The organism is Amycolatopsis sp. Poz14 (genome assembly GCF_006704225.1).
Lineage (GTDB): Bacteria > Actinomycetota > Actinomycetes > Mycobacteriales > Pseudonocardiaceae > Amycolatopsis > Amycolatopsis nivea.
Map to the genome: position 1 here is coordinate 6245718 of NZ_JACLHD010000001.1, position 114987 is coordinate 6360704.

Annotated in this window: 108 protein-coding genes (2 of these 108 running past the window's edge); 41 read left to right on the plus strand and 67 right to left on the minus strand. The window is 70.6% G+C overall.

The genetic code is table 11. The features are described from left to right. Nucleotides 1-936, plus strand: the 3' portion of a protein-coding gene (locus FKO37_RS29240) for a hypothetical protein (RefSeq protein WP_238606588.1). Its footprint begins 879 nt before the window's first position; 936 of the gene's 1815 nt are visible here — the last part of the coding sequence; the start codon falls outside the window, past its left edge; its stop codon occupies nt 934-936. An 86-nt stretch (nt 937-1022) separates the two neighbouring features. Here FKO37_RS29240 and FKO37_RS29245 read toward each other — a convergent pair whose 3' ends face one another. Then, nucleotides 1023-1865, minus strand: a complete 843-nt coding sequence (locus FKO37_RS29245; RefSeq protein WP_238606589.1) for an oxidoreductase — start codon at nt 1863-1865, stop codon at nt 1023-1025. Between the two features lie 97 nt (nt 1866-1962). On the opposite strand from FKO37_RS29245, the gene FKO37_RS29250 reads away from it, so the two are divergent. After that, nucleotides 1963-2859 (plus strand): LysR family transcriptional regulator, encoded by an 897-nt coding sequence (locus tag FKO37_RS29250; RefSeq protein ID WP_238606590.1) that lies wholly within the window; start codon nt 1963-1965, stop codon nt 2857-2859. Between the two features lie 22 nt (nt 2860-2881). Here the strand turns inward: FKO37_RS29250 and FKO37_RS29255 are convergent, their stop codons facing one another. Then, complete coding sequence (locus tag FKO37_RS29255) at nt 2882-8335, minus strand: RHS repeat-associated core domain-containing protein (protein ID WP_238606591.1); 5454 nt, start codon at nt 8333-8335, stop codon at nt 2882-2884. 145 nt (nt 8336-8480) lie between these two features. Between FKO37_RS29255 and FKO37_RS29260 the strand changes: the two genes are divergently transcribed. Continuing rightward, nucleotides 8481-9059, plus strand: a complete 579-nt coding sequence (locus FKO37_RS29260; protein WP_238606592.1) for a hypothetical protein — start codon at nt 8481-8483, stop codon at nt 9057-9059. Here the strand turns inward: FKO37_RS29260 and FKO37_RS29265 are convergent. Further along, nucleotides 9046-9936: a glycoside hydrolase family 16 protein gene (locus FKO37_RS29265; protein ID WP_051171934.1), complete on the minus strand. Its 891-nt coding sequence runs from the start codon at nt 9934-9936 to the stop codon at nt 9046-9048. The genes FKO37_RS29260 and FKO37_RS29265 overlap by 14 nt on opposite strands. A gap of 219 nt (nt 9937-10155) precedes the next feature. Between FKO37_RS29265 and FKO37_RS29270 the strand changes: the two genes are divergently transcribed. The 5 genes from FKO37_RS29270 to FKO37_RS29290 are packed head-to-tail and all read left to right on the plus strand — an operon-like array spanning nt 10156 to nt 14147. Beyond that, a complete protein-coding gene (locus tag FKO37_RS29270; RefSeq protein ID WP_037806436.1) occupies nt 10156-10986 on the plus strand; it encodes a helix-turn-helix transcriptional regulator in 831 nt (276 codons plus the stop codon). 41 nt (nt 10987-11027) lie between these two features. After that, nucleotides 11028-11882, plus strand: a complete 855-nt coding sequence (locus FKO37_RS29275) for an oxidoreductase (RefSeq protein ID WP_238606593.1) — start codon at nt 11028-11030, stop codon at nt 11880-11882. Then, on the plus strand, nt 11879-12589 hold the full coding sequence (locus tag FKO37_RS29280) for an SDR family oxidoreductase (protein ID WP_238606594.1): 711 nt from the start codon (nt 11879-11881) through the stop codon (nt 12587-12589). Before FKO37_RS29275 ends, FKO37_RS29280 begins: the two co-directional genes overlap by 4 nt. A gap of 14 nt (nt 12590-12603) precedes the next feature. Then, nucleotides 12604-12942 (plus strand): YciI family protein, encoded by a 339-nt coding sequence (locus tag FKO37_RS29285; RefSeq protein ID WP_238606595.1) that lies wholly within the window; start codon nt 12604-12606, stop codon nt 12940-12942. Further along, on the plus strand, nt 12939-14147 hold the full coding sequence (locus FKO37_RS29290; RefSeq protein ID WP_134731999.1) for an RNA polymerase sigma factor: 1209 nt from the start codon (nt 12939-12941) through the stop codon (nt 14145-14147). Before FKO37_RS29285 ends, FKO37_RS29290 begins: the two co-directional genes overlap by 4 nt. Here the strand turns inward: FKO37_RS29290 and FKO37_RS29295 are convergent. After that, nucleotides 14125-14727, minus strand: coding sequence for a TetR/AcrR family transcriptional regulator (locus tag FKO37_RS29295; protein ID WP_238606596.1), 603 nt, complete (start codon nt 14725-14727; stop codon nt 14125-14127). The two genes, FKO37_RS29290 and FKO37_RS29295, sit on opposite strands and share 23 nt — an antisense overlap. Before the next feature lie 91 nt (nt 14728-14818). On the opposite strand from FKO37_RS29295, the gene FKO37_RS29300 reads away from it, so the two are divergent. After that, nucleotides 14819-16270, plus strand: a complete 1452-nt coding sequence (locus tag FKO37_RS29300) for an amidase (RefSeq protein WP_238606597.1) — start codon at nt 14819-14821, stop codon at nt 16268-16270. A 101-nt stretch (nt 16271-16371) separates the two neighbouring features. Further along, nucleotides 16372-17448 carry a GDSL-type esterase/lipase family protein gene (locus tag FKO37_RS29305; RefSeq protein WP_051728554.1) on the plus strand — a complete coding sequence of 359 codons (1077 nt, stop codon included), beginning with the start codon at nt 16372-16374 and terminating at the stop codon, nt 17446-17448. 530 nt (nt 17449-17978) lie between these two features. Here FKO37_RS29305 and FKO37_RS29310 read toward each other — a convergent pair. From FKO37_RS29310 to FKO37_RS29325, 4 genes are all read right to left on the minus strand, one after another. Continuing rightward, complete coding sequence (locus tag FKO37_RS29310; protein WP_037806447.1) at nt 17979-18278, minus strand: hypothetical protein; 300 nt, start codon at nt 18276-18278, stop codon at nt 17979-17981. Then, nucleotides 18265-18501: a hypothetical protein gene (locus FKO37_RS29315; protein ID WP_037806448.1), complete on the minus strand. Its 237-nt coding sequence runs from the start codon at nt 18499-18501 to the stop codon at nt 18265-18267. Before FKO37_RS29315 ends, FKO37_RS29310 begins: the two co-directional genes overlap by 14 nt. Before the next feature lie 37 nt (nt 18502-18538). Then, nucleotides 18539-18991, minus strand: a complete 453-nt coding sequence (locus FKO37_RS29320; protein ID WP_009078207.1) for an Lrp/AsnC family transcriptional regulator — start codon at nt 18989-18991, stop codon at nt 18539-18541. 70 nt (nt 18992-19061) lie between these two features. Next, the gene (locus FKO37_RS29325) at nt 19062-20204 is read right to left on the minus strand and encodes a Xaa-Pro peptidase family protein (protein ID WP_037806449.1); all 1143 of its coding nucleotides are present in this window, start codon (nt 20202-20204) and stop codon (nt 19062-19064) included. 227 nt (nt 20205-20431) lie between these two features. Between FKO37_RS29325 and FKO37_RS29330 the strand changes: the two genes are divergently transcribed. Continuing rightward, nucleotides 20432-21376: a 5'-3' exonuclease gene (locus FKO37_RS29330; RefSeq protein WP_037806813.1), complete on the plus strand. Its 945-nt coding sequence runs from the start codon at nt 20432-20434 to the stop codon at nt 21374-21376. 45 nt (nt 21377-21421) lie between these two features. On the opposite strand, the gene FKO37_RS29335 is transcribed toward FKO37_RS29330, so the two are convergent. The 13 genes from FKO37_RS29335 to pafA form a co-directional block, all read right to left on the minus strand. After that, nucleotides 21422-22639, minus strand: coding sequence for a GNAT family N-acetyltransferase (locus FKO37_RS29335; protein WP_037806450.1), 1218 nt, complete (start codon nt 22637-22639; stop codon nt 21422-21424). Between the two features lie 56 nt (nt 22640-22695). After that, nucleotides 22696-23088: a DUF4333 domain-containing protein gene (locus FKO37_RS29340; protein ID WP_134731991.1), complete on the minus strand. Its 393-nt coding sequence runs from the start codon at nt 23086-23088 to the stop codon at nt 22696-22698. A gap of 38 nt (nt 23089-23126) precedes the next feature. Continuing rightward, a complete protein-coding gene (locus FKO37_RS29345; RefSeq protein WP_037806453.1) occupies nt 23127-24329 on the minus strand; it encodes a GNAT family N-acetyltransferase in 1203 nt (400 codons plus the stop codon). Between the two features lie 51 nt (nt 24330-24380). After that, complete coding sequence (locus tag FKO37_RS29350; protein ID WP_238606598.1) at nt 24381-25094, minus strand: DUF4333 domain-containing protein; 714 nt, start codon at nt 25092-25094, stop codon at nt 24381-24383. Between the two features lie 127 nt (nt 25095-25221). Further along, nucleotides 25222-27987, minus strand: coding sequence for an RNA helicase (locus FKO37_RS29355; RefSeq protein ID WP_037806816.1), 2766 nt, complete (start codon nt 27985-27987; stop codon nt 25222-25224). A 51-nt stretch (nt 27988-28038) separates the two neighbouring features. Then, nucleotides 28039-28929, minus strand: coding sequence for a diacylglycerol kinase family protein (locus FKO37_RS29360; protein WP_134668495.1), 891 nt, complete (start codon nt 28927-28929; stop codon nt 28039-28041). A 2-nt stretch (nt 28930-28931) separates the two neighbouring features. Next, on the minus strand, nt 28932-29906 hold the full coding sequence (gene tatC, locus FKO37_RS29365; RefSeq protein ID WP_037806456.1) for a twin-arginine translocase subunit TatC: 975 nt from the start codon (nt 29904-29906) through the stop codon (nt 28932-28934). 88 nt (nt 29907-29994) lie between these two features. Beyond that, nucleotides 29995-30309: a Sec-independent protein translocase subunit TatA gene (gene tatA / locus FKO37_RS29370; RefSeq protein WP_037806457.1), complete on the minus strand. Its 315-nt coding sequence runs from the start codon at nt 30307-30309 to the stop codon at nt 29995-29997. Between the two features lie 37 nt (nt 30310-30346). Continuing rightward, nucleotides 30347-30559 (minus strand): bacteriophage holin, encoded by a 213-nt coding sequence (locus tag FKO37_RS29375; protein WP_037806458.1) that lies wholly within the window; start codon nt 30557-30559, stop codon nt 30347-30349. A gap of 10 nt (nt 30560-30569) precedes the next feature. Beyond that, the gene (locus FKO37_RS29380) at nt 30570-31550 is read right to left on the minus strand and encodes a YafY family protein (RefSeq protein WP_134731985.1); all 981 of its coding nucleotides are present in this window, start codon (nt 31548-31550) and stop codon (nt 30570-30572) included. Next, entirely contained in the window at nt 31547-32539 is a 993-nt protein-coding gene (locus FKO37_RS29385; protein ID WP_037806460.1) for a YafY family protein, read from the minus strand. The genes FKO37_RS29380 and FKO37_RS29385 overlap by 4 nt, the downstream gene beginning before the upstream one ends. A 156-nt stretch (nt 32540-32695) precedes the next feature. Further along, nucleotides 32696-33733, minus strand: coding sequence for an oxidoreductase (locus FKO37_RS29390; RefSeq protein ID WP_238606599.1), 1038 nt, complete (start codon nt 33731-33733; stop codon nt 32696-32698). 189 nt (nt 33734-33922) lie between these two features. Then, nucleotides 33923-35281, minus strand: a complete 1359-nt coding sequence (gene pafA / locus FKO37_RS29395) for a Pup--protein ligase (RefSeq protein ID WP_037806466.1) — start codon at nt 35279-35281, stop codon at nt 33923-33925. Between the two features lie 205 nt (nt 35282-35486). Between pafA and FKO37_RS29400 the strand changes: the two genes are divergently transcribed. The 4 genes from FKO37_RS29400 to FKO37_RS29415 all read left to right on the plus strand — a co-directional run bounded on the left by FKO37_RS29400 (nt 35487) and on the right by FKO37_RS29415 (nt 40136). Next, nucleotides 35487-36926 carry a bifunctional phosphatase PAP2/diacylglycerol kinase family protein gene (locus tag FKO37_RS29400; protein WP_240014252.1) on the plus strand — a complete coding sequence of 480 codons (1440 nt, stop codon included), beginning with the start codon at nt 35487-35489 and terminating at the stop codon, nt 36924-36926. A gap of 285 nt (nt 36927-37211) precedes the next feature. Further along, nucleotides 37212-38447: an esterase family protein gene (locus tag FKO37_RS29405; protein WP_238606601.1), complete on the plus strand. Its 1236-nt coding sequence runs from the start codon at nt 37212-37214 to the stop codon at nt 38445-38447. A gap of 110 nt (nt 38448-38557) precedes the next feature. After that, nucleotides 38558-38908, plus strand: coding sequence for a YciI family protein (locus FKO37_RS29410; RefSeq protein WP_037806471.1), 351 nt, complete (start codon nt 38558-38560; stop codon nt 38906-38908). Continuing rightward, nucleotides 38901-40136, plus strand: coding sequence for an RNA polymerase sigma factor (locus FKO37_RS29415; RefSeq protein ID WP_134734403.1), 1236 nt, complete (start codon nt 38901-38903; stop codon nt 40134-40136). The genes FKO37_RS29410 and FKO37_RS29415 overlap by 8 nt, the downstream gene beginning before the upstream one ends. On the opposite strand, the gene FKO37_RS29420 is transcribed toward FKO37_RS29415, so the two are convergent. The 5 genes from FKO37_RS29420 to dop form a co-directional block, all read right to left on the minus strand. Further along, complete coding sequence (locus FKO37_RS29420; protein WP_238606602.1) at nt 40115-40852, minus strand: transglutaminase domain-containing protein; 738 nt, start codon at nt 40850-40852, stop codon at nt 40115-40117. The two genes, FKO37_RS29415 and FKO37_RS29420, sit on opposite strands and share 22 nt — an antisense overlap. 66 nt (nt 40853-40918) lie before the next feature. Beyond that, nucleotides 40919-41716 carry a proteasome subunit alpha gene (gene prcA / locus FKO37_RS29425; RefSeq protein WP_037806473.1) on the minus strand — a complete coding sequence of 266 codons (798 nt, stop codon included), beginning with the start codon at nt 41714-41716 and terminating at the stop codon, nt 40919-40921. Between the two features lie 61 nt (nt 41717-41777). Further along, complete coding sequence (prcB, locus tag FKO37_RS29430; protein ID WP_037806474.1) at nt 41778-42635, minus strand: proteasome subunit beta; 858 nt, start codon at nt 42633-42635, stop codon at nt 41778-41780. A 138-nt stretch (nt 42636-42773) separates the two neighbouring features. After that, the gene (locus tag FKO37_RS29435; RefSeq protein ID WP_037806475.1) at nt 42774-42968 is read right to left on the minus strand and encodes a ubiquitin-like protein Pup; all 195 of its coding nucleotides are present in this window, start codon (nt 42966-42968) and stop codon (nt 42774-42776) included. 89 nt (nt 42969-43057) lie between these two features. Beyond that, nucleotides 43058-44560, minus strand: coding sequence for a depupylase/deamidase Dop (gene dop, locus FKO37_RS29440; protein WP_037806477.1), 1503 nt, complete (start codon nt 44558-44560; stop codon nt 43058-43060). Between the two features lie 40 nt (nt 44561-44600). Here dop and FKO37_RS29445 point away from each other — a divergent pair, with 40 nt between their 5' ends. Further along, nucleotides 44601-45119 carry an NUDIX domain-containing protein gene (locus tag FKO37_RS29445; protein WP_037806479.1) on the plus strand — a complete coding sequence of 173 codons (519 nt, stop codon included), beginning with the start codon at nt 44601-44603 and terminating at the stop codon, nt 45117-45119. Here the strand turns inward: FKO37_RS29445 and FKO37_RS29450 are convergent. From FKO37_RS29450 to FKO37_RS29460, 3 genes are all read right to left on the minus strand, one after another. Then, nucleotides 45110-45733, minus strand: a complete 624-nt coding sequence (locus tag FKO37_RS29450; RefSeq protein WP_037806480.1) for a hypothetical protein — start codon at nt 45731-45733, stop codon at nt 45110-45112. The genes FKO37_RS29445 and FKO37_RS29450 overlap by 10 nt on opposite strands. Nucleotides 45734-45803: 70 nt before the next feature. Next, nucleotides 45804-46727: an aldo/keto reductase gene (locus FKO37_RS29455; protein ID WP_037806481.1), complete on the minus strand. Its 924-nt coding sequence runs from the start codon at nt 46725-46727 to the stop codon at nt 45804-45806. A 94-nt stretch (nt 46728-46821) separates the two neighbouring features. Beyond that, a complete protein-coding gene (locus FKO37_RS29460; protein WP_037806482.1) occupies nt 46822-47160 on the minus strand; it encodes a hypothetical protein in 339 nt (112 codons plus the stop codon). Between the two features lie 120 nt (nt 47161-47280). On the opposite strand from FKO37_RS29460, the gene FKO37_RS29465 reads away from it, so the two are divergent. Further along, nucleotides 47281-48186 carry a DMT family transporter gene (locus FKO37_RS29465; RefSeq protein WP_037806483.1) on the plus strand — a complete coding sequence of 302 codons (906 nt, stop codon included), beginning with the start codon at nt 47281-47283 and terminating at the stop codon, nt 48184-48186. 305 nt (nt 48187-48491) lie between these two features. Here FKO37_RS29465 and arc read toward each other — a convergent pair whose 3' ends face one another. Next, entirely contained in the window at nt 48492-50294 is a 1803-nt protein-coding gene (arc, locus tag FKO37_RS29470) for a proteasome ATPase (protein ID WP_037806484.1), read from the minus strand. 341 nt (nt 50295-50635) lie between these two features. Between arc and FKO37_RS29475 the strand changes: the two genes are divergently transcribed. Both FKO37_RS29475 and FKO37_RS29480 read left to right on the plus strand, forming a co-directional pair. Continuing rightward, the gene (locus FKO37_RS29475) at nt 50636-51553 is read left to right on the plus strand and encodes a hypothetical protein (RefSeq protein ID WP_238606603.1); all 918 of its coding nucleotides are present in this window, start codon (nt 50636-50638) and stop codon (nt 51551-51553) included. Continuing rightward, nucleotides 51554-52012, plus strand: a complete 459-nt coding sequence (locus FKO37_RS29480) for a hypothetical protein (RefSeq protein ID WP_238606604.1) — start codon at nt 51554-51556, stop codon at nt 52010-52012. On the opposite strand, the gene FKO37_RS29485 is transcribed toward FKO37_RS29480, so the two are convergent. The 4 genes from FKO37_RS29485 to FKO37_RS29500 form a co-directional block, all read right to left on the minus strand. Beyond that, nucleotides 52009-52839 carry a tRNA (adenine-N1)-methyltransferase gene (locus tag FKO37_RS29485; RefSeq protein WP_037806487.1) on the minus strand — a complete coding sequence of 277 codons (831 nt, stop codon included), beginning with the start codon at nt 52837-52839 and terminating at the stop codon, nt 52009-52011. The two genes, FKO37_RS29480 and FKO37_RS29485, sit on opposite strands and share 4 nt — an antisense overlap. An 81-nt stretch (nt 52840-52920) precedes the next feature. Further along, nucleotides 52921-54075: a M50 family metallopeptidase gene (locus FKO37_RS29490; protein WP_051171941.1), complete on the minus strand. Its 1155-nt coding sequence runs from the start codon at nt 54073-54075 to the stop codon at nt 52921-52923. A gap of 156 nt (nt 54076-54231) precedes the next feature. Then, nucleotides 54232-55377: a 4-hydroxybenzoate 3-monooxygenase gene (locus tag FKO37_RS29495; RefSeq protein ID WP_037806488.1), complete on the minus strand. Its 1146-nt coding sequence runs from the start codon at nt 55375-55377 to the stop codon at nt 54232-54234. A gap of 118 nt (nt 55378-55495) precedes the next feature. After that, nucleotides 55496-56191, minus strand: a complete 696-nt coding sequence (locus tag FKO37_RS29500) for a helix-turn-helix domain-containing protein (RefSeq protein ID WP_240015475.1) — start codon at nt 56189-56191, stop codon at nt 55496-55498. Nucleotides 56192-56501: 310 nt separating this feature from the next. Between FKO37_RS29500 and FKO37_RS29505 the strand changes: the two genes are divergently transcribed. The 3 genes from FKO37_RS29505 (at nt 56502) to FKO37_RS29515 (ending at nt 59181) form a co-directional block, all read left to right on the plus strand. Then, on the plus strand, nt 56502-57392 hold the full coding sequence (locus FKO37_RS29505) for a RecB family exonuclease (RefSeq protein WP_037806489.1): 891 nt from the start codon (nt 56502-56504) through the stop codon (nt 57390-57392). Beyond that, nucleotides 57392-58183 (plus strand): thioesterase family protein, encoded by a 792-nt coding sequence (locus tag FKO37_RS29510; protein WP_037806490.1) that lies wholly within the window; start codon nt 57392-57394, stop codon nt 58181-58183. Before FKO37_RS29505 ends, FKO37_RS29510 begins: the two co-directional genes overlap by 1 nt. A gap of 62 nt (nt 58184-58245) precedes the next feature. Beyond that, nucleotides 58246-59181 (plus strand): ParA family protein, encoded by a 936-nt coding sequence (locus FKO37_RS29515; RefSeq protein ID WP_037806492.1) that lies wholly within the window; start codon nt 58246-58248, stop codon nt 59179-59181. 145 nt (nt 59182-59326) lie between these two features. On the opposite strand, the gene hisG is transcribed toward FKO37_RS29515, so the two are convergent. The 3 genes from hisG to FKO37_RS29530 form a co-directional block, all read right to left on the minus strand. After that, complete coding sequence (hisG, locus tag FKO37_RS29520; RefSeq protein WP_037806495.1) at nt 59327-60172, minus strand: ATP phosphoribosyltransferase; 846 nt, start codon at nt 60170-60172, stop codon at nt 59327-59329. A gap of 35 nt (nt 60173-60207) precedes the next feature. Next, complete coding sequence (locus FKO37_RS29525; RefSeq protein ID WP_027927607.1) at nt 60208-60471, minus strand: phosphoribosyl-ATP diphosphatase; 264 nt, start codon at nt 60469-60471, stop codon at nt 60208-60210. Nucleotides 60472-60535: 64 nt separating this feature from the next. Continuing rightward, nucleotides 60536-61222: an HAD family phosphatase gene (locus FKO37_RS29530; protein ID WP_308196550.1), complete on the minus strand. Its 687-nt coding sequence runs from the start codon at nt 61220-61222 to the stop codon at nt 60536-60538. 151 nt (nt 61223-61373) lie between these two features. Between FKO37_RS29530 and FKO37_RS29535 the strand changes: the two genes are divergently transcribed. Both FKO37_RS29535 and FKO37_RS29540 read left to right on the plus strand, forming a co-directional pair. After that, the gene (locus FKO37_RS29535; protein ID WP_037806497.1) at nt 61374-62285 is read left to right on the plus strand and encodes a PAC2 family protein; all 912 of its coding nucleotides are present in this window, start codon (nt 61374-61376) and stop codon (nt 62283-62285) included. 308 nt (nt 62286-62593) lie between these two features. After that, nucleotides 62594-62863 carry a hypothetical protein gene (locus tag FKO37_RS29540; protein WP_037806498.1) on the plus strand — a complete coding sequence of 90 codons (270 nt, stop codon included), beginning with the start codon at nt 62594-62596 and terminating at the stop codon, nt 62861-62863. 45 nt (nt 62864-62908) lie between these two features. Here the strand turns inward: FKO37_RS29540 and FKO37_RS29545 are convergent, their stop codons facing one another. From FKO37_RS29545 to FKO37_RS29560, 4 genes are all read right to left on the minus strand, one after another. Next, complete coding sequence (locus tag FKO37_RS29545; RefSeq protein WP_037806499.1) at nt 62909-63739, minus strand: metallophosphoesterase; 831 nt, start codon at nt 63737-63739, stop codon at nt 62909-62911. After that, nucleotides 63703-64959 carry an MFS transporter gene (locus FKO37_RS29550; RefSeq protein WP_134734503.1) on the minus strand — a complete coding sequence of 419 codons (1257 nt, stop codon included), beginning with the start codon at nt 64957-64959 and terminating at the stop codon, nt 63703-63705. Before FKO37_RS29550 ends, FKO37_RS29545 begins: the two co-directional genes overlap by 37 nt. Next, nucleotides 64956-65540: a helix-turn-helix transcriptional regulator gene (locus FKO37_RS29555; RefSeq protein WP_238606606.1), complete on the minus strand. Its 585-nt coding sequence runs from the start codon at nt 65538-65540 to the stop codon at nt 64956-64958. Before FKO37_RS29555 ends, FKO37_RS29550 begins: the two co-directional genes overlap by 4 nt. An 82-nt stretch (nt 65541-65622) precedes the next feature. Beyond that, a complete protein-coding gene (locus FKO37_RS29560; protein WP_238606607.1) occupies nt 65623-66192 on the minus strand; it encodes a dienelactone hydrolase family protein in 570 nt (189 codons plus the stop codon). 66 nt (nt 66193-66258) lie between these two features. On the opposite strand from FKO37_RS29560, the gene FKO37_RS29565 reads away from it, so the two are divergent. After that, complete coding sequence (locus tag FKO37_RS29565) at nt 66259-66816, plus strand: transcriptional regulator (RefSeq protein ID WP_238606608.1); 558 nt, start codon at nt 66259-66261, stop codon at nt 66814-66816. A 192-nt stretch (nt 66817-67008) separates the two neighbouring features. Beyond that, nucleotides 67009-68634, plus strand: a complete 1626-nt coding sequence (locus FKO37_RS29570; RefSeq protein ID WP_238606609.1) for an ABC-F family ATP-binding cassette domain-containing protein — start codon at nt 67009-67011, stop codon at nt 68632-68634. A 70-nt stretch (nt 68635-68704) separates the two neighbouring features. Here the strand turns inward: FKO37_RS29570 and mshC are convergent, their stop codons facing one another. Both mshC and FKO37_RS29580 read right to left on the minus strand, forming a co-directional pair. Beyond that, entirely contained in the window at nt 68705-69943 is a 1239-nt protein-coding gene (mshC, locus tag FKO37_RS29575) for a cysteine--1-D-myo-inosityl 2-amino-2-deoxy-alpha-D-glucopyranoside ligase (protein WP_037806506.1), read from the minus strand. Between the two features lie 80 nt (nt 69944-70023). Further along, a complete protein-coding gene (locus FKO37_RS29580; protein WP_238606610.1) occupies nt 70024-70788 on the minus strand; it encodes a MerR family transcriptional regulator in 765 nt (254 codons plus the stop codon). Between the two features lie 118 nt (nt 70789-70906). Between FKO37_RS29580 and FKO37_RS29585 the strand changes: the two genes are divergently transcribed. Then, nucleotides 70907-72220 carry a cytochrome P450 gene (locus tag FKO37_RS29585; RefSeq protein WP_238608350.1) on the plus strand — a complete coding sequence of 438 codons (1314 nt, stop codon included), beginning with the start codon at nt 70907-70909 and terminating at the stop codon, nt 72218-72220. Nucleotides 72221-72290: 70 nt separating this feature from the next. Here FKO37_RS29585 and FKO37_RS29590 read toward each other — a convergent pair whose 3' ends face one another. Continuing rightward, nucleotides 72291-74249: a VWA domain-containing protein gene (locus FKO37_RS29590; RefSeq protein ID WP_238606611.1), complete on the minus strand. Its 1959-nt coding sequence runs from the start codon at nt 74247-74249 to the stop codon at nt 72291-72293. Beyond that, nucleotides 74249-75646, minus strand: a complete 1398-nt coding sequence (locus tag FKO37_RS29595; protein ID WP_037806510.1) for an ATP-binding protein — start codon at nt 75644-75646, stop codon at nt 74249-74251. The genes FKO37_RS29590 and FKO37_RS29595 overlap by 1 nt, the downstream gene beginning before the upstream one ends. 100 nt (nt 75647-75746) lie before the next feature. On the opposite strand from FKO37_RS29595, the gene FKO37_RS29600 reads away from it, so the two are divergent. Further along, nucleotides 75747-76544 carry a hypothetical protein gene (locus FKO37_RS29600; RefSeq protein WP_134668442.1) on the plus strand — a complete coding sequence of 266 codons (798 nt, stop codon included), beginning with the start codon at nt 75747-75749 and terminating at the stop codon, nt 76542-76544. Between the two features lie 337 nt (nt 76545-76881). Further along, the gene (locus FKO37_RS29605) at nt 76882-77880 is read left to right on the plus strand and encodes an IS481 family transposase (RefSeq protein ID WP_037820819.1); all 999 of its coding nucleotides are present in this window, start codon (nt 76882-76884) and stop codon (nt 77878-77880) included. 233 nt (nt 77881-78113) lie between these two features. Here FKO37_RS29605 and FKO37_RS29610 read toward each other — a convergent pair whose 3' ends face one another. After that, nucleotides 78114-79157 (minus strand): ferrochelatase, encoded by a 1044-nt coding sequence (locus tag FKO37_RS29610; protein ID WP_134734509.1) that lies wholly within the window; start codon nt 79155-79157, stop codon nt 78114-78116. An 87-nt stretch (nt 79158-79244) separates the two neighbouring features. On the opposite strand from FKO37_RS29610, the gene FKO37_RS29615 reads away from it, so the two are divergent. From FKO37_RS29615 to FKO37_RS29625, 3 genes are all read left to right on the plus strand, one after another. After that, nucleotides 79245-79829: a TetR/AcrR family transcriptional regulator gene (locus tag FKO37_RS29615; protein ID WP_238606612.1), complete on the plus strand. Its 585-nt coding sequence runs from the start codon at nt 79245-79247 to the stop codon at nt 79827-79829. A gap of 637 nt (nt 79830-80466) precedes the next feature. Then, nucleotides 80467-80640 (plus strand): hypothetical protein, encoded by a 174-nt coding sequence (locus tag FKO37_RS29620; RefSeq protein ID WP_238606613.1) that lies wholly within the window; start codon nt 80467-80469, stop codon nt 80638-80640. Next, nucleotides 80634-81635, plus strand: coding sequence for an MFS transporter (locus tag FKO37_RS29625; protein ID WP_238606614.1), 1002 nt, complete (start codon nt 80634-80636; stop codon nt 81633-81635). Before FKO37_RS29620 ends, FKO37_RS29625 begins: the two co-directional genes overlap by 7 nt. Nucleotides 81636-81689: 54 nt before the next feature. On the opposite strand, the gene fabI is transcribed toward FKO37_RS29625, so the two are convergent. Both fabI and fabG read right to left on the minus strand, forming a co-directional pair. After that, nucleotides 81690-82457: an enoyl-ACP reductase FabI gene (fabI, locus tag FKO37_RS29630; RefSeq protein WP_009078109.1), complete on the minus strand. Its 768-nt coding sequence runs from the start codon at nt 82455-82457 to the stop codon at nt 81690-81692. Between the two features lie 39 nt (nt 82458-82496). Then, entirely contained in the window at nt 82497-83201 is a 705-nt protein-coding gene (gene fabG, locus FKO37_RS29635; RefSeq protein WP_043826988.1) for a beta-ketoacyl-ACP reductase, read from the minus strand. 167 nt (nt 83202-83368) lie between these two features. On the opposite strand from fabG, the gene FKO37_RS29640 reads away from it, so the two are divergent. From FKO37_RS29640 to FKO37_RS29665, 6 genes are read left to right on the plus strand one after another with little or no spacing between them, the layout of a single operon-like run. Then, nucleotides 83369-84691, plus strand: coding sequence for an MFS transporter (locus FKO37_RS29640; RefSeq protein WP_037806513.1), 1323 nt, complete (start codon nt 83369-83371; stop codon nt 84689-84691). Nucleotides 84692-84705: 14 nt separating this feature from the next. Further along, complete coding sequence (locus FKO37_RS29645) at nt 84706-85371, plus strand: response regulator transcription factor (RefSeq protein ID WP_037806515.1); 666 nt, start codon at nt 84706-84708, stop codon at nt 85369-85371. A gap of 3 nt (nt 85372-85374) precedes the next feature. Then, nucleotides 85375-86763: a HAMP domain-containing sensor histidine kinase gene (locus FKO37_RS29650; RefSeq protein ID WP_037806517.1), complete on the plus strand. Its 1389-nt coding sequence runs from the start codon at nt 85375-85377 to the stop codon at nt 86761-86763. After that, on the plus strand, nt 86760-87701 hold the full coding sequence (locus tag FKO37_RS29655; RefSeq protein ID WP_037806519.1) for a TAXI family TRAP transporter solute-binding subunit: 942 nt from the start codon (nt 86760-86762) through the stop codon (nt 87699-87701). The genes FKO37_RS29650 and FKO37_RS29655 overlap by 4 nt, the downstream gene beginning before the upstream one ends. A gap of 16 nt (nt 87702-87717) precedes the next feature. Then, entirely contained in the window at nt 87718-88143 is a 426-nt protein-coding gene (locus tag FKO37_RS29660; protein WP_134668433.1) for a thioesterase family protein, read from the plus strand. 8 nt (nt 88144-88151) lie between these two features. After that, on the plus strand, nt 88152-88613 hold the full coding sequence (locus tag FKO37_RS29665) for a tRNA (cytidine(34)-2'-O)-methyltransferase (protein WP_134668511.1): 462 nt from the start codon (nt 88152-88154) through the stop codon (nt 88611-88613). A gap of 94 nt (nt 88614-88707) precedes the next feature. Here the strand turns inward: FKO37_RS29665 and FKO37_RS29670 are convergent, their stop codons facing one another. The 4 genes from FKO37_RS29670 to FKO37_RS29685 form a co-directional block, all read right to left on the minus strand. Further along, complete coding sequence (locus tag FKO37_RS29670; RefSeq protein WP_009078098.1) at nt 88708-89688, minus strand: VWA domain-containing protein; 981 nt, start codon at nt 89686-89688, stop codon at nt 88708-88710. 37 nt (nt 89689-89725) lie between these two features. Continuing rightward, a complete protein-coding gene (locus tag FKO37_RS29675) occupies nt 89726-90607 on the minus strand; it encodes a DUF58 domain-containing protein (protein WP_238608351.1) in 882 nt (293 codons plus the stop codon). A gap of 76 nt (nt 90608-90683) precedes the next feature. After that, entirely contained in the window at nt 90684-91748 is a 1065-nt protein-coding gene (locus FKO37_RS29680) for a MoxR family ATPase (RefSeq protein ID WP_037806526.1), read from the minus strand. A gap of 112 nt (nt 91749-91860) precedes the next feature. Further along, nucleotides 91861-92415 (minus strand): molybdenum cofactor guanylyltransferase, encoded by a 555-nt coding sequence (locus tag FKO37_RS29685; RefSeq protein WP_238606615.1) that lies wholly within the window; start codon nt 92413-92415, stop codon nt 91861-91863. Nucleotides 92416-92481: 66 nt separating this feature from the next. Here FKO37_RS29685 and FKO37_RS29690 point away from each other — a divergent pair, with 66 nt between their 5' ends. Further along, nucleotides 92482-93276: a GNAT family N-acetyltransferase gene (locus FKO37_RS29690; protein ID WP_238606616.1), complete on the plus strand. Its 795-nt coding sequence runs from the start codon at nt 92482-92484 to the stop codon at nt 93274-93276. On the opposite strand, the gene FKO37_RS29695 is transcribed toward FKO37_RS29690, so the two are convergent. Beyond that, nucleotides 93266-94645: an NlpC/P60 family protein gene (locus FKO37_RS29695; protein WP_051728557.1), complete on the minus strand. Its 1380-nt coding sequence runs from the start codon at nt 94643-94645 to the stop codon at nt 93266-93268. The two genes, FKO37_RS29690 and FKO37_RS29695, sit on opposite strands and share 11 nt — an antisense overlap. 344 nt (nt 94646-94989) lie before the next feature. Between FKO37_RS29695 and acnA the strand changes: the two genes are divergently transcribed. Next, complete coding sequence (gene acnA, locus FKO37_RS29700) at nt 94990-97815, plus strand: aconitate hydratase AcnA (RefSeq protein WP_240014254.1); 2826 nt, start codon at nt 94990-94992, stop codon at nt 97813-97815. Nucleotides 97816-98481: 666 nt separating this feature from the next. Here the strand turns inward: acnA and FKO37_RS29705 are convergent. From FKO37_RS29705 to FKO37_RS29755, 11 genes are all read right to left on the minus strand, one after another. Continuing rightward, nucleotides 98482-100086, minus strand: coding sequence for a phospholipase C (locus FKO37_RS29705; RefSeq protein WP_037814274.1), 1605 nt, complete (start codon nt 100084-100086; stop codon nt 98482-98484). Nucleotides 100087-100103: 17 nt separating this feature from the next. Beyond that, nucleotides 100104-101264: a Dyp-type peroxidase gene (locus FKO37_RS29710; RefSeq protein WP_238606617.1), complete on the minus strand. Its 1161-nt coding sequence runs from the start codon at nt 101262-101264 to the stop codon at nt 100104-100106. Continuing rightward, complete coding sequence (locus tag FKO37_RS29715; RefSeq protein ID WP_238606618.1) at nt 101261-102400, minus strand: EfeM/EfeO family lipoprotein; 1140 nt, start codon at nt 102398-102400, stop codon at nt 101261-101263. The genes FKO37_RS29710 and FKO37_RS29715 overlap by 4 nt, the downstream gene beginning before the upstream one ends. A 106-nt stretch (nt 102401-102506) precedes the next feature. Then, nucleotides 102507-104135 carry an alpha/beta hydrolase gene (locus tag FKO37_RS29720; RefSeq protein WP_238606619.1) on the minus strand — a complete coding sequence of 543 codons (1629 nt, stop codon included), beginning with the start codon at nt 104133-104135 and terminating at the stop codon, nt 102507-102509. 122 nt (nt 104136-104257) lie between these two features. Further along, nucleotides 104258-104662, minus strand: coding sequence for an Imm7 family immunity protein (locus FKO37_RS29725; protein WP_037814282.1), 405 nt, complete (start codon nt 104660-104662; stop codon nt 104258-104260). 489 nt (nt 104663-105151) lie between these two features. Further along, nucleotides 105152-105622 (minus strand): nitroreductase family deazaflavin-dependent oxidoreductase, encoded by a 471-nt coding sequence (locus FKO37_RS29730; RefSeq protein WP_134668414.1) that lies wholly within the window; start codon nt 105620-105622, stop codon nt 105152-105154. Beyond that, the gene (gene egtD / locus FKO37_RS29735) at nt 105615-106586 is read right to left on the minus strand and encodes an L-histidine N(alpha)-methyltransferase (protein ID WP_238606620.1); all 972 of its coding nucleotides are present in this window, start codon (nt 106584-106586) and stop codon (nt 105615-105617) included. The genes FKO37_RS29730 and egtD overlap by 8 nt, the downstream gene beginning before the upstream one ends. Beyond that, a complete protein-coding gene (egtC, locus tag FKO37_RS29740) occupies nt 106583-107347 on the minus strand; it encodes an ergothioneine biosynthesis protein EgtC (protein WP_134668409.1) in 765 nt (254 codons plus the stop codon). The genes egtD and egtC overlap by 4 nt, the downstream gene beginning before the upstream one ends. A 4-nt stretch (nt 107348-107351) precedes the next feature. Next, nucleotides 107352-108701, minus strand: a complete 1350-nt coding sequence (gene egtB / locus FKO37_RS29745; RefSeq protein ID WP_238606621.1) for an ergothioneine biosynthesis protein EgtB — start codon at nt 108699-108701, stop codon at nt 107352-107354. A 62-nt stretch (nt 108702-108763) separates the two neighbouring features. After that, the gene (locus FKO37_RS29750) at nt 108764-110026 is read right to left on the minus strand and encodes a glutamate-cysteine ligase family protein (protein WP_238606622.1); all 1263 of its coding nucleotides are present in this window, start codon (nt 110024-110026) and stop codon (nt 108764-108766) included. Between the two features lie 192 nt (nt 110027-110218). Then, on the minus strand, nt 110219-111145 hold the full coding sequence (locus FKO37_RS29755; protein ID WP_037814293.1) for a LysR family transcriptional regulator: 927 nt from the start codon (nt 111143-111145) through the stop codon (nt 110219-110221). A gap of 120 nt (nt 111146-111265) precedes the next feature. Here FKO37_RS29755 and FKO37_RS29760 point away from each other — a divergent pair, with 120 nt between their 5' ends. After that, nucleotides 111266-112465 (plus strand): Glu/Leu/Phe/Val dehydrogenase dimerization domain-containing protein, encoded by a 1200-nt coding sequence (locus tag FKO37_RS29760; protein ID WP_238606623.1) that lies wholly within the window; start codon nt 111266-111268, stop codon nt 112463-112465. 420 nt (nt 112466-112885) lie between these two features. Here FKO37_RS29760 and pip read toward each other — a convergent pair whose 3' ends face one another. The 3 genes in view from pip to FKO37_RS29775 are tightly spaced (at most 24 nt apart) and all read right to left on the minus strand, a layout consistent with a single transcriptional unit that may run on beyond the window. Beyond that, nucleotides 112886-113833, minus strand: coding sequence for a prolyl aminopeptidase (gene pip, locus FKO37_RS29765; protein WP_238606624.1), 948 nt, complete (start codon nt 113831-113833; stop codon nt 112886-112888). 12 nt (nt 113834-113845) lie between these two features. Next, a complete protein-coding gene (locus FKO37_RS29770) occupies nt 113846-114574 on the minus strand; it encodes an ESX secretion-associated protein EspG (RefSeq protein WP_107051067.1) in 729 nt (242 codons plus the stop codon). A 24-nt stretch (nt 114575-114598) separates the two neighbouring features. Then, nucleotides 114599-114987 carry the 3' end of a WXG100 family type VII secretion target gene (locus FKO37_RS29775; protein ID WP_238606625.1) on the minus strand. It continues 397 nt past the right edge of the window, so the window shows 389 of its 786 coding nt (coding positions 398-786); its start codon lies off the right edge, out of view; the stop codon is at nt 114599-114601.

A 114987-nucleotide genomic window follows, 5' to 3' on the forward strand; every position in this document is an offset into this window, starting at 1 on the left:
ACGCCCGGCGATTCCGTCCCGATGAGCCAGTTCCGCGTCGTGAAGCCCGGCGACACCGCGGAGAGCATCAACAGCTCCCTCGACGCCGGCTGCAACCTGTTCTTCACCCCCGGCGCGTACCACCTCGACCAGACGCTGAACGTGACCCGCCCGGGCACGACGGTGCTCGGCATCGGTTACCCGACGCTGGTCCCGGACAACGGCGTCGACGCGATGCACGTGTCCGATGTGGACGGTGTGCGGGTGAAGGGCCTGCTGTTCGACGCGGGCACGCAGAATTCGCAGGCGCTGCTGACCGTCGGCGAAAGCGGGAAGCACACGAGCCACGCGGCGAATCCGACGTCGCTGCAGGACGTGTTCTTCCGCGTCGGCGGCGATCTGGCCGGCAAGGCGACCAACAGTCTCGTGGTGAACAGCGACAACACCATCGTCGACCATGTCTGGGCGTGGCGCGCGGACCACGGCAATAGCGGCACGGTCGGCTGGACCACGAACACCGCCGACACCGGAGTGCTCGTCAACGGCGACAACGTGACCGCGACCGGGCTGTTTGTGGAGCATTACCAGAAGTTCCAGGTGGTGTGGAACGGCCAGAACGGAAAGACGATCTTCTTCCAGAACGAAATGCCTTACGACGTCCCGGATCAGGCCTCGTGGAACTCCGCGCCCGGCACCGCCGGGTACGCCGCGTACAAGGTCGGCCCGGACGTGACGTCGCACGAGGCGTGGGGCTTGGGCAGTTACTGCTTCTTCGACACCAACCCGGCGGTTGCGAGCTATCACGCGTTCGAGGTGCCGCAGAACGGTGGGGTGAAGCTGCACAGCCTGCTCACGGTGTCGCTGAACCACCGCGGCACGATCACCCACGTCGTGAACGACACGGGCGACGTGACCCCGGACGGCACCAAGCCGGTCAACGTCCCGAATTATCCGTGACTCGACCGGGTCCCTGCGTCCGTGAAGGGCTCCTTGCGGGAATCTGATTCCCCCAAGGAGTCCTTCACGGACCGAAACCCCGCGTCTCAGTCCAGCGCGGTGGCTCGGCTGACTTTCTCCCAGGAGTCGAGATCCTGGGTCAGCGCACCGATTTTGCCGCGGATCGCGTCCACCGCGTCGCCGCCGAGCGCGAGCCGCAGCGGCGCGTCGGGCGCGTCGACCGCCTGCAAGATCGCTGCTGCCGCCTTCGCCGGATCACCGGGCTGCGTCCCGTCCATCCCCTCGATCGCGGCGCGGGTGGCGGCGGTCGATTCGGCGTAGGCGTCGATCTTGCGGGAGCGGTGCATCGCGGTGCCGCCGAACGACGTCCGGAACGCGCCCGGCTCCACGATCAGCACCTTGACCCCGAGCGGTTCGACCTCCGCCGCGAGCGCCTCGGACAGGCCCTCCAGGGCGAATTTCGCCGCGCAGTAGGCCCCGAACGCGGGCGGCGCGAGCAGTCCGCCCATCGAACTCATCTGCACGATCGTGCCGCTCCCCTGTTCCCGCAGCAGCGGGACGACGGCCTTGGTCATCGCGACCGCGCCGAAGAACATCACCTCCAGCACCGCGCGCAGTTCGGGCATCGTCAGTTCCTCGACGGCGCCGACCGAACCGTGGCCGGCGTTGTTGACCAGCACGTCGATCCGGCCGAACTCGTCCAGCGCGGTCCGCACGGCGGCGTCGATCCGGGCCGGGTCGGTGACGTCCAGCGCGGCGGTGCGCACCCGGTCCCCGCCCGCCTCGGCGAGGTCGGCGAGCGTCTCCGGGTCGCGTGCGGTCGCGAGAACCCGGTCCCCCGCGGCCAGCGCGGCCTGGGCGAGTTCGCGGCCGAAGCCGCTCGAGCACCCGGTGATCAGCCAGACGCGGCCGTCGGTTTCCTCGGTCATTGAGCAGTCCCTCCAGTGGTTCTTCCGCCTCCGATCGTGGCGTGTGCCTGCCGGGGTCCGCCAACACCGGTTCGCTGGCGGGCTACAGTCTCAGCCTGTGACCCCTGAGCTGCGGCAGCTGCGCTACTTCGTCGCCGTCGCCGAGACGACGAGCTTCACGCGTGCGGCCACGGCTCTGCACATCGCGCAGCAGTCGCTGTCGCAGCAGATTTCCGTGCTGGAACGCCAGCTCGGCGCGCAGCTCTTCGACCGCGACGCCCGCGGCACCCGGCTCACCCCGGTCGGCGAACTGTTCCTGCCCGAAGCGCGCGCGGTGCTCGCCCGCGCTGACGCCGCGGTGGCGACGGTCGCTCGCGCGGTCCGCGGCGAGATCGGCGCGCTGCGGCTGGCTTTTCTTGCCAGCACGGCGAATTACCTGCTTCCGCCGGTCGTGCGCGCGGTGCGGGAGCAACTCCCGGAGCTGACCGTCACGACCGCGGAAGTCTCGATCGCGGAGCTCGTCGACGGGGTCCTCGACGGCCGCTTCGACGCCGGTTTCACCCGTCCGCCGCTGGTCGACGGTCTGGCGACGCACGTCCTGCTGACCGAGCAGGTCTGCGCCGTCCTGCCCTCGGGCCATCGACTGGCCGACCGTCCGACGCTGCGCCTGGCCGACCTCGCGGACGAGCCGTGGGTGCTGACGCCGCGCGCGTCGTGGGATCCCTGGCACCGCAAGTACGACGCCGATTTCGCCGCGGCCGGGTTCACTCCGGACGTCGTGCAGCGCACCGCGACCGTGCAGGGCCTGCTGGGGCTGGTCGCGGCCGGGGTCGGCGTGACGAGGCTGGCGGGCTCAGCGCACAGCCTGCGCCGCACCGGGGTGGTGTTCGTGCCGCTGGAGGGCGAAACCGCGCACACGGTCGTGGTGTGGCGCGCGGACGGCCCGCGCCCGGCCGCGCTGCTGGACGTGGCGACCCGGCTGGCCGAGACGACGGATCTTTCCGGCGCGGGCTGATCCCCGCGCCGGAAAAAACGCGTCAGCTCCTGCCCTCGCTCCGGTCCAGGTCCAGGGTCCGCATCCGCTGCGCGATCGCCCTTTCCTCCATTTCCTTCATCTCCGCGCGCTTCTCGGCGGAAATGGGTGTCTCACCGTCGTATTTGCGCAGCTCCGGCGGGTCGTAATCGCCGTTCTGCCACCGCTGCCACGTCGGGTCGTTTTTGTCCTTCGGAGCCTGGAATCCCCATTTGTCGAGCAGTTCGTCGGCGGTTCCCTGGGGGTATTGGCCGGTCTGACGCTGTTCGTAGGCCAGATGCGCCTCGGCCCGGCCGCCCGCGGTGAGCGGGTCGGTGCGCGCGAAGGACTCCCCGTTCTTGACCATGTCGTCGTACTCTTTGGTGCCCGGAGCGGGGTTGTACGGCATGCCCTTGCCGGTGCCGTACATCTCGTCGACCATGTGCTGGTAGGAGTCCTTGGACCCGCGCAGGTACTTCTGTTCCTCGTCGAAGTCGCTGAGGTCCTTTTTGAGCTTGGCGTCGTTGCCGTTTTCGATTTCGCTGCGGTGCTCGGCGAGGTAGTCGCGGCGTTCCTGTTCGGCCTTCGCGTCCTCGGCCCGCTGTTTGTAGGCGGCGGCCGAATCCTCCCGTTGCTTGTCGGTGTTCTCGATCCGGTGCCGCACTTCGGAACCGTCCGGGTAATGCTCGCCGGGGACCGGTTTGGTTTTGTTCCCGTAGGTGTGGATGCCGTGTTTCGGGTCGTGGAAATCCGGATGGTGGACGTGGTTCGGGTCGTCGCCGTGGTAGACCTTTTCCTGCGGGCTCAGATAGGTGTTGTGCGGCTGGCGGCCCGGCACCTGATAGGTCGGCCGGGTGTACTTGCCGTCCATGTGCGCGTAGCCCATCTGGTTGAGCTGCAGCAGGTCCGACGTGTCCTTGCGCTCGTAGGCCCGCCGCTGCGCGTAGGCGTAGCTCAGCTGGTGTTCGTCGTGCGCTTTCCCGCTGGTGAAACCGGATGTGTGCATCCGGTTGCCGCTCCCGGTGCCCGGGTGCTTGCGGTGCAGGTCGTGGGTTTCGGTGTAGCTGTAGGCCGCGTGCTCGAGGTCCGTTTCGTCGGAACGCTTCCGCGGCAGGCCGCTGCCGTTGTCCGCGGCGGCCTGGTGGACGCCGACGTGCTCGTGCTGGTTGGTCCGGTGCCCGTCGAACTGGTAGCCGTGGTTCTTCCCCACGCGGGCCGCCTCGGGGTTGCGGTCGCCGTAGGTGCCGGGCGGATTCGACGGTTCGGTGGACGCCTTCTTGGCCGGGGGCGCGTCGGGCGCGGCGTCGTCGTCGCGTTTGCGCTTGTTGCCGGCCTGCTGCTCCTCCATTTCCTTCAGCTTCTTGGGGCACGGCCCGGTCGGCAGCGGGTTGAGGCCGAGCGGGTCGATCATCGCGGTCGGGTTGTCCACGTAGGCCTGCGAGTCCGGGGACGGGTTGAGGCCGAGCGGGTCGTGCGAGAGGTAGCGGCCGGTTTCCGGGTCGTAGTAGCGGTGCATGTTGTAGTGCAGCCCGGTTTCCGGGTCGTAGTACTGGCCGGGGAAACGCAGCGGGGTGCGCGCGTTCCCGCCTTCGGACACGACCGCGCCCCACAGCGAGGTGCGCTGGTGCCCGGCGAGCGCGCCGGCGCTGTCGACCAGTTCGGCGGGCGCGCCGACCAGGTCGGTGACGATGGCGTGGAAGCGTTCGTCGACGCGTTCGCCGAGCTTCCGCTCGGTCTGCGCGAGCACCCGGTCGGAGTCGGGCAGCCAGTCCCACACGGTCGCGACCTGCGGGCGGCCGGGCGCGCTGTGCACCTGCTCGGCGGGCCGGTAGTGGTCCCAGGCGAATTCGATCTGCTCGGCCACCGCGCCCGCCGGGTCGAGGCGCTGCTTGGCGACGCGCCTGCCGAGCGCGTCGTAGCGGTAGCGCCAGACCGTGCCGTCCGGGGTGCGCACGCCGGTCAGCCTGCTCGCCGAATTCCACTGGTATTCCCACCGCTGCCCGCGGCGTTCCCGTGTCACGACGCGGCCCTCGGCGTCGTGGGTGTAGCGGGTTTCGCCGGCGGACTCGATGAGCGTGCCGCGGTAGGCGCGGGGGCCCGCCGCGGCCGGGTCGCCGGGCCAGCCAGCTTCGGCGACCGCGCCGGCCGCGTCGTAGCGGTAGCTCTCCTGCCATTTCGGGCCGCGGACCGCGGTGACCCGTCCGCCCGCGCCGACCTCGAACGCGCGCGGCCCGGACAGCAGGTCTCCGGTCGTGTACAGGTTTCCGTCCGGCAGGTAGCGGTAGTCGCGCTGCTGCACGGTGGCCGCGCCGCGCAGCACGGTCTGCCCGCGCAGCCGCCCGGTCGAGGTCCAGTCCTGCCGCAGCTCCGCCACCGGCGCGGTCCCGGCGAAGAGGCGGCGCACCGTTTCCTGTCCGGCGGCGTCGTATTCGAACCGCAGGGTGCGGCCCGCGGTGGTGACCGCGGTCGGGCGGTCCGCGGAGTCGTAGCCGAACGACGATTCCGCGCCGGTGGGCGTGCGGCGGCCGACTCGCCTGCCGAGCGCGTCGAATTCCGACCGCACGACGCGGCCGTTGATCGACTCGGACACCAGCTGTCCGAGCGCGTCGTACTCGAAGCGGACCTCGGTCTCGCCGTTGCGCGCCAGCACCATCCGGCCGTCGTGGTCGTAGGCGAATTCGGCCACGTCGTCGGCGGCGGTGCGCCGCACGAGCCGGCCGAGCGCGTCGTACTCGATGTCGATCGCCTGCCCGGCCGCGTTGACCCGGCGCACGAGGCGGCCCGCCGCGTCGTAGCCATAGCGCAAAACCCGGCCGTTGTAGTCGGTTTCCGCCACGACGCGACCCGCCTGGTCGTACTCGTAGCGCCAGACCAGGCCGCGTTCGTTCGTCACCGTGGTCAGCCGCAGTTCGGTGTCGTAGCCGAACCGCCGGACGCCGCCGTCGGGGTCCTGCGCGGACAGCGGCAGGCCGAACGCGCCGTACTCGACACGGTGCACGCCGCCGCGCGGGTCGACCGACTCCTCGACGTTGCCCGCGGCTTTGAAGCCGAACTTGCTGACCGTGCCGTCGGCGTTGCGCTGCTGCACCAGGTTGCCCGCCGCGTCGCGCACTCGTTCCACGGACGCGCCGGTCGGGCCGGTGATCGAGGTGATCGCGCCGAGCGCGTCGTAGGAGTATCGGGTCACCGCGCCGTCGGGGGCGGTGATCTTCGTGGGCAGGCCGGCCGCGTCGGACTCGAACCGGGTGATGCCGCCGAGGGCGTCGGTCCGCGTCGCGATCGCGCCGGTGTCCGGGTGGTAGGTGTAGGCGGTGACCCCGCCCGCCGGGTCGGTTTCCTTGACCAGGCTGCCTTGTTCGTCGTACTCGTAGCGCCAGACGTCGCCCGCGGGACCGGTGGTGGAGACCGGCAGGCCCCGCTCGTCGTACTCGTTGACCAGCCGCGAACCGTCCGGGCGCGTCACTGCGGCGACATTGCCGACCTCGTCGAACTCCCAGCGGGTGACGTGGCCGAGCGCGTCGGTCCTGGCGATGACCCGGCCGAACTCGTCGTACTCGGTGGTCGAGGTGTTGCCGAGCGGATCGGTTTCGGCGACGACCTTCAGCTGCTCGTTGAGCTGGTAGCGGGTGACCGCGCCGAGCGAGTCGGTGACCGTGGTGGCGAGGTTTTCGTAAGACAGTTCGGTGTCGAGATAGCCGCCGTCGCCCTGGGCGCGCACGCACCGGCCGTCGCTGTCGTAGTGGTAGCTGTACCAGCGGCCGTTGACGTCGTCCCAGCGCACCATCCGGCCGTCGGCGTCGTAGCGGAATTTGTGCGAGGTGCCGACCGCGTCGACCACCTCGGTCAGCCGCCGCGCGGAGTCGTAGCGATACTCCCGCACCGCCACCGGCGCGTCCGGCACGCGCAGCGCGGTGACCAGGCCGTCCGCCGATTCGACCGTCACGCGGTAGCCGCCGGAGTGCTCCATGGCGACCGGCACGCCGCCCTCGTAGCGGAAGTCGATCCGGTTGCCCGAGCTGTCGGCCAGGGCGTGCAGCCGCAGGACGCGGTCGCCGGGTTCGCCGGTGAAGTGGCGGATGACGCTGCTCTGCGGGTCGCCGACGATGAACCCGGTGGTCACCCGGCGCAGCGCGAGGTAAGGCCCGTCGTCGGTGGCGACGGCCTCGATGCCTTGCGGGAAGGGGAAGCGCACGAGCACGCCGTTCGGGGCGGCGTAGTGCAGGCCGTCGTCGCCGACCTCCAGGCGTTCGTCCAGCGTCGAGGACCAGGTGGGGCCGAAGAATCCGCCGGAGCGGTAGGTCGAGCGGTGGGTGCGTTCCACGGTCAGGGGCAGCACGCCGGGCAGGTTCAGGTCTTCCTGGACCAGGTACACCGCGCCGGTGGCGACGTCGATCGGGTCGCCGCAGCCCTTGATCTCGTTGGGGTCCGTGTGGTGTTCGGCCGGGTTCTGGCTCTGGTTGCCCCTCGGCTGCTGCGTCGAGGAGGGGTGCACCTCGTTGCCGCCGGACTCGTGCGGCCCGCCGCCGCCTTGGCCGCCTTCGTGGCCGCCGCCCTGGCCGCCGCCTTCCGAGCCGCTGGGGTGGGTGTTGCCGCTGTTGCCTTGGTGTCCTCCGCCGCCTCCGGCTCCGGACATGTGCGTGCTGTCGTCGCCGCCCGGATGCGACCGGGTGCCGCCGCCCTCGGATTTGACGTTGATGTCCTTGGGCTTCGGCGCCGGGGCATTCTTGCCGCCCTTGAGCCCCTTCAGCGCCTTGCCCGCGTCCTCGAACAGCGTCCCGGCCTTCTTCAGCAGCGGGATGAGCGCCTTGAGAGCCTTGACCAGCTTGGTGGTGATCTGGGTGATCCGGGACGCGGTCTTCGCGACGGCCGCGGCGACCTGCGGGCCGACCCAGGCCATCCCGATCCCCGCGGTGAGCAGGACCTGCAGCGCCCACGAGATGAGGTGCCCGACGAGGTCGGCGATGGTGTCGCGCACCAGCGACCGGACCGCCGCGACGATCTCGCCCGCGGTTTTGACCCCGCTCGCCGCGCCCTCGGACCCTTTCTGGGCGCTGGCGATCAGCGCGGAAGTGTCCTCGGCCCGCTTGCGGTAGCTGTCGGCGGCGTCGCCCTGCCAGCTCTCGAGGTCTTTCTTGACCAGCTCGCCGAGTTCGGCGGAGACGCCTTCGAGTTCCTTGGCGACGTTGGTCCAGGTCTGGGCCTGGGAACTGATCTGGTCGGCGTTGCCGGTGAGCGCGTCGAGAGCTTCCTTGAGCGGGCCGACGTGCTCCATCAGCCAGCCGACGCCCGCGGCGAAGATCGCGCCGAACGGGTCCATGACCGCGGTGAGCACGTCGATCGCGGTGCCGACGGCCCCGATCGCGACCGCGGCCCAGTTCTTGCTCTCGATCGCCTCCTTGAGCCCGGTGGCGTCCTCCAGCAACGGGACCCCGGCCACCGCCGAGGTCTCCTTCACCGGCGCGACCAATGGATTGCTCACTTAGTTCCCCTCTTCCCGCTGCTGCGGTGATCACGGTACCTATCCGGCCCCGCGACGGCGCGCGGCACGCGGCGGCCTGGCCGGGAGGGCAAGAGCGGTAGTCCGGAGAGGCACTGAGCACGGACTTCTTCGGGATACTTGTGCCGTGACGCACAACGAGTGGCTGGTCGAGCGGGCGCAGGATTTCGATTCGCTGCGCGGCAGGAGCATCGAGTCGTGGGCCGGCGTGGAAATGGCGTTGTGGGAGGAAGGGCCGGACGGCGACCCCCAGTTCACCGACCCCGCGGTGCCCTGCCTGCAGTTGTGGGGCATGCAGGCGTGCTTGGACGACGGCCGCGCGCTGATGATCGGCACCTACCAAGACGACGACCTCTTCGGGCTGTGGCCGCACCGCCGAGCGGACCCCCGCTTCGCGAACCGCGAGTTGTGGGACGGCATCTACCGCTGGACAGCGCTGAGCGGGCTGCCGACCGGCCCGGTCGAGGACGTCGTGGTCTTCGCTGAAGGAGGCGTGCTCGCCGAAGTCGGTCTGCGCGTCGGCGGCCGGCCGCTGGTGCTGGTCGCGGGCGAACTGGTGGAGTACGCAGCAGGGCTGCGGTTCTGCCGGCTCGACGAGTCGGTCCTGGTGTTCACCGATCCGGACGCGGCCGAGCGCGTCGGGTGGTCGACGCCGCGGTTCGGCCGCGTCCGGATCGATCCGTGGCCGAAAATCAGCTTTCGCTGACCTTCACCGAGAACGCGTCGATGCTCATCCCCGCCCCCGGCGTGATGTCCGCTCCCGGGCTGGTGCACCCGCACACCTTATTCGGATAAGACCCGCCGATCGCCACGTCGAAGATCGCGAAGAACCCGTGGTCCACCGCGGCCTTCCAGGTGGCGTCGGACACCTGGTTCTGCTTCACCGCGAAAGTTTCCTTGCCGTCCAAGGAAAACCGCAGTTCCTCCGCGGCCGCGTCCCGGCGGTCCACCACCACCGAGTACGTGTGGTACCCGGTCTTGCAGCCGGCGCAGTCCTGCAGGTCGCTGCTGATCCCGTCCGGGTCGTGGCACTCCCCCGCCCATTGTCCACAGTGGAACGTGCTGGAATGCTTGTCCAGCGCGTTCACGTTCTCCATGATGTCCAGTTCGCCGATGCTGGGCCAGTTCGTCGCGCCGACCGGCCGCGCGTCCGCGCCCATCGCCCAGAACGCGGGCCAGTAGCCGAGACCGTGCTCCGGATTCGGCTGCTGGATCGTCGCGCTCATTTCCATCTGCCCGCCCGCCGGCGCGCCGAAGTCGGTGCGCTGGGTTTCGATCCGGCCGGACGTCCACGCGCCGTTCGCGTCGCGCAGCGGCTTGATCACCAGGTGCCCGGCCCCGTCGTGGTAGACGTTGTCCGTCGAGTCGGTGGACGTTTCGATCTCGCCGGTGCCCCAGTTCGCCGCGCCGCCGGGGTAGCCGGTTCCCTTGTCGTAGAGCCAGTTCTGCGGGTCGAGACCGGTGCCTGCCGGGCCGTCGAAGGTGTCCTCGAACACCGTGGTCCAGGTTTCGGCTGCCTGCGCGGGCGCGGCGGCCATCGACACGGCGGCGACGGCGGCGAGGATCAGCGGGGTTCGGCGCATGGGTTCGCCTTTCCGGTGGAGGGGGTGGTCCCAGCAGGCTCCGCTCGCGCCGTTGACCAGTCAAAACAGTCTGCCTGCCGGTTCCGCGGCGGCGGTGCGCGCGGGCAGAGCGCGGCCGGAAAGGTTTGAACCACTGCGCCGAGGGGTACCGCACAGGGTGGGAGAACCACACCCCCTTTCCGTGCCCCGCGGCCGCCGCGCGCGATCTAGCCTGGGTGCATGAGCGACAGCAACCTCCTCGGCGAGTTCCTGCGGGCCCGGCGCGGCACCACCGTCCCGGCGGACGCGGACCTGCTCGCCGACACCCGGCGCCGGGTCAGCGGCCTGCGCCGGGAGGAGGTCGCGCAGCTGGCCGGGGTGAGCACCGACTACTACGTGCGGCTCGAGCAGGGCCGCGAGCGCACCCCGTCCGCGCAGGTCGTCGACGCGCTCGGCCGGGCGCTGCAACTCGACGACGAGGCGCTCGCCCACCTGCATTCGCTGGCCCGTCCCAAGCGGCCTAAGCGACGGCCCGCCAAGGAACGCGTCAGTCCTCGGCTGGTGCAGCTGATGGACGCATGGCCGCAGACGCCCGCGGTCGTGCTCGGGCGGTGCATGACCGTGCTCGCGTCGAATCTGCTCGGCGAAGCGCTGTTCGCCGGCCACGAGCACAGCGGCGACCTGCTGCGGCTGGCGTTCCTCGACCCCGACGCCCGCGATTTCTACCCGGATTGGGAGCTGGTTGCGGTGAACACGGTCGGCGGACTGCGGTCGGCGGCGGGCACCGATCTGGACGATCCGCTCTTGATCGAGGCGGTCGGCGAACTGTCGCTCAAGAGCGCCGATTTTCGCCGGCTGTGGGCGCGCCACGAACTCCGGCAGAAAACGCACGAATCGAAACGGTTCCGGCATCCGCTGGTCGGAATGCTCACCCTGCACTACGAATCGATGACCGTGAACAGCGCTCCCGGCCAGCAACTCGTGGTGTACCAAGCGGATCCGGGCAGTCCGTCGGAGGCCGCGCTGGGGCTGCTCGGCAGTCTCGCCGCCGGGGACCGCCCGCACCGCTGACGCATTTTCCGCAATTATCGAATTCCTTCAGGGGCAGAGCCATGTCTGAAAACAATGCACCCGTCTGGTTGATCACCGGGTGTTCCACCGGCCTCGGCCGCGCACTCGCGACCGCCGTTCTCGAACGCGGCCTGCGCGCGGTCGTCACGGCCCGCGATCCCGAACGCGTCGCGGACCTCGTCGCCGCGCACCCGGGACGTGCGCTGGCGGTCGCGCTCGACGTGACCGACCCGCAGCAGATCGCCGAAACGGTCGCTGAGGCACACCGTGTCTTCGGCCAGATCGACGTCCTCGTCAACAACGCCGGCTACGGCTACCTCGCCGCCGTCGAAGAGGGCGAAGACGCCGAGATCCGCGCGTTGTTCGAGGCGAACGTATTCGGCCTGATGGCGCTGACCCGCGCTGTCCTGCCCGGAATGCGGGCCCGGCGCAGCGGGCACATCGTCTCGGTCTCGTCGCTCGGCGGGCTGGCCGCCTTCGGCGCGACCGGCTACTACCACGCGACCAAGTTCGCCGTCGAAGGCTTCAGCGAATCCCTCGCCGCGGAGGTCGGTCCGCTCGGCATCGGCGTCACGATCGTCGAACCGGCCGCGTTCCGCACCAACTGGTCGGGCCCGTCCATGCGGGAATCCGCGATCCGCATCGACGACTACGCCGGCACCGCGGGCGCGCGCCGCACCTCGACGCTCGCCACCTACGGCACGCAGCCCGGCGACCCGGACCGAGCCGCGACGGCGGTCATCGACGCCGTCGCCTCCGCCGAACCGCCGCTGCGCCTGCTGCTCGGCCAAGCCGCCTACGCCATCGCCACCGCGCGCCTCGACACCCTCCGCAAGACGTTCGACGACTGGCGCGACGTCACCCTGTCCGCCGACTTCCCGAAGGAATCCGCATGAGCAAGACCGTCCTGATCACCGGTGCCAGCAGCGGAATCGGCGAGGCCACCGCCCGCAGGCTCGCCGCGGACGGCTGGCGCGTGATCGCCGGCGCGCGCCGCGAAGACCGGCTCGCGCGACTCGCGGCCAGCGCGGACGGCATCGAGGTCCACCGCCTCGACGTGACCGACCGGGCCGACGTCGCCGAGTTCGTCGACCGCGCGGTGCGCGACCACGGCGAGATCGACGCGTTCGTCGCGAACGCCGGGGTGATGCCGCTGTCCCGGCTGGACGCCGGGCTGGTCGAGGAGTGGGACCGGATGATCGACGTCAACGTCCGGGGCCTGCTGCACAGCATCGCCGCGGCGTTGCCGCACTTCACCCGCCAGCGCCGGGGCCACTTCGTCACGATCGCGTCGATCGGCGCGTACCAGGTCACGCCGACCGCGGCGGTGTACTGCGGCACGAAATACGCGGCGCGGGCGATCACCGAGGGCCTGCGGCTGGAATGCGACCCGTCGATCCGCGTCACCACGGTCTCCCCCGGCGTCGTGACCTCGGAGCTGGCGGACACGATCAGCGACCCGGAAACGCAGGAGTTCATGCGGATCTACCGCAAGGATGCCATCGACCCGACAGCGATCGGCGACGCCGTCGCCTACGCTCTCGACCAGCCGGCCGACGTGGACGTCAGCGAGATGATCGTGCGGCCGGCCCGGCAACGCTGAGCCGAGGAGGAGCCGTGCCGCAGTACCTGCTCGGGATCTGCCAGCCCGACGGCGGAACCCCGGATCCCGAAGTGCTGGCGGACATCGCGGCGCGCCTCGAAGCGGTGACCGACGAGATGAAGGCGAAAGGCGTCTGGGTGTTCTCGGGCGGGCTGCGTCCGGCGGCCACCGCGAAGGTGGTCCGGGCCTCCGGCGGCGATGTCCTGTGCACCGACGGCCCGTTCGCCGAGGGCAAGGAACACCTGGGCGGCTTCACCGTCGTGACCGCGCCCGGCCCGGAGGCCGCGACCGAGTGGGCGCGGCGGATCTCGGAGATCACCACGCTGCCGGTGGAAGTCCGGGAGTTCCAGTGATCCCGGCGGCCGTGCTCGAGCGGGTCTTCCGCGCCGAGCACGGCCGCGCGGTCGCCGTGCTGGCCCGGGTCTTCGGCGACCTGGACCTCGCCGAGGACGCCGTCCAGGAGGCCTGCGCGATCGCCACCGTGAAATGGCGCGCGGAAGGCCTGCCGCCGAGTCCCGCCGGCTGGCTCGTCACCACCGCCCGCAACCGCGGCATCGACCGCCTCCGCCGCGAATCCACCCGCGCCGACCGCCACGCGCAGGCCGCGCTCCTGCACGCGAGCGAACCGTTCGACGAAGGCGCGGTGCCCGACGAACGGCTGCGGCTGATCTTCACCTGCTGCCACCCCGCTCTCGGCACGGCCGCCCGGGTCGCGCTCACCCTGCGTCTGCTGGGCGGCCTCACCACCCCGGAGATCGCGCACGCCTTCCTGGTCCCGGAATCGACGCTGGCGCAACGGCTTGTGCGCGCGAAAGCCAAAATCCGCGCCGCCCGAATCCCCTACCGCGTACCCGACGCGGCCGACCTCCCGGCCCGGCTCGACGCCGTCCTCGCCGTGATCTACCTGATCTTCACCGAAGGCCACACCGCCAGCAGCGGCACCGACCTCACCCGCCCGGACCTGGCGTCCGAAGCGATCCGCCTGACCCGGGTCCTGGCCGCCCTGCTGCCCGACGAACCCGAGGTGCTCGGCCTGCTCGCGTTGCAGCTGCTCACCGAATCACGCCGCCTGGCCCGGCTCGACGCCGACGGAATCCCGGTGCTGCTGCCCGAGCAGGACCGCGCTCGCTGGGACTGGACGCTGATCGCCGAAGGCCAGGACCTCGTCCGCCGCTGCCTGCGGCTCGACCGCCCGGGCCCGTACCAGATCCAGGCCGCGATCAACGCCGTGCACAGCGACGGCACCGACTGGGTGCAGATCCTCGCCCTCTACGACCAGCTGCTCGCCCTGACGCCGACCCCCGTCGTCGCGCTGAACCGCGCCGTCGCCGTCGCCGAGGTCGAAGGCCCGGCCGCCGCACTGACCATTGTGGACGGTCTGGACCTCGGCGACCGGCACCTTTTCCACGCCGTCCGAGCCGATCTGCTGGCCCGCCTGGGCCGGACCGGCGAAGCCGTCGAGTCCTACGACGCCGCTCTCCGGCTGGTCTCGAACGAGGCGGAACGCCTTCTGCTGCACCGAAAACGCGCCGCTCTCAGCCCGGCTTCCCGCGACTGATCACGCCCTCGACGATCTTCGTCAGGTGCGCGCCGACGTTCTCGACGCCGCCGTTCTGCACCGCGATCTGCGCCCCCCCCATCGCGAACGTCAGCTCCGCCGCGCCCAGTTCCGGGTCGGGCAGCCCGAGCCCCGCGCACATCGCCCGGAGCCGGCCGAACTGGCGGGTCTTGTGCTCGCTGATCAGCCGCCGCGCAGGATGGTCCGGATCGGGCAGTTCGGCGACCGAGTTCGTGAACGGGCAGCCGCGATGGGAAAAATCGGGCAGCCCGTCGACGATGAACCGCGCCACCGCGCGGATCTGCTCCGCGTAATCGTCCGGATGCGCCTGTTCTGCCGCGTCGAAGGCGGCCGAGTAGTCGTGCACGACGATCCGCAGCCATTCCGCGATCAGCGCGTCCTTGGTGCCGAAGTGCCGGTAGATCGCCATCTTCGTGGTCCCGGCGCGGTCCGCGATCGCCTGGACCCCGACCCGCACGACGCCCTCGTTGAGGAACAGCTCCTCGGCCGCGTCGAGGATCCGCTCGCGAGGCGGCAAGGTCGCGACCCGCGTCGGCCGCCGGGCGGAGGTGCTCGTCATCGGTTCTTCCCACGGGGGTTGGCAATCCGGTTCGTCCCGGCTACGGTACACAACCGTCTCCGGTGATACCGCTCGGTATCACTCAATACGGATGAGTCTCACGAAGGACGTGCTGGTGAAAATCTCCGAATACACGAGCTGCGACGCGGTCGGCCTGGCAGAGCTGATCGCCCGCGGCGAGGTGACCGCGGCCGAGGTCGCCGACACGGCCGCCCGGGCGGTCGAAGCGGTGAACCCGCAGATCAACGCCGTAGTGGAAACCTGGCCGCCCGAGGACGCCCCCAGCTCCGCACCCTTGGCAGGCGTGCCGTTCCTGATCAAGGACCTCGGCGTCACCATGGCAGGCAAACGCAGCGAACTGGGCAGCCGCCTGGCCGCCGGTGCCGTGTCGCCCGAAGACTCGTTCCTGATGCGCCGCTTCCGCGAAGCCGGTCTGGTGACCATCGGCCGCACCACCACGCCGGAAATGGCCTACAGCACCACCACCGAACCGGAGTTCTACGGCGCGACCCGCAACCCGTGGTCCCCTGACCGAAGCGCAGGCGGCTCCAGCGGCGGTTCCGGCGCGGCGGTCGCCGCCGGAATCGTCCCCCTCGCCCACGCCACCGACGCCGCGGGTTCCATCCGAGTTCCCGCTTCCAGCAACGGATTGTTCGGCCTGAAACCGACCCGCGGCCGGATTTCGCACGGCCCCGGCGCCGACGAGGTGTTCAGCGGCCTGGCCGTGCAAGGCAGCCTGAGCCGGAGCGTCCGCGACAGCGCCGTCCTGCTGGACCTGATCGAAGGCCCCGAACCCGGCGACCCGTACTTCGCCCCGCGCCCCGAGCGGCCCTACGCCGCGGAGGTCGCGACGGATCCAGGCCGTCTCCGGATCGCAGTCCTGCGCCAGCCCTGGGGCGGCCGCCAGCCGACCGAGCCGGTCTCCGCCGCCCTGTCCGCGACGATGCGACTGCTGGAATCCCTGGGCCACGAAGTCGACGAGACGCAACTGGCCCTAGGCGTCTCCTGGGAGGAATTCGTCCTCGGCAACGCCCGGATGTGGACCGCGAACCTGGCCCCGTGGATCGACGGCATCGCCGCCGCGACCGGCCGCCCGGTCGACGAAACCACCCTGGAACCGGTCACCCTCGCCAGCTACCGCTACGGCCGCCAGGTCACCGCCGACGAGTTCGTCCGCGCCCTGGCGATCCGGAACCAGGTGTCGCGAACCTTCGCCCGCCACTTCGCCCGCTACGACCTGTTCCTGTCTCCCACGCTGCCCGAGCCGCCGGTCCCGCTGGGCGCATACGGCGAAGACGCGGACAAACTGGACGGCCTCGGCTGGCTGGACCGCCTCCTGGACCGCTCCCCCTACACCGCGGCCGCGAACGTTTCAGGGGTTCCGTCGATGTCCGTCCCGCTGGCCGAGGACGAAGGACTCCCGATCGGCATGCAGTTCACCGCCGCCTTCGGCCGCGAAGACCTGCTGTTCCGCCTGGCCGGACAGCTGGAACAGGCCGCCCCGTGGACCCACCGCAAGCCCCCGATCTGGGCAGGCGAATAGCCTTTGAAGTCCACAGTGGACGCTCACCGCCCGGTGACCCGCGTCGCACCCCCTGCCGACCCTGACGAGGCCGTCCGGGTTCTCGCTAGACTTGGCGAGCGATGCGACGATTCCGGTGGTGGTGGGGGGCGCTGGTCCTCGCCTGCGTAGCTGTGCTCGTGGGCTTCTTCGTCTTTTTCGGCACCGAGAGCAGGCCAGGACAGCCTTTTCCGCGCCAGGGCCCGCCCGGCCGCGGCCCGCTGACCATCGTGTCGATGGGCGACAGCACCGTGTCGGGCGAAGGCGCCGGCGCCTACAGCCCCGACACCGACGGCAGAAACGGCGACTGGTGCCACCGCTCGTCGGCGGCCTTCGTGCAGAAGGTCCGCATCCCCGGCATCACCGCCCGGGTCAACCTGGCCTGCTCCGGCGCCCCCGCCGCCCAAGTCGCCCTGGGCGACGCCAAACAGTGGGGCGAACGCTCGCAAGCCGCCCAACTGGCCGACGTGGTGAAAGACCACCGGGTAGCCGCGGTGGTCATCGCAGTGGGCGCGAACGACGACCCGAAGTTCTCCGCCCAAGTCAGCGAATGCTTCAAGGCCTGGTTCTCCGCCGACGGCCCGTCCTGCAACGTCGCATTGAAGCAAAGCTGGAAGTCCAAAGTGGACGCGATGGTCCCGAAGGTGGCGAACGCAGTAGGCGACGTGAAAAAGGTATTGGCCAACGCCGGTTACGTCCCCGCGGACTACCAACTGGTGCTCCAGTCCTACGCCACCCCGGTCGGCCCGGACATCCCAGCAGACCTGCAAAGCCTCAACGGCTGCCCCTTCCGCACCGACGACCTCCAGTGGATTTCGACCACGGGAATCAGCACCCTGTCCGCAGGAATCAAACAAGCAGCCACCCAATCCGGCGCCCGTTTCCTGGATCTGGCCCGAGCAGGCGAAAACCACGAAGCCTGCTCCGGCGGCCCGAACCCGGCCACGGAATGGTTCACCCGCCTGACTTTGCACCTGAACGACCTGACCCAAGTCGACCGGGCGACGCACGCACTGCAGGAATCCTTCCACCCCAACGCCGCAGGACACGCCGCCATCGCCGACTGCCTCACGGACTTCCTCACGACGCAACGAGGAAACGCCTCCTGCCTGGCAGGCCCAGACGGAAAACTCCACGCCATCCCAGAACCCGTGAGCTGACCCCGCCGCCCCTGGCCCAGCTGTTACGTGAGGGCCACCCTCCTTGACTCTGATTCCCTCAGGGTTCCCCTCACGCCCCGCCGCCGTACGTGAGGGGCTCCTTCACGGACCTAGATTCCCTCAAGGAGCCCTTCACGGCCCGCCCCGCGCCGCCGCCCCGCCAGGAATGCGCCCCAATGCGGCATTGGGTGCATCTGACGCACCCAATGCGGCGTTCGGTGCATCCCACGCACCCAATGCCACATTGGGGCGCTACCCCCACCCCAACCGCCGCCCGCCGAATCCACCGCAACCACGCACCCACCCCGCGCGCCCAAAACCGCAGCCAATGCACCCAACGAGCGAGGCACCCAGCCCCTCCCCCGCACCCCGGTACGAAGCCAAAATGCGGACGGCGGGTGCTTGTCAAGGCATCTTTCCCGCCTTGACAAGCACCCGCCGTCCGTCATCACAATCAAGCTTCGGGGTGCCCCACGCAACCATGTGGGCGCAATGTCGCCGCCAGGCGACGAGCCGAAAACAAAAGAGACTCACAAATCCAACGCAGCCCTCAAAGCCACATCGATCTGCTCCTGAACCTCCCCGTCAACCTCCGCGATCCGCTCCGCCAGCCAAGGCCGATACAACCGCGTGAGATTCAACGTAGACACCCAATACCGAGCATCCACCGCAACCCCGAGAATGTCCTGCGGATCCCGGTCCAGCAACTCAGTCCCGAGCAACCAAGGCCGCTCAGACTCGTTCACCCCGTCCGAAGACAGCAAAACCACAGTCCGCTGCCGAGCAGGATCAGTAGGCGGGTGGTAAGTCCAAACCTCACCCCTGCGCACGCATCTCCTTCTCCGCAGCCGCCCGCTCCGCCTCATCCGCTTCCGCCGACGAAGCGGCAGGGGCGACCGGAGCCCGCTGCGGGGTATACCCAGTCCGAACCGCCTCGCGCCGAGCCGCCTTGGACAGCCAGGACGAGACCGAGATCCCGTGTGCTTTCGCGGCCCGCTCGGCGTACTCGAGCGCACCGGTGTCGAGCGAGAGTGTCACCTTACGTGTTGCCATACCTTTTACCGTACCACTCCCACCGCTCCGGAAGCTCTCACAACGTCGGCGACCGGCCCTCGAACGGCGTGGACAGCACGACCGTCGTCCGGGTGGACACCTTCGCGGCCTCGCGGATCCGCCGGAGCAGGTCTTCGAGGCCGAGCGGCGAGGCGACGCGGACCAGCAGGATGTAGGACTCGTCGCCGGCCACCGAGTAGCAGGACTCGATCTCGGTGATGTGCTGGATCCGCTGCGGGTAGTCGTCGGGCGCGGCCGGGTCGTTCGGGGTGAGCGAGATCAGCGCGGTGAGCGGGAGGCCGATCTGCTCGCCGTCGAGCCGGGCGGTGTAGCCGAGGATGACGCCGCGCTGTTCGAGGCGGCGCACCCGCTGGTGCACCGCCGAGACCGACAGCCCGACCCGTTCGGCGAGGTCGGTGAAGCTGCGCCGTCCGTCGGCGGCGAGCTCCTGCACGATCGCCTGGTCGAGCGGTTCCAGCGGTCCGCTCATGCCGCCACCTCCGCGAGGAGTCGCGCACGGGCCGGTCGGGCGGCGGCGATGGTTCGCCGGAAGGCTGCGCTCATGCGTCCAGCACGACCAGTTCGTGCGGCCGGGTGTTCACCGGCTCGACGCCCGAGTCGGTGACGAGCACGATGTCCTCGATCCGGGCGCCCCAGCGGCCGGGCTGGTAGATGCCGGGCTCGACGCTGAAGGCCATGCCCGCCTCGAGCGGCAGCGCGTTGCCCTTGATGATGTAGGGCTCTTCGTGCACGTCGAGGCCGATGCCGTGGCCGGTGCGGTGGATGAAGTACTCGCCGAATCCGGCGGCGTCGATGACGTCGCGCGCGGCCTGGTCGATGCTCTCGGCGGTGGCTCCGGGGCGGACCGCGTCGACGGCGGCCTGCTGCGCGCGCTGCAGCACGGCGTAGGTCTCGGCGACGTCGGCGTCGCGGGGTTCGCCGATCGAGTAGGTGCGGGTGGAGTCGGAGTTGTAGCCCTCGGGCACCGGTCCGCCGATGTCGATCACGACGACGTCGCCGCGTTCGATGACGCGCTCGGACACGTCGTGGTGCGGGCTGGCGCCGTTGGGGCCGGAGCCGACGATGACGAAGTCGGCGTGCGTGTGGCCCTCTTCGACGATGGCGGCGGTGATGTCCGCGCCGACCTCGGCTTCGGTGCGGCCGGCGCGCAGCCATTCGCCCATCCGCGCGTGCACGCGGTCGATCGCCGCGCCCGCCTTGCGGAGGGCGTCGATCTCGGCGGCGTCCTTGCGCATCCGCAGTTCGCGCACGATCGGGCCGGCGAGGGTCTGCTCGGCGTCGCCGAACGCGGCGCGCAGGGCGAGCACGTGCAGCGCCGGGGTGAAGTCGCTGACCGCGATCCGGCCGGGCTTGCCGAGCCGGTCGGCGACGAGCCGGTAGGGGTCGTCGCCGTCGACCCAGGTGAGCACGTCGACGCCGAGGTCGTCGGTGGGCACGCCGGCGTAGCCGGGGGCCTCGAGCTTCGGCACGACGAGCGCGGGGGTGCCGTCGGCGGGCACGACGAGAGTGGTCAGCCGCTCGAACGAACCGCCCGCCTGGCCGAGCAGGTACCGCAGGTCCGAACCGGGCGCGACGAGCAGCGCGTCGGTGTTCGCGGCGGCGGCCGCTTTCGCGGCGCGGTCGAGACGGGCGCGGAGCGCGGCGGCGTCGGGAGCGGGCGTGTGGAGGGATCGGCTCGACATGACGCCGAGCCTAGTACCGGCGTCGCGGCGCGGCCCGCCCGTCCTCCCGAACCGGCGTGCCGCCCCGGCCACCTCGCCGAAGCCGCGTGTGGGCACCGTCCGTGAAGGACTCCTTGGGGGAATCTGATTCCCTCAAGGAGTCCTTCACGGGCTTCGGCCTTCGCGGGAGCGGACGCGCCCGGCGCCGCTTTCGGGGCGATCCGGGCCGGACGTGGCAGGCTGTGCGGGTGACCGGACCACTCGCCCTCCTCGATTCCGCGAGCCTCTACTTCCGCTCGTTCTACGCGCTGCCCGATTCGATGACCGCGCCCGACGGGACGCCGGTCAACGCCGTGCGCGGGTTCACCGACACGATCGCGCGCATCCTCACCGACCGCCGTCCGGCGCGGCTGGTCGCCTGTCTCGACGCGGACTGGCGGCCGAAGTTCCGCACCGATCTGCTGCCGAGCTACAAGGCGCACCGGGTCGCGGAGCCCGGGGACGGCGGGGCGGACGTCGAGGAGGTGCCCGACACGCTGACCCCGCAGGTGCCGATCATCCTGGAAGTGCTGGAGGCGTTCGGGTTCGCCGTCGCGGAGGCGGACGGCTACGAGGCGGACGACGTGATCGGCGCGCTCGCGACGCGGGAGAAGGACGCGCCGGTCGAGGTGATCACCGGCGACCGGGACCTGTTCCAGCTGGTGCGCGAGGAGCCGACGCCGACGTCGGTGGTGTACGTCGGGAAGGGCTGGGCGAAGGCGGAAGTGCTGGGGCAGCGGGAAATCGCCGAGAAGTACGGCGTTCCGGCCGAGCACGCCGGACCCGCGTACGCGGACATGGCCGCGTTGCGCGGCGACCCGTCGGACGGGCTGCCGGGCGTGGCGGGGATCGGCGAGAAGACCGCGGCGAAGCTGATCACGCAGTTCGGTTCGCTGGAGGAACTCGTCGCCGCGGCCTCGGCCGGGGATTCGCGGGTGCCGTTGAAGACCCGGCTGCGGCTGTCCGACGCCGCGGATTACCTGGCTGTCGCACCGACCGTGGTGCGGGTCGCGGTGGACGCGCCGGTGGTGCAGTCCGGGCCGGATGCGGTGCCGTCCGCGCCCGCCGATCCGGATCGGGTGGCGGAGCTGGCCGAGCGGTGGAACCTGGGCCGTTCGGTGGAGCGCCTGCTGGCAGCACTGCCCGGAGCTTGACTTGCCAGGGAGGGTTCCAGCCCGCGGCGGAACCCTCCCTGAGGATCAGAAGTGCGTGCCGGTCCAGGGTTGCGTGCCGGTCCGGAACAGCGCGTCCACCCGGGCGAGAGTTTCCGCGGTCGCGCCGGTGATCCGGCCGGACAACGCGAGCGGCGCGGCTTCCCAGGCGCCGAGATACAGCATCGCCAACGTGTCCACGTCCAGCTGCAGATCGGCGTCGGCGTCGGTGCGCTCGACCCCGTTGCTGCTGACGCGGTACCGGCCGCGGTTGTCCGGCAGCATCCGGTCGTTCACTTCCAGCACAACGGGTTCCGCGGAGCCGTACGCGCGGGCCGCGAGCGCCGCCTGGACGTCGATCAACCGCAGCCAGAGTTCGTCGTCGACGGCGACGGTGTGCGCCCGGCGCGGGTCGACGAGCAGCAGGCCCACCGGGTCGTCCACCGGACGGCAGCGCGCGTGCACGACCTCGATCAGGTCGACCGACAGCAGGAACCGCCACAGTCCGGCCAGTGCTTCCGGCGACGCCGCGTGCAGTTCGTGGACTTCGAGCGCGGCGCCGCGTTCCGGGTCGAGGTAGCTGTTCTGCGGCACGACGTGGAAGACGGCGAAGCCGTCGTCGCCGTCCGGTCCACTGTGGACAGCGACACGGTGGTTGCCGCCGTCGGGGTGGAGATGCCAGTTGAACGCGATCGGCCACCAGAGTTCCGGGCGGGCGATCCGGCCGGGGCGGCCGGTGTCGATCCGTTGGTACAGCGAGGGAATCGTCGCGATCGCGTCGTCGGCGGAGAGCAGCCGGACGCGGCCGGGGGCGGCGACGGTTTCGCGCAGCGGGGCCGGTTGCTTGACCTGCAGGGTGGCCATGCGGGTCGCGACGCCGTAGCCGAAGCGGCCGTAGATCAGCGCTTCGCTCGCGTGCAGCGCGGCGACGACGTGGCCGCGCTGGACGAAGTCGTGCAGTTGCCGGTCCATCATCGCGGTGAGCACGCCGCGGCGGGTCCAGTCGGCGCGGACGCCGACGCCGTCGACCGCGGCCATCGGCACGGTGGCGCCGCCGGGGACGGCGAGCTGGGTGGCGAAGGAGCTGGCGATGCCGATGGGTTCGCCGTCGTGGAACGCCCCGGTGCGGCCGTCGGCCTTCCAGGAATCGCCGACCCGGGCCCAGCGCTCGTCCGAGGGCGGGTTTCCGTGCAGGGACCGCACCAGGAGGTCGAAAGTCGCGCGGCTTTCGTCGTCGGTGATCTGGCGTACCACGTAGTCGCTCATGTCCCGATTCAACCAATTTCCGCGGCCGCGCGGCTATCGGATTTAACGCGGCCGAGTCACTGGGGCGGGTCGACGCGGTACTTGCCGTCCGCGCCGGTCACCGTGATGGGGACGTGTTTCGTCGTGCCCGCGATGTCCACAGTGCACTGGAAGCGCGAGCCGTCGGCGACGGGCTGCCGGTCCGGGCAGGACACCGCGCCGACGTTCGCGAGTTTGTAGTCGGTGGTGAGGAGCCGGGTGACGGCCGTGGCCATCACCCGGGAGTCGAACACGCGCATCGCGGAGGAAGAGCTGGGCGCCGCCGCCGAGGACGACGCGACGCCCGGCTCGGCGGGGCTGTCCGGCGTGACGGTGACGGTGCGGGCCGGGGGCGGGGGTGTGCCGCTGTCGCAGCCCGCGGCGGCGAGCATTCCCAGGCCGCACAACAACAGCACCCGCACGGCGCGCATCAAACCCCGCTCCTCTGCGCGAAACGTCTGGTCAACGGTCAGAAGAACGTACCGCACCACACCGATTCGCGCGTGCCGAAGAGAACGTCGGCGGCTTCGGGCGCGGCCGGGTCGAGCACCTCGATCCGGCCGGTGTCCGCAAGCGCTGAGGCTCGCCACGTTCCGAAGTAGAGCATGGCGAGGGTGTCCGCGGAGAGCCGCAGCGCGGGTTCCGCGTCGGTGCGGGAGGCGCCGTCGGGTCCGACGAGGTAGCGGCCGTCGTTGGCGGGCAGCGACCGGTCGGCCACCTCGATGACGACGGGTTCGGCCGCTCCGTAGGTGCGGGCGGCGAGCGCGACGGGCACGTCGACCAGCCGGAGCCAGCTCTCGTCGTCGATGCTTTCGGTTTTCGCCATTCGGGGGTCGGTGAACAGCAGCGCGTGCGGTTCGCCGAGCGGGCGCATCGGGAGCACGATCTCGTCGACCAGGTCGACCGAAAGCAGGAACCGCCACAGCCCGGCGAACGCTGCCGGGTTGGCGTAGCTGAACTCCACCACCTGCAGCTTGCCGTTGTCGTGCGCGGCACCTTCTTCGACGTGGTAGATCACGTAGCCGTCGGTGCCGTCCTGGCCGCGGTGCACGGCGGTCTGGACGAGCTTCGCGCGGCGGCGCAGGTGCCCTTCGAACCCCGGCCAGTAGATCTCCGGCCGGGTCATCGCGCCGACGTGGCCGGTTGCGGTCGCGGCATAGAGTTCCGGCCATCGCGGCGCGGCCTCGTCGATGCCGAGCACGGTGACTTCTCCCCCGGCGGGCACGTCGGGGCGCAATTGCGCCCGGTGCTTCTTCACCACGACCTGGTTCGCGAGGGTCGTGACGCCGTAGCCGTAGCGGCCGTAGATCGCGCCCTCGGACGCGTGCAGCAGCGCGAGCGAAACGCCTCGTTCGGCGAGGTCGCCCAGCTGCGCGGCCTGCAGCGCGCTGAGCACGCCGCGGCGGGTGCGTCCGGCGCGGACTCCGACGCCGGTGACCGCGGCCAGCGGGAGCCGTTTGCCGCCGGGGACGACCATTTCGGCCGCGAAGGACCGGGCGGTGCCGACCAGGTCCGGCTCGAAGACGCCCCAGCTGCGTTCGGCCTCGTAGGCCGCGGAGACGCGGTCCCATTCCTCGTCGGTGCCGGGCTGGACGTGCAGCGCGGCCCGGAACAGGTCCCAGGCCGCGCGCTGCTCGTCGGGACGGAGGATGCGGACGGTGCGGTCGCTCATGCCCCGATCATTGCGGGAGCGGCAGCTTGCCCGCCACTGAATTGCGGGGCGTCACTTGGCCGCGGGCGGCGAGACCTCGTAGTTGCCGTCGTTGCCCTTGACGGTGATCGGGACCTGCTGGGGTTTGCCGTTGATGGTGGCGGTGCACTCGAATTTCGCGCCGTCCTCCACCTTCTGCTCGGCCGGGCAGGTGACCCCGCTGACGCCCTGGATCTTGTAGGTGTCGGTGAGCAGCTTCGCGACGTCGGTCTGCATCTGGTTGTTGTTGAAGACCTGGGTCTTGAAGAAGCCGGGCGCGACGAAGCCGAGGATCGCCACGACGGCCACCACGACGACGAGCGCGCCGATCCCGATGAACAGGCCCTTCTTCGACCCGCCCGAGGATTCCGGCGCGGCCCCGCCGGGCTGGCCGTAGTCGTACTGGCCGGGCTGCTGGCCGCCGTACTGCTGTTGCTGCTGCGGATCGCCGTAGGGCTGCTGCTGGCCGTAGGAGGGCGGCTGCTGCCCGTACTGCGGCGGCTGCTGTCCCCACTGGGGCTGCTGCGGCTGGTGTTGCTGCGGGTAGCCGCCGGGCTGCTGGCCGTAGTTCGGGTCCTGACCGTAGGGCTGCTGGCCGTACTGCTGGGGCGGGTACGGCTGCTGCTGCGGCCCGCTCTGCGGGTACGCGCCGCCCGGCTGCTGCCCGTAGCCGGGGTCCTGGCCGTAGGGCTGTTGCCCGTACTGGGGCTGCTGCCGCGGGTCGTTGCCGCCATACGGCGTGCTCATCGTTAGCCTCCGCCTTCGTCTGTCCGCATCCGCAGGCCGGGCCGCGGGTGTCGTGCGCGATCCAACCACAGGTCTGGACCTGGCACACGTGTCCGCGCGCAGTCGCTACCAAGGTGTGCCCTCGCGCTCACGCCGCGCCCGCCGCCACGACGCCGCGGCGCAGCGCCCGGACCGCCTGTGCCGCCGCCGCGCCGACCGGGTCCTCCTTGCCGAGGACGTCGCGGACCTGGTCGAGCAGGTCGATGACCTGGCGGCACCAGCGGACGAAGTCGCCCGCGGACAGTTCCTGTCCGTTGGTCTCGGCCGCGGTGAGGACCTTCTCCAGGGATTCGCCGCGCGCCCAGCGGTAGACCGGCCACGCGAACCCGGCGTCGGGTTCGCGGGTGCGGTCGAGGCGGTGGCGGCGTTCGTCCTCGGTGAGTTCGACCCACAGCCTGCTGGTTTCCTGCCACGCGCCGGGGACCGCGCCGCCGGGCAGGCGGGGTTCGCCCGCGGTGTCGCGGCGTGCTTCGAACACGAGGGTGGACACGACGGCGGCGAGTTCGGCCGGGCCGAGGCCGTTCCAGACGCCGTGCCGGATGCATTCGGCGGCGAGCAGGTCGGATTCGCTGTAGAGGCGGGTGAGGCGGCGGCCGTGTTCGGTGACGCGGTCCTCGCCGTCGCCGGGGCGGACGTAGCCGCGTTCGCCGAGCAGCCGCAGGATCCGGTCGAACGCGCGGGCCAGCGAGTGCGTGGTGGCCGCGACCTTCCGTTCGAGCTGTTCGGTTTCGGCCGACAGCCGCTGGTAGCGCTCGACCCAGCGGAGGTTGGCCTCGCGTTCGGCGAGGCCGTGGCAGGGGTGGGCGCGCAGGGCGCGGCGCAGCGAGGCGAGTTCGGCGTCGTCGGCGGCCGCGGTGCGGCGGCGCTGGCGGCCGGGGAGCGCGATGCCGGCGTTGCGCAGCGACGAGGCGATGTCGCGGCGGGTCTTGGGCGAGCGCAGTTCGATGTGCTTGGGCAGCTTGATCCGGCCGAGGGCTTCGACCGGGGCCGGGAAGTCGGCGACCGACAGCGGCCCGGACCAGCGGTCCTCGGTGACGACGACCGGCCGGGGTTCGCGGATCGGGTCGAGGCCGGGGTCGACCACCACGGCGAGCCCGGCGCGGCGGCCCGCCGGGACCGGGATGACGTCGCCCTTGCGCAGTTTCTCCAGCGATTGGGCGGTCTCGGCGCGGCGGGAGGAGGTGTTCTGCCGCGACAGGGTCTTCTCGCGGGCGGAGATCTGCGCGCGGAGTTCGACGTACTCGAGCATCTGGTCGAAGTCGCCGGAGATCGCGGCGGTGTAGCCCTTGAGGGCTTCCTTGTTTCGTTCGATCCGCCGTGCGGTGCCGACGACCGACCGGTCGGCCTGGAACTGCGCGAACGACTGTTCCAGCAGGTCGCGGGCGGCGTCCGCGCCGACCTGGGCGACGAGGTTGACCGCCATGTTGTAGCCGGGGCGGAACGACGAGCGCAGCGGGTACGTGCGGGTGGACGCGAGACCGGCGACGGCCTTCGGGTCGACGCCGGGCTGCCAGGCGACGACGGCGTGGCCTTCGATGTCGATGCCCCGGCGGCCGGCGCGGCCGGTGAGCTGGGTGTATTCGCCCGGGGTGAGGTCGACGTGCGCCTCGCCGTTGTATTTCACGAGCCGTTCGAGCACGACGGTGCGGGCGGGCATGTTGATGCCGAGCGCGAGGGTTTCGGTCGCGAACACGACCTTGACCAGGCCGCGGACGAACAGTTCCTCGACGGTTTCCTTGAACGCGGGCAGCAGCCCGGCGTGGTGGCCCGCGAAGCCGCGCTCCAGCGCCTCGCGCCATTCCCAGTAGCCGAGGACGCCGAGGTCGCCCTCGGGCAGCTCAGCGGTGCGCTCGTCGACGATCCGGCGGATCTCCTCGACCTGTTCGGGGCCGTTGAGCCGCAGGCCGGACCGGACGCACTGGGCGACCGCCGCGTCGCAGCCGGCGCGGGAGAAGATGAACACGATCGCGGGCAGCAGCCCGGCGTGGTCGAGCCGTTCGACCACGTCCACGCGCGACGGCGGCCGGAACCTCGGTCCGCGCGGCGGTCCTCCGCGGCGGCCTCCGCGCGGGCCGCGGAAGTTGGGGGCGAAGCGGCCCATGTCGTCGGTTTTGCGCAGCAGCGTGGGGTTGATCCGGAGCTGTTCTCCCGGGTCGGCCTCGTTCTGGCCGGCGAACAGGTCGAGCAGCTGGTTGCCGACGAGCATGTGCTGCCACAGCGGGACCGGGCGGTGCTCGTCGACGACGACGGTGGTGTCGCCGCGGACCTCGACGAGCCATTCGCCGAATTCCTCGGCGTTGCTGACGGTGGCGGAGAGGCCGACGACGCGGACGTGCTCGGGCAGGTGGAGGATCACTTCCTCCCAGACCGCGCCGCGGAAGCGGTCGGCGAGGTAGTGGACCTCGTCCATGACGACGTAGCCGAGTTCGGGGATGGCGGAGCTGCCCGCGTAGAGCATGTTGCGCAGCACCTCGGTGGTCATGACGACCACCTGGGCATTGCCGTTGATCGAGGTGTCGCCGGTGAGCAGGCCGACGGCGTCGTTGCCGTAGCGTTCGACGAGGTCGGCGTACTTCTGGTTGGACAGGGCCTTGATCGGGGTGGTGTAGAAGCATTTGCGGCCCTCGGCGAGGGCGAGGTGGACGGCGAACTCGCCGACGACGGTCTTGCCCGCCCCGGTGGGGGCGCAGACCAGGACGCCGTGGCCCTCTTCGAGCGCTTCGCAGCCGCGGATCTGGAAATCGTCGAATTCGAAGGCCGATTCGGCGGAAAACCGGGTCAGCTGGGGGTGCTTGGCGCGGCGACGGGAGGCAGCGTAGGCCTCGGCCGGCGATGGTGAAGGGCTAGTGGCCACCCCGTCAGGGTTCCACATGCCCCCGACATTCCGCACGCGGCGTGCCGCCGGTCACCGCGGGGGCGCGACGACCGTGAGCGCGGAGGGCACGCAGGTCGCTTCGACCGGTGCCTGGCCTTGGTCTTCGCCGTCGGCGTAGACCGGCCAGCCGGGTGCTTCGATGCGCAGGGTGCGGGTGCGGAAGGTTTCGACGCTGGGCTTGTGCACGTGTTCGCCGGTGCGCAGGTGCGGCAGCATCCGGAGCAGGCGGGCGCGGCCGGGGGCGCCGATGACGGTGACGTCGAAGAGGCCGTCGCCGGGGTCGGCGTCGGGGCAGATCGGGATGCCGCCGCCGTAGAACGGGGTGTTGCCGACGGCGATCAGGCTCGTGTCCCCGGAGAAGGTGCCTTCGTCGGTGTGCACGACGATCGGGCTGGGCTTGAACGCGGCGAGTTCGGCGAGGATCGCGAGGTCGTAGCGGCGGGGTCCGGCGGGCCAGCGCATCGCGTTCGCGCGGGCGTTGACGGCGGCGTCGAATCCGGCGCACAGCACGGTGGCGAACCAGGTGTCGCCGACGCGGCCGAGGTCGACGCTGCGGCGGTGCCCGGCCTGCAGGGCTTTGGCGAGGGCGTCGGTGGCGGCGCGCGGGTCGGCCGGGACGCCGAGGGCGCGGGCGAAGTCGTTGCCGGTGCCGGAGGGGACGAGGCCGAGCGCGACGCCGTGGTCGGCGCAGAACTGGACGCCCTGGTGGGCCGCTCCGTCGCCGCCGAGGACGATCAGCACGTCGAGGCCTTCGGCGTGCGAGGACCGCATGAGCGCGCGGGATTCCTCGACGCTGGTGGCGGTGAGGAGGTCGAGCCGGTCGACGGCGGGCCGGAGCCGTGCCGCGACCGCTTCGGCGAGGCGCGCCGCGGCGCCGCGGCCGGAGGCCGGGTGCACGGCCAGTGCTGCGTTCAGGCCCACGGTCAGGTGATGTCGTCGGTCGAGCCGGAGCGGCCGGACGCCGGTTTCTGCGCGGCCGGTTCCTCGCCGTCGGCGGTGCTCGGCGTGTAGTGGAACGGCGCGGCCTCGTCGTCGGCGAGCTGGTCCCAGCCCTCGTCCTGGCGGACGCGGTCAAGCTTGCGGTCGTGGAAGCGGGCGATCTGGATCGAGATCTCGAACAGCAGGGTGAGCGCGGCGGCGAGGCCGAGCATCGAGAACGGGTCCGAGCCGGGGGTGGCGAACGCGGCGAAGACGAACAGCGCGAACACGATGCCGCGGCGCCACTTCTTGAGCTGCTGGTACTTGAGCACGCCGACGCGGTTGAGCATCACGACGAGCAGCGGCAGTTCGAAGCTGACGCCGAAGATCACCAGCAGCGAGAGGATGAACGAGATGTACTTGTCGCCGGTGAGGGCGGTGACGAACTGGTCCTGGCCGAACCCGGCGAGCAGCGCGAGGGCGTGCGGGACGAGCAGGTAGGCCAGTACCGCGCCGGCGGCGAAGAGCACGGAGGCGAAGCCGACGAAGGTGAGCGCGTACTTGCGTTCCTTGGCGTAGAGGCCGGGGGCGATGAACGCCCACAGCTGGTACAGCCAGGCCGGGGACAGCAGGACCGCGCCCGCGGCGACGCCGACTTTCAGGCGGAGCATGAAGACTTCGAACGGGACCGTCTGCAGCAGGCGGCAGCCGGTTTCGCCGCCGAACCGCTGTTCCTTCGGGATGGCGCAGTACGGGTGCGTCATGATGTCGCCGAGCGACGGGATCGGCCCGAACCGCTGGCCGAACCAGATGAACCCGAAGATCGCGCCGATGACGACGAAAACGACCGCCCAGCCGAGGCGGCGGCGGAACTCGTAGATGTGCTCGATGAGCGTCATCGTGCCGTCGGGGTTTTTCCGACGGCTGCGCCGGCTCCGCTTGCTGGACCGGCTGCCGTTGCCGTTGGCGGCTTCCGCCACTGGTCGTTCCGTTCTCGTCAGAGCCCGCCGGGGCGCGCCGCACCGGCGCGCCGCCGTGGACCGGGGACCGGGTGGTGCGCGCGGAGGGTCAGCTCGCGTTCTTCTGCGGCTGGTCGGCCGATGCCGCCTGCTGCTTCTTCAGTTCGTCGAGCTGGCGCTGGAGGTCGGCGACCTGCTTGTCCTGCGCGGTCTGCGCGGGCGCGGGAGGGGCGATGTGCCGGGTGTCGGCGGGCTCGGCCTCGGCTTCGGCCTTCTGTTCGCCGGTCAGGTCCTTGGTCTCGGCCTTGAAGATCTTCATGGACTTGCCGATGGACCGGGCCGCGTCCGGGAGCCGCTTCGCTCCGAACAGCAGAACCACCACGAGCACCAGAACGATGATGTGCCACGGCTGCAGCGCGTTCATGGTCGTCTGCCCTCCTTGTCTGGGGTCTGTGCTGATGTTACTTGTTGCCGGTCGCCGGGCGGCGTTCGGCCACGGCCACACGGAGTGCCGCGGACCGGGCCCGGAGGAGTCCGGTCCGGTCGTGGGTGTCCGCACTGACCATGCTCATGGTGCGGCGGAAGCGGCGCAAGACTCCGGCGGTCCGTACCAGCAGCAGGGCCAGGACGAGCAGGCCGGCCGCGAGCAGCACATAGACGGGCAGGTACGGCACTGAAACCACCTTATCGGTCGGAGATGGACATGAGGTGACGGGCACGCGCCACCGCGTCGGCGGCCCGGCGACCGACAGCCTCGGCGAGTGTGGCGGGGCTCTCCACCTGGGCTTCCCCGCCGAGGCTGAGCACGAGGCGGACCATCCAGGGCTCGTCGCTGTAGCGCATCGCGATGCGCAGCCGCCCGCCGTCGAGCTCGTCGAGTTCCTCGCACGGGTAGTACTCGGCGACCCAGCGCGCGTCGGGGTCGAGCACGAGATGGGCGACCCGCTGATCGGGACGGGCGGAGAAGACCCCGTCGGACAGGTCGGTGGGCCGCGCGTGGGCGGGCGGAGCTGCGGGTTCGTCCAATACGGTGAGCGCGTCCACCCGATCGAGGCGGAAGAGCCGGACGCCTTCGACCCGGCGGCACCACGCTTCGAGGTAGCCGACGCCTTGGACGATGACGAGCCGCATCGGGTCGACGGTGCGTTCGGTGATCTGGTCGCGCGAGGCGGTGTAGTAGCGCATCCGCAGCGCGCGGCCGTCCTGCAGGGCGCCGGAGACGGTCTCGCGGGTGCGGGCGGCGCGGGCTCCTTCGCGCACTCCTCCCCCGACGACGACTCCGGCCGGGCGGGCCTGCCCGGCGGCGTCCTCGATCTTGGCGATGGCGCGGCGGACCGCGTCGCCGTCGGCCACGCCCGGGGTTTCGGCGAGCGCGCGGAGCGCGACCAGCAGCGCGGTGGCCTCGCCGCCGGTGAGGCGCAGCGGGCGGCTCATCCCGGCGTCGTGGGTGACGACGATGGTGTCGCCTTCGAAAGACAGGTCGATGAGGTCGCCGGGGCCGTAGCCGGGCAGGCCGCACATCCACAGCAGTTCGAGGTCTTTGCGCAGCTGGCGCGGGGTGACGTCGAAGTCCTGCGCGGCCTCGTCGATCCGGATGCCGGGGCGGGCCAGCAGGTAGGGCACGAGCGCGAGGAGTCTCGGCATGCGTTCGCCGGAGGCGCTCATCGGGCGCTCCCCTGCCCGGTGCGGGCGAGCACGGCCTCGAGCCGGTGCTGCACGGATTTGGCGAGCACGTCCGGTTCGAGGACGAGGACGTCCGGGCCTTGCGCGGCGATCCAGTCGGCGGCCGATTCCGGGAAGTACAGGCCGATCTCGATGACGTCGCCTTCCTCGCCCGCGACGGTTTCGCGGCCGACGATGTCGCCGCGGCGGCGGACTCCGGCGGCGCGGCCGTCGGCGACCCACAGCCGGGCGGTCGTGACCGGGGCCGGGTCTTCGCTGCCGCCGGTCACCGACACGAGCTGCATGAGGTTGACGCCCTCGGGGCGCGCGACCGCGCCCGGTTTCCCGATCGCGGCGACCTTTCCGGTGACGCGGGAGAGCCGGAAGCAGCGGGGCGCGTCGCGGTCGCGGTCGTGCCCGACGACGTACCAGCGGGCGCGCCAGGACACGACGCCCCACGGTTCGAGCGTGCGGATGCGGCGTTCGGGCGAGCCGCTGCGCCGGTACTCGAACCGGACCGCCTGCCCGGCCTGGACGGCGGCGAGCATCGGCGCGAACGCCGGTTCCGCGCGCACCCGCGGTTCGATCACGGTCGGGGCCTGGTCGTCGACCTCGACGCCGGCCGCGCGCAGTTTCACCAGCGCGCCCTGGGCCTGTCCGGTGAGCTCGGGCGAATCCCAGAGCCGGACGGCGAGCCCGACCGCCGCGGCCTCGTCCGGCGCGAGGTCGATCTCGCCGAGTTCGTAGTCGCGGCGCGCGATGCGGTAGCCCTCGACCGGGTCGAAGACGGAGTTGCGGCCGGTTTCGAGCGGGATGCCGAGTTCGCGCAGTTCGGTCTTGTCCCGCTCGAAGGTGCGGAAGAAGGCGTCGTCGCTGGCCGCGTCGGCGTACCCGGGCACGATCCCGCGGATCCGCTCCGCGGTCAGGTACTGCCGGGTGGAGAGCAGGGCCAGCACGAGGTTGACCAGCCGTTCGGCGCGTGCGGTGGACACCAGACGACTCTAGCTCTCCCGGCCGCGCGCGATCGTCAGGTCCAGCCCTCGCGCGTCGCGCCTGGTCAGCCCGCGTGCGACCGAACGGACCCGCCGTGCGCGTCCCGTCACGCACCGCCGTTCCGGGCGGCTTCCCTGCCCGGAACGGGTTCCCTCTTACGGAACCAGCTTCGCGACGCGGCCCTTGGCTCCGCTGGCCCAGCACGCGCCGGACCACGTGCAGTCGACGGTGTCGAAACTGCCGCTGTCGAAGGAGGTCCAGTGCCGTCCCCCGTCGCGGCTCAGATCGCTCCCGCCCGGCCCGACGGCCAGCACCGTGCCGCCGCGCCAGGCGAGCCCGGAACGGTAACCGGCGGGATGCTCCGGCGGCGTGCGCCAGTTGCTTCCTCGATCATGGCTGAGCGCGACCGCCGGACCGGGCGCGGTCGGGTTCGCGTAGTCGCCGCCGATCGCGACGCCTTGCCACGGCGTACGGAACGCCACCGCGAACACTCCGGCCGACGCGCTGCTGGGCAACGGGGTTTCAGCCGCGGTCCAGTGCCGCCCGCCGTCTCCGGAGTGCAGGACGCGGGCGTGCGCACCCCCGCCGGTGGCGAGCCAGGCGTCGAACGGTCCGGACGTGGTGATGCACTGGCCGCTGGCGGCGAATCCGGCTTCGCCGGGTTCGGCGGGCGGGAACGCGTCGTCGGGGAGCTGCTTCCAGCTGCGGCCGCCGTCGAAGGTGGCCTGGACGCGGAACTTCCCGTCGACCGGGTCGCTCATCGCGAGGCCGCGCCACGGGTCGAAGAAGGCGAGGCAGTCGTAGAAGGCGGCGGAATCGGGATTGCTGAACGTCTGCCGCCAGTGCTTCCCGGCGTCGTCGGTGCGGTAGATCCGGGAATCCGCACCGGACCCGATCGACAGCACGACGGCGTGGTCGGCGTCGAAGGCCTCGATGTCGCGGAACTCGAGCTTCCCGGTGTCCGGCGGGCCGACCGGCCGCCAGCTGTGCCCGCCGTCGACCGTCCGCAGCACGGTGCCCTGGGTCCCGCTGACCCACGCCACCCGCTCGCTCACCGCGGACAGCCCGCGGAATTGCGCGGCGGTGCCGGTGGGCAGCAGCCGCCACGACGGCAGCGAAGAGGCCGCGGCGACTCCGCCCAGGGACACCGACAGCACCGCTATGAGGACGAGGACTCTCCGGAACGCACGCATGCGGAGATCCTGCCGCACTCGGGTGACAACTTTCGTCGGTTTATGCGCGCGCAGCAACGTTTTCCCGCGCCCGGACCGCTCGCGCAACCCCGACGCGGGAACGCCGAGGGAGGTTCGTGAGGGGCCCTGACGGAATCTGATTCCGTCAGGGCCCCTCGCGACCATCGAGCCGGTGTTCCGGCGCGGAAATTACAGCGAGCCGATCAGCCGTTCCACGCGCTCGTCGACCGACCGGAACGGGTCCTTGCACAGCACGGTCCGCTGCGCCTGGTCGTTCAGCTTCAGGTGCACCCAGTCGACGGTGAAGTCCCGTCCGGCCGCCTGGGCCGCCGCGATGAAGTCGCCGCGGAGTTTCGCCCGGGTGGTCTGCGGCGGGGTGTCCTTGGCCGCCTCGATCTCGCCGTCGTCGGTGACGCGCCGGACGAGTCCCTTGCGCTGCAGCAGGTCGAAGATGCCCCGGCCGCGGCGGATGTCGTGGTAGGCGAGGTCGAGCTGGGCCACGCGCGGGCTGGACAGGTCCAGGTCGTGCTTGGCCCGGTAGCGCTCGACCAGGCGGTGCTTGATCGCCCAGTCGATCTCGGTGTCGATCTTGCTGAAGTCCTGCTCCTCGACCGCCTCGAGCGCGCGGCCCCACAGCTCCACCACGCGTTCGTTGGCCGGGGTGGACCCGTTCTCCTTCAGGTGCTGGACGGCGCGGGCGTGGTACTCCCGCTGGATGTCCAGCGCGGACGCCTCGCGCCCGCCGGCGAGGCGGACCTGGCGGCGTCCGGTGAGGTCGTGGCTGATCTCCCGGATCGCGCGGATCGGGTTGTCGAGGGTGAAGTCGCGGAACTGGACCCCGGCCTCGATCATCTCGAGCACGAGGTGCGCGGACCCGACCTTCAGCATCGTCGTCGGCTCGGCCATGTTGGAGTCGCCGACGATGACGTGCAGGCGCCGGTAGCGCTCGGCGTCGGCGTGCGGTTCGTCGCGGGTGTTGATGATCGGCCGGGACCGGGTGGTGGCGCTGGAGACGCCCTCCCAGATGTGCTCGGCGCGCTGGGAAAGGCAGTACACCGCGCCGCGCGGGGTCTGCAGCACCTTGCCCGCGCCGCAGATGAGCTGGCGGGTGACGAGGAAGGGCAGCAGCACGTCGGCGATCCGGGAGAACTCCCCGGCACGGGTCACCAGGTAGTTCTCGTGGCAGCCGTAGGAGTTGCCCGCGGAGTCGGTGTTGTTCTTGAACAGGAAGATGTCGCCGCCGATGCCCTCGTCGGCCAGCCTGCGCTCGGCGTCCACGAGGAGGTCCTCGAGGATCCGCTCGCCTGCTTTGTCGTGCGTGACGAGCTGGGTCAGGTCGTCGCACTCCGCTGTCGCGTACTCCGGGTGCGAGCCCACGTCGAGGTAGAGCCTGGAGCCGTTGGACAGGAACACGTTGGACGAGCGTCCCCACGAGACGACCCGCCGGAAGAGGTAGCGCGCGACCTCGTCGGGCGAGAGCCTGCGCTGGCCGTGAAAGGTGCACGTGACCCCGAACTCGGTCTCGATGCCAAAGATCCGCCGCTGCATCCCACCAGAGTAGGCGCTGGACCCCCGCGGAAGGTGCGCCGTTCGGGCGGCGACACGCGGTCGGTACGTTGCAAGTGGTGACATTGCGGCGGAAACCGGTCGCCGGGACCGGTGGGCGATCCGGCGCGGCCAGCGGAGGTGGACGAGAGTGTTCCAGCAGGTCGGCCGGGCGTTCCGGCAGGTAGGGCGGAGGGATCGGGCCCTGATGAGGCACAGTGCGGCGCTCCCCCGCACCCGGGCGGACGACATCGTGACCGCGCTGTCCCGAAGTGCGGACAAATCGCGGCTCTGGTGGGGCGTGGCGGCCGTGCTGGCGGTCCGGAAGGGCCCGGCGCGCCGCGGCGCGCTGCGCGGGATCGCCGCCATCGCGGGGGCGAGCGCCGCGGCGAACCTGGTCGCGAAGCCGTTGTTCCCGCGCCGCCGTCCGGCCGAGGAAGAGGTTCCGGCGCACCGTCAGCTGCGGAAACGGCCGACGTCGTCGTCGTTCCCGTCCGGGCATTCGGCTTCCGCCGCCGCGTTCGCGACCGCGGTCGCGATGGAGTCGCCGCGGGCCGGGCTGGCGATCGTGCCGCTCGCCGGCGCGGTCGCCTACTCGCGGGTGCACACCGGCGTGCACTGGCCGAGCGACGTCGCCGCGGGGCTCGCGATCGGGACCGGGATCGCCGTGCTGACCCGGCACTGGTGGCCGCTGCACCCGGATGTCCGCGCCCGCACCGCGCACGCGGCGGAAGCGCCGGAGATGCGCGACGGCGAGGACATGCTGGCGCTGGTCAACCCGCATTCGGGCGTCAACGGCCAGGACCCGACCGAGGACGTCCGCTACGCGTGGCCGAAGGCGTCGCTGATCTACCCGGACCCGTCGCGGGATCTGCGCGAGCAGCTCGCCGACGAGATCGAAGCGCACGGTTCGGTCCGCGCGCTCGGCGTGGCGGGCGGGGACGGCACGGTCGCGGCCGTGGCGTCGGTCGCCGCCGAACGCGGGCTGCCGCTGGCGCTCATCCCGGCCGGGACGCTCAACCACTTCGCCCGCGACGTCGGGGTCCGGTCGATGCCGGACGCGGACGAGGCGACCGAGGGCGGGCACGCGGTCGGCATCGACCTGGCCGAGGTCGAGATCGACGGCTCCGGCGAGGCCGGGCACCGCTGGTTCGTCAACACCGCGAGCCTCGGCGGGTATCCGGAAATGGTGCGGCTGCGGGAAAAGCTGCAGACCCGGTTCCCGAAGTGGCCGTCCGCGGCGATCGCGCTGGTGCGGGCGCTGCGGCGGGCGAAACCGCTGCGGGTGCAGCTGAACGGGAAGCCGACGCAGGTGTGGCTGATCTTCGTCGGCAACGGCACGTACGCACCGAAAGGGTTCGCGCCGTCGCGGCGCCCGGCGCTCGACACCGGCCTGCTCGACGTCCGGTACGTGCGGGCCGACGTGCGCTGGTCGCGGATCCGGTTCGTGGCCGCGAGCCTCACCAACAGCCTGCACGCGAGCCACGTCTACCGGCAGCGGGACCTGCCGGAGCTGCACGTGCGGCTGCTCGACGGGAACCGCCGGGTCGCCACCGACGGGGAGGTCGGGCCGCTCGGGCGGGAGTTCCGGTTCCGGTCGCGGCCGAGCGCGCTGACCGTCTACCGGAATCCGGACCGCGACGCCTGACCGCGCGATGCCCTAACGTCTCTCCGCCGGCGTTCGGCCGGGCACCGTGTTCTTCGCCGCAGTGCCCGGCCGACCCCGCGCTGACCTGTGCTTTTGCCGTCAGCTCGCCGCATCGGGGGCGGGTCTTGATCGTTTCTTTACCTTTTCTCAACGAATCCACAGCGAGCCCTCAATAGCGTGATCTTCGAGGTGCGGACTGCCCTGTCCGCACCAGTTCACGGCAGGGGTCTTCTCAGTGCGTTTTTCCTCCCGCGGTCGCAGCTGCCCGTCTCCGGCAGGCCGCGGATGACCCGGCTGCTCCCGCAGGCTGTCGATCCGGTCCTGCCCCCGTCGGTCACGTCGCAGGCGCGCGACCTCGGGCCGCTCGAATCCCCCTTGCTGTGGCTGGCGTTCGCCGGGGCCGCCGCGGCGGTCCTCGCCGTCACCATCGCGCTCGCGCACCGCCGCCGCGTGCGCCGCTGGGGCGTCAGCGGGTCGATCGCACTGTTCCTGATCGCCGCGGTCACCGCGGTGAACAGCTACGTCGGCTACGTCCGCACGCCCAGCGACCTCGGCAGGCTGCTGCAGCGCGGTTCCGGCGCGATGAACGTCGCGGGCACCCTGCTGCGCAGCACCAGCGACGATCCGGCCGAGGATTCGGACCCCAGCACGCCGGACAGCTCCACCGGCGGGAGCAGCGGCAGCTCCCCCGCCGCCGGCCGCCCGGCGGCTCCGGCGAACGCCAACGGCAGCACCGAGGTCCTCAACGTCCCCGACCCGGCGCACGGCGTGCAGAACGGCGAGAACTACGTCATCCTGCCGGCCGGCTACCACGATCCGGCGAACGCGGCCAAGCGCTACCCGGTCGTCTACCTGATCCACGGCTACCCCTACGGCGGTCCGCGCGACTGGCTCACCTCCGGCTCCGCGCCGCAGACGCTGAAAAGCCTCGAAGACGCGAACGTGATCCAGCCGATGATCATCGTGAGCGTCGACCTCACCGCCAACCGGCCGAGCACCGACTGGGAATGCCTCAACGTCCCGGGCGGACCGCAGCTGGAGACGTATCTCGCCAGCAGCATCGTCCCGTCGGTCGACCAGCACTACCGCACCTTCGCCGACCGCGGCCACCGCGCGCTCGGCGGCATGTCCGGCGGCGGCTTCGGCGCGCTGAACATCGGGCTGCACCACCTCGACGAGTTCGGCACGCTGCTGATCTCGCTGCCGTACGACGACCTGAACGACTCGGTCGGCGTCCTCGGCGGCAACCAGGCGGCGATCGCGGCGAACACCCCGCGCCGCTACATCCCGACGATGCCGTTCCCGCAGAAGGTCGCCGTGATGCTGACCGTCGGCACCGGCGCGCCGACCGACGTCGCGACCGCGCACCGCATCGCCGGGTCGCTGGAACGGCGCGGCCAGGAGGTCGTGGTGCACGCCGAGCGCGGGTTCAACCACACCTGGCACACCGCCCGCGCGACGCTCCCGTACATGCTCGCCTTCGCCGATCAGAACTTCCGCACCGCGCCTGCCGCCTCCTGAGCGGATTGTCCGGAAAAATGTCTTCCGGGCGCTGTCCATCCGGGCGGGCGCCGTTCGTGGTGAGGTCAGTGCGGCACTCCGGCCGCGCTGACCGACGAAGGAGCCCGACCATGAAGTACCTGCTGCTGATCCACGCTTCCGCGGCCACCGAGCAGGGCGGGGCGGCCGGCTGCGAGCCCGCCGACTGGATGGCCTACGACAAGGAAGTCCGCGACGCGGGGGTGTTCGTCAGCGGGGAGTCCCTCGCCGATCTCGTGACCGCTACCAAGGTGCAGGTGGGCGCGGACGGCGAGCGGTCCATCACGACCGACGGCCCGTTCGCCGAGACCCGCGAACTGCTCGGCGGGTTCTACGTGCTGGACGTGCCGGACCTCGACGCGGCGCTCGACTGGGCGGCCCGCTGCCCGGGTTCGCGGGACGGTTCGGTCGTGGTGCGCCCGATCGCCGACTTCGATGCCTGACGCGCGAGCGTCCGTGGCGGCCGTGTTCCGCGAGGAGCACGGCCGCCTGCTCGGCGCGCTCGTCCGCCGTTTCGGCGACCTCGACCTGGCCGAGGAGGTCGCCGCCGAAGCGGTGGAGGCCGCGCTGGTGCGCTGGCCGGTCGACGGCGTCCCACCGAAACCCGGCGCGTGGCTGATGACGACCGCGCGCCGCAAGGCCGTCGACCGGCTCCGCCGCGACCAGGCGTACGCGGCGAAACTCGCCGTCCTGCAAGCGGAATCCGACCGCAGCGACCCTCCCCCGCCGCCCGGGGCCGACGGCGACCTGCCCGACGACCGGCTCCAGCTGTTCTTCGCCTGCGCTCACCTCGCGCTGGCCGCCGAGGACCGGCTCGCGCTCACGCTGCGCTGCCTGGCCGGGCTCACCACGCCCGAGGTGGCGCGGGCGTTCCTCGTGCCGACCGCGACGATGGCGAAACGGATCGTGCGGGCCAAGAACCGGATCCGCGACCACCGCATCCCGTTCCGCGTCCCGGCCGGCGACGAGCTGCGCGCCCGGCTGCCCGGCGTGCTGCAGGTGCTGTATTCGCTGTTCACCGAGGGCTACGCGGCCAGCTCCGGCCCGGACATCCAGCGTCCGGACCTGGCCGAGGAAGCGATCCGGCTGGCGCGGATCCTGCACCGCCTGCTGCCCGACGAACGCGAGAGCACCGGACTGCTGGCGCTTCTGCTGCTCGTCCACGCCCGCCGCGCCGCGCGCACCGGACCGGACGGCGAGTTCGTCCTGCTCGAAGACCAGGACCGCACCTCCTGGGACGCGGCGCTGATCGACGAAGGCCGCGCGCTGGTGCCGGTCGCGCTGACCGGCGGCCCGCCCGGGCCGTACGGCGTGCAGTCGGCGATCGCCGCGCTGCACGCCGAAGCACCGGACGTCGCGCACACCGACTGGCCGCAGATCGTGGCGCTGTACGACATCCTGCTGGCCCTCGCCCCGACCCCGGTGGTCGCGCTCAACCGCGCGGCCGCGGTGGCGATGCGCGACGGACCCGAAGCCGGACTCAAACTCCTAGACGGGCTAGCCAGCGAGCCGCGACTGCAGGGCTACCACCCGTACGCCGCGGCTCGCGGAGACCTGCTGCACCGCCTCGGCCGCGACGACGAAGCCGCGGCGGCGTACCGGGAAGCGTTGGCCAGCGCGGGAACCGAGCCGGAACGCGCGCATCTGCGTCAGCGGCTGGAGGCGCTCTGACGCGGCACCCACCGGCTCAGCACCGGGTCGATCAGCCTCGTCAACGGACCGGACAACGTCTGGCCGTGCCGCCGGAACAGCTCGTCGCGCGAATCGAAACGGCCTAGATCCGCCAGCACCGTCGCCGACAGGTCACACGCTCCGCCGGTTTCGCAGGTGACGCCGTCCCAGTCGATCGCCGTGCGGGACACCGCGTCGAACAGCGTTTCCCCGCTGTCATTGGAAAATCCCGGACTCGCCGCCAACGCGGTCAACGGTCCGAACAACTCCCCGACCGGGACCCAGCTGCCGTCGATCCCGAACTCGGGCCACGCCACCAGCACCCGCGACGGCACCAGGGACTTCAGCCGCGGAAACCGCGGATACCAGAACCGGCCGTCCACGAGCAGGCCCCGCACCCGCGTCGGAATCCCTTGCGCCCGCGCGACTCCCTCCAGAATCGCCAGCCGCTGACTGCACGAACCCCGCCCGCGACGCAACGTCCGCGAGATCGGCTGCCGCTCCTGCACCGCATACACCGGCCGCACCGCACCGGCGATCACCCGGTGCGCCGCCCGCAACCCGGCCAACCGGTCGTCCGACGCGGTCGCCCGCACCAACGACTGCACGAGCGGATCGCGCCAGTCGAGAATCGCCGTCGGGACCACACCGCCCGCGGCGGAACCCGCCCCGGCGACCCGACGACGCCACCACGGGGTCACCAGCGCACACGTCACCACGCCAGTATCCCGGAAAACGACTGCGGGCCGCCGGAATCGTCCGGCGGCCCACAGCGCGTCAGGTCATTCCTTCTCGGCCGAACCCTCGCCGGAACCCTTGTCCGAGTCCTTGCCGTCGCCCTCGCCGGACTCGTCCGCCTTCTCGGCAGGCTCCTCCTTCGCCGGCAGCAACGCCTCCAGCGCCGCCCCCGACAACCGCCGGAACGCCCGCCGCGGCTTCGCCCGGTCCAGCACCGCGACCTCAAGCTTGATCTCCGCCTCCGCCGCCGACCCGTTCCCGTTCGACGACGTCGCGGTCGCCCGCAACCCCTCGATCGCCGTCGCCAGCGCCGTCCGCAGATCGTGCTCCGGATCCACGACGTCCTTCAGCTTCGTCGTGATCGGTTCCGTCTGTCCGCCCATCACCACGAACGGCGACTCGTCGAAAATCGACCCGTCGAACGTCAACCGGTACAACTGGTCCTCCGCCGCGGTCGCCCCGACCTCGGCCACGCACACCTCCACCTCGAACGGCTTCAGCTGCTCGGTGAAAATGCTGCCCAGCGTCGCCGCGTACGCGTTCGCCAGCGCCCGCGCGCTCACATCCCGCCGGTCGTACTGGTAGCCCTTCAAATCCGCGTGCCGGATCCCCGCCACCCGCAGATTCTCGAACTCCGAATACCGGCCCACCGCGGCGAACCCGATCCGGTCGTAGATCTCGGACACCTTGTGCAGCGTCGCCGACGGATTCTCCGCCACGAACAGCACCCCGCCCGCGTACTTCAGCACCACCACGCTCCGGCCCCGCGCGATCCCCTTGCGCGCCAGCTCGGAACGCTCCCGCATCAACTGCTCGGGAGAGGCATACAACGGCATCGTCACGGTGTCGGCTCCACGTTCTCCGAAAACTCGGCAATCATTGATTCAGCGGACATCGACGGCCTCACACCGGCCGGTGGTGATTGCGCTCCGCGCGCCCGGCCACCACCGCCTCGGCCACCGCACCCGTCCGCTCCGCGGGCAGCACCACCGCGCCGTCCTCCGCGGTGATGGTGATGACGTTCGGGAAAATCCGCCGCACCATGTCCGGCCCGCCGCTCGCGGTGTCGTCGTCCGCCGCGTCGTACAACGCCTCCAGCGCCGTCCGCACCGCCGCGTCCACGTCCGCGTCCGGGTCGTACAGCTTTTTCAGCGACGACTTCGCGAACAGCGAACCCGAACCGACACTGGCATACCCGGCGTGCTCCTCGTACCGCCCGCCCGCCGCGTCGTACGACACGATCCGGCCCGCGTGCTTCGCGTCCTCGGCCTCCAGGTCGTACCCGACGAACAACGGCACGACCGCCAGGCCCGCCATCGCCATCTCCAGGTTCGCCTTCACCATCCCGGCCAGCTTGTTCGTCTTGCCGTCCAGCGAAAGCGAAACGCCCTCGATCTTCTCGTAATGCGCCAGCTCCACCGCGTACAGCCGGACCATCTCCACGGCCAGCCCCGCGGTCCCCGCGATGCCCACCGCCGAGTACTCGTCCGTGACGTGCACCTTCTCGATGTCCCGGCTCGCGATCAGGTTCCCCGACGTCGCCCGCCGGTCGCCGGCGATCAGCACCCCGCCGGCGAACGCCACCGCCACGATCGTCGTGCCGTGCGGCACGTCCAGCTCACCCGCCGGCACCCGCCGCGCCGGCAACAGCTCCGGCGCGGTCGCGCGCACGAAATCCGCGAACGACGACGTCGCCGGCGAAAAGTAGGCCGACGGCAGTCCGGGCCCGGAAAAACCCGCCCCAGAGAAGGTGTTGTCCATACGTGCTCTCGGTTCCCATCTCATCCCGTGCCCGGCAACGCCGAGCACAACCTGCCCCCGGCGCCGCCGCGCGAAACCTCCGGCCCAGCGCGCCCGCCGCACCGCCCCGCACCCGGGGCGGCCGCGACGGGCGGACGGCTACTCGCCGCCCTTCTGCACGTAAGCGCGGACGAAGTCCTCGGCGTTCTCTTCCAGCACGTCGTCGATCTCGTCGAGGATCGTGTCCACGTCCTCGCCGAGCTTCTCCCGCCGCTCCTGGCCCGCCCCGCCGGCGTCGTCGAACTCCTCGTCGGAATCGCCGCCGCCGTGCTTCTCGATCTTCTCCTGCGCCATCTCGCCTCCCGGTCTGGCCGATGTTCCCTAGCCTACCCAGCGGTACCGACGAAAAGGGCCTTCCAGCGGCCCGAAACGCCGGGATCGCGCTAGTCCGAACCGGTGATCGCCTCCACCAGCTCCTCCGCCGTCGCCGCCGCGTCCAGCAGCTTCCCGACGTGCGCCTTCGTCCCCCGCAACGGCTCCAGCGTGGGGATCCGCACCAGCGACTCCCGGCCCACGTCGAAAATCACCGAATCCCACGACGCCGCCGCGATCGACGACGCGTACTTCTCCAGCGCCCGGCCCCGGAAGTAGGCGCGCGTGTCCGAGGGCGGATTCGTGATCGCCGCCTGCACCTCCTCCTCAGTGACCAGCCGCTTCATCGAACCCCGCGTGACCAGCCGGTTGTACAGGCCTTTGCCCAGCCGCACGTCCGAATACTGCAGGTCCACCAGCCGCAGCCGCGGCGCGCCCCACGCCAGCTGGTCCCGCTCCCGGTACCCCTCCAGCAGCCGCAGCTTCGCGGGCCAGTCCAGCCGGTCCGCGCACTCCTGCGGATCCCGCGCCAGCGCGTCCAGCACCTCGCCCCACACCCGCAGCACTTCCTTCGACGCCTCGTCCGCGCCCGTGCGCTCGAGATTCGCCGCCGCCAGCTCGTGATACGCGAACTGCAGGTCCAGCCCGGTGAACTTCTTCCCGTTCGCCAGCTCGACCTTCGTCTTCAGCGTCGGGTCGTGGCTGATCTTGTGCACCGCCCGCACCGGCTCGTCCAGCTTCAGGTCGTCGAACCGCACGCCCGCCTCGATCAGGTCCAGCACCAGCGCCGTCGTCCCGACCTTCAGATACGTCGAGTACTCCGACAGGTTCGCGTCCCCGATGATCACGTGCAGCCGCCGGTACTTGTCCGCGTCCGCGTGCGGCTCGTCGCGCGTGTTGATGATCCCGCGCTTGAGCGTGGTCTCCAGCCCGACCTCGACCTCGATGTAGTCCGAGCGCTGCGAAAGCTGGAAACCCGCCTCCTCGCTCTGCTGCCCGATCCCCACCCGGCCAGAACCGCACATCACCTGCCGCGACGCGAAGAACGGCGTCAGCCCCCCGATCACCGCCGTGAACGGCGTCGACCGCTGCATCAGGTAGTTCTCGTGCGTGCCGTAGCTCGCGCCCTTGCCGTCCACGTTGTTCTTGTACAGCTGCAACGGCGGCTGCCCCGGCACGGTGGCCGCCTTCAAAGCGGCCTCCTCCATCACCCGCTCGCCCGCTTTGTCCCAGATCACCGCGTCCCGCGCGTTCGTGACCTCCGGCGCCGAGTACTCCGGATGCGCGTGGTCCACGTACAGCCGCGCACCGTTGGTGAGGATGACGTTCGCCGCGCCCAGGTCCTCGACGTCCGGGTCGTGCCCGGGACCGCCCGGCCCCGTCAGGTCGAACCCGCGCGCGTCGCGCAACGGCGACTCCACCTCGTAGTCCCAGCGCGCCCGGCGCGCCCTCGGGATGTCCGCAGCCGCGGCGTAGGCCAGCACCACCTGAGTCGAGGTGAGCACCGGGTTCGCCGTGGCGTCCCCGGGCACGGCGATGCCGTACTCGACTTCGGTTCCCATGATCCGACGCATGCCACCACCCTACGGGTTCGACGCGTGCGAGGATGCCCCCATGCCAGGCAGTGACGAACTCGTTGCCCTCTATGACGACGCGGGTCGCCCGGCCGGCGAGGCGCTCCGCTCCCGGGTCCGGGCCGAAGGGCTCTGGCACGCCGCCGGCGTCGTCCTCGTCCGATCGGGCGACGGACGCTCGGTCTACGTGCACCTCCGCACCGCGGACAAGGACACGTTCCCCTCCACCTGGGACTGCTGGGCGGGCGGAGTCGTCGCCGCGGGCGAAACCCCCGCCGACTGCGCGCGCCGCGAACTCGCCGAAGAACTCGGCGTCCACGGAGTGGAACCGGAACCGCTGTTCACCAAAATCTACGACGACGGCTCGATCCGCTGCCACAACTTCGCCTTCGAAGTCCGCTGGGACGGCCCGGTGACACTGCAGGCCGAGGAAATCGTCGAAGGACGCTGGATCCCGCTCGACGAACTCCGCTCCTGGGTCTTCGCCGCCGAACCCGAACCGCCCTTCATCCCCGACGGCCGCGCGGGCGTCCAGGAATGGTTCCGCCGTTACGGCTGAACAGTCAGCTTCGCCGCGATCTTCGGCAGCAACCGCTTCGCCGCGTCCTGCGCCCGCGCCGGCGTGCTCGCCGCGACGCTCAACGCCGACACCAGATTCCCCTTCGCCACCAACACCGCACACGTCGAACCCTCGCACCACGCCCGCTGCACGGTGATCCCCGGCTGCGGCGGCAACGACACCTCCATGCCCGCGCAATGCGTGCCCGCCACGACATCCTCGCCCGAGCGGTCCGCGTACACCGTGACCTCGTGCGTCAACGCCGAACCGCTCGGATACACCCAGCTCACCGACTTGCGCTCACCCGCGGCCAACCCGCTCAGACACCCCGAAACGCGACCCGCACCCGGCGCCACGCCCTCCTCGGCAACGTCCGCGTCGGACAGCAAAGCCGCCTCCGCGCGCCGCGGATCCGGTGCCGCCGAAGAAGAAACCACCGGAGGATCGACCGCCCGCGACACCGGCGGAGCGACCGGAGCGCTCGTGCCCGGCGATGGGGCCGGATCGTCGTAATAGGTCTCGAGATTGTTGGGCCGGTTGCCGCATCCGGCGAGCCCGGCCAGCGCGCCCAGCCCGACCAGCACAGCGACTGCTGGCACCTGCCGACGACGCACGTTGCCCCTCCGCGCTCAGTGTTGCCCGTCCGCCCCGGGCCATGCTGGGCCCCGAGGGTAATGCAATCGCTCAGCTCCACCCGAGGTGGGATCGATGCGCCCAGTACTCGCGCACGTCCTGCGCGAGTTGTCCCAGCGCAACGCGGTCCTCGTCGCCGAGGCGCACTCGCGTGGCGGCGAGGTTCGCCGCCAGCTGTGCCGGACTCGACGGACCCAGCACCGCCATCGGAGCCCACTCCTGTCCGAGCACCGCGGCGACCGCGATCGCGTCCGGGCCGACGCCGTGCTCCCCGGCGATCCGCCGCAACGTCTCGGGAGCTTCCGCCACGAGCCGTCCGTTCGCGAGAGTTTCCTTGACCAGCACCCGTTTCCCGGCCACGTGCGCCTCCGCCAGCGCCGGACCGACCGACGGCTCGAAAACGTTCCAAGTGGACTGGACCGACGCGAACACCGGCTGCCCGGCCGATTCCAGCTCGAACGCCCGGCGCACCACGTCCGCCTGCGCGGGTCCGGATGTTGAGAAGCCGACTTCGATGCCGTCGCCGGAAAGCCCGGCCAGCGCGTCTATCAGCGCCGGATCAGTGAAAAGTGGACTGTCCACAGTGAGCGAATGGACCTGGTAGAGGTGCACGTGCGCAGCCAGGAGTTCCCGCGTCTGCGCCCACTGTTCGCGAAACCGCGGCAGCGTGTGTTCCTTGACCTCGTGGACGTCCGCGTCGAGCCGCCAGTCGCCTACGTAGCGGTAGCCCCACTTGCTGGACACCGTGACGTCCTGGTGTCCGCGCTCGGCCAGCCAGCTGCCGAGGAACTCCTCCGAACGACCGTAAGACCGCGCGACGTCGACCCATCGGACGCCCGCCGCGTACGCCGCGTCGAGCACCTCGTGCGTCGCGGCCCGCATCGACGGCACATCCCGCACTTCGGGCAAGTCCCGCCCCAGGTTGATGTATGCCGGACGGCCGAGCGCGGCCAGCCCCACCGCGATGCGGTCCATCGGGTCCCCTTGTCGTTGCTGTGTTTTGGAAGTCGCGCCGTGAGCTTAGGCGCGGCGATGTGGAGCGTTTTCCGATCGCCAGATGTATAGGTCGTTATACGCTTTGTTTGTGCCGGAGGATGGCGAGCCATTGGCTGGCGTTTTGGGCTTGGCGGTGGAGTTTTTCGAGGCGGGCGGCGGGTGCGCGGACGTAGCCTTTGCCGAAGACCGGGGCGATTTGGCGGAGGCTGGCTCCTTCTTCGCGGGCGGCGAGGAGGGCCCAGTCGGAGGCGTCGGCGCAGGCCGCGGAGGCGCGGCGCAGCTCTCCCAGGAGGTCGATGAGGTCGTTGGCGTTGAGCTCCCCCGTTTGGACGGCGGCGGCGGTCGTCTCGAGCCAGGCCAGGACGTCGGCTTCGGTGACCGGCGGGCGCGGGCGGGCGTTGTCTGTGCTCACGCGGCGCAGTATAGGGCGTTATACACCGAGGTCGAACACAGTGACCGAAACCTGCTGGACTCGGGGCGTGGCGCGCACGTTGACTGGCCGGAGCAGTCCGCTGGTCGTTTCGGAGGTTCAGTGAGGTTCGGCATCGCCGCCCGGTTCGTCGTGCTCGCCGTCGTGTGGGGCGCGAGTTTCCTGTTCATCAAAGTGGGCCTGGAGGGACTCTCGCCGGCTCAGGTAGCGCTCGCGCGGGTCGCGCTGGGAGCGTTGACGCTCGGCGCGTTCCTGGTGCTGCGCAGGCGATCGCTCCCCCGCGATCCCGCGCTGTGGGGGCATCTCGCGGTGGTTTCGCTGCTGTTCTGCGTGGGTCCGTTCCTGCTGTACTCGTGGGCCGAGCAGTACGTGGCGTCCGGGCTCGCCAGCATCTTCAACGCCACCACTCCCCTGCTGACCATGCTGTTCGCCGCGGCCGCCCTGCCCGTGGAACGGCTTACCCGGCCGAAAACCGCCGGATTGCTGATCGGCTTCGCCGGCGTGCTCACCCTGGTCGGCGTCTGGCGCGGCATCGACCTCAGCCACGAAGTCCTCGCGCAACTCGCCTGTCTCGGCGCGACCACCTGCTATGGCCTAGCTTTCGTGTACCTGCGGAAATTCGTGTCGCCCCGCAACCCCGACCCGGTCGTGGTCGCGTTCGGGCAGACCGGTTTCGCCACGGTGATCCTGCTGGCCGCGACCCCGGCGATCGCCGCGCAGCCGGTGCACCTGAACCTCGCCGTGGTGCTGTCCATGCTGGCGCTCGGCGTGCTGGGCACCGGTGTCGCCTACACCTGGAACACCGCCATCGCCACCGCCTGGGGCGCCGCCAACGCGTCCGCTGTGACCTACCTCACTCCAGTGGTCGGGGTTCTGCTCGGCGTGCTCGTCCTCGACGAACCGGTGCACTGGAACGAACCCGTCGGAGCGCTGCTCGTGGTGCTCGGGATCCTGGCCTCGCACGGACGGCTTTCCCGGGCGCGGCAACCGGTCCTGGAACGGGTTTGAGACGCATGCCAGCTGTGGGCGCGATTGAGACGCGTTTGCCCACGTCGGCCGGGCTGGCCCAGGGCCACGCCAAAGTAACTTCAAGTCTGTGAAGGGCTCCTTGAGGGAATCAGATTCCCTCAAGGAGCCCTTCACAGACCTCGCCAGCTGTGCCAGCCCCCGCGAGCGCAGTGCGTGGAGCCGTCCCTGGCCGATGGGCGCGATGCGGCCGCGCACCACAGCTCCTGCGAAACCCCCATTGGGTCTGAGACGCACCGCAGGGCCGCCGGAGAGAGATCCGGCGGCCCCGCGGCGTTCGCGCTGTCCTACAGGTACTGACCGGTGTTCGTGGCGGTGTCGATGGCCCGCCCCGATTCCTGGTTCTTGCCGGTGACGAGCGTGCGGATGTAGACGATCCGCTCGCCCTTCTTGCCGGAGATCCGGGCCCAGTCGTCCGGGTTGGTGGTGTTGGGCAGGTCCTCGTTCTCCGCGAACTCGTCGACGATCGCGTCCAGCAGGTGCTGCACGCGCAGGCCGGGCTGCTTCGTCTCCAGCACCGACTTGATCGCCGACTTCTTCGCCCGGTCCACGATGTTCTGGATCATCGCGCCCGAGTTGAAGTCGCGGAAGTACAGGACTTCCTTGTCCCCGTTGGCGTAGGTGACCTCCAGGAACCGGTTCTCGTCGCTCTCCTCGTACATCCGCTCGACGGTGTGCTGGATCATCGCGTCGAACGTCGCCTTCTGGTCCCCGCCGAACTCCGCCAGGTCGTCGGCGTGGATCGGGAGGCCCTCGGCCAGGTACTTCGAGAAGATGTCCTTCGCGCCCTCGGCGTCCGGACGCTCGATCTTGATCTTCACGTCGAGCCGGCCCGGCCGCAGGATCGCCGGGTCGATCATGTCCTCGCGGTTGGAGGCGCCGATGACGATGACGTTCTCCAGGCCCTCGACGCCGTCGATCTCCGACAGCAGCTGCGGCACGATCGTGGTCTCCACGTCGGAGGACACGCCCGAGCCGCGGGTGCGGAAGATCGAGTCCATCTCGTCGAAGAACACGATGACCGGGGTGCCCTCGGAGGCCTTTTCCCGCGCCCGCTGGAAGATCAGCCGGATCGACCGCTCGGTCTCGCCGACGAACTTGTTCAGCAGCTCGGGACCCTTGATGTTGAGGAAGTAGGACTTGCCGTCCGCGTTGTCCCCGCGAGCCTCGGCCACCTTCTTGGCCAGGGAGTTCGCCACCGCTTTCGCGATGAGCGTCTTCCCGCAGCCCGGCGGGCCGTAGAGCAGGACGCCCTTCGGCGGGCGCAGCTGGTACTGCTCGTAGAGGTCCGCGTGCAGGAACGGCAGCTCCACGGCGTCGCGGATCTGCTCGATCTGCCGGGTCAGGCCGCCGATGTCCTCGTAGCGGACGTCCGGCACCTCCTCCAGCACGAGGTCTTCGACCTCCGCCTTCGGCACCCGTTCGTAGGCGTAGCCGGCCTTGGAGTCCACCAGGAGCGAGTCGCCCGGCTTGAGCGGCTGCTCGGAGAGCGGACCGGACAGCAGGACGACCCGCTCCTCGTCCGCGTGGCCGACCACGAGAGCGCGCGTGGCGCCGCCCTCGACGTCCGGTGCGAGCACTTCGCGCAGCGCGCACACCTCGCCGGTGCGCTCGAAATCGCCGCCTTCGACGACGGTGAGCGCCTCGTTGAGCCGCAACGCCTGCCCGCGCCGCAGCGACGAGACCTCCACCGCGGGCGACACCGAGACGCGCATCTTGCGCCCCGCGGTGTAGACGTCCACCGTGTTGTCCTCGTAGGCCTCGACGAACACCCCGTAACCGCTCGGCGGCTGGGCCAGCCGGTCGACCTCTTCGCGGAGGGCGAGCAGCTGACCCCGCGCTTCGCGCAGGGTTTCGACGAGTTTCGTGTTCCGCTCGGTGAGCTGGCTCACCCGTTCCGACGCCTCGGCGAGACGTTGTTCGAGAACGCGGTTCTGTCGCGGGGAATCGGTGAGCCTGCGGCGCAGCAGCGCCACTTCTTCCTCGAGAAAACGGATCTGCCGGGCTTGTTCCTCTGGTGTCTGCCCTGCTCCGCCGGTTGCTGAAGGGTCGGCCTCCTCGCGCCGACCTCCGGGAAGGTCATGATGCATCGGGCACCTCCTCGGAGTGCTTTTCATTCCACGGTACCGGCGATCACCGACAAGAAAAGGCCTTTCCGCATCACAAGACCGGCGCGTCGCGCTTTTTCTTCCGGCGAAGCACGGCCGCGAGCGCAGCGCAAGCGGCCGATTCGGTGCCGCGGACGGGAATCCGCTCCGCGCGGGTTTCCGCAACGCGGAACTGAACACGCTACGGATGCCCCGCCGGACACCCGCGGCAAACCCGAGTTGCGGGTTGGCTGCGCGGAAAGGCGCGCGGCTGGCTAGCATCCCCGGGTGGCCGCGCTCCGCACGCGGCCCGCACTTTCGCGAGCACGGCAGGGGGAACCGAGATGACTTATCCGCCGCAGCAGCCCGGCGGCTGGGACCAGGGCGGACAGCAGCCGAACCCGTACGGGGGCCAGCCCGGCGGCCAGCCGCAGTACGGGCAGCCTCAGCAGGGCGGATGGAACCAGGGCGGGCAGCCGCCGCAGTCCGGCGGGTTCCCGGCCGCGCCCGGCCCCGGCACGCCCGGCCAGGGCGGCCCCTACCAGGGCGGATACCCGCAGCAGGGCGGCGCCCAGCAGTACGGGCAGCAGCCGGATCAATTCGGGCAGTTCGGACAGCAGCCCGGCCAGTTCGGGCAGCCGGGCCAGCCGGGTCAGCCGGGCGGGCCGTTCGGGCAGCAGCCGGGCGGGCAGTTCGGCGGGTACGGCGAGGAGCCGCCGAAAAAGAAGAAGACCGGCCTGATCGTCGGCATCGCGGTCGCCGCGGTGGTCGTCCTCGGCGGTGCGACCGGCCTGGTCATCTGGCTGACCGGGGACAGCAAGAAGGACGACAAGACGGCCGCCCCGCCCGCGTCGTCCTCGGCTCCGGCCGCGGGCCCGCAGTCCAGCGGGCCGAGCGGCAGTTCGTCGTCGTCCCCGTCGACCTCGTCGTCGGGTTCGGGCAGCGGCGACTACCCGGCGGCGGCCGGTGCGAAGCCGACCTCGGGCGAGCTGTTCCAGGCCGCGTCCGAGGCGTACAACAGCTCCGACACCGAGGGGCTGTTCTCGATGCTGTGCACCAGCCTCACCAAGGGCCAGAAGCCGGGAAGCGAGAAGATGCCCTCGGGCATCCACTTCGAACTGACCGGCAGCCCGCAGGAGAACGGCGACCAGGCGACGGTGAAGTACCACGTCACCACGTCCACCAAGACCGCCGACGGCACCCTCACCGCCCTGCGCCAGGGCGGGGCCTGGTGCCTCGGGAAGGTCAGCACGGACCACTAGGTGAGACGCCGGCTCGGCACGGCACTCGGCCTGCTCGCAGTCGTTGTCGCGGGCGGCGTCCTCGGCTTGGTCTCGATCGGCCTGCCGGGGCCCGCCCGCACCGTCTCGGAACCGCCCGCTTCCCCGCCTCCGTCGCGAACCAGCACGTCCTCGGCTCCCGCGCCCGCGGCGGATCAAGCCGCGATAGCGACGCTCGCGCGCACTCTCGTCGACGCCATCACGCGCGCCGACTCCGCCGAATTCGGCACTCTCACTTGCAAACCGCAAACTGCTGCGGCGCTGAAGGAACTCCAAGCCAAATGGGACGCGGCGGGCCCGCTTCGCGTCTCACTGGTTGGACAACCGGCGATCGCGGGCGACGACGCGACGGTGACCGTCCGGGTCGAAGGCACCGGCGGGCACAGGGAAACCCCGTTCCCGCTGCGCCGCGAGAACGGTCGATGGTGCGTCCCTGGTTAGCCTTTGCCCTTGCTGGGCCGTCGTGAAACGCGCGGCGACACTGTGCCGTCCGCCAGCCGACGCGCAGTGAGCAGGAAAGCGGTGTGCGCGACCATCCGGTGGTCGGGCCGCACCGCGAGACCGACGACGTGCCACGGCCGCATCAGCGTCTCCCACGACTCCGGCTCGGTCCAGCACTGCTGTTCCCGCAGCGATTCCGTGACGCGCGACAGCTGCGTGACAGTCGCGACGTAGACGGTCAGCACTCCGCCGGGCACCAGGTGCGCGGCGACGTTCGGCAACTGGTCCCACGGGGCGAGCATGTCCAGCACGACCCGGTCGACCTCGCCGGTGTGCGTGGCCAGATCCGCGACGGTGAGCGTCCAGTTGTCCGGCTTCTCGCCGAAGAACTTCACGACGTTGCGCTCGGCGTGCTCCGCGTGGTCGTCGCGGATCTCGTAGGAGAACACCTGTCCCGCCGGACCGACCGCGCGCAGCAGCGAGCAGGTGAGCGCGCCGGAACCGGCGCCGGCTTCCAGGACGCGGGCGCCCGGGAAGATGTCGCCCCACATCACGATCTGCGCGGCGTCCTTGGGATAGATCACCTGCGCGCCGCGCGGCATCGACAGCACGTAGTCCGGCAGCAACGGCCGCAGCGCGAGATACGTGCTGCCGCCCGCCGAAGTGACCACGCTGCCCTCGGGACGGCCGATGAGGTCGTCGTGCGCGAGGGCGCCGCGATGCGTGTGGTACTCGCCGCCGTCGGCGAGCGTGAGGGTGTAGTGCCTGCCCTTCGAGTCCGTCAGCTGAACCCGGTCACCTGCACGAAACGGTCCGCTGACCGACAACTTCTTCCTCCACTGCAAAACCCGGAACGCCGACGTCGAATCCTCGCAGGTCGTCCCGCGCCCGTCGTGCGCGGGTGCCCCTCACTGGGCGCGCCGGCCCTGCATCAGCGCGGTCCGCAGGTCTTCGCGGCGCAACACGCCCGCGGGACGGCCTTCGTCGTCGACCACGAGGAACTGCCAGGCGGGCGTCTCGCGCACGCGCTCGGCGATCTCCTCCCCCGGCTCCGACGCCAGCAGCACCGTCTCCGCCCGGATCGGCTCGGCCGCTTGCTCGGCGGGCGCGTGCGGGCTGACGCTCGCCAGCTGTTGCGCGGCTTGCTCGTCCAGCAGTCCCGCCGCGACGCCGTCCGCGCGCACCAGCACGACGCCGCGTCCCGCCGAGGCCGCCAAAGCGTCGGACACCGGGCTTTCCGCGGGCAGCTGCAAGACCGGACGCACCAAATCGGACAGTTCCAGCCCGGCGGGCCAGCCGCGGCGGGCTTCCGCCGCCAGTTCGGAGCGCGCGCCGAGGATCACGAACCACGCCGTCACGACGCACACGCCGAGCCGCAGCCAGCGGTCCGGGCTCTGCATCGCCAGCCCGAGCAGCGCCCAGACGATCAGCCCCGTGGCGACGAGCGCGCCGCCCGCGACCGCGGCCCTTGTCCCCTTGGCCCGCAACCCGGTCATCGCCCAGACCCCGGCGCGCACGAGCCGTCCGCCGTCCAGCGGCAATCCCGGCAGCAGGTTGAAGAAGCCGACCGCGAAGTTGGCCACCGCGCACTCCGCCACGAGCAGCCACACCGCGCCGTCCGGCGGAACCGCGAACAGCAGCAGCGAACAGAACCCGCCCAGCACCAGCGAAACCGCGGGCCCCGCCGCGGCGACGAGCCCTTCCTGGCCCGGCCGTCGCGGCGTACGAGCCACTTCGGACAGTCCGCCGAGAAGGAAAAGCCGCAGCCGCCGTACCGGGATCCCGAGCCGCAGCGCGACGAGGCAGTGCCCGAGTTCGTGCGCGAGCACGGAAAGCCCCAGCAGCACGGCGAACGCGGCGGCGAGCAGCCACGCGGTCGGCGTCGAAACGTCCGGCAGGAACCGCCCGACCAGCGGCGCGTAGAGCACCACGATGATCAGCGAGCCGATCCACCACGACGGGGCGAGCAAAACGGGCACCCCGCCGACCCGGAACAGCAGCAGTCCGCCGTCCCCGCCGGCGCGCCGGGCGGGCCCGGCGCCGTGCTGACTGGTCGCGGCCATGCCGGACAGAGTAGGGGGCCGGGTGTGGGAAGCCGGTGACCCGGTCTCCCCGGACGGGTGGTGTCGGTCTCGCCCCGGCCGGTCCGCGAAGTTCCGTGAAGGGCTCGTTCCGGGAATCTGGTTCCGGCAAGGAGCCCTTCACGGACCCAGCCCGGGTCAGGCGGAGCGCGGCTGGACGAGGTTCTCCAGATTCGCGAGCGCGACCTGCTTCCGGAACTCTCCGCGGTAGGAGGCGTCGCCGGAGTCGTGCATCGCGTCGGTCATCCAGACCGCCGACGCCTGCCGTTCCCAGACGTGCGCCAGACAGGTGTCGGAGTAGCTCTCCAGCAAACTCGGATCGTCCTTCTCCACCTGATGGACGAGCGCGTGCGCGAGCACCTCCGCGTCGTGCAGCGCGAGGCTCATCCCCTCGGCGCTCATCGGCGAAATCAGGTGCGCCGCGTCTCCGAGAAGGCACAGCCTGCCGTAGCGCATCGGGCTGAACACGACCCCGCGCAGCGGCACCACCTGCTTCGTCGCGATCGGCCCGCGCGGCACCGGCGCGGCGAACCTGGCGCCGAGTTCGTCCCAGACCCGCTCGTCCGGCCAGTCGCCGACAGTGTCGTCGAGCGGACACTGCAGATAGATCCGGCTCGCGTTCGGCCCGCGGGTGATCTGCGCGGCGAAGCCCCGGGAGTGCACTGCCATCACCGCCGACGGATCGGCGGGCACTTCCGCCAGGACGCTCAGCCAGGCGTACCCGAACTCGTGGCTGTGGCAGGCGAGAACTCCGTCCGGGATCGCCGTCCGGCTGACGCCGTGGAAGCCGTCGGCCCCGGCGACGAACGCACAGTCGATCGTGTGAGTGCCCTCGCTGTCCCGGTAGCGCACCCGGGGCTGCTCGGTGTCGAGTCCGTCGAGTTCGATGTCCTCCGCCTCGAACCGGAGGTCGCCGCCGTCGCGGAGGAAGATCCGGATGAGGTTCCGGACGAGCACTTGCTGCGGGATGAACGCGCCCGCGCCGTCCTCGCCGGTGTCCATCCGCCAGGTGCGCTTGTCGCCGTGGAGGATCAGCGGCAGGACGGCGTCGGACCGCTCGTCGCCGTGGCCCTCGACGGCCTCGCCGACTCCCCATTCGTGCAGCATCCGCACGCCGCGGCCGTCGAGAGAACCGGCTCTCTGCCGCTGTTCGACGTGCTCGCGGCTGTTCTTTTCCAAGACCGTGCAAGGGATCCCGCTGCGGAGGAGGAACGTGCCGAGCGCGAGCCCGGCCACCCCGCCGCCCACGACGACCACGGTGGTTTTCCCGTTTGCCTGTGCCATGTTTCATTCCCCGAAAGAGTGCTGGTGAACTGGATGATCACCACTCTCTTCCCGGCCGCGGACCGGCGGCCACCGAGCATCGGGCGCCCGGTAACGAAAACCCGCCAACTTGCTCCCGCTACTCGCCGCGGTCGCGCAATCCGGCCTGGTACCGCCCCGGCGTCTGCCCGACCAGCGCCGTGAACGCCCCGATGAACGCCGACGGATTCGACCATCCGCAGGCGATCGCCGTGTCGGTCACCGATGCGCCCCCGGTGAGCTGGAACAACGCGTGGTGGATCCGCAACACCGTGCGCCACCGCTGAAAACTCATGCCGAGATCGGCATGGAACAACCGGCTGAGCGTGCGTTCGCTGGCCCCCGCGACGCGCCCCAGCTCAGCCAGCGTCTCGCCCCGCCCCGGGTCCTCGTGCAGCATCTCGGTGACGGCCCGCAACCGGTCGTCGCGCGGTTCCGGGAGATGCAACGACTCCCCCGGAACCTCCCCCAGCTCGTCGAGCACCACCGCCCGAACCCGCCGCACCGCCTCGTCGGACCGCTCCTTCTCGCCGGTCAACGCCAAAATGCCCGCCCGCAGCAACGGCGACACCGCGAACACGCAAGGCTGCCGAGCCAACGCGCCGCACTCCTCAGCGGGAACAGCGAGAATCCGCGCGTCCGTGCGTCCGTAGAACCGGTGGGAATGCTCGAACCCCGGTGGAGTCCACGTAACGCGATCAGCGGGCGCGACCCAGGTCCCGAACTCGGTAGTGGTGGCGAACACCCCGCTGGCCGCGTAAACCAGCTGCCCGCTCGCATGGGAATGCCGCCCCATCCGAAACCCGCCCGGCAACCACCCCGCCCCCTGCGGCGTCACCCCGCCTGCCTTCCCCACCACCCCGACCCTAGCGACAACACCCCCCAACCCAGCCACCAAAACCCAGCCACCCCCAAGCCCTCACTCCCGACCCGGCCCCCACGCGGGATCGCGTCGGCGTGCCGAGGAGCAGCGTGCACGGCCCCCGGGCCGGGCGCGCTGCTCCTCGGCACGCCGACTTGAAGGCGATCCCGCCCGCGACGACGGAGTCGGCGCCATCAGACACTGCGCCGAACAATTGTCGGTGCCCGGCGTTACGCTCTGCCCCATGTCCGACACCGCTACGGTCACCACCCCTCCCGGTTCCGACGCGCCTGCCCGCAGGCGGCCCGCGTTGTCGCCGTCCCGGGCGAGCGACTTCAAGCAGTGCCCGCTGCTCTACCGGTTCCGCGCGGTCGATCGGCTGCCGGAGGTGCCCACCCGGGCGCAGCTGCGCGGCACGCTCGTCCACGCGGTCCTGGAGCGGCTTTTCGCGCTGCCCGCCGCCGAACGCGTCGCGCCGCGGGCGAAGGAGCTGCTCGCGCCGACTTGGACGGAGCTGTCCAGCGACAGTCCGGAGTGGACGGAGCTGTTCGCGGACGGCGAACCCGGGGAGACCGACAAGTGGCTGGCCTCGGCCGAAAAGCTGCTTGATTCGTATTTCGAGCTGGAGGATCCGCGCAGGCTGGAGCCGGAGGCGTGCGAGCTGCACGTGGAGATCGAGCTGGGTTCGGGGGTGCTGCTGCGCGGGTACATCGACCGGGTGGACGTCGCGCCGACCGGCGAGATCCGGGTCGTGGACTACAAAACCGGGGCCGCTCCTCGGGAAATCGGCGAGGCCAAAGCACTCTTCCAGATGAAGTTCTACGCGCTGGTGCTGTGGCGGTTGCGCGGGGTCGTCCCGCGGCAGCTGAAGCTGATGTACCTGACCGACGGCCAGTCGCTGGCCTACACGCCGGACGAGGCCGAGCTGGTCCGGTTCGAGCGCACGCTGGAAGCGATCTGGCAGGCGATCCTGAAGGCGGGCAAGACCGGCGATTTCCGGCCGAACAAGGGCAGGCTGTGCTCGTGGTGCGACCATCAGGCGCATTGCCCGGAGTTCGGCGGGACGCCGCCGGAGTATCCGGGCTGGCCGGAGCCGGATCCGGGCGAGGAGACGGTATTGGACCGGGCCGACTGATGGGCGACGCGTTCTTCCTCCCGCTCGGCGGCGAGCGGTACGAGGCGACTGAGCACACCACCGGCCCGTGGAGTCCCGGCGCGCAGCATTTCGGCCCGCCGTCGGCGCTGCTGGTGCGCGGGCTCGAGCGGCTGGAGTCGCCGCATCCGGCGCAGCTGGCCCGGGTCACGGTGGAAATCCTCGGTCCGGCTCCGGTGGGCGAACTGGAGCAGCGGTCGTGGGTCGAACGGCCGGGCCGGACGGTCGAATTGGTCCAGTCCGAGCTGTCCGCGAACGGCCGGACGGTCGCGCGGGCGTCGGGATGGCGGATCGCGACGTCCGACACCGCCGAGATCGCCACCGACGGCGGTCCGCTGCTGCCCGCGGCCGACGCGGGCAGCGAGGCGGCTTTCCCGGACGACTGGGAGGGCGGCTACCTGCACGCGATCGAATGGCGGGCGGTGCGCGGCTCGATCTCCGCACCCGGCCCGGCGGCGGTGTGGGCGCGGCAGCGGTATCCGCTGGTCGACGGCGAGGAGCCGACGGGGCTGCAGCGGCTGTTCGCCATCGCCGACTCCGGCAACGGGGTGTCGCATTTCCTGCCGGCCGCGAAGTGGTGGTTCATCAACTCGGAACTCACCGTGCACCTGCGCCGGATCCCCGAAGGCGAGTGGATCGGGCTGGACGCGGTCACGCTGGTCGGGCCGCACGGGATCGGCACCGCGAGCAGTACGCTGCACGATCGTTCCGGTCCGGTCGGCACCGGCGCGCAGGCTTTGCTGGTGCGTCCGCGACAGGCCGGGGGCGGATGAGCGCGCCGCGGCGGGCAAGTCCGATAGCCTTCGCGGAACGACCGACAAGGGAGCGCTCCGGCATGCAGATCACCTCGGTGGTCAACCAGAAGGGCGGGGTGGGCAAAACCTCGCTGAGCGTGGGCGCGGCGGCGGCCCTCGCCGAACGCGGCAGGCGGGTGCTGCTCGTCGACCTCGACCCGCAGGGGCACGCGACGACCGAGATGCTCGGCATGGACGAGGTCCCGGCGGACGCGCCGAGCCTGGCGAAGGCGCTGACCAAGCTGTGGAAGGGCCCGATCGAGCAGCTGGCGGTGCCGCATCCGCGCAGCAACCTGGGCCGCGGCGGCGCGTTCGACGTGATCCCGACGTCGCCGGGGATGTTCGACCTGATCCGCAGGCTGGACCAGTTCCGGGTGCCCGGCTGGCAGCTGGCGCGGGTGATCCAGTTCGCGCACTACGACCACGTGATCATCGACTGCCCGCCGGCGCAGGACGTGCTGACGAACAACGCGCTGGCGGCGTCGCACGGGATCCTGGTGCCGGTCCAGCCGGACAAGACGAGCATCCGGGCGCTGCGCCTGCTGTCGGAACAGGTCCGCTACGTCGAGCAGACCACCGGCCGCGCCCCGATCTCGTGGTTCGGCATCGTGCCGGGCCTGTACCGCCGCCCGATCTCGCACTACGCCGCGGCCGCGCTCCAGGAGATGTACTCCTTCGGCGTCCCGATGCTCTCGCACGTTCCGCTGGGCGTCGTGATGAACGAGGCAGCGGCGCACGGCGTCCCGGTCACGACGTTCGCCCCGGAAACCATCCAAGCGGTGTCTTTCCGGGAAATCGCCGAGACCTTGGACAGCTACCTGGCGCAAAACCCGGGCCCCACCGAGGTTCCCGCTGACGACGAGTTCGTCTTCGAGGACTTCATCTCCGAGGTCGCCGTCGCCCGCAACGTCAACGACAACGGCGCGCGCAAGAGGCTGTACGACCTGATGCCGAAGCGCCCGAACCGTCCTCGTTAAACATCGTCCACTTCGGACTCAACAACAACGCGGGATCGCGTCGGCGTTGGGGTGGAGCGGCGTGACAGGCCGCCAGGCCCCTCATGCCGCTTCGCCCCAACGCCGACTTGAAGGCGATCCCGCCGCGGCGGCGGAGCCGACGCAATCAGAGTCTGCAGGACCGGATGTCGGACGCCAGCACGGCTTTCGCGCCGGTTTCGGCGAGCTCGTCCATGATCCGGTTGACTTCCTTGCGCGGCACCATCGCCCGCACCGCGACCCACTTCTCGTCCGCCAGCGGCGCGACCGTCGGCGACTCCAGTCCCGGCGTGATCGAAATGGCCTGGTCGAGGATGTCGCGCGGGCAGTCGTAGTCGAGCATCATGTAGTGCTGCGCGAAAACGACGCCCTGCAGCCGGGCCGCGAGCTGCGACTTCGCCCGGGATCCTTCGCTCCCGGCCCGCTGCAGCAAGACCGCCTCGGACGCGCAGATCGGCTCCCCGAACGCCACGAGATTGTGCTGCCGCAGCGACCGCCCGGACTCGACCACGTCCGCGATCGCGTCCGCGACCCCGAGCTGGATCGAGATCTCCACGGCGCCGTCGAGCCGGATGACCTCGGCCTCGACGCCGTGGCGGGCGAGGTCGTCGCGGACCAGCCGCGGGTACGACGTCGCGAGCCGCTTTCCGTGCAGGTCGGCCGGTTTCCAGTCCCGTCCGGCGGGAGCGGCGTAGCGGAAGGTCGAGGCGCCGAACCCGAGCGCGAGCACCTCCTCGACCGGCGCGCCCGAATCGAGCGCGAGGTCGCGGCCGGTGATGCCGAGGTCGAGCTCGCCGGAACCGACGTAGATGGCGATGTCCTTCGGGCGGAGGAAGAAGAACTCGACCTCGTTGACCGGGTCGAGGACGGTCAGGTCCTTGCCGTCATGTCGCTTGCGGTAGCCCGCCTCGGAAAGCATCTCCGCCGAAGCGGCGGCGAGGGCTCCCTTGTTCGGCACGGCAACACGCAGCATTTCGGTCTCTCCTCGGTATCCGGTGCGCGAGCGCGTCACAGGTAGCGGTACACGTCCTCGGTCGAGATTCCCCGGCCGAGCATGAGCACCTGCACCCGGTACAGCAGCTGCGAGATCTCTTCCGACAGCCGGTCGTCGGACTCGTGCTCGGCGGCGATCCACACCTCGCCCGCCTCTTCGAGCACCTTCTTGCCCTGTGCGTGCACCCCGGCGTCCAGTGCGGCGACGGTGCCGGACCCGTCGGGACGGGTACGCGCGCGCTCGGCAAGCTCCGCGAACAGCTCATCGAAGGTCTTCACGGGGCCGAATCCTTTCATCCCGCGCTCGTCCGCGCCGCTCCGGGTGACCCGGAAGCCGCCGAGGTCACAGCTGGGGCAGCAGCGCGGCCAGTTCGGGCACGCCGACGCCGGCCAGCGACGTGCGGAACACCCGGCGCGGACCGTCCGGGACGTCGACGTCGTTGGGCACGACGAGCACCGTGCAGCCAGCGGTTTCGGCCGATTCGGCGCCCGGCGGCGAGTCCTCGACCGCGACGCACCGCTCCGGCGCCACGCCGAGCAGCTCGGCGGCCTTCAGGTACGGCCGCGGGAGGGGTTTGTTCTGGCCGTCGACCTCGTCGCCGCAGACCGTGACGTCGAAGAAATCCCGCCCGATCGTGTCGAGCGCGAGTTCGGTCAGCGCCCGTTCGGTGGAGGTGACCAGCGCGGACTTGAGCCCGGCCGCGCGGATCGCGGCCAGCGCCTCGCGCGCGCCCGGACGCCAGGGCAGCGCGTCGTCGAACAGCCCGGCGGTGCGGCGGCGGATCCACTCCCCCGTTTCCGCGACCGCTTCCGGGGTGACCGGGCGGCCGGTCTGCTCCAGCAGCACGGTGGCGGTGGCGTCCATGTTGGACCCCACGAGGGTCATCCGGACTTCCTCCGACAGCGTGCCGCCGAGCGCCTCGGCGGCCTCGTACAGCGCGACGTCCCACAGTTTCTCGGAATCGACGAGGGTGCCGTCCATGTCCCAGAGGACAGCCGCCAATCCGTCCGAAGAGGACGGTGCAGTCACAGTTTCTCCTTGTCCGGTGCGGCGCCCCGGCGGGGCGCGCTCCCCTCCAGCGTCCCACGCGGGCCGCCGTGAGCGGGGCCACACCCGTTCCGTGACACGCGGGGCCGGACACACTGCGCAGCGTAGGTGGCCGAGGCCGTAGGCTGGTCAGGTGAGTGAGCCTGTCGACGACACCCCGCGGCCCGGCGACCCGGAGCAGGACCGCGCCGATGCCCCGCGCCCGATCATGATCCTGGCCTTCGAGGGCTGGAACGACGCGGGCGACGCGGCCAGCCAGGCGATCGAACACCTCCAGCTTTCCTGGGACGCGACGCCGCTGGCCGAGATCGAGCCGGACGACTACTACGACTTCCAGGTCAGCCGCCCCACGGTGAAGATGGTCGACGGCATCACCCGGCGGGTCGAATGGCCGACCACCCGGTTGTCGGTGTGCCGTCCCGAGGGCTTCGACCGCGACCTGGTGCTGGTGCAGGGCCCGGAGCCGAACATGCGCTGGCGCAAGTTCTGCGCGGAGATCGTCGAGCACGTCCAGGAACTGGACGTGTCGATGGTGGTCGCGCTCGGCGCCCTGCTGGCCGACACCGCGCACACCCGCCCGGTCCCGGTCACCGGGTCGGCCTACGACAAGGACACCGCGAGCAAGTACCGGCTCGAGGTGAACAACTACCAGGGCCCTACCGGGATCGTCGGGATCCTCCAGGACTACTGCGTGCAGGCGGGCATCCCGGCGGTGTCGATCTGGGCCGCGGTCCCGCACTACGTCTCGCACCCGCCGTCGCCGAAGGCCACGCTGGCGCTGCTGCACAAGCTGGAGGACGTCCTCGACGTCGAGATCCCGCTGGGCGCGCTGCCGGAGCAGGCCGAGGAATGGCAGCAGACGGTCAGCGAGATGGCCGACGAGGACGAGGAAATCAGCGAGTACGTGCGCAGCCTCGAGGAACGCGGCGACGCCGAGACCGACTTCACCATGGAGGAGGTCTCGGGCGACAAGATCGCCGCCGAGTTCGAGCGCTACCTGCGGCGGCGCCGTCCCGGACAGGACGGCGGGTTCGGCCTCCGCTGACCCCCATGCCAGCGACTTAAGTACGTGAGGGGAACCCTGAGGGAATCCGATTCCCTCAGGGTTCCCCTCACGTACCTCGAAAGCCGCCCCCGCCCAGACGACCCCGTCTCGGGACCGGGTGTCCCTCGCGCACCGCCGAGGGAACGCACCGTGATTTCCGAACTACGGAAAGTCATCCGCGCCGCTCGCCCGAATGACGGTGCTTGCGCCGCCGGCTGATCGCGCCGCGCTGCTCTGGTGCCGCGGCGAGCCCGTCTCGTTGACTTGGCCTGGCGCGAGCGACGTCGCGCGGACCAGGAGGTACGGGAATGTTCGGCAAGGCACTAGCGGCGGCGGTGCTCGCGGCGGGCGCGATCACCGCGTCGGCGGCGACAGCGTCGGCGGCACCGGTTTCGCCGGTGAAGGCGGATGATTTCGGCGCGTGCATGGACTACGCGGTGGGCGAATACGACGTGGAGCCCTGGCTCGCGCACGACGCGTGCGACGCCGGCACGTTCGAGGACTGCTACTGGGTCCTGCGCCGCGCCTACGTTCCGGCGCAGGTCGCGGCGACAGCCTGCCGGCTCTCGTTCGACTGATCCGCCGAAGGGTGCGACCGGTCTGCGCGGGCAGGCCGGTCGCGCTCAGGCGGTGAGCAGCTTGCGCACCGGAACCGCGCCGCGCTCCCGTTTCCGCCACTCGCGCGGATAGCCGAGCGAGACTTCCTCGAACCGCACGCCGTCGGCGGACGTCGTGCGCGGGATGTGCAGGTGCCCGTAGACGGCCAGCTCGGCCCGGTAGCGCAGGTGCCAGTCCTCGGTCTGCGTGGTGCCGCACCAGAGCGCGAAATCGGGGTAGTACAACGGATTCGTCGGGTGCCGGTGCAGCGGCCAGTGCGACATGAGGATCGTGCGGCGGTCGGCCGGGATCGCGTCCAGCCGGTCGCGGCTCACCTTCAGTCGCTGCTCGCACCAAGCCGCGCGCGACTCGTACGGGTCCGGATGCAGGTAGTACTCGTCAGTGCACACGACGCCGATCTCTCGGGCGTGCGCGAGCGCTTCTTCGCGGGTCTTGCCCTCGGTCGCCGGGGTGCGCCAGCTGTAGTCGTAGAACACGAACAGCGGCGCGATGGTCAGCGGTTCCGGGCCGAAGTCCCACACCGGGAACTCGTCCTCGGGCGTGAGGACGTCGATCTCGCGGCACTGCTCCACGAGGAATTCGTACCGAGCCTGGCCGCGCAGCTGGCACGCGTCGTTCGGCGTGGTCCACAGCTCGTGGTTGCCCGGGACCCACACGACCTTCGCGAACCGCTCGCGCAGCCTGGCGAGCGTCTCGCGGATGACCTTGGCGGACTCGGCGACGTCGCCGGCGACGAGCAGCCAGTCGCCGGGATCGTCGGGCACGACCTCGTCGACGATCGGGCCGTTGCCCTCGTGGGTCACGTGGAGGTCGCTGGTGGCGAAGAGAGACGGCACTCGTCCACCGTAACGACTTTCCGCGCCCGGGAGCGCCGGAACCGCCCATTCCCCCACCCCAGAACGACCAGCCCGGCACTCACGTGGAGTCCTGCCTGCACGTTCAGCAGCACTGTCGGCCCGGTCACCGCGACGAGCGCGCCGGCCAGCAGCGAACCGGCCGCCGTGCCCGCCGCCATCAGCGCGTACACCGTGCTCAGCACCCGTCCCGCGCGATCCGGGCCGGTCTCCGCCTGCACGTGCGACAGCAGCCCGGCCCCGGCCACCACGGCGGGCGCGCCGACCGCCATGAACAGACCGACGTACACCCCGAGGACCGTGGTCGCGCCCGGCAGATTCCAGATCGCCGCCGACATCAGCCCCGCCGCGACCAGCCCCCAGCCCTGCAGCAGCACCGGCGCGACCCGGCGCGCGAGCGTCGCCACCGCGAACCCGGCGGCCAGGCCGCCGATCGCCTGCACGCCGCGCAACAGCCCGGCATCGGCCTCGCTGCCGCGCAGGATGTCGAGCACGAACACCACGAACAGCACCAGGAACATGCCCTGCGCGAGCGAGGTCAGCAGCGCCGACACACTCGTCGCGCGAAGCCGCTTGCCCGCAAGATCGCGGACGCCCGCGAGCCAATCCGTCTGCTCGGGCGCGGTCTTGCGCACCGCCGCCCGGCGGAAGGGGAACGCGAGCAGCATCCCCGCGGCCGCGAGCGCGACGAGGTAGCCGATGATCACGCGCTCGAGACCGCCCCAGCCCAGCAGCGCTCCCCCGGCCCAGCCGCCCGCGAGCCGCGCGACGCTGCCGTTCACGCTCATCAGCCCGTTCGCCGGGGTGACGTCCTCGACGCCGACCAGCTCCGGCACCAACGCACTGCGCGCCGGTTCGAACACCGACGCCAGCCCTGCCTGCGCCGCCATCACCGCGTAGACCGCCGCGACCGGCAGCTCGGAACTCGCCAGCAGCGGCAGCACCACCACCGCCTGCCCGACGCACACCGTCGCCAGCACGACCCGGCGGTCCCACCGGTCGGCGACGATCCCCGCGACCGGGCTCAGCAGCACCGCGGGCAGCAGGCCGAGCACGATGCTCAACGCCGTCGTGACCGCGGAGCCGGTGCGGACGAACAGGTACACCGGCAGCGCGACCTGCAGCATCCACTCGGCGGTCTCGCCAAAGAACGCGGAGACCCAGAGCCGGGCGAATCCCGGTGCCGCCAGCAGCCGTCTCACGCCGGTTTCCCGTCGTGCCCGATCCGGCGGAAGGCACGCATTCCGAGGAAGACCGCGCGGGCGTCGGCGGGCGCGTCCTCGCGGATCGTGCTGACGTACGGCCGGACCAGGTCGTCGATCGCCTTCGTCAGCGCGCCGACTTCCTCGGGTGTCGCTTTCAGGCCGTACGAGAAGAAGCCGCCCGCCTCGCGCCAGTCCTCATCAAGCCGCTCGACCGTGTCGAGGTACCGCTGGGTCAGCTCCTGTTCCTCGGCCAGCTCAGTTCCCGCGACCGCCAGCTGCGCCGCTTCCAGCGCCGGATCGCCGTCCGGGCTGCCGAGCACCAGCCCGACCTGGCAGGCCCGCCACGGCCGCTCCCGCCCGTCGCCGCCCTCGGCTCGCTCGACCAGGCCGTGCTCGGCCAGCTTGCGCAGATGCCAGCTGCAGTTCGACGCGGTCGAGCCGACCGCGTCCGCGCACTCGCTGGCGGTCGACGGGCCGACCGCCATCAGGTGGTGCACCAGCGCGGACCGCAGCGGGTGCGCGAGGGCCCGCAGCAGCTCGACGTCGTCGATCCGCTTGCGCGGGGGCAGTTCGGTCATCGGCCCGCCTAACTCTGAAGGGTTTCTTTCGAAACGATTCTTTCAGAGTTGCAGGCGGCTGCCCCCGCGTCAAGGCGCCCGGCTAGAGCGAGGCGAGGAACGAGCGCACGCGCTCCAGGAGCAGACCGGCTGCCTCGGGGTCGTAGGCGGCCAGCGAGGAGTCGGCGAAAAGGTGCTGGTCGCCGGGGTAGACGAACAACTCCGCGTTCTCGGCGGAGCTGACGAGTTCGCGGGCGGACGGCAGGTCCTCCTCGAAGAACTCGTCGTTCTCCTTGCCGTGGATCTGCACCGGAACCCCCTCCGGCCACGCCGTCCCGAACTCCTTGACCGGCAGGCAGGAGTCGAAGAACAGCGCGCCGCGCGCTCCCGGCCGGGTCTGCGCGAGGCGCTGCGCGACGGTGACGCCGAAGGAGAACCCGGCGTACACGAGGTCCTGCCCGAGGGCCTCCGCCTCGGCGATCCCGCGTTCCCGCACCTGCTCGAAGCCGGTCTCCCGGGCGAAGGCGAAGCCGTCTTCGATGCTGGCGAACGTCCGGCCCCCGAACAGATCGGGAGTGTGGACGGTGTGCCCGTCCCGGCGCAGTTCGTCGGCGAAACCGCGCACGCCGTCGGTCAAGCCCTGGATGTGGTGGTACAGCACGATTTCGGCCATGCCGGAAATCCCCTCAGTGAACGAACCAGTTATGTGGAACGTTCGGCAACGCTAGTCTGTTCAGCCATGGCGAACAACCCGCCCGACTACGCACTCGCCGATCGGCTGGCCTTGACCGAACCCGCGCAGGTCAAGGCGATCGGACACCCGTTGCGCACCTCGATCCTGCAGTTGCTGCACGAGCGAGCCGCGACTGTGAGCGAGCTCGCGGCGGCGGTGCGCCGCCCCAAGAGCACGGTCGCGCACCACGTGCGCGTGCTCGAGGTCAACGGCCTGCTCAAGGTCGTTCGCACGCGCCGGGTCCGCGCCGTCGAGGAACGGTTCTACGGGCGCACCGCGCGCATGTTCTTCGTCGAGCCGGGGCCGGCCATGGGGAACGCGAGGGATTTCAACGACTTCGAGGTGGCGGCCCGCGAATCCGCCGAGGCGTTCGAGGCGGGAAAGCTGTGGGGCTTCATCCGGCAGGCACGCATCTCCCCGGACCAGGCCTCGCAGTTCTGGGACCGGATGGCCGAACTCGTCGAAGAGTTCGACCGGCTGCCCCGGTCCGGGGACACCACCTACGGCTTCGCGGTCGGCATCTACCCCACCGGCCATCCGGCCTTGCCGCCGCGAGAATCCTGACCGGCCCGAACCGAGCGCCCGAAAAACCGGTTGCGCTTCCCCGCCGCCCCCGCGTTAAGCTCCCGCCCATCATGGACAGCTGAGCCGAGCCCTCCCCGCATCGAGGCCGCTCCCGGTCGAGCCCCGCTCCCGGGAAGCCGCGCGTTGCCCGTCGGGGATTTCGCTTCCACCGCAAAGGCCCGGTGATCGCTCATGTCTACTGTCCTGCACGCCTCCGACCTCGTTTTCGGCTACGGCGCCCGCACCGTCCTCAACGGCGTCTCGCTCGTCGCGTCGCCCGGGAGGCGGATCGGTCTCGTCGGCGAAAACGGCGTCGGGAAATCAACCTTGCTCCGGCTGCTCGCCGGACTTGAAGTCCCCCGCGGCGGCGACGTCGTGCGGCACGGCGACCTCGGCTTCCTCTTCCAGGAGCTGCCGTTCGACGGCACCGCACGAGTTTCCGACGTCCTCGACGAGGCGCTCGCCGAGATCCGCACCGCCGCGGCGACGCTCGACAAGCTCGCCGCCGTCCTCGCCGAGCGCCCCGACGACCCGGAGGTGCTCAGCGAGTACGGCCACGTCCTGGAATGGGCGCAGGCCCACGACCTGTGGGACGCGGACCGGCGCGCGGACCTCGTCCTCGCCGGGCTCGGGCTCGGCGACATCAGGCACGACCGGCGGCTGCACACGCTGTCCGGCGGCCAGCGGTCGCGGCTCGGGCTGGCCGCGCTGCTGGTGCGGCGGCCGCGCATCCTGCTGCTCGACGAACCGACCAACCACCTCGACGACAACGCCATGGAATTCCTCGAGCGCCATCTCGCGGAGCTGACCGGCGTCGTCGTGCTGTCCTCGCACGACCGCGTGTTCCTCGACGCGGTCTGCACGGACATCGTGGACCTGGACCCGGTTCCGGCGGACCGCCGCGTCGGCGGCGCGACGCGCTACGGCGGCAGCTACACCGACTACCTCGGCCAGAAAAAGGCCGAACGGGCCCGCTGGGAACAGCGGTTCACCGAAGAACAGGAGGAACTCAAGCAACTGCGGGAATCCGTGCACGGCACCGCGCGCCGCGTCGCGCACAACCGGGCGCCGCGGGACAACGCGAAGATGCTCTACGACTTCAAGACCGGTCGCGTGCAGAAGCAGATTTCCCGCCGAGTCCGCAATGCCCAGCTGAAACTCGACACCCTGGAGCGCGAGCAGGTCCGCAAACCGCCCGCGCCGCTGCGGTTCCGGGCCACGCTCACCGCGGACACCGGCGGCGAAGGGCCGGCGGTGTCGGTGCGCGGCATCGCGGTTCCGGGCCGGGTGCAGCTGGACGAGCTGGACGTGGACCGCAGCGCGCGGCTTCTCGTGACCGGCGGCAACGGAGCGGGCAAATCCACGCTGCTGTCGGTGCTGGCCGGCCAGCTCACGCCGTCGGCCGGGACTGTCCACTTCGGACCCGGCGTGCGAGTGGGGCTGCTGGAGCAGGACGTCACGTTCGCTCTGCCGAAGCGGACCGCGCAGGAGGTGTACCGCGCCGCGGCCGGCGAAGCGGCGCCCTCGCTGTCCACACTCGGGTTGCTGCCGCCGAGGGAACACGACCGGCCGGTCGGCGAGCTTTCGGTGGGTCAGCGGCGCCGGCTGGCGTTGGCGGTGCTGCTCGCGGAGCCGCCGGACGTGCTGTTGCTCGACGAGCCGACCAACCACCTGTCGGTCAGCCTGGCCGAGGAGCTGTCCGAGGCGCTGGACAGCGCGCCGGGCGCGGTCGTCCTTGCTTCGCATGATCGGTGGTTGCGCCGCCGTTGGGAGGGCGACCACCTGGCGCTGGCAGACGGCCAACGCCAGGATGTATAGGTCGTTATACAGTTAGAAGAGCGGGCAGTGGCCGGAAGCGTGTTCCGGCCACTGCCCGGTCCCGAAAAGCTCAGAGCACGATGCCCAGCAACGCGTCCACGGCCTCCTTGATCAGGCCCGGGGCGGCCTGGTCGGTGCCGTCGCGGCGCAGTGCCGACGTGACCCACGCGTCGATCGCCGTGAGGGCCTTCGGCGTGTTCAGGTCGTCGGAGAGGTGGTCGCGCAGCCGCGCCACGGTGTCCTCCGCGTCCGGTCCGGCAGGCAGCGCGACCGCTTCGCGCCAGCGGGCCAGCCGTTCCTGCGCGTCGACCAGCAGCTGGTCGGTCCACGCCCGGTCCTCACGGTAGTGCCCGGCGAACAGCGCGAGCCGGATCGCCGCCGGGTCGACGCCGTCGGCGCGCAGCCGCGACACGAAGACCAGGTTGCCGCGGGACTTCGACATCTTCTCGCCGTCGAGCCCGATCATCCCGGCGTGCACGTAATGCCGGGCGAACGGGTGGTCGGCGGCGACGGCTTCCGCGTGCGCGGCGCTGTACTCGTGGTGCGGGAAAATCAGGTCGGACCCGCCGCCCTGCACGTCGAAACCGAGCCCGAGGCGGTTCACCGCGATCGCGCTGCATTCGATGTGCCAGCCCGGCCGTCCGGCGCCCAGCTCCGACTCCCACGACGGCTCGCCCTCGCGCGCGACGCGCCACAGCAGCGCGTCCAGCGGGTGCCGCTTGCCGGGGCGGTCCGGGTCGCCGCCGCGCTCGGCGAAGAACTTCGCCATCGTCTCGGCGTCGTAGTTCGACTCGTAGCCGAACCGGCCGGTCGCGTTGTGGTCGAAGTAGACGTCCGGGAACTCGGCGTCGTCCGCGCGGTAGGCGCTGCCGTCGGCGAGCAGCTTCGCGATGACCTCGACGATCTCCGGGATCGCCTCGACCGCGCCGACGAACTGCCGCGGCGGCAGCACCCGCAGCGCCTCCATGTCCTCGCGGAACAGCGCCGTTTCGCGCATGCCGAGCACGATCCAGTCGTCCGAATCGCGTTCCGCGCGCTCGAGCAGCGGCTCGTCGATGTCGGTGACGTTCTGGACGTAGTGCACCTCGTGCCCGTTGTCCCGCCACACCCGGTTGACCAGGTCGAACGCGAGGTAGGTGGCGGCGTGGCCGAGGTGGGTGGCGTCGTAGGGGGTGATGCCGCAGACGTACATCCGGGCGGCGGCTCCGGGTGCCGTCGGGCGGACCTGCCCGGTCGCGGTGTCGTGAAGCCGGAGGGGACGGGGCGTGCCGGGCAGCCGGGGCACGGCGACGGATGACCAAGTCTGCATGCCTCCGACTGTAAGCGTGACGTCCGTCCGCTTTCCCACCCGGTGGGAGGGACAGCCGCGTGTCCCTCCCACCGGTACGGTCAGGCTCGCTGCCGGACGACGTTCGCCCGGACGGCGTCGCGCACGTACGCCCCGATGCCGGGCCGCTGCTCGTCCTCCCGGACCAGGAAGGCCAGCTGCGCGGGCTCGTCCGCGTACAGGTCCGCGATCTTCTGCTGCATCTCGTACCCGCACTCCCCCATCACCGCGGACAGCATCGCCCGGTGCTCTTCGGCTAGCTGCCCGGCCGCCGGGCTGTCCGCGGGCTCGCCCTTGTCGACCAGCGCGACCAGGCGGCTCACCCAGTCCTTCCGCTGCCGCTCCGCCTCAGTCCACTGCTCCTTGGTCTCCGGCAGCTGCGACTGCTGCCACTCCGGGCAGCTCCCCCAGCGCCGGACGGCCTCCTCCGAGTAGCCGTCCGGCACCTGGAACCCGCCGAACACTTCGAACTTCTCCTCGGGCGTCAACGCGTTGCCCATGGCTCTCGCCTCCAGCAATCGATCGACGGCCGCGACCATGCGCTCGATCCGGTCCGCCTGCGCCACCAGCAGCTCCCGCTGCCGTTTCAGGTGGGCGTCGGCGTCGGTTCCCGGATCCGCGAGCACGGACGCGATCGTCTCCAGGGGAAGGCCGAGCTCCCGGTAGAGCAGGATCCGCTGCAGCCGGTCGAGATCGGCCTCGTCGTAGCGCCGGTAGCCGGACGTCGTCCGCCCGCTCGGCGACAGCAGCCCGATCTCGTCGTAGTGGTGCAGCGTGCGCACGGTGACGCCGGCCAGCGCCGCCGCCTCGCCCACCCGGTAGCCCATCGCTCTCCCCTGTCGTTTCTTCGGCCGAATGGCCCTTGCGAGAACCACGATCACGCCTCACGTCGCGTGAGGGTCAAGTCTGGTGGACACCGCGCTCCGGCGCGAGTACGAACGAAGCATGGCTCTGCGCACGCCGATCCGCGCCCGTTCCGCTCTCCCGCCCGGTCCCCGGCTGCCGATGGCGGTGCAAACCCTCCTTTTCGGCGCTTTCCGCAACTCCCTGCTGCCGGTGCTGCGACGGCGCTACGGAGACGTCGTGCGGCTGAAGCTGTATCCCGAGCGTTCGGTGGTGCTGGTCGGCGACCTCGACCTGGTCCGCGAGATCTTCGCCGGTCCGGTCGAGACGTTCCACGCCGGCGAGGGCAACATGGTGCTCAAACCCATGCTGGGCGGGCATTCGGTGCTGCTCACCGACGAGGAGGAGCACCGCAGGGCGCGGAAGCTGCTGATGCCCGCGTTCAACGGCGCCGCGATGCGCGGGTACCGGGACATGGTCACCGAGCTGACGGTCGCGGAGCTGGAACGGTGGCCGCAGGGCCGGGCGTTCCGGGTGCACGACCGGATGCGGGCGCTGACGCTGGAAGTGATCCTGCGGGTCGTTTTCGGCGTGACCGACGGACCGCGGCTGGCGGAGTTGCGCGTGGCGCTGGAGCAGGTCATCGACATCAGCGCGCTGGATCTCTTCGGATGGCACAGCCCGGCGTTGCAGAAGTTCGGGCCGTGGCGGCGGAACCGGGAGCGGCAGGAACGGGTCGACGAACTGCTGTACGCGGAGATCGCCGAGCGGCGAGCCGCACCGGACCTGGCGGAGCGGACCGATGTGCTGTCCCGGCTGCTGACCGTGCCCGGGGAGGATCAGCTCAGCGACCTCGAACTGCGCGACCAGCTGATCACGTTGCTGCTGGCCGGGCACGAAACCACGGCGACCGCGCTGGCCTGGGCGCTGCACGAGCTCGCCCGGGATCCGGTCACCGCCGCGACCACCGCCCGCGCCGCGCGCGAGGGCGACGAGAAGTACCTGGAAGCGGTGGCGAAGGAGGCGATGCGGCTGCGGCCGATCATCTCCGAGGTTTCGCGGAAGCTCACGAAGGACGTCCAGGTCGGGCCCTACACGGTTCCGGCCGGGCACATGGCGCTGCCGTCGATTTCGATGATCCACGCGGACGCGGCGCACCATCCGTCGCCCGAGGTGTTCGACCCGACGCGCTTCCTCGGCAGCGGCCCGCCCGCAGGCAGCTGGTTCCCCTTCGGCGGCGGCGCACGGCGCTGTCTGGGGGCCGGTTTCTCGCTGCTGGAGGCGACGATCGTGCTGCGCGAGCTGTTCGCGCGGTACCGGGTCAGCGCGGCCAATCCTCGGCCGGAGCGGGTCAAAACCCGGCACATCACCCTCGTACCCGGCGACGGCGCACGGATCATGGTGGACCGCCGCTGAAGCCCGTGAAGGACTCCGTCAGGGAATCTGATTCCCCCAAGGAGCCCTTCACGGACCTTCACGGAACGGGTCAGCGGCGACGCGTGCGGAGGTAGTCGCCCACTACCGCCGCGCCCAGGCCGTCCAGGTCCGGGGCTACGACCCGGCCGCCGGAGCGGCGGGCGATGGTGTCCACGAACGCTTCCAGGCGCGGGTCGTCGCCCAGCCGGAAGACGGTGACCGACGCGCCCAGTTTGGCGATCCGGTCCACTTCGGACAGTGTCTTGTAGATGGTCGCCGGTTCGGGCGGGTAGGAGAATTCCGCCTCGCCATCGGGTTCCAGGTGCGCGGTGGGTTCTCCGTCGGTGACCATCAGGACCACCGGCTGCGCATCCGGGTGCCGACGCAGGTGCCGTCCGGCCAGCAGCAGCGCGTGGTGGGCGTTGGTGCCTTGTTCCCAGGTGCCTTCCAGACCGACCAGTTCCGGCAGCTCCACGGGCATCGCGTAGCGGCCGAAGGTGATCAGCTGCAGGGCGTCGTTGCGGAATCTGGTGCTGATCAGCTGGTGCAGCGCCAGCGCGGTGCGTTTCATCGGCAGCCAGCGGCCCTCCTGGACCATCGACCACGACGTGTCGACCAGCAGCGCGACCGCGGCTCGCGAGCGGTGTTCGGTCTCGATGACTTCGACGTCCTCGACAGCGAGGCGAACACTGCCCGCACCGACCGCGGTGGAGCGCAGCACCGCGTTGCGCACGGTGCGCGGGACATCCCAGGGTTGCATGTCACCGAATCGCCAGGGACGGCTCGAACCGGTCGGTTCGCCTGCCGCCCCCGCGGATTCGGTCTCGCGCTCCCCGGTTTTGCCGCGCAGCGAATTGACCACATCGGACAGTGCGGTCTCGCCCAGTCGGCGCAGTGCCTTGGGAGACAATCGCAAGGTGCCGTCCGCGGCACGCTCGAACAGACCCTGCTGACGCAGTTCTCGCTCCAATTCGGACAGTCGGCGCGCGTCGACGCCTGCGTCCGGACCGAGTTGGCGTTCCAGCGCTTCCAGGTCGATGTCTTCCAGGCGCGCGCCGGGATACGACTGGCCCAGTTGCTCGGCGAGAGCGTCCAGCTCCGCCAGGTCGGCCATGGCCTGCGCGCCTTCGCCGAGCCCCAGCGGGTCCTGGCCGCGGAAGCGCGAGGACGACGTCCAGTCCTCCCCCGGCCGCAGCGCACGCAACTGGGAGTCCAAAGCGGACAGTTGCTGCGCGAGCCGCGGATCGCCGAAGGCTTGCTGTGCCAGCTCGGCCAGTTCCGCCCGCTGTTCCTCGGACATCGAGTTCAGCATGCGTTGCGCGGCGGCGGAGCGGGCGGCCAGCACGTCGATCAGCTCGTCGACGTTCTGCGGGTTCTCCGCGAAGAACTCGCCGTGCCGCCGCATGAACTCGTCGAAGCGCTCGCCGATGTCGCTCGCGCCCTGTGCGTGCGCGGACAGCAGCGCGTTGAGGTCGCCGAGCATCTGGTTGATCCGCTCGACGTCCTGCGGGCCGGCGTTCTGCATGGCCTGCTTCATGCCCTGGAAGCGCGCATCGAGCATCTCGCGGCCAAGTAGGTCGCGGATCTGCTCGTACTTCTGCCGGGCTTCGTCGGAGCGCCAGTCGTACTCGTTCAGCTCGCGCACGGCAGCGGCGGTGCCGGGCGGCAGCGCGTCCAGCTGGGCTTCGCGGAAGCGGGCCTCGTCGTCGGGATCCGGGAACAGTTCCCGGCGCTCGGCTTGGAGCGCGTCCTGCAGCAACTGCTGGACTTCCTGGAGCGTGCCGTCCAGCCGGTGCCGCCGCTGGATCTGCGAACGGCGCTGCCACAGCTGACGGGTCAGCTCGTCGAGGCCCGCGGTGCGTTCGGTGCCGCGGCGCAGCAGTTCCTCCAGCGCCGAACGCGGGGACGAGCCGCCCATGACCTCGCGGCCGATCTCGTCCAGCGCGTCCCGCAGGTCCGCGGGCGGGGCCAGCGGATCCGGCCCGTCGTGCCACGGGCCGTAGGAATATCCCTCCGGTAAGAGCGGCATTATTCGCCGTACACCGTCGTGCCGTCGTCGGAGTCCTTCGCCAGCCGGCGGGCGAGGAACAGCGACTCCAGGGCCAGTTCGACCGCCGCCGCGATCCGGCCCGCCGGTTCGTCCGCGGACACTCCGGCGCGCTGGGCGACCTCGTGCAGCACCGGCAGTTCCGGCAGCGCGGCAAGGACTTCCGCGCCGGGGACGCGCTCGCCGGTGGCGACCAGGTGGCCGTCCGCCACCGCGTCGGACAGCGGGCGCAGGTCCAGCCCGGCGAACCGTTCGCGGGCGGTTTCCGCGATCGCGCGGCGCATCAGGTGCACGAGGTGCTCGACCTCGCGGCCCTCCTCGCCGGGCTCGAACTCGACCTTGCCGCGCAGCACGGCGGGCACGGCTTCGAGGTCGACCGGACGTGCGACCGCCGGGTCCTCCCCGGTCACCGCGGCCCGGCGCAGCGCGGCCGCCGCGACGGTTTCGGCCGCCGCCACCGCGAACCGGGCGGACACGCCGGAACGCTGGTCGATCACCGGCGACTCGCGCAGGTTGCGCACGAACCGGGCCAGCACCTCCAGCAGCGGCTCGCCGACCTCCGCGACGAGGTTCGCCTCTTGGCGCACCACGGCGACCTCGGACTCGACGTCCAGCGGGTAGTGCGTGCGGATTTCCGCGCCGAAGCGGTCCTTCAGCGGCGTGATGATCCGGCCGCGGTTGGTGTAGTCCTCGGGGTTGGCAGTGGCGACGAGGAGGACGTCCAGCGGCAGCCGCAGTGTGTAGCCGCGGACCTGGATGTCGCGTTCCTCCATCACGTTCAGCAGCGCGACCTGGATCCGCTCGGCGAGGTCGGGCAGCTCGTTGATCGCGACGATGCCGCGGTGCGCGCGCGGCACGAGTCCGAAGTGGATGGTCTCCGGGTCGCCGAGGCTGCGCCCCTCGGCGACCTTCACGGGGTCGACGTCGCCGATCAGGTCGCCCACGCTCGTGTCCGGCGTGGCCAGCTTTTCGGTGTAGCGCTCGCTGCGGTGCCGCCAGGCCACCGGCAGGTCGTCGCCGAGTTCGGCGGCGCGGCGGATCGAGGCGGGCGTGATCGGGTCGAGCGGGTGTTCGCCCAGTTCGGAGCCCTCGATGACCGGGGTCCACTCGTCGAGGAGGCCGGCCAGGGTGCGCAGCAGGCGGGTCTTGCCCTGGCCGCGCTCGCCGAGCAGGACGACGTCGTGGCCGGCGAGCAGGGCTCGTTCGAGCTGGGGCAGCACAGTGCGGGAGAAGCCGACGATGCCGGGCCAGGCGTCGCGGCCCTCGCGCAGCGCGGCGAGCAGGTTGTCGTGGATCTCGCGCGCGATGGGGCGCGGGGCGTATCCGGCGGCGCGGAGCTCGCCGGCAGTACGGGGAAGAGCGTCGGGAACAGCGTTCACCCCTTCGACGCTACTGACCGTTCCGGCATCCGTCGACGTGGAGCGGCTCCAGCCGGGCGGGGATCGGCGGAGCCGGGAGGAACCGGTAAAATGAGCGGTCGTGTGCCGACCCAGTGCGACCCTCGCCGTCTGGTCCTCCGCGTGGCTGAACGGGGCCGCGGCGTCCGACGACGTCCTCGACGCCTTGCAGGACTGGGCCGAGGCCCACGACGTGGTCGCGGCCGATCCCGCTGCCGCCGACGCGTTCGATCTTCCGCTCGCTTTCCATCGGGCGGCCACTCCCGTGCAGCTGCTGCTCGCGCTACGGGCGCAAGGGGCGGTGAGTGCGCAGCTGGTGCTGCCGGTGCCCGGGGATGTGCGGGGTCTTGGCGGCGGCGGGCCGTTTGCCGACGCGGCGTTGCGGTGCGGCGAGGCTGTGGTGCTCGGCGGGCTGGCGTTCGGGTTGGTGCCGGAGCCCATCGCCGAGGGGCTGATGCGGTGGACGGTGTACTCGCTTCCCGCGCCGGTCTCGTTGGAGTATCAGCCGATGCCGGATGCCGAGCACGGGTTGACGGATGCTATCCGGGCCAGTGCCGGGGCGTTGCAGGCGTTGGATGTGGCGAGCGATCGGCCTGGGGTTCGGGCGGAGTTGTCGGCGCATTTGCGGGCTCGGCCTCAGGTCGAGTGGCCTGCCGGGACGCCCGGGCGGGCGTTGCGGGTGTTGCAGCGAGCCGAGGAGATTTCGGCGATTTTGGCTGTGGCGCAGGCGGATGATCCGGGTGGGGCGTTGTCGGCTTCGGCGGTGAATCGGCGGGCTGAGGCGTTGCGGCCGTTGGCTGAGGCTGTTCGGGGGGCGCGGACTGCTTCCGTTAATGAGGCTGTGCGGGTGTTTGCTGAGCAGGGGGATCGGCAGGTTTGACTGCTCGTCGCCTGGCGGCGACATTGCTTGGTGGTTGCATGGGGCACCCCGAAGCTTGATTGTGCTGACGGTCTGAGGGTGCTTGTCAAGGCGGGAAAGATGCCTTGACAAGCACCCTCAGACCGCAGGAGAGCTTCGTATCGGGGTGCGGGGGTGGTGTGGGTGCACCGATCGTTGGGTGCATCGGTGGCGGTTCGGGTTGGGGGTTGGGGCTAGCTGTGATGTCCAGGGACGTTGTCCCGGGTTAAGGCGGTGACCGGCCTGTCGTGCTGACAGGTGAAGGCCCCGGGGGTGAAGTGGAGCTGTCTAGGAACCGCTTCGCCCGCCGGAGGCCTTCGTGTCCCACCCTAACGCCGCCCTGACCCCGCGCACCCGCCTGCGCCTCGCCCGCCTGATCGTCGAGCAGGGCTGGACCTGCACCGCCGCCGCGAAAATGTTCATGGTCGCCACCAAGACCGCCGCGAAGTGGGCCGACCGCTACCGCGCCGAAGGCACGGCCGGGATGACCGACCGCAGCTGCCGCCCGCACCACAGCCCCGCCCGAACGTCCCCGCAACTGACCCGCCGGATCGTGCGGCTGCGGTGGCGCCAGCGGCTGGGCCCGGCCCAGATCGCCGGCCGGCTCGCCATCCCTGCCTCGACCGTGCACGCCGTCCTGACCCGCTGCCGGATCAACCGGCTCTCCCGCATCGACCGGGCCACCGGCGAACCGCTACGCCGCTACGAGCACGACCACCCCGGCTCGCTGATCCACGTCGATGTCACCAAGTTCGGCAACATCCCCGACGGCGGCGGCTGGCGCCACGTCGGCAAGCAGCAAGGCAAAAAGAACAGATCAGCGACCTCCCGCCGCACCGGAACCTGGAGCACCGACCGGCACGCCCGCACCGGCACCGCGTTCGTGCACACCGTGATCGACGACCACTCCCGCGTCGCCTACGCCGAGATCTGCGCCGACGAGAAAGCCGACACCGCCGTCGGTGTCCTGCACCGCGCGGTCGCCTGGTTCGCCGACCGCGGCGTCACCGTCGAACGCGTGCTTTCCGACAACGGTGCCTGCTACCGCTCGTCGGCCTGGCGCGGGACCTGCACCGAGCTGGGCATCACCCCGAAACGGACCCGGCCTTACCGGCCGCAGACCAACGGCAAGATCGAACGGTTCCACCGCACCCTGGCCGAGGGATGGGCTTACGCCCGCTTCTATCCCAGCGAACACGACCGCCGGGCAGCGCTGCCGGGATGGCTGCACTTCTACAATCACCACCGGCCCCACACATCCACCGGAGGCAAACCACCCGTCACCCGGCTGACCAACCTCCCTGGACATCACAGCTAGCGCCCCAATGTGGCATTGGGTGCATGAGGTGCACCCAAAGTGGCGTTCGTTGCGTGGGACGCACCCAATGCCGCATTGGGGCGGTATCCCGAGCGGCCGCGGGGAGGGCGAGCGGGCCGTGAAGGGGTCCTTGAGGGAATCCAGGTACGTGAAGGGGGCCCTCACGACCGGTGGTGGGTCGCGAGGGCCGCCCTGGGGGAATCTGGTTCCGTGAGGGTTCCCCTCACGGACGGTCAGCGGGTGGGGCGGCGCGGGGGTTCGCAGCAGGCGACTGCACAGGGGGCACCGTTGACGGTGCAGCCTGCGGCCGGGAACGGGGAAAGCTTCCGGGCGGGAGCGTCGGAGAGGTGTTCGCGGACCAGTTCGACCACCATTTCGGCGAACCTCGGGTCGGCATCGGGAGTGGCCGCGCGGGCGAAGGCCATGCCGTGTTCGGCGGCGCGGTCGGCGGCTTCGTTGTCCAGGTCCCAGATTACTTCCAGGTGGTCCGCGACGAAGCCGATCGGGCTGACCACTACGGATTCCACACCTTGAGCGTGCAGGGCGTCGATGTGGTCGACGATGTCCGGTTCCAGCCACGGGATCTGGGGCGGGCCGGAGCGCGACTGCCAGACGACGTCGTACTCGGCGATTCCGGCTTCCGCGGCCACGAGACGGGCGGCTTCGGCGATCTGGCTCGAGTAGCGGCGGCCGCCTTCGGAGGGTGGGCCGGAGGCCAAATCGGCGCTTTCCGGGATCGAGTGGGCGGTAAAAACCGTGCGGGTGCCGGGGCGGTCGCCGAGTTTCGCGTGGGCGGCGCGGACCGCGTCGGCGACTGCGGAGACGAACAGCGGGTGGTCGAAGAACTGGCGCAGCTTCACCAATTCCGGCGCGCCGTCGCCGACGGAGGCGCGGGCTCGTTCGATGTCCTCGTCGTACTGGCGGCACGCGGAGTAGCCGCCGTACGCGCTCGTCGGGAACACCAGCGCGCGGCGCACGCCCGCGTCCTTCATCCCGGCCAGGGTGTCCTCAACCATCGGCGCCCAGTTGCGGTTGCCAAAATGCACCGGAAGCTCGATGTTCTCCGCCGCGAGCTGCTTCTCGACCGCCGCGATCGCGGCCCGGTTCAACCGGTTGATCGGCGAGACCCCGCCGAAATGCTGGTAGTGCTCGGCAACCTCGAGCAGCCGCTCCCGCGGCACGCCCCGCCCCCGGGTGACGTTCTCCAGGAACGGCATCACCTCGTCGGGCCCCTCCGGACCCCCGAACGAAAGCCATAGCAACGCGTCGTAACCCACGGTGCTCATCCTGCCCCTGTGGCGCTCCGCACGCCTCGGCGGCCCGGTTATGTACTGGCCTATCCAAAATGTGTTAGCGTGGTCGTCATGCCGAGGCCACGAGAGTTCGACGAAACCGAAGCACTCGAAGGCGCGATGAACGCCTTCTGGGCGCGAGGATACGAAGCGACCTCGACCGAGGAACTGTGCGCCGCGACCGGACTAGGCCGCAGCAGCATCTACAACACGTTCTCCAGCAAGCACGAACTGTTCCGCCGCGTGCTGGACCACTACTCGCACCGCGGCATCCGCCTCCGGGAAACCCTGCTGGACAACGCCCCGGACGGACTAGACGCCATCCGCCTGCTGCTCGCCTCGACAATCGACGACGAACTGGAAAACGGCAGACGCGGCTGCCTAATGGTGAACACCATCTCCGAATTCGGTACCACCGATCCAGAGGTAGCCGCACAGGTGAACGCGGACACCGAAGCGCACCTCTCCGCACTGATCCACTTCGCCCGCACCGGCCAAGCAGACGGCAGCGTCACCCGCGACAGAGACGCAACCGACATCGCCAACTTCATCCACGCCACCATCTCGGGAATCCGCACCATGTCCCGCCGCGGAGCAGAACGAAAAGCTTTGACCTCAGTAGCAGAACTAGCGACAAGCGCAATCGCCCGCCGCTAACCCGCCAACCGCCGCCGCCGCCCACCCGCAGCCGCCGCGACGCGCCCCAATGCGGCATTGGGTGCATCCCACGCACCGAACGCCACATTGGGTGCATCCGACGCACCCAATGCCACATTGGGGCGCTAACCCCCCACCCAAACCGCAGCCGAAATACCCAACAATCGAGGCACCCACACCGCCCCCACAGCCGGTGCGCCCAACGAGCGAGGCACCCAGCCCCACCCGCAGCCGGTGAGCCCAACCATCAAGGCACCCAGCCCCACCCCGCAGCCAGTGCACCCGCTATCTAGACACCCACACCACCCCGCAGCCGATCCACCCGCTATCGAGGCACCCAGCCCGACCCGCAGCCGATGCACCCGCTATCTAGGCACCCAGCCTCTCTCCCGCAGCCGGTGCACCCAACGAGCGAGGCACCCACACCTCCCCCGCACCCCGATACGAAGCGCATCTGCGGTTCGGGGGTGCTTGTCAAGGCATCTTTCCCGCCTTGACAAGCACCCCCGAACCGTCAGCACAATCAAGCTTCGGGGTGCCCCACGCAACCAACAGCCGATGTCGCCGCCAGGCGACGAGGCCAAACCCCCCACACATCCACATTTTGTACTACAAGTTCCAGAAAGAGAGCCCACCCGTGCCCCCAGCCGTCTTCGTACTCGGCCTCAGCATCTTCGCCCTGGGCACCTCCGAGTTCATGATCACCGGCCTCCTCCCCGGAATGGCCGCCGACCTGAACGTCACCATCCCCGACGCAGGCCTCCTGATCTCCGCCTTCGCCATCGGCATGGTCATCGGCGCCCCTTGCTAGCAATAGGCACAATCCGCCTCCCCCGCCGAACCACCCTCCTCGGACTCCTAGCCGTCTTCAGCGCCGCACACGTCATAGGCGCAATCGCCGACGGCTACCCCCTCCTCTTCGCCACCAGAATCATCAGCGCAATAGCCTGCGCCGGTTTCTGGGCAGTAGCCGCCGCAACCACCGTCAACCTCGTCCCGGAAGCCCGCCGCGGACAAGCGCTAGCAGTACTGGTCGGCGGCCTCACGATCGCGAACGTCGTAGGCGTCCCCGCAGGCACCCTGCTGGGACAACACGCAGGCTGGCGCAGCGCATTCTGGGCAGTAGCCGCACTGACGATCATCGCCGCCCTCGCCGTCCTGCTGTCAGTCCCCCGCACCCCCAAGGAAACCGAAGCACCGAGGATCACCGAAGAACTGCAGGTATTCCGCCGCAGCCGCCTCTGGCTAGCCCTGGGCGTGATCGCCCTCCTCCAGGCAATGGTCTTCGCGACGTTCAGCTACCTGGCACCCCTGCTGGTCTCCGTGGCCGGACTCCCCGAAGCAGGTGTCCCAGTAGTCCTCGCCCTCTTCGGCGGTGGCGCAGTAATCGGAATTTACGCAGGCGGCAAACTAGCCGACAAGTACCCGTTCGCCACCCTTTACGGCAGCCTCGGCATCGCCCTCGCCGCCCTCGTCGCGCTAGCCTTCGCAACCACCCCAGCGGTAGCAGTAACCGCCGTACTCATCCTGGGCGCAGCCGGATTCGCCGCCAACCCAGCACTCAACGTCCGCGCCTACGCCGCAGCAGGCGGCACCTCAACCCTCGTAGGCGCGAGCACGACTTCGGCATTCAACGTAGGAAACACCGTCGGCCCCTGGCTCGGCGGCACCACGATCAGCGCGGGAATGGGATTCTCCAGCGTCGCCTGGGTAAGCGTCGCACTCGGCGCACTAGCCGTAGCCGCCCTCACCGCGGCCCTGCGCCTCCACAAACGCGACACCGCACCGGACCTGGTGGCCGCCTAAAAAGGCGAATGGCCCCGCGGGAACACTCCCGCGGGGCCATTCACAACACCAAGCTCAGATCCCGAGCGCGTGCACTCCGCCGTCGACCATGATCATCGAACCGGTGGTCGCGGGCAGCCAGTCGGACAGCACGGCGCACACCGTCTTGGCGGTCGGCTCCGGGTCCGCGGAGTCCCAGCCGAGCGGGGCGCGGCCGTCCCAGCCGCCTTCGAGTTCGCCGAAGCCGGGGATGGACTTCGCGGCCATGGTCTTCATCGGGCCGGCGCTGACCAGGTTGACCCGGATGCCCTGCGGGCCGAGTTCCTTGGCCAGGTAGCGGTTCACCGACTCCAGCGCGGCCTTCGCGACGCCCATCCAGTTGTAGACCGGCCAGGCGACGCGCGCGTCGAAGTCCATGCCGACGATCGAGGCGCCGCGGCCGAGCAGCGGCAGCGTCGCGACCGCGAGCGACTTGAACGAGAACGCCGAGACGTCGACCGCGACCTTCACGTCGTCGCTGGGAGCGTCCAGGAACGGCGCGCCGAGGCAGCTCTGCGGCGCGAAGCCGATCGAGTGCAGCACGCCGTCGAGGCCGTCGACGTGCTCGCGGACGCGGTCGGCGAGCGAGTCGAGGTGCTCCTGGTTCGTGACGTCCAGTTCCAGCACCGGGGCGGGCTCCGGCAGCCGCTTGGCGATGCGCTCCACCAGCGACAGCCGTCCGAAGCCGGTGAGCACGACCTTCGCGCCCTCCTGCTGGGCGATGCGGGCCGCGTGGAACGCCAGCGAGGCGTCGGTGATGACGCCGGTGATCAGCAGCCGCTTGCCTTCGAGCAATCCGGGCAACACGTCCTCCAGGTCGTGGGGTGTTCTTCTCGGGAAAAGTCAGTGGCCGAGGCCGAGGCCGCCGTCGACGGGCAGCACCGCGCCGTTGACGTAGCCCGCCTCGTCCGAGGACAGGTACCGCACCGCGGCGGCGATCTCGGCCGGTTCGGCGTACCGGCCGGACGGGACGTTGGCGAGGATCTCCTTGCGCCGGTCCTCGCTCAGCGCGTCGGTCATGTCGGTGTGCACGAAACCGGGCGCGACCACGTTCGCGGTGATGTTGCGCGAGCCCAGCTCGCGCGCGAGCGAACGCGCGAAGCCGACCAGGCCCGCCTTCGAGGCCGCGTAGTTCGCCTGCCCGGCCGAGCCGGAAAGGCCCACCACGGACGAGATGAACACGAACCGGCCCCAGCGGGCGCGCAGCATGCCGCGCGAGGCCCGCTTGGCGACGCGGAACGCGCCGGTGAGGTTCGCGTTCAGCACGCGCTCGAACTGCTCCTCCGACATCCGCATGAGCAGGGTGTCGTCGGTGAGCCCGGCGTTGGACACCAGGACCTCGACCGGCCCCTGGTGCTCCTCCACGAGCTTGAACGCCGCGTCCACCTGCTCGGCGTCGGTGACGTCGGCCTGCACGCCGAACAGCCCCTCCGGCGCGCCGGACCCGCGGTGCGTCACCGCGACCCGGTGGCCCTGCTCCGCGAGGTCGCGGGCGATCGCCAGCCCGATGCCCCGGTTGCCGCCGGTGACCAAGACCGACCGTCCCACTGCGTTCTCCTCGTCGTCTTCGCGGTTGCGCCCGCCTGAGGCTATCGGCTGCGCTGACCGGCGGCGCACCCGGCACTCCCGTCCTAAGCGACGGTAAGGAACCGCGTCTCGACCTTGATGGTTACTGCCCGGTTGGTCACCGTGAGTCGCGACACAGGAGGTCAAGGATGACTACCCGGATCCAGGACGCCGGCTCGGCGCGGGACGAGCGGCGCGTGGTCGGCAACGTGCTGCGCGGCTCGATCGGAAACCTCGTCGAGTGGTACGACTGGTACGCCTACTCGGCGTTCACCGTCTACTTCGCGAAGGCGTTCTTCCCCGGCGGCGATGCCACGGCGCAGTTCCTCAACACCGCGGCAGTGTTCGCCGTCGGATTCCTCATGCGGCCGCTCGGCGGCTGGCTGCTCGGCCGGTTCGCCGACCGCTACGGACGGCGTTCCGCGCTCGTGCTCTCGGTTTCGATGATGGCGTGCGGCTCGCTGCTCATCGCGCTGACGCCGGGCTACGCGACGATCGGCATCGCGGCGCCGATCCTGCTGGTGTTTTCCCGGCTGCTGCAAGGGCTTTCGGTCGGCGGCGAGTACTCAACCTCGGCGACGTACCTGTCCGAGGTGGCCACGCCCGGCAAGCGCGGGTTCTACTCCAGCTTCCAGTACGTGACGCTGGTCGGCGGGCAGCTGCTCGCGCTGGGGCTGCAGCTGATCCTGCAGAGCGTGCTCACCGACAAGCAGATGGGCGACTGGGGCTGGCGGATCGCGTTCGTCGTCGGCGCGCTCGCGGCGGTGATCGTGATGGCGCTGCGGCGGTCGATGGACGAGTCGGAGAGCTACCAGCGGGCCACCGAGGGGGCGGAAACCGGCAAGGGCGAGCGCGGCACGCTGCGCCAGCTCGCGAAGTACCCGCGGGAGATCCTGCTCGTCGTCGGCCTGACGCTCGGCGGCACGGTCGCGTTCTACACCTACGCCACCTACACGCAGAAGTTCCTGGAGAACACCGCGCACATCCCGCGCCGCACGGTCACCGTGATCATGTTCGTCGCGCTGCTGATCTTCGCGATCCTGCAGCCGCTGGCCGGACGGCTCTCGGACCGGATCGGCCGGCGCAAGCTGCTGATGTTCTTCGGCATCGCGGGCACCCTGCTGACCGTGCCGATCATGACCCTGATGGCGCGCACCAGCCAGCCGTTCCTCGCGTTCCTGCTGCTGCTCGGCGCGCTGGTGATCGTGACCGGCTACACCTCGATCAACGCGATCGTGAAGGCCGAGCTGTTCCCGACGCGGATCCGCGCGATCGGCGTCGGCCTGCCCTACGCGCTCACCGTCGCGATCTTCGGCGGGACCGCCGAGCTGATCGCGCAGGCGCTGAAGAAGGCGGGTCACGAATCGCTCTTCTTCTGGTACGTCGCGGGTTGCGTCCTCGTGTCGCTCGTCGTGTACGCGACAATGCGGGAAACTTCGCGTTCGTCCGCCCTCGAACGCGGCGAGGACTGATCGGGAGGACGGCCGTGCGCGTGCTGCTCGTGGAGGACGACACCGGGGTCGCCCGGGCACTCGCCGAAACGCTGCAGGCGCACGGCCACTCCGTCACCGCGGTCGGCCGCGGCTCGGACGCGCTCACCCGGCACCGGGACGCGGACCTGCTGCTTCTCGACCTCGGCCTGCCGGATCTCGACGGGCTGGACGTGCTCCGCAAGATCCGTCAGGTCTCTCCGGTGCCGGTGATCGTGCTGACCGCGCGCGACGACGAGCGTTCGGTCGTCCGGGCGCTGCGTTTCGGCGCGGACGACTACCTGGCGAAACCGGTGCGGATGGCGGAGTTGCTGGCCCGGATGGACGCGGTGGCGCGGCGGGCGGGCAGCTCCTCCCCCGCGCCGAAGGACCCGGTGGTGCAGATCGAGGACGTCGAGATCGATCTGGGCGCGCGCCGGGTCGTGGTCGGCGGCCGCGACATCGGGCTGACCACGAAGGAATTCGCGGTGCTGGCGGTGCTCGCCGCGCGGCCCGGCACCGCGGTGAGCCGCCAGCAGCTGATGGACGAGGTGTGGGGCGACGCGTACCTCGCCGTTTCGCGGTCGCTCGACGTCCACATGACGCAGCTGCGCGCGAAACTCGACCGGCCCGGCCTGCTGACCACGATCCGTGGCTTCGGCTACCGGCTCGGCCGGAGCTGATCGGTGCGCACTCGCCTGCTGGCTGTCCTCGTCACGCTCGCGCTCGCCGTCGTGGCGGCGTTCGCGGTTCCGCTGCTGTCCGCGACCGCCGATCAGCGGACCCAGCAGTTGGTGATTTCGCGCAGCAGCGATGTCGACCGCTTCGTGGTGCTCGCGCAACAGGCGGTCGATTCCGGCGACGCGACCGCGTTGAACGCCGACGCGCGGCAGTATTCGTCGTTATACAGCGAAGGCGTGCTGATCGTCGACGCGCAGCGGCAGCCGCTGGTCGAAACTGGCGGTCTGACCAGCAGTGATCCGGACGCGCGGACCGTCATCGAGGCGACGCTGCGCAACGAGCCGGAAGCGCCGGTCGAACGGATCCAGCCGTGGTCGGACACGCCGGTGCTGTTCGCGCGCCCCGTCGGCACCGGGACGCGGGTGTCCGGCGTGGTGCTGCTGCGTGCTTCGGTGACCGCCGCGGCGCAGGACGTCGCGGCGGCGTGGAGCGCGATCGCGGCCGGGGCGATGGTGGTCGCGGCGCTGTTCGTGCTGCTCGCGGTCCTGCTGTCGCGGTGGATGGTGCGACCGCTGGTGGAGCTGGAAACCGGCGTGCTGGCGGTGGCGGGCGGACGCCGGGCGCAGGTGCCGGAACGGTCGGGGCCGCGCGAATTGCGGTCGCTCGCGGCGTCGGTGAACCGGATGTCCGACGCTGTGGTCGAGTCGGCGAACCAGCAGCAGCGGCTCGTCGCGGACACCTCGCACCAGCTGCGGAACCCGATGGCCGCGCTCCGGCTCCGGCTCGACCTGCTCGGCACCGAGGTCGAAAACCGCCCGGCCTACGAGGCGACGGTGGCGGAAGTCGAGCGCCTGGAACGGATTCTCGACGGTTTGCTCGCCCTCGCCACCGCGGAGAGCACCGCGACCCGGCTGGCCGCGCGCGCCGACGACGAGCCCGCGGACCTGGCCGCTGTCGTGGCGGAACGGGTCGACGCGTGGCGGTTGTCCGCCGACGAAGCCGGCGCGACCCTCGTGCCGTGCGAAGTGCATACTGAGCCGCTGCTGGTGCGCACGCCGGAAAGCGAACTGGCGCAGATTCTCGACGTCCTGCTGGACAACGCCGTCCACCACGCCGGTCAGGGAGCCACCATCACCGCCGCTTGGGAGTCCACTTCGGACAGTGTCACGCTGATCGTCTCCGACGACGGTCCGGGCCTTCCTCCGGAGGACCTCGCCCGGGCCACCGAACGGTTCTGGCGCGCGGGCGGCGACGGCGCGCCTCGCGGCACCGGCCTCGGTCTCGCCATCGCGCGGGAGCAAACCCGTGCCCGAGGCGGGGTTCTGGAGCTGCGCGCGGTCGAACCGCATGGCCTGCAAGTCCGGATCACGCTGCCCGCGGCGGTGACGCCGTGAAGGTCACCCGCCGCACCGCGCTCCTCGGCGGCCTCGCCCTGACGCTCGCCGCCTGCGACGACACCTACCGCGGCCCGGACCGGAAGATCACCATCGCGTCCGGCGAACCCGGCGGCTTCTACCTGGCCTTCGCCGAGGTCCTGGCCGCCGAATTGTCGCGCGCCGAACCGCGGCTGCACTGCAGCGCGCTGCCCACCGAGGCGAGCGTCGAGAACGTGCAACGCGTCCAGGACGGAACGGCCGACTTCGGGCTGGCGCTCGCCGACGTGGCGCAATCCGCGATCACCGGCGGCACGCCGTTCGGGAAACCCGTTCCGCTGCAAGCACTCGGCCGCGTCTACGAGAACTACCTCCAGCTGGTCGTCCGCGCCGAGGACCAGCTCACCGACCTGCGCTCGCTGGCCGGCCGCCCGATCTCGGTCGGCGCGAGCCGCTCGGGTGCCGCGCAACTGGGCGAACGGGTCTTCGCCGCGAGCAACATCCCGGTCCAAGCACAGCATCTGCCGCTGAACGACGCGGTCGCCGCTCTGCACGACCGCCGGATCGACGCGTTCCTCTGGTCCGGCGGCATCCCGACGCCCGCCCTCGCCGACCTCAACCGCACGACGCCGCTCTCGCTCATCCCGCTGACGTCGGTGCTCCCCCAGCTGCGCAAGGCGTACGGTCCGCTGTACGAACAGGTGCAGGTGCCCGCCGGGGCTTACCGCGGGGTCGGCGCGCTCGGCACGATCGGGGTGGCGAATCTGCTGGTCTGCTCGCCCAAGCTGCCGTTCGACGTGGCGGCGGCGGTGGTTCGGGTGCTCGCGGGGCGGGCTGCCGAGCTCGTGCCCGCACAGGCGGTCGGGACGCAGTTCCTGGACGTGCGGACGCTGATCGGCACCCAACCGGTCCCGCTGCATCGGGGGGCGGCCGACACCTACCGCGCCCTGCACGGCTGATCGCTAGATTGGTCGGGTGACCGAACGCCGCCCTCTCGTTGAAATGCCCCTGCGCGTGCGCTACCACGAATGCGACGCTCAGGGGATCGTCTTCAACGCGCATTACCTTGCCTACGCGGACATGGCGGCGTTCGAGGTGGAAAGAACCCTCTTCGGTTCGCACGACGCGCTGCTCGCCACCGGCGTCGACCTGGTGGTCGCCGAGTCGAATCTGCGGTATTTCGCGCCGTGCCGTTTCGACGACGAGCTCGTGGTGTCGGTCTATCTGGTGCACTTGGGCACCACGTCGATGCGGTTCGAGCTGGACATCCGCCGCGGCGACACGGTGACCACCGAGCTCCGGCTGCGGTACGTGTTCGTCGACACCGAGAACTACCGCAAAGCGGAGCCGCCGCCGGAAGTGCGCGCGGCTTACGCGAAGTATCTACCCGAGGCGGCGTGAGGCATCCCGTGTTCCGAGTCTTGTTCTACTGCCCCGAAATCCCGCCCAACACCGGCAACGCGATCCGGCTGGCCGCGAACACTGGATGCGAGCTGCACCTGGTCGAGCCGCTGGGGTTCACCTTGGAGGACAAGCAGCTCCGCCGTGCCGGGCTCGATTACCACGACCTCGCGCGGGTCCACGTGCACGCCGATCTGGCCGCGGCGTGGAAGGCGTTGCTGCCCGCGAAGGTGTACGCGTTCAGCGCCGGGGCGACCCGGCTCTACACGGAGGTTTCTTACGCCCCAGGGGATGTGCTGATGTTCGGGCCGGAGTCCGCCGGGCTGCCGGACGAGGTTCAGCGCGCCCCGGAGGTCACCGAACGGCTGCGGTTGCCGATGCTGCCCAACAACCGGTCGCTGAACCTGGCGAACACGACGGCGATCGCGGTGTACGAAGGCTGGCGGCAGAACGGTTTCGCCACGCCGTGAAGACGGCTCGCCCCAGGAACCGCGCGGCGGCGGCATGGTGTGGATCCGCGTGTCGCTTCCGGCCGGGACCGCTCCCCGCCGGAAGCGACCGGCGTCAAGGCAGTCTCTGGCCGAACACCAGCGCGGTCGCCGCCCCGGCCATGAGGATGATCGTCCCCAGCACCACCCACGGCTTGCTCGCGTCGGCGTTCTTCAGCTCGTACCCGATCTGCTCGCCCAGGTCGGCGTAGACGCGTTTCAGCTCGTCCGCGCTCGCCGCCTTGTAGAACTCTCCCCCGGACAGCCGGGCGATCTCGCGCAGGGATTCGTCGTCCACGCGGACGTCCTGCTGCTTGCCCTCGATGTCGACCGACCCGTGCTCGGTGCCGAACGAGATCGACGAGATCGGCATCTGCGCCTGCTTCGCCGCCTGCGCCGCGGTGTACGCGCCGCGCGGGGCGTACAGGTCCTCCGGCACCGTCTGCTTTCCGTCGCTCATCAGGACGATCCGTGCGGGCGGCGGACCGTCCGCGCCGCCGACCACCGCGGAGAAGCTCTGGATCGACTGCATCGCCGCGTAGATGCCCTCGCCGGTGGCGGTGGACTGGGCGAGCTTCAGGTTGTCGATCGCCTTCGTCACGCCTGCCCGGTCCGTGGTCGGGTTGACCAGCACTGTCGCGGTTCCGGCGAACGAGATCAGGCCCAGGTTGACGCCCGGGGTCATGTTCTGCGCGAACTGCTTCGCCGCGTCCTGCGCCGCCTTGAGCCGCGTCGGGGCGACGTCGGTGGCTTCCATCGACAGCGACACGTCGATCACCAGCATGACCGTCGCCCGGTTGCGCGGCACCTTCTGCTCCGCCGTCGGACCGGCCAGCGAGACCGTCAGGAACAGCAGCGACAGCACGATCAGCACCGCGGGCACGTGCCGGATCCAGCCCTGCGCCTTGGGCGCGACCTTCTCCAGCAGCTCCAGATTCGCGAACCGCATCACCCGGCGGCGCCGCTGCCGCTGCGACAGCACGTACGCGGCCGCCACCGCGGCCACTGCGATCAGCAGCAGGAACCACCACGGCGAACTGAATCCGGCGAGGCTCATGCCGTCGCCTCCTTACCGGTTGCCGCGTGCATCGTGGTCATGCGACGCCTCCCGACCAGCGGCGCTTGCGGGCGACCACGAACCGCACCATGTCCGCGATCCAGTCGGAATCGGTGCGCAGCACCAGATGCGCGGCCCCGGCCCGGCGCAGACCGGCCGCGACCGCCTGCCGGTGCGCGTTCGCCGCCGCGCCGAACTCCTTGCGCAGCAACGCCGAAGCGTGCACCTCGCGCTGCCGTCCGGTCTCCGGGTCGGCCAGCACGACAGTGCCGACGTCCGGCAGGTCCACGTCGCGCGGGTCGACGATCTCGATCGCGATCAGCTCGTGCCTTCCGCCGAGCGCGCGCAACGGGCGCTCCCAGTCCATCGGGCCGAGGAAGTCGGAGAGCACCACCGCCAGTCCTCGCCGCCGCGGCGGACGGCGCAGCTTTTCCAGCGCCTCGGCGAGGTCGCCGCGGACGCCTTCGGCGGCACGGGGCGTCTCGGCGAGCCGCCGGACCAGGCCGCGGGCGTGCGGAAGCCCGCCGCGCGCCGGGAGCCGGGTGATGCCTTCGCCGTTGGACACGAGCGCGCCGATCCGGTTTCCGCCGCCGCCGGTCAGATGCGCGACCGCGGCGGTCGCGCAGACGACCAGATCGCGCTTCTCGCACAGCGCGGTGCCGAAGTCGAGGCTCGCCGACATGTCCGCGACGACCCACGTCTCCAGCTCGCGGTCCGCGACCGTCTCGCGGATGTGCGGCGTCGTCGTGCGCGCGGTGACCGCCCAGTCCATCCGGCGCACGTCGTCGCCGGGCTGGTACGGCCGCGCCTCGCCGGGCTCGGAACCCGGCCCCGGGACGAGCCCGAGGTGGTTGCCCTGGAGCAGCCCGTCGAGGCGGCGGCGCACTTCGAGTTCGAGCGTGCGCAGTCCCGCTTCCATCCGGTCGCCGCGCAGGATCGGCGGGGCCCAGCCGGGCCGTCCGCCCGGTTCTTTCGAGGAGGTGCCAGCCACGCCGCTACCTGACGGGCGCGCCCGCCGGCACGGGGCCGGCGCCGCCCTGCGGCCGGGCCGAAACCTGCGGCAGCGGCACGGTCTGCAGCACGCGGGTGACGATGTGGTCCACCGGGACGCCGTCGGCCAGCGCGTCGTAGGACAGCACGAGGCGGTGCCGCAGCACGTCCGGCACGACGTCGACGACGTCCTGCGGGAGCACGTAGTCGCGGCCGCGCACGAGCGCCAGCGCCCGCGCCGCGGCGATGATGCCGAGGCTCGCGCGCGGCGAGGCGCCGTACGACACCCAGCCCGCGACGTCGGACAGCCCGTGGTCGTTCGGGGTGCGCGTGGTGAGCACCAGCCGCACGACGTAGTCGACCAGCGCGTGGTGCACGAACACCTGCGACGCGACGCCCTGCAGCCGCACCAGCTCCGCCGGGCTCAGCACCTCGTGCGGCTCCGGCGGCGTGACGCCCATCCGGTAGATGATCTCGCGCTCCTCCTCGGCGGAGGGGTACTCGACCAGGATCTTGAACAGGAACCGGTCGCGCTGGGCTTCCGGCAGCGGGTAGACGCCCTCGTTCTCGATCGGGTTCTGCGTGGCCAGCACGAGGAACGGATCGGGCATCGGGAAGGTCTTGCCGCCGATCGACACGTGCCGCTCGGCCATCACCTCGAGCATCGCCGACTGCACCTTCGCCGGGGCGCGGTTGATCTCGTCGGCGAGCACGAAGTTCGCGACGACCGGGCCCAGTTCGACGTCGAAGCGCTCGGCGCCCTGGCGGTAGATGCGCGTGCCGAGGATGTCGGCGGGCACCAGGTCGGGGGTGAACTGCACGCGGGAGAACGACCCGCCCACCACGCGCGCGAACGTCTCGACCGCGAGCGTCTTCGCGACCCCGGGCACGCCCTCGAGCAGCAGGTGCCCCTTCGCCAGCAGCCCGACGAGCATGCGCTCCACCAGCCGGTCCTGTCCGACGATGACGCGCTTCACCTCGAACACGGTGCGTTCCAGCAGCTGGGCGTCCCGCGCCGGGGTGCCGGGCTGCTGCCCGTTCGCTCCCTCGGCGAAGCCGGGCTCGGTCACTCTTCCTCCAGGGGTTTCCGCGTCTGCGTGCTCGCCCGCGACCCTACTGGGTCGAGAACTTCCCGCGACGGTAGCCAATCGCATCGCCGGTGTGACAGCTGTGAAGCCCCTGTCAGCGGTGCTTTTCCAGGTCCTCCGGCGTGTCGATGTCGTCGCTCTCGCCGGGCTCCGCGGCGACCTCGGCGATCCGCAGTCCGCCGAGCGTCCGGCGCAGCGACGCGTTTTCCGGACGCTCCGGCATCGCCTCGCGCAGAGCCGCCGTGCGCCAGGCGCTCACCAGCCATTGCCGCTCCCCCGCCGCGTCGACGAGCACCGCGCCGTCCGCGCTGACCACAGTGGACCGCAGCCGGTCCACTGTGGAGCGCCGGATGCCGGGGAGATCGGCGGCGAGCAGCACGACGATGTCCGCGTCGACCGCCTCAAGCCCGGCGGCCAGCGCCGCGACCGGCCCCGCGCCGGGAACGGCCTCGCGGGTCCAGACGACGGTGTCGTATCCCGGCCGCTGCGGACCGCACACGACGACCGGATCCGCTCCGGACAGCGCCTCGACCGCCCGGCCCAGCAAGGAGATCCCGCCGACCCGCAGCTCCGGCTTGTCCACTCCGGACAGGCGCCGCGCGGACCCGCCGGCCAGCACGATCCCGGCGAACCGGGGGCTCTCAGTCATGCACCCAGCGTGCCCGCCCCGGAAACCCGCGCGCGCTGCGGGGTCGTCCGGGTTAAATTCCCGGGCGTGCCCGACGCCGCGCGGCTGCTCGCCGCTTACGACCGCGAAGTCCGCCAAGCCGAACTGACCCAGGCCGAACCCGGGCAGCAGCTGACCACCGACGGCCCGCTCGCGCGCCTCACCGGCGGCCGGCGCGGGTTTGTCTCCGGACCACCCGACCTCGGCGTGACCGGCGGCGCGCTCGACGACCTGATCGCCCGCCAGCGCGCGTTCTTCGCCGCCCGCGGCGAGGAGTTCGAGTGGAAGACCCGCAGCCACGACCGTCCTGCGGAGCTGCCCGAGCGGTTGCTCGCGGCCGGATTCGTCCCGGAGGAAACCGAAACCGTCCTGATCGCGCCGCTGGACGCGGTCGCCGCCTCCGCTCCGCCGTCCACCGACGTGGTCGTGCGCGAAGCCGGCAGCAGCGACGACCTGCTGCGCATCGCGACGCTGTCGGCCTCGGTGTTCGGTCACGACGAAGCCGCGGTCGCTGCGGATCTGCTCGCCCGGGCCCGCGCTGACGCCGGGACCACCACGCATGTCGTGGCTGAAGCGGACGGCCGGTTCGTCGCCGCGTCCCGGCTGGAACTGGTGCCCGGCACCGGATTCGCCGGACTCTGGGGCGGCGCGACGCTCCCGGAATGGCGCGGCCGAGGCCTCTACCGCGCTCTCGTCGCGCACCGGGTCGGCGCGGCCCGGGCTCGCGGGGTCGCCTATCTCCAGGTCGACGCGCTGCCCACGAGCCGTCCGATCCTCGAACGGCTCGGCTTCACCGCGGTGACCGAGACGACGCCCTACGTGTGGAGCCCGCTCAGCCGATGAGGCGCGTCGCGTACGGCATGATCCCGCCGTAGCGGACCGACGTCACGCGGACGTACGAACCCGACTGCGGGGCCTCGACCATCTGCCCGTTGCCCAGGTACAGCGCGACGTGGTGGATGCCGCCCGAGCCGCCCCAGAAGAGCATGTCGCCGCGGCGCATCTGCGACAGCGGGACCCGGCGGCCGGAGGTGTACTGGTAGCCGCTGAAGTGCGGCAGGCCCTGCACGCCGGCGAAGGCGTAGATCATCAGGCCGGAGCAGTCGAAGCCGATCTTGCGGTAGTCGCCGTACCGGTCGGCCACGCCGCCGTCGCGGATGCCGCGGGTCGGGCCGCTGCCGTTGCCGCCGCCCCACGCGTACGGCATGCCCACCTTGGACAGCGCCCGCGCGATCACGGCCTCGATCGAACTGCCCGCCGCCGGGGACGGCCGGCCGCGGCTTCCGCCGCCGTTGTCGCCGCCGTCGTCGTTGTTCGCCGCGGCCGCCCGCAGGGCCGCCTGCCGGGCGCGCTCCTCGTCCTCGCGCTGCTTCTGCGCGAGCCAGTCCTGGTAGCGCTGGCGCTGCCCCTGCAGCCCGTTGACCTTCGCCTGCGCGGCGTACAGCTGCTGCTCGACGGCGTTCTTGTTGGCTTCCAGCTGGGTGTTCTGCGCGGCCTGGGCCTGCTGCGCGGACACGGCGGCGGACTGCGCGGCGTCCGCGGTGCCCTTCGCCCGGGTGGCCGCGTCCTGCTTCTGCTGCGCCAGCTCCAGCGCCTTGCGCGCGGCGGAGTCCTTGTTGGCCTTCTCCGTCTGCGCCTGCTGGAGCCGGTCCATCGCGTTGAGCCGCGAGCCGCCGATCGAGTTGAGCAGCTGGGCGCGGGCGAGCAGGTCCTTCGGGCTGTCCGAGGTCAGGTACGCCGAGATCGACCCGATCGTGCTGCCCTGCTCGAAGCTCGCGGCGGCGAACTTCTTCGCGTCCGCGCGGGCCTTCTCGATGGCGCCGACCGCCGCGTCCGCCTCCTGGCGCGCGGACTTCGCGTCGTTCTGCGCCTGGGTCGCCTCGTCCTGCGCGGTCTGCAGGTCGACCAGGGCCTTCATGGCCTGTTCCTGCTTCAGCTCGACGTTGTCCTGCAGCGCGCTGAGCTTCTGCTCGGCCTGCGCGAGCTGGTTGGTGAGCCTGCCGACCTCGCCGGCCTTCGCGTTCGCGTCGCCCTTGGCGGAGTCGATCGAGGAGTCGCTCGGATTCGGCGGCGGCGGGGGCACCGCGAGGCCGGTGCTCGTCGCGCCGAGCAGGGCCGCCAGGGTGACCGTCGCGATCGCCAGCCCGCGCCGGGCCCCGGCTCCGCGCACCAGCGCGCCCGCCGTCCCGGACTGTCCACGCCGGACCCTCACGCCCGCCACCTCCGCTCGCCCGCTGCCGTCCCGCGGGCACACCGCGTACCTCTGCAGTCACACCACTATCACAAGCCTCAGGAAGAACTTACACACCGCGGAGATCATTTCCCCTGTTCGGGGGACCTGGCGGGACTGCGTGTCCGGATGGCGCACGTCACTCCGCGTGTCGTCTTGAACGAAATACAGGACACGCGTACTGTTTGGGTCGAGAAGACGAGGTGTGCCCTCCCGGTTCCGGTTCTACGGTGGGGGTGCGCAAGACTCGCGCGGGTCGATCCCGACGACCCGGAGACCGACACCGAACTGACCCGGGAGGACACGCCGGCGGCGGCGTGGAATCCATGCCACTGGAGTTAGACGTGACTGCACCTAGCAAGGACAGCTTCGGCGCCAAGGACACCTTGCAGGTGGAAGAGAACTCGTACGAGATCTTCCGCCTGGACAAGGTCGAAGGCGCCGCCCGGCTGCCCTACAGCCTGAAGATCCTCCTCGAGAACCTGCTGCGCACCGAGGACGGCGCGAACATCACCGCCGACCACATCCGCGCGCTCGGCGGATGGGATCCGAACGCGGACCCGTCGATCGAGATCCAGTTCACGCCCGCCCGGGTGATCATGCAGGACTTCACCGGCGTGCCCTGCGTGGTCGACCTGGCCACCATGCGCGAGGCCGTGACCGCCCTCGGCGGCGACCCGGACAAGGTCAACCCGCTCGCGCCCGCCGAGATGGTCATCGACCACTCGGTGATCATCGACGTGTTCGGCCGCGCGGACGCCTTCGAGCGCAACGTGGAGATCGAGTACGAGCGCAACCGCGAGCGCTACCAGTTCCTGCGCTGGGGCCAGGGCGCCTTCGACGAGTTCAAGGTCGTCCCGCCGGGCACCGGCATCGTGCACCAGGTCAACATCGAGCACCTGGCCCGCACCGTCATGGCCCGCAACGGCCAGGCCTACCCCGACTCGTGCGTCGGCACCGACTCGCACACCACCATGGTCAACGGCCTCGGCGTGCTGGGCTGGGGCGTCGGCGGCATCGAGGCCGAGGCGGCCATGCTGGGCCAGCCGGTCTCCATGCTGATCCCGCGCGTCGTCGGCTTCAAGCTGACCGGCGAGATCCCGGCGGGCGTGACCGCGACCGACGTCGTGCTCACGATCACCGAGATGCTGCGCCGCCACGGCGTGGTCGGCAAGTTCGTCGAGTTCTACGGCGAGAGCGTCGCCCAGGTGCCGCTGGCCAACCGCGCCACCATCGGCAACATGAGCCCGGAGTTCGGCTCCACCGCGGCGATCTTCCCGATCGACGAGGAGACCGTCCGCTACCTCAAGCTCACCGGCCGTTCGGCCGAGCAGGTCGCGCTGGTCGAGGCGTACGCCAAGGAGCAGGGCCTCTGGCACGACCCGTCGCACGAGGCGCAGTACTCCGAGTACCTCGAGCTGGACCTGTCGACGGTCGTCCCGTCGATCGCCGGCCCGAAGCGCCCGCAGGACCGCATCGAGCTGACCGACGCGAAGTCCTCGTTCCGCAAGTCGGTGCACGACTACGCCGAGGACGAGCAGCCGACCCCGCACACCAACGTCGACGAGACCGTCGAGGAGACCTTCCCGGCCTCCGACCCGGCCGCGCTGTCGTTCCAGGACGAGACCGCGGTGCCGGTGCAGTCCGCGGCGAACGGGGCCACCGGGCGCCCGACCAAGCCGGTCAAGGTGTCCACCGCCGACCGCGGCGAGTTCGTGCTCGACCACGGCGCCGTGGTGATCGCCTCGATCACCTCGTGCACCAACACCTCGAACCCGTCGGTCATGCTGGGCGCGGCGCTGCTCGCGCGCAACGCGGTCGACAAGGGCCTGTCGGTCAAGCCGTGGGTCAAGACGTCGATGGCGCCGGGTTCGCAGGTCGTCACCGACTACTACGACAAGGCCGGCCTCTGGCCGTACCTGGAGAAGCTGGGCTACCACCTGGTCGGTTACGGCTGCACCACGTGCATCGGCAACTCGGGCCCGCTGTCGGACGAGATCTCCGCCGCGATCCAGGAGAACGACCTCACCGCGGTCTCGGTGCTCTCGGGCAACCGGAACTTCGAGGGCCGGATCAACCCGGACGTCAAGATGAACTACCTGGCGTCCCCGCCGCTGGTCATCGCGTACGCGCTGGCCGGGACGATGGACTTCGACTTCGCGACCCAGCCGCTCGGCCAGGACAGCGACGGCAACGACGTGTTCCTGAAGGACATCTGGCCGTCGCCGCAGGAGATCCAGGAGACCATCGACTCCGCGATCACCCAGGAGATGTTCAAGAAGGACTACGCCGACGTGTTCGACGGCGGCGAGCGCTGGAAGTCGCTGCCGACGCCGACCGGCAAGACCTTCGAGTGGGAGGCCGAGTCCACCTACGTCCGGAAGCCCCCGTACTTCGACGGCATGACCGCCGAACCGGCCCCGGTGCAGGACATCTCCGGCGCCCGGGTGCTGGCGAAGCTGGGCGACTCGGTCACCACCGACCACATCTCCCCCGCCGGCGCGATCAAGCCCGGCACGCCGGCCGCGCAGTACCTGGTCGAGCACGGCATCGAGCGCAAGGACTTCAACTCCTACGGCTCGCGCCGAGGCAACCACGAGGTCATGATCCGCGGCACGTTCGCGAACATCCGGCTGCGCAACCAGCTGCTGGACGACGTGCAGGGCGGCTACACCCGCGACTTCACCGTCGAGGGAGCCCCGCAGGCGTTCATCTACGACGCGGCCCAGAACTACGCGGCGGCAGGCACCCCGCTGGTCGTCCTGGGCGGCAAGGAGTACGGCTCCGGTTCCTCGCGCGACTGGGCGGCCAAGGGCACTAGCCTGCTGGGCGTGCGCGCGGTGATCACCGAGTCGTTCGAGCGCATCCACCGCTCCAACCTGATCGGCATGGGCGTCATCCCGCTGCAGTTCCCGGAGGGAGAATCGGCGTCGTCGCTCAAGCTCGACGGCACCGAGACGTTCGACATCGAGGGCATCACGAAGCTGAACGAGGGCGAAACGCCCCGAACGGTCCACGTGACGGCCACGAAGGAAGACGGCTCAAAGGTCGAGTTCGACGCGGTCGTCCGCATCGACACCCCCGGCGAAGCGGACTACTACCGCAACGGCGGCATCCTGCAGTACGTGCTGCGGAAGATGACCCAGTCCTGACGGTCTGACTCCCAGGTTGCTGGCCCGCTCCGATCTTTCGGAGCGGGCCACACTTGTTTCCGGCTTCGCCCTCTTCGCCGCCGTGCGTGAGGGGAACCCTCATTGACTCTGATTCCCCCAGGGTTCCCCTCACGACCCGCCCGCCGGCCGTGAGGGCCTCCTTCACGGACTTGGATTCCCTCAAGGAGCCCTTCACGGACCACCCGGCCCCAGCTCCGGCCCCGGCCCCGGCCCCGGCTCCGCCCCGCCGCCGCGATGCGCCCCCCATGCGGCATTGGGTGCATCGCATGCACCCAATGCGGCGTTCGGTGCGTCAGACGCACCCAATGCCACATTGGGGCGCTACCCCCACCCCAACCGACACCCGCACACCCACCGCGCCCACGCACCCACCCCGCGCGCCCGAAAACCACAGCCAATGCACCCAACGCATCAAGGCACCCAGCCCTAAAACCGCCGCCGATGCACCCAACAATCGAGGCACCCACACCACCCCCGCACCCCGATACGAAGCCAAAAATGCGGTCCGGGGGTGCTTGTCAAGGCATCTTTCCCGCCTTGACAAGCACCCCCGGACCGTCATCACAATGGGCTTCGGGGTGCCCCACGCAACCAAGGCCGCAATGTCGCCGCCAGGCGACGAGCCGCCCCGTAACCGCAGCGCCCCTAACCAACCACCGCCCCAGTCTTAGGATCCAACTTCAACGACTTCGCCTTAGCATGCGAAAAATCGAACATCCCTGTCAACGGAGCCGCCATCACATCAAACGACCCGCCGCCAATCCGCCCCAAATGCCAGTTGTCCTCAATAAACCGCAGCACCGAAGTCTGATCAGTCATAGTGTGATCAACATAATTAACCCTGCTATAAGGCGAAATCACCAGCAACGGCAACCGAGGCCCATACCCGCACCGATCCGCGAACCCGCCCAGCTTAACCGGTTTCGAAGTACAAACCGAAGCATCCTGCGCCGAATCATGCGACCCATTCAAAATCTTCGGCGCAACATGGTCATACCACCCGTCCGAATCGTCGTAAGCCAACACGATCGCCGTATTCTTCCACTGCGGCGAAGCCTGGATCCGATTGACCTCCTCAGCCACAAAGGCCTGCTCGTCCAACGGATCCGAATACCCAGCATGCCCGTCCTGATACTCCGGAGCCTTCAGAAAACTCACCGCAGGCATCGTCCCCGCAGCGAGCGCATCATTGAAGTCCCGAACGTCATACTGATGATTAGCCTGATCCTGCTGCCCCACCGCATGCAATGAGGACGGCGGAAGATGCTTCCGATTAGCCGTCGACCGATAGTACTGGAACGGCTCGTGATGCGGACTGTAGTCAACGGACGCCTGCCCACCCACGTTCGGATGCTTAGTCCCGCACACGGCATACCCGTTAGCCTCGCCAGTAGGCCGGAACCCACCCTCGAACCAGCCCCAAGTAACCCCGCGAGCATTCAGCAAATCCCCGACATTCCGCCCCTGGAACGCCCCGAGATTGTCCTTAGCCGTGTGATTCTTGTCCGAACAATCGTCGAACGCCGGATCCGGATCGGTAATCATCGTCCCGACCCCATGAGCATCCGGCGAAGCCGCAGTATGCGGATCAACCTTAGGCTCCCCGGTAACCGAATCCACCGGCTGCAACCCATGCGTCTGCCCTGACACAAGATTGATCGCCCCAGGACTCGACGGCCCGAACACAGTATTGAACGAGTTGTCATTCAACGAGTAATGCTGCGCATAATTCCACATCGCAGTAACAGTATTGCCGTCGAAATAATTCATCACCAGACCGGGCTCGCCGAAAAGCACAGGCTGCCCAGTGCACTTGTCCTTCTCGGTGTACTCGACGAACTTGTCCATCTTGCCGCCGTTGAACGCGGCCTGTTCCTTCTTGTAGTCATGCGCCTGGTCGCAGGTGAGCGCCTGGTCCGGGCTCAACCGCTTCGGGTTGTAAGCGTTCGGGTTGTGCTGCAGCAGCTCCGGAGTCAGGCCGTTGACCTTCGGAGTGCCGGGCGCGGCGTGGAACGGAGTGCCGTTCTCGTTCGTCGCGTTCGGATAGGTGCCGAAATAATGGTCGAAGGAGATGTTCTCGCCGAAGATCACCACGACGTGCTTGATCGGCGTCGACGTCGTGAACGTCTCGGCGGCGATCGCGTGCGCCGGGGCCGAGGTCGACGCCGAACTGCTCGCGCACGCCGCGGCGAGCGCCGCGGTCGCCGCCAGCGCGGCCGCCGCGGTGGCCCGCTTCCTGGTCCGCTTCACTGCAGAACTCCTTCCGCTCAGCCCAGCACTGCCCGGCCGTAGTGGTCGGCCGGATCCGTCACGCCCGGGAACAGGTGGAAATATCCGCCCCCGAACGGCGAGACGTAGTCGGTGAGCAGCTCGCCGGCGAGCCGCTTCTGCACGGCCTCGAACTGCTGCTCGAGATCGCGCTGGTAACAGGTGAAGACGAGGCCCATGTCGAGGTTGCCGTTGGAGTCGACGCCGCGGTCGTAATTGACCGCGCGGCGCAGGATCCGCTGTCCGTCCGTCTGCGGCGTGCGCGGGTTCGCGAGCCGGATGTGGCTGGTCAGCGGGATGACCGTGCCGATCGGGTCGTCGGCGTAGCGCGGCGCGTCCTGCTCGGCCGCGCCGTCGAGCGGGGCGCCGGTGTCGCGGCGGCGGCCGATCATGTTCTCCTGCTCCGACAGCGACACCCGGTCCCAGAACTCGACCAGCATCCGGATCAGCCGGATGACCTGGTAGCTGCCGCCGTCGTCGGTCCACACCAGACTGTCCGCTTCGGACGGCCCGGGATTCGCGGTGCCGTCCTTGAACCCGAGCAGGTTGCGCGGGGTCCCGGACGGCCGCGGCGGCGAGCTGAATCCGTCGATCTTCCAGCGCAGCTGCATCCCGCCCCGGGTCGCGCGGGCGATGTCGCGCAGCGCGTGCAGCACGGTGTCCAGTTCGGCGGCGTTGAGCACCAGGGACAGATCGCCGTGGCACCACTGCGGATCGAGCGCGTCGTCCGGGAACATCGGCATCTGCTTGAGCTTCGGCGGTTTGCGCGCGGCGAGCCCGTACCGGTCGTCGAACAGCGACGCGCCCGCGCCCACCAGCACGGACAGCTGTCCTTTCGGGACTTCCGGACCGAGCACGCCGGAATCCGCGGGCGGTCCGGTGATCCCGACGGACGCGGGGGCACCGCCGCCGGTGAGGAAACGCGCGCGGTCGGTCAGTTCCTTGAGCAGGGCGGTGAGTTCGGCGCGATTCTCGGCGACGACGTCGAACGCGGCGACGACCGAATGTCTCGCCGGTTCCGCCAGCGCGGCTGTCTGATGTGGACCGTGGAACGGCACCGCTCCCCCGGCGGCCGTCGCGCTTCCAGACAGGCCGACCAGACCCGCGCCCGCCCCGGCCGCTGCCGCTCCGCGCAGGAACGCGCGCCGTCCCAGGCTCACGAGACCCTCCTCGGCTCCGCGATCGCCGCGACCGGGGCCAGGCGTTCGGTCAGCTCCGAGACGTCGGCGTTGATCCGCTGCCGCTGCTTCCGGTCGAGAGCGGAGAGCGGTTTCCCGGCGACCGCTTGGAGATCGTGGTCCGTGCGGGCGATCCAGGCGTCGAGATCCTTCAAGCCGGGGAACCTCGTCGTCAGCAGCGGGCGCAGCACGTCGAGCACCGCACGGGTCCCGGCGAGGTTCGCGCGGGCGGTCTCCAGGGTGGAGCCGCTGCCGTAGTCGGTGCGGCCGGTCAGCTCGAACTGGAGGGTGTTCTCCATGATCTCGTGCGCGCGCAAGCCTAGATCGTTCTGGTCGATCTGGGCGTCGGCGAACGACGTGCGCAGCTTCTGGACCGCCTGGTCGAGCTGCTCGGCGATCGGGCTCAGCGCGAGCATCGCCTCGTTGTGCCACAAGCCGTTCTCGAGGCGATGGAAGCCGGTGAAGCCCGGATCGGCGGCACCGCCCGGCAACCCGGCGGTGGTGCCGTTGATCGCTCCGTCCGAGTCTCCGAAGGCGTCGTAAGCGGCGCCGAGCCGTTCGTAGGTGAGGTGCGCGGTAAGCCAAGCCTGTTGTGCCGCACCGCGATTGCCCGAGCGGACGGCTTGCGCCAGTGCCGCGGTCTGGCCGGTGAGCGTGCCGAGGCCGTCCGCGACGTAGGCGTGGTACTGCTTGAGCGGGCCGAGCAAATCCGCGTTGGTCACGGGTACCACCGCCGGGCCCGGACGGTCCGCGCCGCCGGTGACCTGCACGGTCGGGCCGACGAAGGGCGTGCCGTCCTCGGGGGCGCAACGCAGGGCGTACGCGCCATTGCCGAAGTTCACCGGCAACGCGCGCGTCGTGCCGGCGCCGACGCCTTCCAGTTCCCCGAAGACCGTCCCGGTGGCCGGGTCGACGAGTTCGATCTCCATCGTGACGGCGGCGTTGTTGCGGACCTGCAGGGTCTGCGGCCCGGCCGGCGGCGCGGTCCAGCCGTCGCCGCAGGCCGAGCGCGAAACCTCGACCGGACCGGGCTGGGCGGGCGAGCCGGAACACCCGGCGAGCGCCGCGGTCCCGGCAAGGACCGCGGCCGCGCCGAACCCGCCCGCCCAGCGCCGCACGTCAACCCCCCTCAGGTGAACTTCTGGCGGACACTTTCACCGATCCGCCGGGCGCTGACAAGAGGGTTGTGCCGATATGCCCGATTCCGGGCCGAAGATCAACCGATCAGCCCTTCGCGGGCGTCGTGAACGGCTGCTGGTCCGGCTGGAACACCTGGCCGGCGGCGGGCACCTTCAGGTCGATCAGGTACGCGGCGGTCGCGTCGTCCACGCCGCGGGCCTTGCCGAGGATGCAGTGGCCGAACGCGTCGACCGACAGCAGCCGCGAGTTGCCCAGTTCCTCGGCCATCCGCTGGCCGAAGCGGTACCGGGTGGCCGGGTCGTAGAAGTTGCTCACCACCAGGACCGGCGTCGCGGTGTTCGCGCGCCACGGCCCGCGGTACGGGTCGGACGTCTTCGCGGCGGGCCACACCGGGCACGCGGCGATGTCGGAGAACACCTGGTAGCGGCCGAAAGTCGGCGATTCCCGGTCCGCCTTCGCCGCGATGCCCGGTACCTGCTCCTGCCGGATCCGCATCGGCTTGTCCGCGCAGTTCACCGCGAAGTAGGAGTCGTCGCCGGTGTACGGGCTGTCCGGGGCGAGGTCGAGCAGACCGCCGCGGCCCGCGGACAGGGTGCCCTTCCGCGCGGACTGCGCCTGCAACGACGGGTGCAGCACCGAGTACGCCTGCTGCAAACCCTCCGCCAACTCGCCGAACGAGGCGGGCGAATACAGTGAGCTCGACACCGCGCCGGTCAACGCGCCGAGGTCGATCTTCGTGCCGTCGGGCAGCGTGATCGGATCAGTGCGCACGTGCTCGCGCAACTCGTCGAACTTCGCGCGCGGGTCGCCCGCGCTGAACGCGCATTTGTCGCCGGCCTGGGCGCAGCGGTCGAGGAAACCGGCGAGCGCGATCTCGAAGCCCTGCGCCCGCGCGAGGTCGTAGGTGACGCCGTCGTTGGTGCGCAGCTGCGGGTCGACGTTCCCGTCGATCACGATCGCCCGCGTCTGCTTCGGGAACATCGCCGCGTAGGTGGAGCCGACGAGGGTGCCGTAGGAGAACCCGGTGTAGGTCAGCTGCTTGTCGCCGACGGCGGCGCGCAACTGGTCGAGGTCGCGCACGACGTCGCGGGTGGACATGTGGTCGAGCAGCGCGCCCGCGTTGCGGCGGCAGAACTGGCCGTAGTCGCGGTACGCGGCGAGCGTGCCGGAGATTTCCTTGCGCGACAACGGAACCGGGACCATCTCGTTCTGCACGTCCGCGGCGTCCTCGGCGGTGGTGAAGCAGCGCAGCGGATTGCTGGCCCCGACGCCGCGCGGGTCGAACCCGACGAGGTCGAAGCGGTCCATCACCTGCGGGCGGAAGTAGCGGTCGCCCGCGATCGGCATCCGCAGCCCGGACCCGCCCGGACCGCCCGGGTTGAGGAACAGCGACCCGATCCGCTGCCCGGGGACCTTGGCGGCGCGCTTCATCAGCGCGATGTCGATGCTGCCGAGCAACGCGTCGTCGTGGTCGACCGGCACGCGGTAACGCGAGCAGCTGTACAGCTTCACCTGGTCTTCCGGGACCCCGCGCAGCTGGTCTTTGGTGCAGTCCTCCCACCGGACCGGCGCGGTGCGCGCGATCTCCGCGGGTGTGGCCTGCTGCGCCGCCGGACCGGCGGGCGCCGCGACGGCAGTGCCCGCCAGCCCGGTCAGCGCGGTCGCGATCGCCGCGACCAGTGCTCCGGCTCGTGCTCTTTTCGCTCCGCGCACGTGGAATCTCCCCTGGTTGCGCACCCGTCTGATTACGGGGCGTCACCGAGACTGGCACAATCCGGCCAAGCCGGGCACCGGCCAAAAGGAGGATGTGCGGGGTTCTGCCGAGCGACCGCCGATCAGGGATCCTCGACGACGGGCTGGATCGGCGAGAGGAACGGGTCCAGCCGGAGACTCAGTTCCCCGCGCGCCATGACCCGGACCCGGAACCCGTTCTGCCCGGGCGCGTCGGTAGCCTCCTCGTCTCGTTCGTACAGGAGCCCGTGCGACCCGGGAAGCAGCCGGGCGACGTACTCCAGGAATCCGATCACCTCGGGTATTTCCGTCCCGCGGTGGTTGGGAGCCCCGTCCACCCTCAGGACGTAGATGCCGTTGAAGATCTTCATCGTCACTTCGCTGGTTCCGAAGTCGGTGCCGGCGATCCGCGCCCGGACCTCTTCGACCAGCTCGTCGAACTTCTCCTCGCCCCACTCCGGCTCGGCCGGGGATTCCCACAGCTCGAACCAGCCGTGCACCACATACATTCAGATCTCCGAGATAGGTCCGATTTTGACAACAGGCTCGATACCGTACTGCTGCCAGCGGCTGCCGCGGCGATCCTCGCCAGCGACCACGTGCAGCTGATCAGCGGCGACGGCCACATTCTCTACAGACCCTGCCCCGCGCCCGAAACTGTCGGTCTGACCATCGTCCGCTCCACCGACCGGATCGGCTCGGCGGGCAACGGCAAACTCTGCTTCGAGGTCACCGGGTCCGCCGGGCAGCTGACACGACGGTGGACGTCAACCCCAACGCCGACACCCAGATCGGGATAGCGACCACCCCGCCCGGAGACGCGACAGCCTTGCTCCGATTGGACGCATCGCGCTGATCCGCGGTCAGCGACGATTTCCAGCAACCGGCCACGCGCACTCTCTCGCGCATTGCCTCCCCGCGGGGGCCAAGCACGCTCACGGCTGGTTTCGCAAACCCGTGCGGAGCCCAGCAGCTCGATTCCGCTCACCGCTCGATCGTCAGCAGCGGGTCAGCACGAATACGGGCAGCTCCCGCCCCGCCGTGGCGCGTTCCATTTCGTAGCCCGGCCAGAATTCGAGCAGTTCCGCCCACATCCGGTCGTACTCCGCGCCTTCCAGTTCCCGCGCCTTGACCTCGATCTCGCGGCCGCGCAGCGCGACCGTCGCCTTCGGGTTGTCGCGGAGGTTGTGCGTCCACGCCGGGTTCTTCGGACGGCCCCAGTTGGAGCCGGTGAGCACGAACTCGCTGCCGTGGGGGTAGTACAGCAAGTTCGTGCTCCGCGGGAGGCCGCTGCGCCGTCCGGTGGTGGTGAGGCGCAGCGACGGCAGTCCGGCCAGGCCGACCAGGCTGATCCGGCCGCCGAACCACCGGTGCAGCTGCCGGTCGGTCGCGATGATGGCGCGCGAGGCGCCCATCAGCCGGCGCTGGGTGCCGAGCTTGCGGGCGAGTGCCGCGAGAGGGTTACGCACGCACTGATCTTGCCAAACTCACCCCGAACCGCTGCTGTGAGTCTGTCCACCATCGCTCGAGCGCGAACCCGGCGGCGTTCAGTTCCGCCTCGACGCCGTCGGGGCGGAACTTCGCGGACACCTCGGTGCGGATGTGCTCGCCCTCGGCGAACGGGACGATCAGGTCCGCGCCGGGGATGCGCACCTCCGTCCGCCGCCGGGCGCGCAGCCGCATTTCGATCCACTCGCGGTCGGCGTTCCAGTAGGCGACGTGGTCGAACTCGTCCGGGTCGAAGTCCGCGCCCAGTTCGGCGTTGATCACGCGCAGCACGTTGCGGTTGAACGCCGCGGTGACGCCCGCGGCGTCGTCGTAGGCCCGTTCCAGCGTTTCCCGGTCTTTCACCAGGTCGGTGCCGAGCAGCAGCCACTCCCCCTCGCCGAGCACGTCGCGCACCGAGTGCAGGAACTCGGCTCGCTCGTCGGGCAGGAAGTTGCCGATCGTGCCGCCGAGGAAGGCGACGACCCGCGGCGCGGTGCCGGGCAGCAGCTGCAGATGCTGGGTGAAGTCGCCGACCACCCCGCGCACCTCGAGCTTCGGGTAGTCCGCCGTGATCGCCGCGGCGGCCTCGGCGAGCGCGGTTTCCGACACGTCCATCGGCACGAACGCCTCCAGCGTGCCGTGCGCGGTGAGCGCGTCCAGCAGCAGCCGGGTCTTCTCGCTCGACCCCGACCCCAGCTCGACGAGCGTGTGCGCGCCGGTGCGTTCGGCGATCTCGGCCGCCCGCTCCGCGAGCACCTCGCGCTCGCTGCGGGTCGGGTAGTACTCCGGCAGCGCGGTGATCTTCTCGAACAGTTTGCTGCCTTCGGCGTCGTAGAACCACTTGGGCGGCAACCACTTCTGGTTGGCCGTGAGCCCCTCGCGCACGTCCGCGCGCAGTTCGGCGGTCACGTCGCGGCGATGGCTCTCCAGGTCCGCTTCGGTCATCGGGCGGTGCTCCGTTCCAGGGTCAGGGGAAGGACGTCGACGCCGGCCGCGGTGACGCGCACGGCGTGGTGGTCGGGCACGGCGGTCCAGGCCGGGTCCGGATCGCACGGCTCGGACGCCAGCACCACGCCGGTTTCGGTGCGGCGCACGGACAACGCGTGCGTCCAGGCGGTGCCGACGAGCAGTTCGCCGTCGGTGAGCAGCAGGTTCAGCCGGGAGCCCGGGGCGACCGCCTCGACCTCCCGCACGAGGCCGGTCACCGCTTCGAGCGGCTCCTCCCCCGCGCGCAGCCGGGCGCGCAGCAACGCCCACAGCAGTGCGGAATCCGTCGGCGCTTCGAGCGTGAACAACTCGGTGACGTCCAGCCGCCCGGCCAGCCCGCGCATCGAACCGGGCCAGCCGCGCACCACGCCGTTGTGGCTGAACAGCCAGCGGCCTTCGGCGAACGGCGCGGCGGCCGCTTCGGTAACCGGCATTCCGGTGGTGCCGTTGCGCACCGCCGCGACGAACGCGCGAGTGCGCACCGACGCGGCCAGCGCGGGCAGCGTCTGGTCGGTCCACAGCGGTTCGCGGCGGCGGTAGCGCTGCGGCGGCGCACCCGGCTCCGGGTACCAGCCGAGGCCGAAGCCGTCGGCGTTCACCGAACCGCCGCCGCGCATGTCGAGCGGCGCGTACGACTGCACGAGCAGCGCGTGCGGCGCGGCGAACATCAGCTCCGCCGGGGACACCGGCGCGCCGAGATAGGCGAGATGACGGCACATCCGGCTAGCCTGCCTCGCCCGGGCGCGGATCGCGCGCGCACCGGAAACCGGAGAAGATCTGCCGCCGGATCGGGTAGTCCCAGTTGCGGAACGTGCCCCGGATCGCCGCCGCGTCGGTGCCGAACGACCCGCCGCGCAGGATCTTGTACTCCGGTCCGAAGAACACCTCGGAGTACTCCCGGTACGGGAACGCCGCGAAGCCCGGGTAGCCGTGGAAATCGGTGCTCGTCCACTCCCAGACGTCGCCGATCAGCTGGTGCACGCCCAGCGGCGACGCACCGGCCGGATACGCGCCCGCCTCGGCCGCGCGCAGGTGGCGCTGTCCGAGGTTGGCGTGCTCGGCGGTCGGTTCCTCGTCGCCCCAGGGGAATCGCCGCGACCGTCCGCTCTCCGGGTCGTGCCGGGCGGCCTTCTCCCACTCCGCCTCGGTGGGCAGCCGCTTGCCCGCCCAGCGCGCGTACGCCTCCGCCTCGTAATAGGAAACGTGCACGACCGGCTCATTCGCCGGGACGCGCTCGCGCACGCCGAAACGGGTGCGCCACCAGCCGTCCGGTTCGCGGCGCCAGAACCGGGGCGCGGTGATGTCGTGCTCCTGCCGCCAGGCCCAGCCGAGCTCGCTCCAGAACCGCTGGTCGTGGTAACCGCCGGATTCCAGGAACTCGACGTACGCCCCGCAGGTGACCGGCGTGGTGTCGAGGACGAAGGCGGGCACGTCGACCTCGTGCGCCGGGCGTTCGTTGTCCAGCGCCCACGGTTCGGCGGTGGTGCCCATGGTGAACCGGCCGCCGGGCACGAGCACCTCGGCGGGCAGCTTCCGGGCGGGCGCGCGCGGCGGCTCCGGGGCGTGCAGCACCGGTTCGCCCTTGCGCAGCTGGTGGGTGGCCAGCATGGTCTCGTCGTGCTGCTGTTCGTGCTGGGTGATCATGCCGAACGCGAAGGCGCTCTCGGTGAGCCGCCTGCCTTCCAGCGGGGCGGTTTCCAAGACGTCGAACGCCTTTTCGCGAACTTCCTTCACGTACGCCCGGGCCTCGGCCGGGCCGAGCAGCGGCAGCGCCGGGCGGTCCGCGCGGGCGTGCTGGAAGGCGTCGTACAGGTCGTCGATGTCCGGCCGCAGCGGCTCCCGGCCGCCGACGTCGCGGACCAGCCACAGTTCTTCCTGGCTGCCGATGTGCGCGAGGTCCCACACGAGCGGCGACATCAGCTTCGAATGCTGCCGCACGAGGTCCTCGTCGTCGACCGCGTCGGTGAGGGCCACGCTGCGCTCGCGCGCCCGGGTGAGGGCCGCGGCCGCGTGCGCCCGCAGGTCTTGCGGGCTCAGCTCCAGCAACGGGTTCTGTTCGGGGATGGTGCTCATGGCTCCTGACTCCTCGAGTCCGGTTCGCCGGGCTCCCCGCCCGGCGGTGTTCTCGGTCCTGCTCATCGGTCCTGGCGCGGGACCCCGGCGGCCCGCGTCCGCAGCCCGGCGGCCAGCCGGGCGACGGTGTCGTCCGGAAGCCCGGTGGCGGGCAGTTCGGCGACGCCCAGTTCCACCAGCTCCCTGGCGACCGCCGCCAGTTGCGCGTCGGCTATCCCGCACCGGGCGGCGTCGGCCCAGCGGCCGGCCGCGGGCGCGCACACCTCGCGTACTTTGTCCACAGTGGACTGATTCGCCAGCAGCGCGGTGACCAGCGCGACCGGCGGCAGCCATTCCCCCGGCGGCTGCCCGTCCAGGTACCTCAGTTCGAGGTAGCCCTGCGGCCGCACCGGGGTGAACATCGTGGTGAGGTGGTAGTCGAGGTCCGCGGCAGTCGGGCGGCGCAGCACGGTGGCCGCGCCCCGGCCGCCGATCCACTCGGCGAAGGTCAGCCCCTCCGGCGCGTCCCACGGCCGTTCGCCGCGCGGGAACACCATCAGCGGCGTGTCCATCATCCGGCGGGCCCATTCGCGCGCCGGGTCGTCCCCGGGTTCGGGCGACTGGGTGCGGACCGGTTCGGTTTCCATGACCGCGAGCCAGCGCGCCGACGCGAATCCGGTGTCGGTTCCGGCGTGCACGCGGGAATTCGCGAACAGGGCCAGCAGCGGCGGGCCCATCGCGTGCGCGGCCGCCCAGCGCGCGGCGACCTCGTGGGCTTCGCCCGCGTCGACGCAGATCTGCAGCCCCGCGGTACTGCACATCATGGTGATGCCGCCCGCCCCGATCGGGGCGAACCGGCGTTCCATGGCGGCGTAGCGGGGCGTGCGCAGAACGCGCCGGGGCGGACGGTGTTCGTCGATGCCCGCGGCCCCGAGTTCGAGGCCGTGGCGAGCGAGAAGACCGGTGAGATGAGCGAGATCGGCCTCCACAGCCGCGTGCAGGGCACGCAGCGAGGCCTGCGGCGGAGCGGAGATCTCCACCTGGCAGCCCGGTTCCAGGCTCACCGGCGCGCCGGCCGGGAGCGGGATCGCGGGACTGTCGGGGCGCAGCGTCCGCGGGGTGTGCGGGCCGAGCGCCGTCGCGAGGACATCGGGGTCGAGCGGGCGGACCGGGTCGCCGGAATGGTGCACGGTGAACTCCAGTTCCACCCCGAGCAGTCTCGGCGGGCCGTGCTTGAAACAGACCGACGCGACGTACCGCTCCCCCTCCGCGCGGTCAGCGAGCACCCGCGCGGTCCGGTTCGCCGCACTCCCCGATCTGTCCGGAAAGTCGTGCACTGCAGTCATCTGTCGCCGTCCCCATCAGGAGGTCCGCGGGGCCGGACCTCGTCGCTTCGCGACGCTACACGCGGGGTCCGACAAAAACAGGGCCGAGAAGCGCCGGAGACGATCGATAAGGAACCCGTAATCCTGGTTGACCTGGGAGTTCACCGAATGGATCAACCTGGCGGGCACTGCTCCATCCGGGGCACCCCGGACTCACGGCAGAGCGGGCTCGGTCCCCAGTCCCAGCTCCGCCGCCGCTTTCTGCACCGCCGCCACCACCAGGTGCAACGCCGGCCGCCGGATCTCCGTGCGGCGATAAGCGATCGACACCGTCCGCAGCAGCGGCGGGGCCAATGCGACGACGTCGATTCCCGGCGGGCGCAGCAGCCGCAGGCCGAGATCGGACACCAGGGTGACGCCGAGCCCGGCGCCCACCATCGCCATCGCGGTCGACTGCTCCTCGACCTCGTGATTGATTTTCGGCTGGAAACCGTGCCGCTGGCAGGCAATCCGGATCGCGCGGCCGAAATGGGACTTAGGGCTCGCCAGGATCCACGGGTGCTCCGCGAGCGCGTCGAGCGGCACCGTGGCCGACTGCAGCGCGCCCGCCGGGACCGCCGCGTGCAGCCGTTCCACCGCCACGACCGCGCGCTCCAGCCCGTCGCTCCACTCCATCGGGGCATCCGAGTAGTCGATGACGAACGACAGGTCCAGCGAGCCGTCCCGCACCGCGTCCGCGGTCGCCTCCGGGGCCAGTTCCTTCGTCCGCACTTGGATTCCCGGGTAATCCGCGGCCAGCGCGGTGAGCGCGGTCGGCAGCAAACCGGACGCCACCGACGCCCAGACTCCCGCGGTGAGCCGCGCGGACATCGAACCCTGCGCTTCCTCCAGCGCGAGCGTCGCGCGCTCGACCGAACCCAGGATCTCCTCGGCGTGCTCGGTGAGCAGGATGCCGAGCTCGGTCAGCTGGACCCGGCGGCCGAGCCGTTCGAACAGCTTCGCGCCGACGTCGCGTTCCAGCTGCGCGAGTTGCTGCGACACCGCCGAAGCGGTGTAATGCAACGCCGCGGCAGCCGCGGTGACCGTGCCCCTGCGGTGCAGTTCGCGGAGCATCCTCAAGCGGTGCAACGAAAGCTCCATGTACGAACCCTAAACAACTTCGTGCACATTCGGTAAATGGACGCGGCCCCCGAAGTGGCAGCACCCTCGGAAGCAGGCGGCGAAGCGCGCTGCCAAGGACTCGAGGAGGTGAGTGGCTCGATGGACACGCGGATCGCCGAACCGCTGATGAAGCTCACGTGGACGGACCCGGTCACGGGCGCGCGCGGCTACCTGGTCGTGCACAGCCTGGTTTCCGGCGTCGCCACGGGCGGCACGCGAATGCGCGCCGGCTGCACGGTCGACGAGGTGGCCGACCTCGCGCGCGGCATGGCGAACAAGACGGCCGCGTTCAACCTCCCGGTCGGCGGCGCGAAGGGCGGCATCGACTTCGACCCCAAGGACCCGCGCGCTACCGGTGTGCTCACCCGGTTCTGCGAGTTCCTGCGTCCCTGGCTGGACTCCAGCTGGGTGACCGCGGAGGACCTGGGGGTGCCGCAGCATCTCATCGACGAGGTTTTCGCGACGCTCGGGCTGGAGCAGTCGTACCACGCCGCGATCCGCCGGTCGGCTGATCCGGCGCGCACGCTTCGGCGGGTTCAGGCTGGGCTGAACGCGCCGGTTCCCGGCGGGCAGTTGCTCGGGGACGTGATCGGCGGGTACGGGGTGGCGCAGGCTTGTCTCGGGGCGGCCAACACCTGGGGGTGGGCTGTTCCGGAGACGACTGTCGCCATTCAGGGGATCGGGACGATGGGCGGCGGCGCGGCTTGGTACCTGCACGAGGCGGGGATGAAGGTCGTGGCTGTCGCGGATGCGGCTGGGACGTTGTACGACCCGGAGGGGTTGGACATTCCCGCGTTGCTGGAGTTGCGGGACCGGTTCGGGGAGGTTGACCGGCGGCGGTTGCCGGAAGGGGTCCAGTCGCTGCCGCGGGAGGCGGTGGTGGCTGCTGAGGCGGATATCTTTGTTCCGGCGGCTATTTCTTACGCGTTGCGGGTGGACAACGAGAATCTCGTCAAGGCCAAGGTGGTGGTGGAGGCGGCTAACGCTGCTACTACTCCGGAGGCCGAGGCGGCGTTGTCGGCTCGTGGGGTTGCGGTGATTCCGGACTTTATCGCCAATGCCGGGGCTGCGGCTTGGGCTTGGTGGTTGCTGCTCGGGGAGGTCGGGGCGGATCCGGCTGATTCGTTCTTGCGGTTGCGGACGGAGATGCAGGCCAAGGTGGCGTTGGTGTTGGCGGAGTGGCACTTGGATCGGGTTCCGCCTCGGGTTACTGCGTTGCGGCAGGCTGAAGCTGCTCGGGAGGCGCGGAATGCGGACGCGTTGAGTCCGACGGGAGTGCCTGCGTTGATGATTCCGTAGGGGGCGGCTCGTCGCCTGGCGGCGACATTGCGCCTGTTGGTTGCGTGGGGCACCCCGAAGCTGATTGTGATGACGGTCTGAGGGTGCTTGTCAAGGCGGGAAAGATGCCTTGACAAGCACCCTCAGACCGCATTTTGGCTTCGTATCGGGGTGCGGGGGTGGTGTGGGTGCACCGATTGTTGGGTGCATCGGTGGCGGTTTCGTTCGCGGCGGGGCTAGCGCCCCAAAGTGGCATTGGGTGCGTGCGATGCACCCAAAGTGGCGTTCGTTGCGTCTGATGCACCCAATGCCGCATTGGGGCGAATCCCGGGTGGATGCGGGGCGGGTCGTGGGCGGGGCGAGGGTCGTGAAGGGAACCCTGAGGGAATCAGATTCCCTCAGGGTGGCCCTCACGTACCGAAAAGGTCGTGAAGGGCTCCTTCAGGGACGGGCGGCGAATTTGTCGGTGGCTGCGATTAGGGTGTGTTCCATCGAGGGGACTGCGGTGGTGTGGCCTGCGCCGCTTACCAGGATTAGTTCTGCGTCCGGGATTGCTTGTTCCAGGAGCCAGGGGGTGCCTGCCAGGCTGCTCAGGTCCAGGATGCCTTGTGCCAGTACTGTCGGGATGCCGGTCAGTTTTCCTGCGTTGCGGAGGATTCCGCCGTCTTCCAGGAAGCAGCCTTGGGAGAAGTAGTGGGTGACCAATCGGGCGAAGGCCAGGCGGAAGCGGGGGTCTTCGAATTTCGGGGAGGGCGGGACGCCGGGGAGCATGGCGGATTCCCAAGCGCACCAACGTTGTGCTGCTGGCTCGTGCACTGCGGGGTCTGGGTCGGTGAGCAGGCGGTAGTAGGCTGCTGACAGGTCGCCGTCTCGTTCGGTTTCCGGTACGCCGTCTCGGAAGCTTGCGTAGGATTCCGGGAACATTTCTGCGAGGCCGCCGGTCAGCTGGTCGATTTCGATCTGACGGTCGGTGGCCAGGCCCATCATGACGATTTCCGTCACTCGTTCGGGATGCTGTTCCGCGTAAGCCAGGCCTAGTACGCAGCCCCAGGAGCCGCCGAAGAGTTGCCAGCGGTCGATTTTCAAGGTTTCCCGCAGCAATTCCAGATCTGCGATCAGGTGGCTGGTGGTGTTCGCCTTCAGCGCTTCCACGGTGTCGCCTGCGTGCGGGGTGCTGCGGCCGGAGCCGCGTTGGTCCAGCAGGACGATCCGGTATTTTGCCGGGTCGAAAAACTGCCGCATGCCTTCGCTGCAGCCGGTTCCCGGGCCGCCGTGGAGGACGGCGACCGGTTTGCCCTCGGGGTTGCCGCAGGTTTCCCAGTACACCCGGTGGCCGTCGCCGACGTCCAGCAGGCCGCTGTCGTACGGTTCGATTTCCGGATAGCGCACCGCAGCGTCCCCTCAGTTCAGGGTGCGCTCCAGAGCCCGCAGCGCACCGCACAGTTCGGCCGGGCCGGCCGGCCCGATCCGGATTTCCGCGTCCGGCCCGGCCCCGACGGTGTAGCTCAGGTACCGGCCCCAGTCCGTGTCCGCGTAGTGCAGGGGTTCTTCCAACCGGACGTACCGGCCGACGTCGTCGCGTCGTCCCGCGTACAGCTCTCCGCTTCCGTGCACCGGACGCTGCACCAGGGTTAGCACGTCCGACAGCACCGGGTCCAACGGAAAAGCGTCCTCGCCGCGACGGGCGGCTTCGGTCAGGTCCGCGACGCGCACGGTGCGCACGTAACCGCCGCCCGGGCCCACCGCGGGCAGCTGCTCCACCAGCGTTTCCAGCACGCGTTCGCGGTCGATCTCCTGGACCCCGACGTGTTCGCCGTCCGACACCGCGAGCACCGCCTGCAGTCCACTCGCCGCGGCGAGCACGCCGTACGTGCGGTCGCCGGTCGCGACCCAGCCGTAGTACTCGACCACCGGGCGCACGAGCAGCGGCAACCAGTCCAGGAAGTCCACCGTGGCCCGGCCGCGCGAGTCGACCAGGCCGGCCAGCGCCAGCGCGTCGTCCACCCGCTTGGCCGCTTCGTCGCGTTCGGTTTCCGACAGCCACGCCGGATCCGGCCGCAGCGTCACGTGCAACCGGCCCACCTGCTCGCGTTCGGCCAGCGCCGCGAGCGCTTCGACCGGGACATCCACCCGTCCCGCCGGATCGGCCACCGGCTACTCCTCCTCGTCGCCGAGAACCGGCTGGGTCGCCGAACCGTCCGCCCCGAACGCGCCCTCCGGATCGGACTCGAGGAGGTACTCCGGCCGCCAATGCAGGCCGTCGCCGGGGCCGCCCGCCGCGACAGGCGCGCCGCCGACCGCCGGACCCGAGCCGCGCTGGGACGGCTCGCTCACCGGAGCGGGCAGCACCGCCGCGCCGGGACCGTTCCGGTCATGGCTCGCGGCGGTCTGCGTGGCCGTACTGTCCGAAGTGGTCCGGCGGACCGCGACGCCGTCGGCGACGATCGGGCCGTATTGCTTCGGCAGCACGCGTTTCGTGTTCGCGGTGACGCCGTGGTACTGCTCCATCACCCGGACGTTGTTCTCGTTCGCGCCGTGGAACC

Excerpts from the sequence above, each read along its gene's own strand:
- FKO37_RS29445 (WP_037806479.1), top strand. The coding sequence starts at position 44,601 with ATGCCAGGCAGTGACGAACTCGTTGCCCTCTATGACGACGCGGGTCGC.
- FKO37_RS29590 (WP_238606611.1), bottom strand. The coding sequence starts at position 74,249 with ATGCCGCTCTTACCGGAGGGATATTCCTACGGCCCGTGGCACGACGGG.
- FKO37_RS29540 (WP_037806498.1), top strand. The coding sequence starts at position 62,594 with ATGTTCGGCAAGGCACTAGCGGCGGCGGTGCTCGCGGCGGGCGCGATC.
- FKO37_RS29435 (WP_037806475.1), bottom strand. The coding sequence starts at position 42,968 with ATGGCGCAGGAGAAGATCGAGAAGCACGGCGGCGGCGATTCCGACGAG.
- FKO37_RS29510 (WP_037806490.1), top strand. The coding sequence starts at position 57,392 with ATGGGCGACGCGTTCTTCCTCCCGCTCGGCGGCGAGCGGTACGAGGCG.
- FKO37_RS29565 (WP_238606608.1), top strand. The coding sequence starts at position 66,259 with ATGGCGAACAACCCGCCCGACTACGCACTCGCCGATCGGCTGGCCTTG.
- FKO37_RS29755 (WP_037814293.1), bottom strand. The coding sequence starts at position 111,145 with ATGGAGCTTTCGTTGCACCGCTTGAGGATGCTCCGCGAACTGCACCGC.
- FKO37_RS29570 (WP_238606609.1), top strand. The coding sequence starts at position 67,009 with ATGTCTACTGTCCTGCACGCCTCCGACCTCGTTTTCGGCTACGGCGCC.
- FKO37_RS29280 (WP_238606594.1), top strand. The coding sequence starts at position 11,879 with ATGAGCAAGACCGTCCTGATCACCGGTGCCAGCAGCGGAATCGGCGAG.
- pafA (WP_037806466.1), bottom strand. The coding sequence starts at position 35,281 with ATGCAGCGGCGGATCTTTGGCATCGAGACCGAGTTCGGGGTCACGTGC.
- FKO37_RS29340 (WP_134731991.1), bottom strand. The coding sequence starts at position 23,088 with ATGCGCGCCGTGCGGGTGCTGTTGTTGTGCGGCCTGGGAATGCTCGCC.
- acnA (WP_240014254.1), top strand. The coding sequence starts at position 94,990 with ATGCCACTGGAGTTAGACGTGACTGCACCTAGCAAGGACAGCTTCGGC.
- FKO37_RS29400 (WP_240014252.1), top strand. The coding sequence starts at position 35,487 with ATGAGGCACAGTGCGGCGCTCCCCCGCACCCGGGCGGACGACATCGTG.
- FKO37_RS29475 (WP_238606603.1), top strand. The coding sequence starts at position 50,636 with ATGACTTATCCGCCGCAGCAGCCCGGCGGCTGGGACCAGGGCGGACAG.
- FKO37_RS29270 (WP_037806436.1), top strand. The coding sequence starts at position 10,156 with ATGAGCGACAGCAACCTCCTCGGCGAGTTCCTGCGGGCCCGGCGCGGC.
- hisG (WP_037806495.1), bottom strand. The coding sequence starts at position 60,172 with ATGCTGCGTGTTGCCGTGCCGAACAAGGGAGCCCTCGCCGCCGCTTCG.
- FKO37_RS29675 (WP_238608351.1), bottom strand. The coding sequence starts at position 90,607 with ATGGAAGCGGGACTGCGCACGCTCGAACTCGAAGTGCGCCGCCGCCTC.
- dop (WP_037806477.1), bottom strand. The coding sequence starts at position 44,560 with ATGCGTCGGATCATGGGAACCGAAGTCGAGTACGGCATCGCCGTGCCC.
- FKO37_RS29305 (WP_051728554.1), top strand. The coding sequence starts at position 16,372 with ATGCGACGATTCCGGTGGTGGTGGGGGGCGCTGGTCCTCGCCTGCGTA.
- FKO37_RS29455 (WP_037806481.1), bottom strand. The coding sequence starts at position 46,727 with ATGGACCGCATCGCGGTGGGGCTGGCCGCGCTCGGCCGTCCGGCATAC.
- FKO37_RS29580 (WP_238606610.1), bottom strand. The coding sequence starts at position 70,788 with ATGGGCTACCGGGTGGGCGAGGCGGCGGCGCTGGCCGGCGTCACCGTG.
- mshC (WP_037806506.1), bottom strand. The coding sequence starts at position 69,943 with ATGCAGACTTGGTCATCCGTCGCCGTGCCCCGGCTGCCCGGCACGCCC.
- FKO37_RS29405 (WP_238606601.1), top strand. The coding sequence starts at position 37,212 with ATGACCCGGCTGCTCCCGCAGGCTGTCGATCCGGTCCTGCCCCCGTCG.
- FKO37_RS29500 (WP_240015475.1), bottom strand. The coding sequence starts at position 56,191 with ATGGGGCGGCATTCCCATGCGAGCGGGCAGCTGGTTTACGCGGCCAGC.
- FKO37_RS29410 (WP_037806471.1), top strand. The coding sequence starts at position 38,558 with ATGAAGTACCTGCTGCTGATCCACGCTTCCGCGGCCACCGAGCAGGGC.
- FKO37_RS29505 (WP_037806489.1), top strand. The coding sequence starts at position 56,502 with ATGTCCGACACCGCTACGGTCACCACCCCTCCCGGTTCCGACGCGCCT.
- FKO37_RS29515 (WP_037806492.1), top strand. The coding sequence starts at position 58,246 with ATGCAGATCACCTCGGTGGTCAACCAGAAGGGCGGGGTGGGCAAAACC.
- FKO37_RS29415 (WP_134734403.1), top strand. The coding sequence starts at position 38,901 with ATGCCTGACGCGCGAGCGTCCGTGGCGGCCGTGTTCCGCGAGGAGCAC.
- FKO37_RS29560 (WP_238606607.1), bottom strand. The coding sequence starts at position 66,192 with ATGGCCGAAATCGTGCTGTACCACCACATCCAGGGCTTGACCGACGGC.
- FKO37_RS29350 (WP_238606598.1), bottom strand. The coding sequence starts at position 25,094 with ATGAGCACGCCGTATGGCGGCAACGACCCGCGGCAGCAGCCCCAGTAC.
- FKO37_RS29725 (WP_037814282.1), bottom strand. The coding sequence starts at position 104,662 with ATGTATGTGGTGCACGGCTGGTTCGAGCTGTGGGAATCCCCGGCCGAG.
- prcB (WP_037806474.1), bottom strand. The coding sequence starts at position 42,635 with ATGGACAACACCTTCTCTGGGGCGGGTTTTTCCGGGCCCGGACTGCCG.
- FKO37_RS29585 (WP_238608350.1), top strand. The coding sequence starts at position 70,907 with ATGGCTCTGCGCACGCCGATCCGCGCCCGTTCCGCTCTCCCGCCCGGT.
- FKO37_RS29295 (WP_238606596.1), bottom strand. The coding sequence starts at position 14,727 with ATGACGAGCACCTCCGCCCGGCGGCCGACGCGGGTCGCGACCTTGCCG.
- FKO37_RS29615 (WP_238606612.1), top strand. The coding sequence starts at position 79,245 with ATGCCGAGGCCACGAGAGTTCGACGAAACCGAAGCACTCGAAGGCGCG.
- FKO37_RS29245 (WP_238606589.1), bottom strand. The coding sequence starts at position 1,865 with ATGACCGAGGAAACCGACGGCCGCGTCTGGCTGATCACCGGGTGCTCG.
- FKO37_RS29380 (WP_134731985.1), bottom strand. The coding sequence starts at position 31,550 with ATGAGCGCCTCCGGCGAACGCATGCCGAGACTCCTCGCGCTCGTGCCC.
- tatA (WP_037806457.1), bottom strand. The coding sequence starts at position 30,309 with ATGAACGCGCTGCAGCCGTGGCACATCATCGTTCTGGTGCTCGTGGTG.
- egtC (WP_134668409.1), bottom strand. The coding sequence starts at position 107,347 with ATGTGCCGTCATCTCGCCTATCTCGGCGCGCCGGTGTCCCCGGCGGAG.
- FKO37_RS29640 (WP_037806513.1), top strand. The coding sequence starts at position 83,369 with ATGACTACCCGGATCCAGGACGCCGGCTCGGCGCGGGACGAGCGGCGC.
- FKO37_RS29555 (WP_238606606.1), bottom strand. The coding sequence starts at position 65,540 with ATGACCGAACTGCCCCCGCGCAAGCGGATCGACGACGTCGAGCTGCTG.
- FKO37_RS29335 (WP_037806450.1), bottom strand. The coding sequence starts at position 22,639 with ATGAGCGACTACGTGGTACGCCAGATCACCGACGACGAAAGCCGCGCG.
- arc (WP_037806484.1), bottom strand. The coding sequence starts at position 50,294 with ATGCATCATGACCTTCCCGGAGGTCGGCGCGAGGAGGCCGACCCTTCA.
- FKO37_RS29300 (WP_238606597.1), top strand. The coding sequence starts at position 14,819 with ATGAGTCTCACGAAGGACGTGCTGGTGAAAATCTCCGAATACACGAGC.
- FKO37_RS29750 (WP_238606622.1), bottom strand. The coding sequence starts at position 110,026 with ATGACTGCAGTGCACGACTTTCCGGACAGATCGGGGAGTGCGGCGAAC.
- FKO37_RS29315 (WP_037806448.1), bottom strand. The coding sequence starts at position 18,501 with ATGGCAACACGTAAGGTGACACTCTCGCTCGACACCGGTGCGCTCGAG.
- FKO37_RS29490 (WP_051171941.1), bottom strand. The coding sequence starts at position 54,075 with ATGGCCGCGACCAGTCAGCACGGCGCCGGGCCCGCCCGGCGCGCCGGC.
- egtB (WP_238606621.1), bottom strand. The coding sequence starts at position 108,701 with ATGAGCACCATCCCCGAACAGAACCCGTTGCTGGAGCTGAGCCCGCAA.
- FKO37_RS29495 (WP_037806488.1), bottom strand. The coding sequence starts at position 55,377 with ATGGCACAGGCAAACGGGAAAACCACCGTGGTCGTCGTGGGCGGCGGG.
- FKO37_RS29390 (WP_238606599.1), bottom strand. The coding sequence starts at position 33,733 with ATGCGTGCGTTCCGGAGAGTCCTCGTCCTCATAGCGGTGCTGTCGGTG.
- FKO37_RS29320 (WP_009078207.1), bottom strand. The coding sequence starts at position 18,991 with ATGAGCGGACCGCTGGAACCGCTCGACCAGGCGATCGTGCAGGAGCTC.
- FKO37_RS29325 (WP_037806449.1), bottom strand. The coding sequence starts at position 20,204 with ATGTCGAGCCGATCCCTCCACACGCCCGCTCCCGACGCCGCCGCGCTC.
- FKO37_RS29275 (WP_238606593.1), top strand. The coding sequence starts at position 11,028 with ATGTCTGAAAACAATGCACCCGTCTGGTTGATCACCGGGTGTTCCACC.
- FKO37_RS29265 (WP_051171934.1), bottom strand. The coding sequence starts at position 9,936 with ATGCGCCGAACCCCGCTGATCCTCGCCGCCGTCGCCGCCGTGTCGATG.
- FKO37_RS29670 (WP_009078098.1), bottom strand. The coding sequence starts at position 89,688 with ATGAGCCTCGCCGGATTCAGTTCGCCGTGGTGGTTCCTGCTGCTGATC.
- FKO37_RS29760 (WP_238606623.1), top strand. The coding sequence starts at position 111,266 with ATGGACACGCGGATCGCCGAACCGCTGATGAAGCTCACGTGGACGGAC.
- FKO37_RS29345 (WP_037806453.1), bottom strand. The coding sequence starts at position 24,329 with ATGAGCGACCGCACCGTCCGCATCCTCCGTCCCGACGAGCAGCGCGCG.
- FKO37_RS29685 (WP_238606615.1), bottom strand. The coding sequence starts at position 92,415 with ATGACTGAGAGCCCCCGGTTCGCCGGGATCGTGCTGGCCGGCGGGTCC.
- egtD (WP_238606620.1), bottom strand. The coding sequence starts at position 106,586 with ATGACCGAAGCGGACCTGGAGAGCCATCGCCGCGACGTGACCGCCGAA.